At 45.1% G+C, this 83414-nt stretch carries 54 protein-coding genes; 29 read left to right on the plus strand and 25 right to left on the minus strand.

Annotation, left to right across the window (positions count from 1 at the left end):
• Positions 1 to 11805 (plus strand): T1SS-143 repeat domain-containing protein (locus tag OH463_RS23905; RefSeq protein ID WP_269992886.1); only part of this gene is annotated, 11805 nt, incomplete at its 5' end.
• 127 nt (positions 11806 to 11932) lie between these two features.
• Here the strand turns inward: OH463_RS23905 and OH463_RS23910 are convergent.
• The 3 genes from OH463_RS23910 to yccS all read right to left on the minus strand — a co-directional run bounded on the left by OH463_RS23910 (position 11933) and on the right by yccS (position 14856).
• Positions 11933 to 12196: a hypothetical protein gene (locus OH463_RS23910; RefSeq protein ID WP_005447226.1), complete on the minus strand. Its 264-nt coding sequence runs from the start codon at positions 12194 to 12196 to the stop codon at positions 11933 to 11935.
• Between the two features lie 114 nt (positions 12197 to 12310).
• The gene (locus OH463_RS23915) at positions 12311 to 12472 is read right to left on the minus strand and encodes a hypothetical protein (RefSeq protein WP_009697258.1); all 162 of its coding nucleotides are present in this window, start codon (positions 12470 to 12472) and stop codon (positions 12311 to 12313) included.
• Positions 12473 to 12702: 230 nt separating this feature from the next.
• Positions 12703 to 14856, minus strand: coding sequence for a YccS family putative transporter (gene yccS, locus OH463_RS23920; protein ID WP_017188884.1), 2154 nt, complete (start codon positions 14854 to 14856; stop codon positions 12703 to 12705).
• Positions 14857 to 15148: 292 nt separating this feature from the next.
• On the opposite strand from yccS, the gene helD reads away from it, so the two are divergent.
• Positions 15149 to 17218 (plus strand): DNA helicase IV, encoded by a 2070-nt coding sequence (gene helD / locus OH463_RS23925; protein ID WP_009697256.1) that lies wholly within the window; start codon positions 15149 to 15151, stop codon positions 17216 to 17218.
• Positions 17219 to 17319: 101 nt separating this feature from the next.
• Here the strand turns inward: helD and OH463_RS23930 are convergent, their stop codons facing one another.
• Both OH463_RS23930 and torT read right to left on the minus strand, forming a co-directional pair.
• Positions 17320 to 17775: a methylglyoxal synthase gene (locus tag OH463_RS23930; protein WP_005447220.1), complete on the minus strand. Its 456-nt coding sequence runs from the start codon at positions 17773 to 17775 to the stop codon at positions 17320 to 17322.
• A 64-nt stretch (positions 17776 to 17839) separates the two neighbouring features.
• Entirely contained in the window at positions 17840 to 18889 is a 1050-nt protein-coding gene (torT, locus tag OH463_RS23935) for a TMAO reductase system periplasmic protein TorT (protein WP_080573709.1), read from the minus strand.
• 43 nt (positions 18890 to 18932) lie between these two features.
• Here torT and torS point away from each other — a divergent pair, with 43 nt between their 5' ends.
• Positions 18933 to 21896, plus strand: a complete 2964-nt coding sequence (torS, locus tag OH463_RS23940) for a TMAO reductase system sensor histidine kinase/response regulator TorS (RefSeq protein ID WP_005447216.1) — start codon at positions 18933 to 18935, stop codon at positions 21894 to 21896.
• A gap of 98 nt (positions 21897 to 21994) precedes the next feature.
• On the opposite strand, the gene OH463_RS23945 is transcribed toward torS, so the two are convergent.
• The 6 genes from OH463_RS23945 to OH463_RS23970 form a co-directional block, all read right to left on the minus strand.
• Positions 21995 to 22186 (minus strand): hypothetical protein, encoded by a 192-nt coding sequence (locus OH463_RS23945; protein ID WP_005447215.1) that lies wholly within the window; start codon positions 22184 to 22186, stop codon positions 21995 to 21997.
• A gap of 18 nt (positions 22187 to 22204) precedes the next feature.
• Positions 22205 to 24562, minus strand: coding sequence for a fatty acid cis/trans isomerase (locus OH463_RS23950; RefSeq protein ID WP_239967858.1), 2358 nt, complete (start codon positions 24560 to 24562; stop codon positions 22205 to 22207).
• A gap of 131 nt (positions 24563 to 24693) precedes the next feature.
• A complete protein-coding gene (locus OH463_RS23955) occupies positions 24694 to 26619 on the minus strand; it encodes a TonB-dependent receptor domain-containing protein (RefSeq protein ID WP_269992887.1) in 1926 nt (641 codons plus the stop codon).
• A 108-nt stretch (positions 26620 to 26727) separates the two neighbouring features.
• A complete protein-coding gene (locus tag OH463_RS23960; RefSeq protein WP_038898244.1) occupies positions 26728 to 28068 on the minus strand; it encodes a sensor histidine kinase in 1341 nt (446 codons plus the stop codon).
• Positions 28065 to 28823, minus strand: a complete 759-nt coding sequence (locus OH463_RS23965) for a response regulator transcription factor (protein ID WP_269992888.1) — start codon at positions 28821 to 28823, stop codon at positions 28065 to 28067. The genes OH463_RS23960 and OH463_RS23965 overlap by 4 nt, the downstream gene beginning before the upstream one ends.
• Positions 28824 to 29089: 266 nt before the next feature.
• The gene (locus OH463_RS23970; RefSeq protein ID WP_005447193.1) at positions 29090 to 30655 is read right to left on the minus strand and encodes an arylsulfatase; all 1566 of its coding nucleotides are present in this window, start codon (positions 30653 to 30655) and stop codon (positions 29090 to 29092) included.
• Positions 30656 to 31001: 346 nt separating this feature from the next.
• Here OH463_RS23970 and OH463_RS23975 point away from each other — a divergent pair, with 346 nt between their 5' ends.
• From OH463_RS23975 to yegS, 20 genes are all read left to right on the plus strand, one after another.
• Complete coding sequence (locus OH463_RS23975; protein ID WP_005447192.1) at positions 31002 to 32549, plus strand: arylsulfatase; 1548 nt, start codon at positions 31002 to 31004, stop codon at positions 32547 to 32549.
• A 149-nt stretch (positions 32550 to 32698) separates the two neighbouring features.
• A complete protein-coding gene (locus tag OH463_RS23980; RefSeq protein ID WP_269992889.1) occupies positions 32699 to 35005 on the plus strand; it encodes a multiheme c-type cytochrome in 2307 nt (768 codons plus the stop codon).
• A gap of 125 nt (positions 35006 to 35130) precedes the next feature.
• Positions 35131 to 36114 carry an AAA family ATPase gene (locus tag OH463_RS23985; RefSeq protein WP_269992890.1) on the plus strand — a complete coding sequence of 328 codons (984 nt, stop codon included), beginning with the start codon at positions 35131 to 35133 and terminating at the stop codon, positions 36112 to 36114.
• A 12-nt stretch (positions 36115 to 36126) separates the two neighbouring features.
• Positions 36127 to 37089 carry a DUF58 domain-containing protein gene (locus OH463_RS23990; protein WP_029789907.1) on the plus strand — a complete coding sequence of 321 codons (963 nt, stop codon included), beginning with the start codon at positions 36127 to 36129 and terminating at the stop codon, positions 37087 to 37089.
• Positions 37090 to 37641, plus strand: coding sequence for a DUF4381 domain-containing protein (locus tag OH463_RS23995; protein ID WP_009700215.1), 552 nt, complete (start codon positions 37090 to 37092; stop codon positions 37639 to 37641).
• Complete coding sequence (locus OH463_RS24000; protein ID WP_269992892.1) at positions 37634 to 38725, plus strand: vWA domain-containing protein; 1092 nt, start codon at positions 37634 to 37636, stop codon at positions 38723 to 38725. The genes OH463_RS23995 and OH463_RS24000 overlap by 8 nt, the downstream gene beginning before the upstream one ends.
• On the plus strand, positions 38718 to 40466 hold the full coding sequence (locus OH463_RS24005) for a vWA domain-containing protein (RefSeq protein ID WP_269992895.1): 1749 nt from the start codon (positions 38718 to 38720) through the stop codon (positions 40464 to 40466). The genes OH463_RS24000 and OH463_RS24005 overlap by 8 nt, the downstream gene beginning before the upstream one ends.
• Positions 40463 to 41770, plus strand: coding sequence for a BatD family protein (locus OH463_RS24010; RefSeq protein ID WP_269992897.1), 1308 nt, complete (start codon positions 40463 to 40465; stop codon positions 41768 to 41770). Before OH463_RS24005 ends, OH463_RS24010 begins: the two co-directional genes overlap by 4 nt.
• 599 nt (positions 41771 to 42369) lie before the next feature.
• Positions 42370 to 42768 (plus strand): ATP synthase subunit I, encoded by a 399-nt coding sequence (locus OH463_RS24015; RefSeq protein WP_005447171.1) that lies wholly within the window; start codon positions 42370 to 42372, stop codon positions 42766 to 42768.
• Entirely contained in the window at positions 42769 to 43536 is a 768-nt protein-coding gene (gene atpB, locus OH463_RS24020; RefSeq protein ID WP_005533315.1) for a F0F1 ATP synthase subunit A, read from the plus strand.
• Positions 43537 to 43585: 49 nt separating this feature from the next.
• Positions 43586 to 43822, plus strand: a complete 237-nt coding sequence (gene atpE / locus OH463_RS24025) for a F0F1 ATP synthase subunit C (protein ID WP_004727739.1) — start codon at positions 43586 to 43588, stop codon at positions 43820 to 43822.
• Positions 43823 to 43865: 43 nt separating this feature from the next.
• Positions 43866 to 44336 (plus strand): F0F1 ATP synthase subunit B, encoded by a 471-nt coding sequence (locus OH463_RS24030; protein ID WP_005431830.1) that lies wholly within the window; start codon positions 43866 to 43868, stop codon positions 44334 to 44336.
• Between the two features lie 8 nt (positions 44337 to 44344).
• On the plus strand, positions 44345 to 44887 hold the full coding sequence (locus tag OH463_RS24035) for a F0F1 ATP synthase subunit delta (protein ID WP_269992899.1): 543 nt from the start codon (positions 44345 to 44347) through the stop codon (positions 44885 to 44887).
• Between the two features lie 12 nt (positions 44888 to 44899).
• Positions 44900 to 46438, plus strand: coding sequence for a F0F1 ATP synthase subunit alpha (gene atpA / locus OH463_RS24040; protein ID WP_009699258.1), 1539 nt, complete (start codon positions 44900 to 44902; stop codon positions 46436 to 46438).
• A gap of 21 nt (positions 46439 to 46459) precedes the next feature.
• The gene (gene atpG / locus OH463_RS24045) at positions 46460 to 47320 is read left to right on the plus strand and encodes a F0F1 ATP synthase subunit gamma (protein ID WP_005431811.1); all 861 of its coding nucleotides are present in this window, start codon (positions 46460 to 46462) and stop codon (positions 47318 to 47320) included.
• A 23-nt stretch (positions 47321 to 47343) separates the two neighbouring features.
• The gene (gene atpD / locus OH463_RS24050) at positions 47344 to 48729 is read left to right on the plus strand and encodes a F0F1 ATP synthase subunit beta (protein ID WP_005431749.1); all 1386 of its coding nucleotides are present in this window, start codon (positions 47344 to 47346) and stop codon (positions 48727 to 48729) included.
• A gap of 15 nt (positions 48730 to 48744) precedes the next feature.
• Entirely contained in the window at positions 48745 to 49182 is a 438-nt protein-coding gene (locus OH463_RS24055; RefSeq protein WP_005431788.1) for a F0F1 ATP synthase subunit epsilon, read from the plus strand.
• A gap of 209 nt (positions 49183 to 49391) precedes the next feature.
• Entirely contained in the window at positions 49392 to 49817 is a 426-nt protein-coding gene (locus OH463_RS24060; RefSeq protein ID WP_009697242.1) for a bifunctional diaminohydroxyphosphoribosylaminopyrimidine deaminase/5-amino-6-(5-phosphoribosylamino)uracil reductase RibD, read from the plus strand.
• A 139-nt stretch (positions 49818 to 49956) separates the two neighbouring features.
• Positions 49957 to 50862 (plus strand): LysR family transcriptional regulator, encoded by a 906-nt coding sequence (locus OH463_RS24065; protein ID WP_017188901.1) that lies wholly within the window; start codon positions 49957 to 49959, stop codon positions 50860 to 50862.
• A gap of 9 nt (positions 50863 to 50871) precedes the next feature.
• Positions 50872 to 51774, plus strand: a complete 903-nt coding sequence (gene yegS, locus OH463_RS24070) for a lipid kinase YegS (protein ID WP_050925339.1) — start codon at positions 50872 to 50874, stop codon at positions 51772 to 51774.
• A gap of 73 nt (positions 51775 to 51847) precedes the next feature.
• On the opposite strand, the gene OH463_RS24075 is transcribed toward yegS, so the two are convergent.
• The 4 genes from OH463_RS24075 to OH463_RS24090 form a co-directional block, all read right to left on the minus strand.
• Positions 51848 to 52183: a YgiW/YdeI family stress tolerance OB fold protein gene (locus OH463_RS24075; protein ID WP_005447161.1), complete on the minus strand. Its 336-nt coding sequence runs from the start codon at positions 52181 to 52183 to the stop codon at positions 51848 to 51850.
• A 17-nt stretch (positions 52184 to 52200) separates the two neighbouring features.
• The gene (locus tag OH463_RS24080; RefSeq protein ID WP_050936242.1) at positions 52201 to 52848 is read right to left on the minus strand and encodes an AcfA family outer membrane beta-barrel protein; all 648 of its coding nucleotides are present in this window, start codon (positions 52846 to 52848) and stop codon (positions 52201 to 52203) included.
• 138 nt (positions 52849 to 52986) lie between these two features.
• A complete protein-coding gene (locus OH463_RS24085; RefSeq protein WP_269992902.1) occupies positions 52987 to 53967 on the minus strand; it encodes an HAD family hydrolase in 981 nt (326 codons plus the stop codon).
• Positions 53968 to 54134: 167 nt separating this feature from the next.
• The gene (locus tag OH463_RS24090; RefSeq protein ID WP_269992903.1) at positions 54135 to 54923 is read right to left on the minus strand and encodes a formylglycine-generating enzyme family protein; all 789 of its coding nucleotides are present in this window, start codon (positions 54921 to 54923) and stop codon (positions 54135 to 54137) included.
• 176 nt (positions 54924 to 55099) lie between these two features.
• On the opposite strand from OH463_RS24090, the gene OH463_RS24095 reads away from it, so the two are divergent.
• Positions 55100 to 56422: an anaerobic sulfatase maturase gene (locus OH463_RS24095; RefSeq protein WP_269992904.1), complete on the plus strand. Its 1323-nt coding sequence runs from the start codon at positions 55100 to 55102 to the stop codon at positions 56420 to 56422.
• A 10-nt stretch (positions 56423 to 56432) separates the two neighbouring features.
• Complete coding sequence (locus tag OH463_RS24100) at positions 56433 to 57506, plus strand: tetratricopeptide repeat protein (protein WP_269992905.1); 1074 nt, start codon at positions 56433 to 56435, stop codon at positions 57504 to 57506.
• A gap of 253 nt (positions 57507 to 57759) precedes the next feature.
• Here the strand turns inward: OH463_RS24100 and OH463_RS24105 are convergent, their stop codons facing one another.
• Together OH463_RS24105 and OH463_RS24110 are read right to left on the minus strand one after the other, a co-directional pair.
• Positions 57760 to 59406, minus strand: coding sequence for a VRR-NUC domain-containing protein (locus OH463_RS24105; RefSeq protein ID WP_269992906.1), 1647 nt, complete (start codon positions 59404 to 59406; stop codon positions 57760 to 57762).
• Between the two features lie 95 nt (positions 59407 to 59501).
• Complete coding sequence (locus OH463_RS24110; RefSeq protein ID WP_005447152.1) at positions 59502 to 60734, minus strand: L-lactate MFS transporter; 1233 nt, start codon at positions 60732 to 60734, stop codon at positions 59502 to 59504.
• Between the two features lie 576 nt (positions 60735 to 61310).
• Here OH463_RS24110 and OH463_RS24115 point away from each other — a divergent pair.
• A complete protein-coding gene (locus OH463_RS24115; protein WP_005447150.1) occupies positions 61311 to 61667 on the plus strand; it encodes a hypothetical protein in 357 nt (118 codons plus the stop codon).
• Between the two features lie 65 nt (positions 61668 to 61732).
• Here OH463_RS24115 and OH463_RS24120 read toward each other — a convergent pair whose 3' ends face one another.
• From OH463_RS24120 to OH463_RS24135, 4 genes are all read right to left on the minus strand, one after another.
• Positions 61733 to 63601: a M48 family metallopeptidase gene (locus OH463_RS24120; protein WP_269992907.1), complete on the minus strand. Its 1869-nt coding sequence runs from the start codon at positions 63599 to 63601 to the stop codon at positions 61733 to 61735.
• Positions 63601 to 64191, minus strand: a complete 591-nt coding sequence (locus OH463_RS24125; protein WP_005447146.1) for a LemA family protein — start codon at positions 64189 to 64191, stop codon at positions 63601 to 63603. The genes OH463_RS24120 and OH463_RS24125 overlap by 1 nt, the downstream gene beginning before the upstream one ends.
• Before the next feature lie 226 nt (positions 64192 to 64417).
• On the minus strand, positions 64418 to 65785 hold the full coding sequence (dcuC, locus tag OH463_RS24130; protein ID WP_005447145.1) for an anaerobic C4-dicarboxylate transporter DcuC: 1368 nt from the start codon (positions 65783 to 65785) through the stop codon (positions 64418 to 64420).
• Between the two features lie 375 nt (positions 65786 to 66160).
• A complete protein-coding gene (locus OH463_RS24135) occupies positions 66161 to 67285 on the minus strand; it encodes an acyl-CoA desaturase (protein ID WP_017188909.1) in 1125 nt (374 codons plus the stop codon).
• 293 nt (positions 67286 to 67578) lie between these two features.
• Between OH463_RS24135 and OH463_RS24140 the strand changes: the two genes are divergently transcribed.
• Positions 67579 to 68127 (plus strand): GNAT family N-acetyltransferase, encoded by a 549-nt coding sequence (locus tag OH463_RS24140; protein ID WP_005447141.1) that lies wholly within the window; start codon positions 67579 to 67581, stop codon positions 68125 to 68127.
• Positions 68128 to 68201: 74 nt separating this feature from the next.
• Here OH463_RS24140 and OH463_RS24145 read toward each other — a convergent pair whose 3' ends face one another.
• Positions 68202 to 68819, minus strand: a complete 618-nt coding sequence (locus OH463_RS24145) for an HAD family hydrolase (protein WP_017188910.1) — start codon at positions 68817 to 68819, stop codon at positions 68202 to 68204.
• 286 nt (positions 68820 to 69105) lie between these two features.
• Here OH463_RS24145 and OH463_RS24150 point away from each other — a divergent pair, with 286 nt between their 5' ends.
• The gene (locus OH463_RS24150) at positions 69106 to 71151 is read left to right on the plus strand and encodes a hybrid sensor histidine kinase/response regulator (RefSeq protein ID WP_017188911.1); all 2046 of its coding nucleotides are present in this window, start codon (positions 69106 to 69108) and stop codon (positions 71149 to 71151) included.
• Between the two features lie 133 nt (positions 71152 to 71284).
• Here OH463_RS24150 and cqsA read toward each other — a convergent pair whose 3' ends face one another.
• From cqsA to OH463_RS24165, 3 genes are all read right to left on the minus strand, one after another.
• Positions 71285 to 72466: an alpha-hydroxyketone-type quorum-sensing autoinducer synthase gene (cqsA, locus tag OH463_RS24155; RefSeq protein WP_222325085.1), complete on the minus strand. Its 1182-nt coding sequence runs from the start codon at positions 72464 to 72466 to the stop codon at positions 71285 to 71287.
• 533 nt (positions 72467 to 72999) lie between these two features.
• On the minus strand, positions 73000 to 73944 hold the full coding sequence (gene ylqF, locus OH463_RS24160) for a ribosome biogenesis GTPase YlqF (RefSeq protein WP_005447133.1): 945 nt from the start codon (positions 73942 to 73944) through the stop codon (positions 73000 to 73002).
• A 321-nt stretch (positions 73945 to 74265) separates the two neighbouring features.
• Positions 74266 to 75252 carry a peptidoglycan DD-metalloendopeptidase family protein gene (locus tag OH463_RS24165; protein ID WP_005447129.1) on the minus strand — a complete coding sequence of 329 codons (987 nt, stop codon included), beginning with the start codon at positions 75250 to 75252 and terminating at the stop codon, positions 74266 to 74268.
• 291 nt (positions 75253 to 75543) lie between these two features.
• On the opposite strand from OH463_RS24165, the gene OH463_RS24170 reads away from it, so the two are divergent.
• A partial coding sequence (locus tag OH463_RS24170; RefSeq protein WP_269992916.1) for a hypothetical protein occupies positions 75544 to 83414 on the plus strand: 7871 nt, incomplete at its 3' end.

Below are 83414 nucleotides of genomic sequence, written 5' to 3' on the forward strand. Positions count from 1 at the left end.
CTCGACGTCAGTCTAAACGAAACGGCTAATCCAGACGGTAGCTTTACCTATGAAGCGACAGCTGGTGCTAACGCGGTATTCACGCTTACCGTTAATACCGACGGCAGCTATAACTTTACGCTGCAAGGTCCAATCGACCATGCGCCAAACAGTGATGAGTTGCTCCTCAATTTCCCAATCATTGCGACCGATTTTGATGGTGATACGTCAACGGTAAGTATCCCAGTCACCATCGTCGATGATAAGCCAACCATCACTGACGTAGATGCGATTTCTGTCGATGAAGACGATTTGGCGAGTGTTGGTTCGGATGGTTCAGACCCAATTTCAATCAATGGTAACTTTACGACGACGCAAGGCTCAGATGGTGTGGTGAGCTATCAATTAGATGGTTCTGCAAACCCTGTCGCTGGACTGAAATCGCAAGGTGTCGACGTGATACTAGCGGAAACTGCAAACCCAGATGGTAGCTTTACGTATGAAGCGACAGCAGGCGCTAACGCGGTATTTACGCTTACCGTTAATGCTGACGGCAGCTATAACTTTACGTTGCAGGGACCGATTGACCATGCGCCAAACAGTGATGAGTTGATCCTCAATTTCCCAATCATTGCGACAGATTTTGATGGCGATACTTCGACAGCAACGATCCCTGTTACGATTGTGGACGACAAACCCAACATTACTGATGTAGATGCAATCAGTGTGGACGAAGATGACCTAGCGAGTATCGGTTCCGACCAAAGTAATCCGGTTTCCATTGATGGCAACTTTACGACGACTCAAGGCTCAGATGGTGTGGTGAGCTATCAATTAGATGGTTCTGCAACCCCTGTCGCTGGACTGAAATCGCAAGGTGTTGACGTTACTCTCAATGAAACCGCTAACCCTGATGGCAGCTTCACTTATGTGGCGACAGCTGGGGTGAATGCAGTATTTACGCTAACGGTTAATACTGATGGCAGCTATAACTTCACGTTGCAAGGTCCGATTGACCATGCACCGAATAGTGATGAATTGATCCTCAATTTCCCAATCGTCGCTACGGATTTTGACGGCGATACTTCAACGGCAACCATTCCTGTTACGATTGTGGACGACAAGCCAACCGTTACTGATGCTGATGCACTTACTGTCGATGAAGATGACATCACAACCATTGGTTCTGACCAAAACGACGACGCCTTTATGTCAGGCATGTTCACGATCACAGAAGGTTCTGACGGCGTAGTGAAGTATCAATTAGATACGACGGCAGATCCGGTTGCAGGGCTGAAATCTCAAGGTAATGACGTAACACTTGCTGAGACCGCTAATCTTGATGGCAGTTATACCTACACAGCCACGGCTAATGGTAGTGCTGTATTTGAATTAGTTGTTAAGCCTGACGGTAGCTATACGTTCACCTTGCAAGGTCCACTTGACCATGCGACCAACAGTGATAGTTTGCAGATTGACTTCCCGATCATTGCGACCGACTTTGATGGTGATACATCATCTGAAACGCTTCCTGTCACGATTGTGGACGATAAACCGACACTTGGCGGTATTATTGATACCAGCACGCAAACAGTGGATGAAGATGACATTCCAACGATAGGATCTGATGGTGCTCAATCGAATAGCATTACGGGTAACTTTATCGCGAATGATGGTTCTGACAGTATCGTTGAGTATGAGGTGTCCGATCTAAATTCTCCAGTTCAAGGTTTGCAGTCTGGAGGGCAAGACCTAGTGATGGTTGAAGTCTCTAATTCAGGCGGTGTTTCTGTTTATGAAGCGCGTATTGATGGGACCACGACACCAATTTTCCGCGTTACGCTTGATGCATCGGATGACAGCTATCAGTTTGATTTGCTTGGTGCGCTAGACCATCCTGATGCGGACGGAGAAAACCAGCTCGTCATCAATTTACCTATCCAAGCGACCGACTTTGATGGTGATGTTTCTAATACGCAATTGCTACCGATTACGGTTGTCGATGATGTTCCAATCATTGATGGCGTAGTGGCTGGCAGCGAGCAGATTGTGGATGAAGATGACTTGCCGGCAGGCACTGACGCGGCAAGTGCCGAAGATACTGTCATCACAGGCACGCTGGATATCAATGAAGGCGCAGACCAAGTCGCCTCTATCCAGCTTAGCGATTTGACCACGCCGGTTGCGTCATTAATGTCTGATGGTCAGCCTATCTCTCTTGTGTTGAGTTCAAGTCTCAATGGGGTCAATGTTTACCAAGGCATTGCTGGTAACCCAGCAGAGGTGGTATTTGAGCTGACGTTAGATGCGACAGATAACTCTTATGAGTTTGACCTACAAAAACCACTTGATCATCCAGATGGTAATCAGCAAAACACCATTGTTATTGACCTTCCTGTTACAGCGACAGACAACGATGGCGATACGTCACCAGTGTTTACGTTGCCGATTACGGTAGTGGATGATGTTCCAGTCGTTACGCAAATTGATAGCTTGCAAGTTGACGAAGATGACCTTCCTTTGGGTTCAGATTCGTCGAAAGAGCCTCTGACCGTATCCGGTGAGTTTGAAGTAACCAGTGCCGATGGTATTGATTCGTTTGTTTTGGATCTGAGCACGAATCCAGTTCCAAACCTGAAATCGGGTGGGGAGGATGTCACCATTTCACCGGATGCAAGCGCGTCAACGGCAGATGCACTTGTCTACATTGGTCAAACAGCGAGTGGAGCAACGGTCTTTACCTTAACACTCCACCAAGATGGTAAATACGACTTCGAACTGTCTGGTCAACTTGATCATGCGGTTAACTCAGACCAAATACTATTGAATCTTCCTGTTCAAATTACAGATGGCGATAACGATACAATTACAGCAACGTTGCCTGTTACCATTGTGGATGATAAGCCAACGATTGATGCCATTCGTCCTGGTAGCATCTTGTCAGTGGATGAAGATGACATCCCAAGTGAAGGCTCAGATACCACGCCTGAATCCAATGTTATTGGCGGTAACTTCGATGTTACTGACGGCGCTGACTCTATCGTGAGTTTCCAATTAGATAGCTTAACATCGCCTGTTTCAGAACTAAAATCAGGAGGTCAATCCCTTGAGTTGGTTGAATTCTCTAACGCTAACGGTGTCGTTGAGTATCGTGCTTACGTCCAAGGGACAACCGACACAGTATTTAAACTGACGCTTAATGGCTCTGCAGACAGTTATGAATTCGAGTTATTGGGGGCTTTGGACCATCCATCAGGCAGCGACCAAAACTCGCTAGTGATTAACTTCCCTGTCAATGCGACCGATTTTGATGGTGATGTCTCAAACAACATTACCTTACCGATCACCGTTGTGGATGATGTCCCGGCGATTATCAAAGTCGCGGACACAAGCGAACAAACAGTGGATGAAGATGACTTGCCAGGAGGCTCGGATACCACTAGTGGTGATTCTCGCGTACTTAATGGTGGTTTTGACGTTGTCGACGGTGCGGATGAGATTGTTAGTTATCAAATCTCAGATCTAGATGCGGTGGTATCTGGACTAACTTCGAACGGTTTAGATCTTGAGTTGAAGCCATTGCCTTCTGCCGGTGGTGTGACAGGTTATGAAGCCGTCATTGCGGGAACTTCAACGCAAATCTTCGCGCTGACACTCGATGCGAATAACGACAGTTATCAATTTGAGTTATTGGGTCCGCTCGATCATGCGGTGGTTCAAGGTGAGAACACGCTAACGATCGATATTCCAATCACGGTCACCGATTATGACGGTGATACGTCTGCTTCACTTAATCTACCGATCACCATAGTGGATGATATTCCAGAAATTAAATCGGCGGATGCGCTTGCCGTGGATGAAGACGACTTAGCCAATGGCTCTCAAGCAACGGGTAAAGATAGCTTAGAAGCAACTGGCAATTTTGATACGGTTGAGGGGGCAGATACGGTTGTTTCTTATCAGCTTGATCTGACTTCGAATCCTATTCCTGGTGTCACTTCGGGTGGGTTAGCGGTGACTCTGGTACAAACTGGGGTAAGCAATAATAACTACACCTATCAAGGACAAACGCCAAATGGCAGCTCCGTGTTCACCTTGGTACTCAATGCAGACGGCTCTTACAAGTTTACGCTTGAAGGTGTCCTTGACCATTCTGTGCAGGGTGAAGACACTTTAATCCTCGACCTGCCTGTCTTTGCTACAGACGTGGATGGAGATACTGCGGGCATTAATTTACCTGTAACCATAACCGATGACGTCCCAACGTTATATGACGCATCGATTTCACGTGTTGAAGGTCAAAGTGGACGCACGGTTCGCTTGTTTAGAGACCCAGTAGAAGGCGACGATGATCTTGGCGCCGATGGTGCGCAAATTACCTCTTTCTCAGCGGACAATTCCGGAATTTACTTCAAGCAGAATGGTGTTGACTCCAGCTCAGTTGACCTCAATGGTAGTAATCAAACCGTCTCAGTCCATAAAGTATTAGATGGTGTCGATGCCGAAATCGGTGTTTTGATTGTTCGCACTAATGGTCGTGTGACATTCCGCCCTAACGACGACTTAGATCATACCGAAACAGATTCTATTGATTTCACTGTCAACGTTGTTGCTACCGATGGTGATGGTGATACAAGTGATGCAGATGTAGATATTTCGGTAAGAGATAGAAATGCTGAAATTAAAACGTCGACAGTAACCGCGTTTGAGGACCAAGGGCGCGGTGGTGTTGTCGCTGGTGTTGATTCAGCGAATACACAAGACAACCTGTCAACGTTAGATATCACTCCTGCAAAAGTGGACCTCGTTATTGATCTGCATGATATCGATCGTAATGAGAGTTTAGGCGATATCATTATTCGTGACGCGAACAGTTACGAAGGTACTTTCTTCTACCTAGATAGTGCTACTGGTACCTATGTGGCGCTAACGACTAGCGGTAACAATGTTATTTTGGATGGTGCGAATGTTGAGCAGTCGTTCAACGGCGAACTTGTGTCACTCGATAATCTATATTTCGTTCCTGACCGCCATGCTTCAACAGATGCAGCAGGTGTTGACCCTCGTATTCGTATTGAAATCCTCAACAACGGCGTAAGAGATCACTTTGTTGATGGTCGTTTAGATATTGAGGTGGATGCTGTTGCGGATATTGCTACGTGGAAAGGGACCAGTGACTTTGCGTATACGGTTGATGAGGATGCTAACAACGTCTCATTAAACATTGAAGCTGAAACGCAAGATAACAGTAATCCAGAAGCAATAGCCTATGAGCTTGTATTTACTGAAGGTGGTGCGAGCGCAACACTTGTGTACTCAGATGGCTCCGCTATCCCAGAAGTGGGTGGTAAATATCTTGTTGACGCAAACCGAATTGGTGAAGTCCAGGTTGATCCTGCAGATAACTTCTCCGGTCAGATTAAAATCGATGTGACAGCGATTACGACGGAAGGGAATAACCCGCTTGCTGGTAAAGATACCGCTCGCTCTGTGACAGAAGAAATTGTGATTGACGTCAATCCGGTTGCTGATGCCGGTAGTTTTACTGTTAACCGCATTAATATTTTTGAGGACAATGCGAGAACGCAAGACACCGTAGACCCAGTGACAGATCATGATCCACTTCAACTCAGTGAAGTGATTAAGATGACGCCTTCTGCAGATATAGATGGCTCGGAAGAGCTGTTTGTGCGCATCGATAACTTCTCAATTGATGGTGTCACCTTAGTGTGGCTTGATAGCGGTAACCCAAGCCAAATCAACGTTGTTACTGACTCTGGCGGCAATGTTCTGTATTACGAAATTCCAGAAGCGAATCTAGCGGATGTTGAGGTGCTTCCTCCAATTCACAGCAATGAAGACTTCACTTTCGATGTCGAAGGCATTGTGAAAGACAACGCATCACTTTCTTCTGGCGCCGCGCAGGACATCCGCTCATTAGGTACCCAGTCAGTGATCGTTTCAGTCAAAGGTGTTGCCGATATCCCGGACATTGAGCTGAACGATAAAACTGGGGTTTGGAATGTTTTTGATGATGGTAACGTTCGTGGTATCGAAGCTAACATTGACGAAAATGGTCAAGTCGATCTTGCATTTAGCGTGGTTTCCGGAGAACTGAAGGATAACCCTGCAGACAGCTCAGAAACCATTACGGTTCTTCTGTCGAACATTCCTGACGGTGTTGAACTGTTTGATAGTGATGGCTCATCCATCGATTTGACGTTTGTTGGATACGACGGTGCTGGTGAACCGATTTACGAAGCGAACATTACGGACGCAAATGTGAATTCAGGTATTGTGATTCGACCTGAAACCTCATCTACGGAAAATATCACGATCACGGCGACCACTATAGTGACAGAAAACGATGGTCATACTCGCTCTGTGGCGGGTGAGATCCGCGTTAAAGTGGCACCAGTTATTGATGCTCAAGACAACTATGTGGTGAGCTCTGAAGGTAATGAAGATACTCGCATCAATATCGATTGGGAGCCAACTGCAACACAAAGTCCGGATACGGACGAATTCTTTGCCGAACTAACCATCAGTGGCTTCCCGAATGGCAGCACCGTATATGTTGGTGGTGTTGCTCAAACGGTAACGGGTGGCAGCATCACGTTGACGCCGGGAACCAATGAGTCAGAGCAAGATTTCTCGGCGCGAATAACCCAAGACGGATACATTCAGGTGCAATTGGAGCAAGACTCTAGTCTAGACTTTGATTTGAGCACGCAAGTGACGGTGAAGGAAATTGATGCTGAGTACGTAGATTCAGGTAATCCGGGCGAGGGCATAGCATCAACGGTCATTAATGGTACGGTCAATGTTCAAGTTAACCCAGTGGTTGAGCCAGAAGATTTAACCGGTCCAGTTTCAGGTCAAACACGTCTTCTTGTTGAAGGTACAGGCGGTGTTACTGACACGGTACAGTCCGATACTCAGGGACGAATTGATTTCACTATTAATACTGCGACCGGTGGTTCTGCTGATGCGAACATTATCAAGTATCAGGAGTTCGATAACTCTTCAGATGAAGTGGTCACCCAACTTGTGGTGCAGTTTAGTAATACTTCTCCAGAGATCTTGAATCAATTAGTTATTATTGGTGCTTCTAACGAAGGCGGTGGTCGTTGGACTATTACCGATGAAGAGAACTTCTCAATCATTGCGCCTGCTGGCTTAGATTTGACGCCAAACGACAACACGGATGACGGAGCAAACGGTGGTATCTCTTCGATTGGCCTTACCATCTATGCTCAAGTTAACGATTTAGGTGAAGATGCGTCAGAAGTCGACGCAACCGTGACGCGACAAACCGATATCACACTGGAGTTCCCAACTGATATCACGCCTCAAACCAGTGTTGCGGCTGATATAGAGCTTGATAACACGGTCCAAATTGATGGGAGCGAAGACAATGTCATTGATTTAGGTGTTCAGTTGGCATCGAAAGTCAGCACCCTAAATGGCGACACAGTAGAAGACGTGCTGACGTTAGTGATAGACCCAACATCCCCAAGTGTACCGCCAGGTCTTGTTATTGGTGGTACCGATGTCGACTTTGTTAATGGCAAATATGTGTTCCAAGCAACGGTTGATGCAAGTGGAAATATCACTGGTTTGGACGGTCTCACTCTACGTGTGGCAGAAGACTGGGCAGGAGACTTTACCTTACCAGTACTATTTGTAACGACTGACACGCAGTCCGGTGACGAAAACTCAACGCTTGAGTCACTTCCTGTTCAGATCCTACCCGTTGCAGACGTACCAGGGGCCTCTGTTGATCAACCTCTTGATAGCGACGTCACTCCGGATGTGACGGTCGACATCACTGGCACACTTGGTCTTGATGCTAACAAACAACCGGTTAATGACCTCAATAGCGATGTTCCAACGAACGATGGTGTTGGCTACGAAGATGGCTTGATTCAGTTGAATTTGAACGTTGATTTTGCTGACGACCGTAACAATCTTCAAGCAGGACAAGAAACGCTCACTAACGTGAAGCTTACGGTTGCCGATACAACACTGGGTGAGTTTGTTGATGCAAATGGCAATCCACTTGGTACAAGCATTGAGTTTAATGCTGCTGAGATTGCGGCAGGTGCACTTGATGAGGTGTTGTTTAAACCGAAAGAAAACTACCCTGTTGGTGGTGGTCAAAATACGGTTCAAATCAATATTGAAGGCGAGATCACCGATACTGCAGTTATTGACCAGACTACATTGGCAAACCCGGGGGATGATACGGACGTACGCAACTTCACCGACAGTGTGTCATTTGAAATCACTCCTGTTGTAGATGACATCACCATTAGCGGTGCCGACCCTACTCAGCCTATAGTGGTAACGGGCGATGAAGGTACGTTGATTTCCTTAGCGCAATCAGGCTCTGGTGTGTCAGTGAGCCTGAATGACAATGATGGTTCGGAACAGTTTGTATCGCTGAAACTGACAGGTTTACCGACTGACTTTATCGTCACTTCAAATTCTCCTGATTACACCGTGAAGAACAATGGCGGCGGAGAGTGGAGTATTCAGTTGAAAGACTTGACGCAAACGTCAGTTGATCTCAGCGCTATTCAAATTCAACCGCCGAAAAACTTCAGTGGTGAAGCGGAGATCGGAATTACAGTCTTTACGCAGGAAGAATTACTTAAAGTTCCTACTGAACATACTGGTAATTTCAAAGTTGTGATTGACCCAATTGGTGATGATGTCGACGTTAACCCAGATACGCTTGTGTCAGGTAACGAAGGCGAAGACATCGATATCAACATAAATGCTCTAGTGGTCGACAATAAAGAGTCGATTGGTGATGGTGCAACGTATCAAGAAAATGACCCAGAAACACTTCGCGTAGAAATTTCAAACGTGCCAGATGGCGCAACCATTGCACTGGCAGATGGTACTCAGTTTGTGAACCAAGGCAGTGGTGTATTCGTCCTAGAAATCGATGCACAAGATTTGGATAAAGTGGTCTTCAATTCGGGTGATCGTAACGATAACTCTTGGAATGGTACGCTTGAGTTTAAAGTTCAAGCCGTGGATACCGGTCTAGATGGAAGCCAAAGCTTAGGCACTCCACAGCAATTTGATGTAAATGTTGAGGTTGAGGCGATTAACGACCGTCCTGAATTCGTTAATACCGTAGATGTTGAAACGCCGGAAGACACACCATTACTCCTTGATGGCTTTAGTGTTTCGGATGTTGATGCCGTTCTGGATGATCCGAGTGCTGAGTACGTATTGGATGTGACGGTCGATAGCGGTACGTTGGTTCTGGACCCTGCGCTTGTCACTACTTACAACTTAACCGTGCAAGGTGATGGCTCTGATACTCTTGAATTGAAAGGGACAGTGGCTGATCTCAACAATGCTATTGCCAATGGTTTGATAGAGTTCAACCCTGATTTGAACTTCTTTGGTGACGTTACCGTTGGCGTTACTGTCGATGACCAAGGTAACGAAGGTCTAGTGATTAGTGGCGTCGATGACACACTCAATACCAACAGCACTAGCTTTAATATCGAAGTGACTGAGGTCAATGATACACCAGAGACAACACCAGTTACCTTGCCGGATATCGAAGAAGACAGTGGCGTATTCTCTATTTCTGAAGCAGACCTAATTGCGAACGCGACGGATATTGAAAACGACAACCTCACAGTAAGTAATGTGCAGGTGACGGATCCAAACGCTGGTAGCGTGAATTTTAACAATGTGACGGGAGAGTGGGAGTTCACGCCAGCGTTGGATTATAACGGTCCAGTCGAACTCACCTACACGATAACAGATGATGGTACGACAGACGGCACATTGGATCCTAAGTCGGTAAATGGCACCGCTTCATTCAATGTAACGGAAGTGAATGATGCACCAACCACATCACAAGTTGCGCTCTCTGACATAGCTGAAGACAGTGCGGCGGTCGAAATTACTCAAGCCGATCTGCTCGTTAACGCATCTGACATTGAAAACGACACCTTGACTGTAAGTAACGTGCAATTGGTTGATCCAAGTAGTGGCTCACTCACCTTTGATAGCATTGCGGGTACATGGTCTTTTACACCAGCGCCAGGTTACAACGGCACAGTAAATCTGACTTACGACATTACCGATGATGGTACAACCAATGGCGCTTCTGACCCACAGACTGCGTCAGGAACAGCAACCTTTGAGGTGACGGAAGTCAATGATGCACCAGTGACTTCTGAAGTGACGCTGAGCAGTGCGGAAGAAGATGGCGGGACAGTGACAATTACGGCGACAGAATTGTTAAGTAATGCCACGGATCCTGAATCGGACAACCTGACCATTAGTAACCTTGCTCTCGCTAATCCTACTGACGGCGTTTTAACTCAAGTGAGCGCAACGGAATGGACGTTTGAACCTGCTTCAGACTTCTTCGGAGATGTGAATTTTACCTACGAAATCACCGACGATGGTACGACCAATGGTTCACCAGACCCAATTACGGTTGCTGGCACAGCAGTGATTAATGTTGAAGCTATCAATGATGCACCACAAATTATGGCAACATCGGTTACGGATACCATTAATGAAGCAGATGGGCAGAAAATCACAGGTATCAGTGTCAGTGATATCGATTTTACAGGTGCACAAGCGAACGAAATTATGACAGTAACACTCAGCTTGACCGAAGGCGATGTTCGTGTTGAGCCACCTGCGGGCAGTGGTGTCACTGTTGGAAATGGGATGGCGGGTGAAGTTATTCTTATGGGGACGCCTGACAATATTAATGCCGTTCTTGGGGCAACGGATGCTGCTGAAGGTGTATTTGTGGATGCAGGAGACGTTAACGCGGCTTCTATCTCGTTGTCTGTCAAAGTCGAAGATAATGGCGTCTACTTTGAGAATACAGCGGGCACAGCGCTGGAGGCAAACCAGGACTTTGCTATCAACGTGACACCGGTAGCTGACGCTCCGACATTAGGTATTGACCCTCAGTTTAACTACATTCGTCAAATTGCGGCGAGCCAAACGGCGAGTGCTCAAGGTTTAGCCATTGTCGGTATCATGGCGGCACTGACGGATATTGATGAAGTGCTATCTCTTGAATTAACCGGCGTACCCGCGAGTGCGAACGTGACCAGTGGTATTGCACCTTCAAACATTACGTTTGATGGCACAACATGGACGGTTCCAAGTGATGAGATTGATACACTGCAAATTGTCGCAACGGATACAAACAGCGGTATCGATGTGGGTAGTTACGATATCTCCGTAACGGCGGTATCAACCGAATCTAATGGCGATGAAGCGCAATCATCACCCGTTCAAATTAGTTTAGATGTTAGCAGCGATGGAGACGACATTGATCAATCGAGCGCATCGGATGACAGTTACCTCGCTGGTGGCGATACGGGCATTAGCCTAACAGGTGGTGACGGTGACGACCTGATCGTTGGTGGTGATGGTGATGACGTCCTTATCGGCGGTTTGGGTTCCGATATCCTCACTGGTGGTGATGGTAGTGATATCTTTAAATGGACAATCGATTCTGTAGATGAGGGGGCGATTGATACCATTACGGACTTCACCCTTAACGAAGACAGTATCGACCTACGCGAAGTAATTTCTGACCTAAGTAGCCCAATGATCGATATGGATGATTTGTTGAGTCATATCTCTGCAGACTACGATGCGTCAACAGAGGCTGTGTCATTGAACATCACGACCGATGCCAATGTTCATCAAACTATCGTGGTTGAACATCTAGGTGATTCAATTGATTTCAATGGGTTAACCTCTAATGAAATTGTTGAGTCATTGTTGAATAATAACGTTCTTGCCAATGGTTAAACGAGTGTAAAAGCAAAAGCGCGATAGCTCATAGAGTTATCGCGCTTTTTTTGTGTTCAGTTTGTTGCTGTTCGAACGCTGACTGCTGGTAGATTACCGTTGCTCGCAGGTATTAGTTAGGAGTGGCTTAAACGTGGATATCGAGTAAGCTGCCGATGACTTCGTTGTTTTTATCTACAACGGAAGCACCAATGCGATTGTAGGTTGAGGCTTGGGTGAGATTTACCAAGGGTTCGATTGGGTTAGAAGGCAAATCAGAAGCCTTATTGAACTCAAGTTCGTTGCCTTTTACTAAATCGACTTTATTGAAGGCGAGATCATTTTCTTTTATGAAGTCTTGCTGAATTTCATGCGCAGCACCTTCAGCCATCTTATGCGATAGCTGAATCATATTATATCCGGACTGTATTCCTGATACTGGCATGGTTACTCTCTCACTTGTTATGCTTTTGTTAGCATAGGAAGTGTTGATAATTCGTGCAAGTGCTTTATTTGAACTGTTTGATTACGCAAACAGTTTTGAAAGCATATCACGCTCTTCCGAAGAAAGAAGCGGACTCTCTTTTTTATTAAGGGATAGATTAATTTCACCTTGAAGTGACTTTAACTGAGAAGCCGTCAGTTCATTAATCTTCTTTCTTAATTCATAAAATTCTTGAGTAGTCATCGTGACCTCCCCACATTTCTTGGGTTTCTCCTTCATCAACCCACCTCAGCGACCCTCATGGTCACAATCAAACAGTGTTCTAATATGGTTAGATTAGATTTTGAGTGGTGATTTTTTGTCCGAGAAATGTCAGATGGTGTCAAATGACATGTAAGAATATTCTTATGAATAAGTCTGCTAATCATAAAGGAGTAGAATCATAACCTACTCCTCTGGAACAGTGTTCTTAATCAGTTTACGCGCACGGCAAACTTAGAAGCCAGTGAATGCAACTCGGGTAACATGCGATAGATTAGGTGAAGCTGTTGAAGCACCATTCGTGCAGAATGGTCATCTTCATCACGCCACTCATTTAATCGTTGTTCCAAATTCGTGTCATCGATCGAGGACAAATCGCATTCTTCACAGTGTTGATGCAGTTGTCGGTGCAGTACGTCTAGGTGCTGGTGAATACAACGGTGTGCATCCAGAACGAGTTGGTGAATCGACTCATCCTCAATCCTTGTACGGTGTGCGCCCAGTGCTGAAATGTAACTCAACATCGCGTGGTTTAGCGTTAGGAAGCGGAAACTCTCATCTACGGCTGTACGGTACTTACCCGGTTCCGCCAGCATAGTGCTGATGGCTGAAGAGAGGTTGGCATCGGTATTGTGCGCCTGGCGACGAGCAATTCGATAGCTCAAGTTATCTTTCTTACCAATTCGGTACTGACCGATGATCTGTCCAAGATATTGCTTGTTGGCGTCGATTGCATCCGACATGACTTTATGCAGACGTTTTGATTGCCAATCAGGCAGAATCACCATAACAGCACCAACCGCTAACACACAGCCAATCAAGGTATCTGCAAGGCGAGGGAGCACCACAGCGTAGCCTTCGCCCAATTGGTTAAATAGGAACAGCACGAGTAAGGTGATAAAGCCTGTCGCATAACCATAGTTGTTGATGCGAAACGCAAAGAACATCACGCCGGATATCACAATGAAGACCAACTGGCTTTCTTGGGAAGGGAAGAAGGTGAGCAGTGGTACGCCAATCAACAAGCCCGCTAACGTGCCAATCACGCGCGCAGTAAGCTTCTGTCTTGTCGCACTGTAGTTTGGTTGGCAGACAAACAACGTGGTCAGCAATATCCAGTATCCACGATCAATATCGAACGCTTGAATGATCCCATACCCTGCAGTAAGCGCAATCGACATGCGTAAGGCATGACGAAACAACATTGAATCCTTGTTCAAGTTAGCTGAAATGCGTTGCCACATTGCTTTAAGCGTGTGCGGATTGGTGTCATCCAGTACGTCTTCTTCCAATCGTTCAGCATCTGGGTTGTTGATGTTACTCAGCTGCTTTTCCACGGTCGCAAGGTTATTGAACAGGTACGTTAACTGAGCCAATAAGCGCTTCCAGTGACTTTGCTGTTGTTCTTCTAAATAACCCAATGAGTTTTGTAATTCCGCTAATGCCAATATGGATTGATCAGTGTGCGTGTACTCGTTTCCCAACCGAATCGCATGAGCGATATCGCGGCAAGCTTGGGCTTGAGACTCAAGCAAATACTTAAAGCGGAATAAGACGTCAGAGCGTTCGAATTCCGTCGCCAAATCTTGATAGCGATAATGGCTGGAACTCACGCGCTCGTGAATGTCTTGTGCAATAAAGTAGATATTGAGGAAGCGGTCACTCGGACCATCAATATGCCCGCGTTTGGAGCGGCTAAGCAGGGTTGCTTTACAAGCATTCAATGCATTTACGGTGGCTGCGTTTAATCTTGCTGCTTCAATCCGCATCGGCTGCGGGGTTAAGTTCGTTACTGGATGAAACAGCTTGGCTTTCGCATCAAGGTAATTGGCGATTTGCAGGAACACAGTTGCCAGACTTTGCTGAACAGGCTGCATTGGCCAAAACATCTGCCAAATCATCGACATAAAGTAATACCACGCAGCACCCGTTAAAAGCAGCAATGGTTGGAACCAAATATTGGTACTCTCATGTGCTCCAAGCATGGTGTAGATGGCGATCAACAATGAGCCAAATGCAATGCTGGCGTACTTAGGTCCGATTGCTCCTAGCATGATGAAGCCGAACGTCGAGATAAACAGACCGATCGCAAATGCCCATGGCGTATCAAATAAGATCTCTATTGAGAAAGCAGCAACCGCAAAACAGATAAAGGTGAGAAAGAGGGCTTTTATCCTACCTGTAAAGCTGTCATCACTCTCTGCAAGTGCAGCGGCAATGACACCTAGAATCAGGGGCGTGATTAATGTGTTTTGCTGGAAGTACCATGCGGGGATCACGACGCCTAGTAAAGTGATCAGAATAAGAATGCTGTAGTTGAGAGTTTTGTTTGCCCAAAAGAGGCGGAATTTTAAAGCTGCTTGCACGATGCGCCTTTCGTTGCCGGTGGAAAACGAGAGAAGTTTAACAAACTCACTATAGCGCGTTTATGACCTAATTTAATAAAAATCGTCACTTGCTTAGGAAATCAACAGATTTGTCATTGACTTAACGAATCTACACGGATGAAAGAATATACCGTTGTTCACAAATTCAACAGTAATGTGAATTTTAATTAAGAATACAGACAGAAGGCGATTTGTGCTTCATCCATCGCTACAATTTAGCGGTCTAAAATGATATAAAACGGGAACTTCTATATCAAAAGGCGCACCTTTCATGCAGCTTACTGCCTCTAATAAAGCACAGTTTTTTATTCAAAATGAGTATTACCAAGTCGAAATAAAAGAAAACAGTGTTTTATTAAGCTCAGTGGGCAGTGAAGAACACATCCCGTTTACGATTTGGAATGGCAAAGTTAGCGTGAAACGTGGTCTTCTCTGGAGCTCACTTCAGTTTTTTGCTCATGAGCAAGATGGCAAGCAACAAAGCTGGCTTGTGCAAGGTTTACCTTGGCCGCAATGTCGTAAGTTTGCGGTCGAAGCCGTGCGTCAGTATCAAGATTGGCATAACACCCAATGTCGTAAACTCGCGGAATATCTACCCAAGTGGGAAGATGAGCTGTATCAACTCAAACATCTTCCAGCCTACTTACCTCACTCAAAAGTGCAGTCTTGGGTGACTCAACTGAACGAAGAGCTCATTGAAATCAAAACCAGTTTGGCAGAAGCGAAAATGCGCATGCCTAAACGTATGGCGGAGATTGAACCATGGCTTGCACAAACCTCGCAGACGTTGAGTGAGCGTAACCATGAATGGCTAGAGAACGAACGCCCAAACTGGGAAGTGTTGTTTAGCCGAATTGAATCTTCGCCGCTTAACCTTTCTCAGCAGCATGCGGTGCTCCTTAACGATGACCATAACTTGGTACTAGCCGGAGCTGGTTCAGGTAAAACTAGTGTGCTGACAGCGCGTGTGGCGTACCTTCTACAAAGCCATCAAGCACAGGCAGAAGAGCTGCTGATGCTGGCCTTTGGCCGTGACGCTGCCAAAGAGATGAAAGAGCGATTGGTCGACAAAGTTGGCTTGGCGGCAGAAAGTGTTCGCGTTAATACATTCCATCAACTTGGTTTGCGCATCCTAAATCAAGTTGAGACTCAACCCGTGGAAATCAGCCCATTAGCGCTTGATGATAATCAGCGCTCAGCCTGGTGTATTGATTGGCTTAAGAAACATTGGATGACGCCAACAAACTTTAAGCGTTGGCAAAAGCATCTAGATAAATGGCCGATTGCGTACTTGAAAGGTGACGATGAGCTCGGCAGTCACTCGGAAAATCCTAAACTGATTGCTTGGTTAGATAACCAATTGTCTCAACTTGCATCGGTTGGTTTAACTAAGAAACAAGTACAAGAAAAGCTAGTTAATCACCAAGACTACACTCGTTTAAACAGTGAGTTGGCTCTTTGCTGGCCGTGCTTTAGTGCGTGGCAAAAGATGCTCAAAGAAACCAATCAAGTGGACTTCCCAACCATGATCAGTCGTGCGACCGATTACGTTAAGAAAGGGAAATTCAGTTCACCTTGGCGTTTTATTATGGTGGATGAATACCAAGATATTTCTCCTGATCGCTTGGCGTTGATTGAGGCTCTATGTGAATCCACAGAGAAGCAAGCAGGTGCAACCTTGTTTGCTGTAGGTGATGACTGGCAAGCGATCTACCAATTTGCGGGCGCAGATGTGGATTTGACGACAGGATTCCAAGATAGATTCATTCATTCAACGGTGCATCACTTGGATACGACGTATCGCTTCAACAATCAAATTGGTGATGTAGCAAATACCTTTGTGCAAGAAAACCCGTCGCAATTACCGAAGACACTAAACAGTCACAAACAGCGTAAGCAGAAAAGCGTTCATACGGCACCAAGCAACCAAGTTGAGAAGATTCTTGACCAGCTTAACCAACAGGCGAAGAAAACCAAATCTGTGTTGTTGTTAGGACGTAATCATTACCACAAACCAGACTTATACGATGACTGGTTGAAGCGATTCCCGAACTTGGATATTCGCTTTATGACTTGTCACGCGAGTAAGGGTAGAGAAGCAGACTTTGTAATTATCCTATCAGTGGACGAAGGGCAATTCCCTGCGAAGAAAAAACAAGCTCATATTGATGGTGCGCTATGTGAGTCGAAAGACAAGTATCCATACGCAGAAGAACGTCGTTTATTCTATGTGGCAATTACGCGTGCGAAGGAAAAAGTGTGGATCACGCACACGGGAGCAGGGTCCTCATTTGTTCAAGAGCTGGTAAATGGTGATTATCCCATCGTGACGTCAAGATAAGGTATACCTGTTATCTGATTACAACAAAGGCGATACTCAGTATCGCCTTTGTTTTACTTGTGATGAGTTTTATTTGTGACGAGTCGATCCGCTCAGAGGAATTAAGTGCGCTCTGCTATATATGCGTCGTAGTCTGGCACTTCAATATCCACTTCTTGGTCGATCAGTGGAGAGTTGAATAGGAACTTCGCTGTCGCGCGGTTCGTTGCTACAGGAATGTTCCAAACACTTGCAATACGTAGTAGTGCCTTTACATCTGGGTCATGTGGTACAGCATTTAGCGGATCCCAGAAGAACACAAGAACATCGATATTGCCTTCAGAAATCAGCGCTCCAAGTTGCTGGTCGCCTCCCATTGGACCACTGATCATGCTCTTGATCGCTAAGCCCGTTTCTTTGCTTAGCATGTGACCCGTTGTGCCAGTCGCATACAAGAAATGGCTTTGTAGCTTTTCTTTGTTCTCTTTTACCCAACGAAGCAGTTCAGGTTTGCAATTGTCGTGGGCAACCAATGCCACATGTTTGTGTGCAGGCATGGTACGAGTTGTTTTTTGCATCAAGTTATTTCCGTTTTTATGATTTTAAAGTCGTTACGGTTCAATAAAACACACTTTTTGCCTATCAATCAACAGCCTTAACGCTGAATGTCGGCCTATATTCTGACGGAGATAACGATTCTTCAATTGTATCGTCGTGAAGTGTCTTTGGCGTCAATGGTTTGATCTGTGGAGACGCATGTTTTTCATACGGTTGATGACGCAAATAGTGCGTCGCTTGAAGGACAGACAAACGGCCTTGTTCTACCATTTTATCGGTTGGAGCAAATAACACCTTATGACGCAATAGTCCACGATACACACCATGACTGAGATACACGGAAACCAAACCAATGTCCTTGGTTTTGTTTGCACTGCGTAGTTCACTGATCGCGGCTTCGATCGCAACCGCACTACCGACAATGTAGTCGATATCGCCCATATCAATAACACGCTGAACTAGGTTACGCTGTAACTCTTTGTCATTGTCAGCCCAGTAAGAATCCACGATGTGAATATCGCTGTTCTTTATTGCTTCGTAGAAACCTGTGGTAACCGGTTTGGTACCACCACGCGTTCTTGGACCAAGCAGTAGGGCAATATTGGTTTTACCCGAGCCTTTAGGGTGCTTTTCTGCAAGGTATTTGCCGGCTTCATAGCCCATCCAATACCAGTCCACACCAACTACGCCTTTAAGCAGTTTGGTTTGCTCTGCATCAAGGTCGAGTTGATTTACGGTAGCAAATACAGGCGTATTACCAACCCAGTTTCTCAGGTTGTGCTCATAAGCTTGTGGATCAACGGTACCAAGGATAATGGCATCGGCACCCCATTGAGTGCACAAAGCCAATTGTTGCTCTTGGCGCGTTTTATTGGGATAACCGCCTGCCTCAAGTACGCGCAGGTTAACACCCAGTTTTTCCGCTTCGGAAACCATTCCATAGTTTACTGATAGCCAGTATGAATCCTTTAAATGAGGGTAAATGGCACAGATTTTCTCTGCTGCAAAACTCGGCACTGAAGCGAAAAGTGTCATTGCTAGCGCAGATTGTTTGAAAATTGTGCGAAATGAACGCTGATTTATAACCATGAAATGAAGTTCGTTGGCATAGATTAAGTAAACACTGCAAAATATAACGTAATATGTCGCCGAACACGAATATTAAGGTCAGGAAAATATGTTGCTAGCTACCGCAAGCATCGGTCGTAAACTGTTATTGTCCTTCATTGCGATGGCAATGTTGGTGATGTTATCAGCATTAATCGGTGTATCAGGGTTTTCTCTGGTGGCAAAAACGGAAAGGAACGTGGTAGATGCTGCCATACCAGCAATGATTGAAGCTCGACAAGTGTCAGAGCTCAGTACCCGCATCATTTCATCGGTTCAAATGTTGTCCAATGCGCAAAACGAACAGGAGCGTAAAGAGGCGGGGCGCGTCTTATTTGATCAGCTTGAGTCCTTACTTACTCACATCAAAGAGCTGGGTGGAGAGTCTTTTGATTCACAATTGCTAGAGGCATTGGAAAATAACGTCCAGAACGTCATTAACAACCTGGCGGAGTTAGGTGTCACGGTAGAACGCAAGCTTTGGCTAGCGAAAGAGATCGATACGCGTGTAGAAGAAATGCGCTTATTGAGTGAAGAGTTGGAGCAACTTACGCGTACTCAAGTGCAAAACACCAGTACCATTGCCGTTGCGAACGTGACGCATATTTATGATTTGCTTGAATCCAACAAGAAAGATCAAGTGTATCAAGCGCTAGATGCGTTAGTGGAAGTCGACCTAGACCTGACCGAACGACTTCACGAGCTGCATTTACTCGCCTTCAAGATGCTCAACCAAATTGAAGAAGCGCGCACACTGACTAACGTAGACCGCATTCAACAGATCCAAACAGCGTTCGAAGACAACCTAAAAATCATGAAACGCCGAGTGTTAGCGGTAGAAGACCCAACGCGCTCAGAGCAAATGAGCCAACTTCTTACTGAACTGGGTAAACGCCAAGTTGTCTTTACCATTTTGCTTCAACAATATGAGAACAACGAGCAGTCTCAGCAACTAATGCAAAAAACGCTTGAGCTTTTCTCTGAGTTAAACAGCACCGTAAACAAGCTGGTGGATGATTCTAATCAGACTACCCGTATTGCGGTTGAACAACTGACAAGTACCTTGAAATTTGCTCAGTGGTCGCTGACGGTCATTTCGATCATTGGTTTGATCATTGTTGTGCTTATTCTTTGGCGTGTGGTTTACGTGTCGGTCGTGAAGCGCTTGACAGAATACTCTTCTGCGCTGCTTTCTGTTGCGCAGGGCAACCTAGCGGTAGAGCTGGAAGTGAAAGGAAAAGATGAGCTGGCGCATATGGGGCAAGCCATCATTACTGCTCGTAATACGGCGCAAGCCCTCAAGGTGGTTGCTGAGGGCGAAGCGAAAGCCAAGCGTGAATTGGAAGAGCATAAAGAGCACCTCGAAGAGCTGGTTGAGCAACGAACTTCTCAGTTGAAACAAGCAAATCGCCGTTTGAATGAAGAGGTGTTGAACCACGCGAAAGCACGTAAGCAAGCAGAACAAGCCAGCCGAGCGAAGTCTGCCTTCCTTGCTACTATGAGTCATGAGATTCGTACGCCGATGAATGGTGTGCTTGGTACGGCACGTCTGCTGATTGATTCCGGTCTGAACCCAATTCAAAAGCGTTACGCAGAAATCATCAACCGCAGTGGTAAAACGTTGCTGGCGATTTTGAATGACGTTCTGGATTACTCGAAAATCGAAGCCGGACATTTGGAGATCCGCAGTTTAGGTTTCGACTTGCACCAAATGATAGAAGACACATTCCAGTTGATGAACGGCAAAGCGCAAGAGAAAAAACTGCTGTTCTCTTACCATATCGAAAGTGATGTAGGGCGTTACTGGAAAGGGGATGTTACGCGCATCAATCAAGTTCTAAATAACTTAGTGGGTAATGCGATTAAGTTCACCGAACAAGGTGAGATTGACATCTATGTCAGCTTGAACCCAGAAGATGAATCGCAAGTTCTGTTCGAAGTCTCGGATACCGGTATTGGCATTGCAAAGAAAGACCAAAAAACCTTATTCGATGCCTTTACACAAGCTGAAGGCGGTTTGAACCAAACTGGTGGTACCGGGTTAGGTCTTGCTATTAGCCGCCGTATTATTCAAGCAATGGGGGGCCGTTTGGATGTGGATTCGGACGAAGGACATGGCAGCCGTTTCTGGTTTTCCATTCCTTTAGAAGAGAGTGAGCCTGTAGAGACGGTTTCCATCGCGAGCGCTCGTTGTAAAGTGAAAGCGAAAGTTCTGCTAGTAGAAGACAATCCTGTAAACCGTGTTGTGGCGGAAGGTTTCTTAGAGAGCATGGGACACCAAGTTATCATGGCAGAAAATGGCTTAGAGGCGGAGCAGATCATTGACAAGCACGATTTCGACATTGCACTGGTCGATATCAACTTGCCAGATTGTAACGGTGCTGATTTAATCCACCGCCTTAAACGCATAGAGCGCAACAAACCAGCGGATAAAGCACTTGCACCTACGCCAATGGTGGCGGTTTCTGCTCATGTATTTGCTGAAGAAGTGGAAAGCTATTTGGCGGCGGGATTTGATGGCTACTTACCAAAACCTATGGAAAAAGAAGCTCTTGCTGCGCTCATCCAAGATATGTTGGATGGCAAACAGCTGCTGCTTCCTCAAAGCGGGGAATGCATCCCACATAATGAAATAACAACAACGACCGACAACAACGAATCGGCGGTCACAACAGACACGATAGCAGAGGAGCCAGCAATGGTTATCATCAACCCTAATGTGATTCAGTCAGACATGAAGATTTTGGGCAGAGAAAAGATGCTGCACATCATTGATTTGTTCAGACAAACCAGCGCTGATGTACTAAGCCAAATGGAAACGTCTTCAGAAAGCGGTGACAGCCGAGGCGTGAAAGATCTTGCCCACAAATTGAAAGGCAGCGCAGGCAGTTTAGGTCTGACGGCATTAATGAATACATGCCAATGTGTTGAAATTGCCGCTGAGCCATTGGAGGCGTACGCCACACACCAAGGTGCGCTAAAAGAGCAAGTTGATGAGTCGATTCATGCCCTTGATAACCTGATGGCTGAATAAACGTCTATTTTGCTACCTGCTTGAGCCAGAAGGTAAATTCGAGCAAGCAGATCAAGGCCGATAAACAAAAACCTCCGGTTTACGCCGGAGGTTTTTTTCTATTCGGTCAGATCATCTTCCCACTCAAACCGAGTGTCTAATGCATAAGGATCATCTTCGAACGGATGCTCCATTCTGCCACGCAAGTATTCGAGTTGGTGCTCAAGCATGTTGACCGTATCGTAATCCCCCTCTGAGCAAGCAACGTAAATCTGTTGCTCGAGAGCGGCAATGTTGTCTCGGATACTCATGAGAACCCCCTTAAATCATCATCGATTCTCAAAACGATTATAGTCAAGTAAACCAAATTCGATCGGTTGATTTGTACGATACCAATCGTGGATACGATCGCTAAACGGCCAGAACTTTTCTGAGCTTCGGCGAATCGCAAAATTATCCAGTAACTTAACGTAATCTGACTCGGATTTTAGAGCACTAAATTGATCGACAAATTCTTTTACCTGATTTTCGTTAATTGAGAAAAACGCAGCTGGGTAACTGCCAACAACACCTCGAACGATGGTCATATCATCGTTTGCGAAGTCACGGTTACTTTCTTCATCAAACAAACTAGAAATATTGATATGCGCGTTATTATGCAGCAGGGTAAACAGCTCATCTTGACCGGAATTACTGCGCACCATCAGCATGGTGATTTGCGGCACAGTTTGGAGTCCCTCTCCACGAACTTGGTTGATGCTTGCCAACTGCTGCTCACTCTCCACCGTTAGTGCGGTATCTACAATGTCATAACGTGGTAACAGGATAGGTGAAACCTGCTTGCGCAAGATGTCGAGCAGTTCGGATTTCGGGTCGTCAGTATGGTACACAACGCTAGTCGGTTGGCTAAATGGTGCGACATTACGCTGCAAGAAGTCGCTTAGCTGACGCGGTTGATCTTGGTACCAACTTGAGTGCTCTTGATGACGCATATCGGCAGGCAATAGGGCAATAAAATTACTCTCCCCTTCAAGACGAAGGAAGTCCATGAACATACGAGTGATCAACTGATGACCAAAGTTGCCATAAACATCAAACCCAGCAACGAGAAGGTAGTGAATTCGCTCAAGTAGGGCATAGTCCAGCACCCAAGCTGTTTTTGGTTGTTCTCCGACTAAACCCTGCACGACAGATGCACTGTCAAAGTGACGGAATACCGTTAGCGCTGCATTCGGATTGGTGCCGTTACCATCCCAAATCACATCCGTAGAAAGATGCTCGCCGTTTTTGAACCATTTGTTGATGAAGTCTGATTTAGCCTCTAGGTAACGAGCTTGCTGGCGTGAGTATTTCACCCAGTTTGTTACTGGTACGGTATTGCTTTCTAACTCGCCCGGAAGCTTCAAATTGTCTGCTTGGGAACGATAAAACTCGTTCACCTCGGGAATATCCGCTTTGTCTGGATCGAGGAAGAACACCCAAAAACGGTCGTTAATTACATTCAATGCTAATTGACCGCGACACACCGGACCTTTGATGTAAGCCATAATGGTGTTTTGTGCATTATCCAGCATGAACTTGAAGCGAGATTTCACTGGTAGGTCAATGAATGCAGTCATTGGGTTAGCAGCGACTTCTGGCTCGTAGCTTGGCAGTTGTGCCACTTTGTAATCGGCATCAATGAACCACTTTTCCCAGTTATCAATGCGTTGTTTATTCAAGGCAAACGGCATGTGGGTCTTATCCACGATAGTGCCTTGCTCTGGAATAATACGATAGTAAACGCGTTCCACTTTGGGATCATCATATGGACGACGTGTTGTAATGCGTTTTACAGGCTCGCCGGGAGGCGTCGCAGAGCGAACTAATATAAAGAATCGAGGTTGTTCTCCATCTAATTCAGAGAAATATAGGTGAGATAAGAACAGATGTTCGTAAATGTAACGAGCAGCAAGTTGATTCTTACGAGAGCCCTTGTTGAGTAACGCTTCGTACTTGTCTACTTCTGTTTGTTGTTGCTCGGTTAACGGTACATGTGCGTTCATGATCGCGCCATTCTTTAACCAAAGCATCAATGTTTGATACTCCGCTGAAGTTAAGTTCGGCATACCAAAAGGCATTCCCCATGTTGGGTTGTCTTGCTCATATTGCGCGTATTCTTCAATGGTCGGACAGGTTTGTTCACGATCGATAGAAAAATCGAAGCCTTCTAGCTGAACTTGGTCGGGAAGAGGGTGACGTTCCTTTTGTTGCAGCATTCGTGCAATTAGACCTGCATCCATGTTAGCCGCCATGCTCTGCTCACGTTCGTTAAGCACAGGATGGAAGCCAGCGTCACGCCACTCCTGAGTGGTTTGTGCATCTTCAAATAGACGAGTTGGGGCAGCGGCAGTGAGGCGAGTGCCTTCATATACTAAAGCTTTGCTTGCTCCGCGGTCTATGCCTTCTACGGAAGAAAGTTTGAGCTGACAAGGGGCATCGTAGCAGGCATGGCAAACCACACAGCGATTATCAACAATAGGTTTGACGTCATGTTGAAAGAAATCCGCTTGTGGCGTATCAATCGTTGCGGTTCGCTCGCGAACTTGCTCAGGACCAAACAGTTTATCGTAGTTTAGTCCTGCATAGGTCGCACAACCCGCAAATAGAGTGGCAATAGACAGTGTAAAAATTAAACGTAAATTCATTGAGTTATTTTGAGTAAATTGAATTTGCGTTAATTAAAGCAAAATACGCCGCTAAATACCAAAAATCGGAGCAATTCGCCCCGATTTCTGAGTTGTTATCGTTAGGTCAATGGCAATGTACTCACTCGAACCTAGAACGCGTAAGTGACGTTAAATCGGAAGTCTCGACCAGGGCTCGCATACCCTTGTGCTACTGGGCTTCCGATGTATGCCATGTATGAGGCATGGTCGAAGTAGTACTTATCAAAGACGTTCTTCACCGATAGGGTTAAGGAAAGTTCTTCATCAGCTAATGGCATCCAGTATGCGTAAACGTCATGCACACCATAGCCTGGCTTTTCTGGATGGACGGTTGGATCCGCTACATCGGTCAAGCGTTCAACAAATCGTGCATTCCAACCAAACTCAAGGGTTTCCATTGGTTGGTAGATAAGATCAAGTACCCAAGTATCACCAATCGATGTTCCCAATGTGGAATCTTCATCAGAAAGCGGTGTGCCGTTTAGCTCTGGACGGGATTGGTTGTAACTCAATCGAGCTGATACATCAGCAATTGCATAGCCTAAGTAAGCGGTAACACCTTGGTTATCCAAATCGCCCACGTTGGTGTAAACCGCGCCTTGGTTTGTTACCACGTCTTTGATTGTGCTATCGAAGAAGGTGACGCCAGCAAAGAAATCATCGTATTGGTAATTTGCCCCTAGCTCTAAGTTGCGTGCTTCTTCAGGTTTACGATTTGGGTCATTTTCGCGGTAATCGATAACAAACAGTTCTTTGATTTGTTGACCACGGAACGCTTCCGCATAACTAGCAAATAGGTTCAAGCCTTCCAACGCATTGTAATTAATACCTACGTTAGGGCTAAAACCGTTTGAGTCGAAGTCTTGGTCCTTGTTATCGGTTAACTCGTACCAATCGTAACGAGCACCAGCGGTTAGAATGATGGTTTCTGTTAACATCCAATCATCTTGGACAAACAGACCATAGACAGTGCCTTTTTCTTCATCATCCTTTTTACCATCGTAGTTGGTTTCAAATTCCGATTTGTCTTTCTTGTAATCCAAGCCATAGACCAAAGTGTAGTCAGTCAATTTACTCGTGTTGAATATCTTTATACCAGTAGTCTGGATCGAACCATCACTGGTGCCCCAGCGGGGGTGATCTTTATGAGCTAAGCGACTATCGGTGTAGTAGAGCGTGGTGTCTAAATTAAACAATTCGCTTGCTGCGTATTTGTGATTCAGAGTAAAAGTAGAACGATCGGTTTCTTGATCGAGAGGCGCATTTTTAAAGCTTGGCTGGAAGTGAGGGCGATTTAAACGTCGACCATCATCATTGCGGTAATCGTAACTGATAGATAAGTAATGTTCGTCATTCAACTGACCAGAAAGCTTTAGAAGCGCAATTTGTTGCTCTAACGCTGTGTAGGGTTGTTCCTGACCTTTACCGTCTTCGATGTTATCGCCGTCGACGTAACCAAATGAAGCCAGAAGACCAAGCTGATCAACGACTTCTCCGTATAAACTTGCTGAAACCTTGTAACCCTCATTATTGGTGTAATAACCGCCTTTTAGCATCGCACCATAGGTTTCACCTGCGGCAAGGAGATCGTGTGCATCTTTAGTGGTGAACTTAATCGCGCCACCGAGTGCACCTGGTCCGTCTGTTGCACGACCTGTACCTGCACTCACATCAACTTGCTTGAGAAGTTCAGGTTCAATAGAGAGTCGACCTTGATGGTGGAATAGGTTACCGGATTGCTCCGCACCGTCGATAGATACATTTAACATGGTATCTTCCAGACCACGGACATAGACCTTTTGAGAAACGCCAGAAGAGCCACCGACGCTAACTTCTGCATCTTTACGGAAAATGTCGTTCAAGTCTTGCGCTTGGGATTTAGCGAGCTGATCGGAATCGATTGTGATATCGACGCCTTCAGGCGTGTGCCCAGTAACTTCGACAATTTCGATGTCATCCTTGGCGTATGTCGCTTGTGATGCAACCAAAAGCGCGATGGTAAGTGGGCTTAGCTTAAATACGGTTGAAGCAGACACCGTAACCTCCATTGTTAATGAGAATTATTATCGAGTGAGATTTTGGTTATTCTTCCACTCTGAGTAAACGACTTTTACAACTGTTACAATCCTTGCAGTGAGCTGGAGTTAGCGTCGTTTAGGTAATGAAATATCCATCGTCAATCCCTTTGGTTCTGCGTTGTAAGCGGTGATCTTGCCGCCTACTGCTTCGATGTGGCGCTTGGCGAGCGCAAGACCTACACCAAAGCCTTTTCGGGATGTGACTTGGTTATTTGCTTTAAAGAAGGGTTTGAAGATTTGTCGATACAGACTAGGGTCGATACCCGGACCTGAATCAGTAATCAAGATTTGATAATGATTGGATTTGGTGAGAACACGAATGTCTAACGTTTCTTTTGTTTGTGTGTATCGCAGACCGTTACGAATGATGTTCTCCAAAGATTGGCTGAGCGCCATTTGGTTTGAGTCTTGTAGAGGAAGAGAATGATCTTGCAGCAATGAAACCTGTTTATCCGGGTATTCAAAACGCGCATCTTCTACGATGATTTCAATTAGCTCGGCGAGATCAAACGACTCGGTTCTTAAGTTTGGTTGCTCATTTTCAATCCATGCAAGGGTCAGTGTGTCTTCGGCGGTCGCTCGCATTTTTTGAGTATCGCTTTTGATTCGTTCTAGCATTTGCTCGCGTTCGATATTTTTATCTACGCAGTCAATTGCCATCTCAATTCGAGCGAGTGGGGTACGTATCTCATGTGACATGTCCGCAATAAGGTTGCGGTTGTGCTGAATCACATCTGACGTTCGTTCCGCCATTTTGTCGAAAGTACGAGCGACTTGGCTAATCTCGTCGTTGCCTAGTTTCATGGTATGCCCAATACGGGCAGAGTAATCGCCCTGACTGAAAGCTTGACTGGCACGATGAAACTGCTGCAAGGGGCGCATGACATAACGGTACAAATACACAGTCAGTGCTAGTAGAGAAAGAAAGGGAATCACAAAGCGAAACAACCAAAACGCGTGAGACATGTAGGTTCCCGGTCGCATTCGATCTGGTAGCAGAATCAAAAAGTGGTATCCGAATGGAGAGAGTGGGACTTCCATAATTGGGTTGTCTGGGAAATCGAGGTGAATCTTCCACTCTACACTTCGACCAATTCCATAACCTTGCCAAAAACGTTGGTTGAGCGGGTTCCCTCCTTTCACGTCAAGATGGGATTGCAACACGGTTGCCCAAGTTGATTCTTTGATAGCAAGCTCTTCCAGCCAAACATCAAGTCCGTGCCAATCTTGTTGGTCAATGAAGGTTTGTGCGGTATTGCCCCAATCTAAAATTTGTTGACGATGAGACTTCTTTAAATAGCTCATTTTCTCGTTAGAGAGGATGGCAGCACTATGAATCAGAGAGAAAAAGATCACCACTCCAAGGGATAAGACGATAAATAGCCGCCAAAACAGCATTTTTTTCATTTAAAAATGTATCCCTTGCCATGAACGGTTTGGATGCGGTCGTTAGACATTCCCTCTGCGATGAGGCGCTTGCGTACTCGGCTTAAGTGCATATCAAGAGCACGGTCGTATTGACTGAACTGACGCTCTAGAACGGTCTGATAGAGAAAGGGTTTACTTAACACTTCACCACGATGTTCGATTAAAGTCCAAAGTAACTTGAACTGAATCGGTGTGAGTTGAACAGGTTCCATTTCTGGGCGGTGATGAAGCGTAACGGAATGCGTCTGCTTACTGAGAAGAAGCTCTCTATCACTGAGTTTTGTGGCAGAGTTAGGTTGTTGAATCAGTTGGGTTCGGCGCAGTATCGCTTCAACACGTAAGCTAACCTCGGTGAAGTTACAGGGTTTAGTAATGTAATCATCAGCACCACATTTAAGACCTTGAATCCGATATTCTTCCGCACCGTAAGCGGTGAGCATGACAACGGGGGTTTGCGACTGAGATCGAATCACATTGAGCACTTCAAATCCATCAAGGTTAGGTAGGTTCACATCTAAAATCACCAAGTCGAACGTTTGTTGATGAAATGCGCTTACTCCACCGTCACCACTGTACATAGAACTCACGTTGTAACCTTGCTCTTTGAGTAGTTCTGTGAGTTGAAGGTTGAGGTCGGGATCATCTTCAACTAACAAAATAGAAGGAGCAGTTGAGGGAGCACTAGACGACCAGTTTTGATGAGAAGTGCTAGTGGCTGACGTTGGACTGAACATGTTGATGCATTACTCATTACTTGATAATGCGAACTATTATCAAAAATCAACTGGTGAAAATCAATGTGCTGAATGAGAAAGCTATCAGTTATTAGTAATAGAGCGTCAAAGTGCGACCTAATTAGAAGTTTCGTTATCTGAGAGGGAGGTGATGCGAACGTGTGATATAGGGCGGTCAATTAGTAAAGAACAAGCGGCGAATGGATAAAAGTGAAAAAAGAAAACCCACCAAGGCTGGCGGGTTTTTTCGGTAGTAGCAAAAGAAACTATTTCATTTTCTTAACTTCTTGCTGAAGTTGTTCTAGCTGTTTCATTTTCCCTTGTAGACCAAGAGATTGGTAGCTAATTGATGCAGGGTTCATCATTTGACCTTGCTGCATTGGGTAATCCGGTAGTGTCTTGAAGAACTCACCTAGCACGTCTTGGATAGGTACAAACAACCACATGTTGTCAGCCATCCAGCGCAAGTACATACCAGACTCGTGAGGCGCTTTCTCGAATGGGTCAGCACGTAGGTGGATGATCTTCGGCCAGTTTGGTGCGAAGCGTACCGCGTCCGTAATGTTACCTTCTAGTGTTGCGAAATGCAGTTTCCAATCGTTCCAGCGAACTGCGTTTAGCTCACCGTTTGCTGTGAAGTACAGTAGTGATTCACGCGGACCTTTCTCTTCTTTACCTTGGAAGTAAGGCATGAAGTTGTAGCCATCAATATGTACGCGCCAGTCTTTGCCATTTGCTTTGTAGCCTTTAGCCAGTTTCTCTTTCACGTCAGGAACGCCTGCTGCTGCCATCAGTGTTGGTAACCAGTCTTGGTGCGCCATCATTTCGTTGATCTTAGTACCTGGTTCGATTACGCCAGGCCAACGAACGAGCTGAGGAACACGCATACCGCCTTCCCATGTCGTGCCTTTTTCACCGTGGAATGGTGTTGCACCGCCGTCAGGCCACGATACAGTCTCTGCACCGTTATCGGTTGAGTAGATAACGATGGTGTTGTCTGCGACGCCTAGCTCATCCAATTTGTCCAGTAGAATACCCACTTGATCATCATGCTCTAACATGCCGTCGGCGTAGATACTGATGCCAGATTTACCTTGGTATTTCTCCTGAAGGCGAGTCCATACGTGCATGCGTGTTGTGTTATGCCAGATGAAGAAAGGCTTGTCCGCTTTTACGGCTTTTTCCATGAACGCCAACGACGTTTCTAGGAATTCTTCATCGGCATGCTCCATACGCTTACGCGTCATAGGACCTGTGTCTTCGATCTTACCGTCAGCAAATGACTTGATTACACCGCGAGGGCCGTAGTTTTTACGGAATTCAGGGTCTTTCGGGTAGTAATATGTTTCTGGCTCTTCTTCAGCGTTTAGGTGGTAAAGGTTACCAAAGAACTCGTCGAAACCATGGTTAGTTGGCAAGTGTTGGTCTTGGTCACCCAAGTGGTTCTTACCGAACTGAGCCGTCATGTAGCCTTGCTCTTTTAGCAAGTCTGCAATGGTCGGTGCCCAATCAGGGATACCGTGAGTTGAGCCTGGCATACCAATTGTAAGCAAGCCAGTACGGAACGGTTCTTGGCCTGTGATGAATGCTGCACGGCCTGCAGTACAAGATTGCTGACCGTAGTGATCAGTAAATAGTGCACCTTCGTTTGCGATACGGTCGATATTCGGGGTTTCGTAACCCATCATACCTTGGTTGTATGCACTGATGTTCCAGTAACCAACATCATCACCAAAAATCGCTAGGATATTCGGTTTGTCTGCCGCCACTGCTGCGCTTGAGGTTGCCAGTACGCCGAGACCGACAGCCAGCTTGCTCATTTGGTTAGCCATAAAAACTCCAAATTGGTTGAAAGTTGGAAGAGAAGCTTAGGGACCGCCTACGCTTCGTTGGCTATTAAGTTAATGATGCAATTGAAGAATGTCGCTTTATAGTGTTTATAACCATAAGTTATGTAGACGCGTAACTCTTTGTTTTCTTGGTTTAATATTCAAACCTTACCTTTTGTATGGAAAACTGAAGCGAGACTTGGGTCACGTTAATTTCCCTTTGGTTTAGAGCTTATAAGACCTTAGTTTTAACTTAATTTTAATTATGCTATTGGATTCGCATTAGTTTGTTTTGTGAGCTATACGTTTGTGTGCAGGATGCACTTTTCTAATACAGACAGAGGTTTATATGACAGCGAATTATGGCGTTAAACGCCGATTAGCGATTCTTGCCGCTGCTTTTATCGGCGCGACAAGTAGCAGTATCGCAGCAGAAAAACCGAACATTCTGGTTATCTGGGGTGATGATATTGGTCAGTCGAATATCAGCGCCTATACGTTCGGCCTCATGGGCTACAAAACCCCAAACATCGATAGAATCGCAAAAGAAGGTATGATGTTCACCGACTACTATGGCGAACAATCATGTACCGCGGGTCGCTCCACCTTTATTACGGGTCAAACAGTGCTGCGAACCGGCTTGAGTAAAGTTGGTCTTCCGGGGGCTGACCTAGGCTTGCAAGCAGAAGATGCAACGATTGCAGAAATGCTTAAACCTTTAGGTTATATGACGGGGCAATTTGGTAAAAACCACTTAGGCGATAAAGACGAACATCTTCCAACCAATCATGGCTTCGACGAATTTTTTGGCAACCTTTATCACTTGAACGCCGAGGAAGAACCGGAAAATGTTGATTACCCGAAAGACCCAGAATTCCGTAAGAAATTTGGTCCTCGTGGTGTCATTAAATCCTTTGCTGATGGCAAAATTGAAGATACGGGGCCGCTCACTCGTAAGCGAATGGAAACCGTAGATGAAGAAACGCTAGATGCGGCACTTGATTTTATGGATCGGGCGGTGAAAGCCGACAAACCGTTCTTCGTTTGGTGGAATGCCACACGCATGCATTTCCGCACTCACGTCAAAGAAGACAACTTGGGCAAAACTGGCATCAGTTTTTATGCCGACGGCATGGTTGAGCACGATAACCATGTTGGTCAGCTATTGAAGAAAGTGGATGATCTTGGCATTCAAGATAACACTATCGTATTTTACTCCACTGATAACGGTCCACACATGAACTCGTGGCCAGATGCAGGTACAACGCCATTCCGTGGTGAGAAAAATACTAACTGGGAAGGCGCATTCCGTGTTCCCGCTATGGTTCGTTGGCCGGGTAAAATTGAGCCGGGAAGCGTGTCTAACGAGATCATGCATCATATGGACTGGATGCCAACATTCCTAGCGGCAGCAGGCGATGATCAAATCAAAGAGAAACTCCTGAAAGGCTATAAAGCAGGAGATAAGACGTTCAAAAACCACCTTGATGGTTACAACTTCCTGCCTTACCTAACTGGTAAAGAGGACAAAGGGCCACGTGAAGAAATCTTCTACTTTACAGACGATGGTGATTTGAGCTCACTGCGTTTCCGCAACTGGAAGATCGTATTCCTAGAGCAGCGCGCGAAAGGTACGTTGCAAATTTGGGCTGAACCGTTTACACCGTTGCGTGTGCCTAAGATCTTCAATCTACGCATGGACCCATACGAAGTCGCAGATATTACGTCGAACACGTATTACGATTGGTTGATCGACCATGCGTACATGCTTGTTCCTGCACAGGCTTATGTGGGCAAGTTCTTAGAAACATTCCAAGAATTTCCTCCAAGGCAGAAAGCTGCGAGCTTCTCACTTGATCAGGTGATGGAGAAACTGCAAGAAAGTCACAATAAATAGATTGATTGCAACCAAATGTGGGGCTCTTCGGAGCCTCTTTTTTTGCGCCTCGTTTGAGTTTTTCTTAAAACCTATGTAATTGCTTGTCTAAAAAGAAAAAACACTTCTATCTTTGATCAGAGAATAAAAAGAATCACACAAGGACAGTTATGACTCAGTGGGCAAGTTGGAAGCAGACCTTAATTGGTCTTGCAGCGCTCGTCAGTTTTTCTCTGTTTGCACAGGAAACGCCGCAATCAACCGAATCATCAACGCTAACTTACGTAGGCAGTGAAGCTTGCGTAGATTGCCACCAAAAAGAAACCAAAGCGTGGCAAGGATCTCATCATGATATGGCGATGAGGCATGCTGATGCACAGTCAGTATTGGGTGACTTTAACGAGCACACATTTACATTCGAAGGAAAGCCAAACCGTTTTTATCGAAAAGGGGACGAGTATTGGGTCAATATCCAAGGTCCAGACGGAGAGTGGCACGACTACAAAATTAGCTACACTTTTGCGTGGGAACCGCTTCAACAATACATGGTGGAGTTTGAAGATGGACGAGTTCAGCTCATTCCTTTTGCATGGGATTCGAGAACCAAGCAACAAGGTGGTCAGCGCTGGTTTCACCTATATCCAGATACCACGCCAAAAGATGAATTCTACTGGACGAATACGGGGCAAAATTGGAACTTCATGTGTGCCGATTGCCACTCAACGAATCTAGAAAAGAATTACGACGCCAAAACCAATACGTATTCAACCACGTGGTCTGAGATCAATGTGGGTTGTGAAGCGTGCCATGGTCCTGCCAGCGAACATGTAGAGCTTGCCAAACAAGCGGAAAAATCTGGAAATACCATCGTCTCAGCGAATCACTATGGTTTTGATCGAGATTTAGGTTTGGCTGTAAAAGAATGGGTCTACGAAGAAGGGCACAGTACGCTCCAGCCAAAAGAAATAGCGATGACGCACCAAGTTCAAACGTGCGCGCAGTGCCATAGTCGTCGTACGCAGCTCAACGAAACTGAAGATCACGTAAAAGGTTCGTTCCTAGATAAATATCGTCTTAGCTTAATCACACCAGAGCTCTATTATCACGATGGTCAAATCTATGACGAAGATTACGTCTACGGTTCATTTTTGCAATCTGCCATGGCAGAAAAAGGCGTTACTTGTACTAACTGCCATGATCCGCATACCGCAGAGTTGAAGATCCCAGAAGAAGCGGTTTGTGCTCAGTGCCATATTGCGTCTGACTACATGCCGGAAAATCACACTTTCCATGAGGCAAATACTGAGGCATCCCAATGCACAACTTGCCACATGCCAGAAACGACTTACATGCAAGTGGACCCGCGTCGTGACCACAGTTGGCATGTGCCGCGCCCAGATTTGAGTATGCATATTAATACGCCAAACGTTTGTACGTCTTGTCATGAAGACGAAACCAATCAATGGGCAGATACGAAAATAGGCGAATGGTTCCCGAATTCAAAATACCGAAATCAACAACACTTCGCGGTCGCATTTTACGCGGATTCTATTGGTCATCGTGGTGCGCCTGATGCATTAGCATATTCGGCTCAAGACGCATCGTTAAGCGATATTATTCGTGCGTCTGCTCTAGAACGTATGGGTGGCAATACCGGACAGAACACTTTGGTTTCATTAGCGAGGGCCGTAAAACATGAAAGCGATATGATCCGTTTGGGTGCCGTTGCTGGTTCTTTTGGTTATGAATTTAGCGATCGTTGGCAAATTCTCGAACCATTACTAACTGACCCAGTATTGTCCGTTCGCGCTGAAGCCGCGGCTGCTTTGGTTCGTCATTATCCAGAAATGAATCCGCTGCAACGCGACAAGATCAAACAGCCGTTGGAAGACTACATGGCAATCCAGCGTTTCAATGCGGATCGAGGTTTTGGACGAACCAACCTAGCAAATGTCTATCGAGCTCTTGGAGAAACAGGTAAAGCCATTACGTCTTATCAAAAAGCCATTGAAATAGAGCCTTACTTTGATAACAGCTACGCCAACTTAGCAGATTTGTACCGTACACAAGGTAACGACAGAAAAGCACTAGAAACCTTGATGGCAGGGATTGAAGCGCAACCTAAATCGAGTGCTTTGCCTTACAGCGCTGGTTTGGCATGGCTTCGGGTTGGAGATGGCGTTAAGGCAAACCAATATTTGAAACAAGCGGCTGAAACGGCAGAACACAACCCGCAGTATTGGTATGTGTATGGCTTGGCGTTAGAGAAGAGTGACATACTCGCGGCAAGCAAAGCACTGAGCACAGCCTACCAAGTGGGTGGAAATCCGCAGCATTTGTACGCCGAGTGTGAAGTGTTAGCGCGCAACTATAAACAAGGGGCCGTAGCTTTTGCTTTTGAACAATGTGTTAAGCAGCTTGCAGAAGTGGCTCCAGCGGAGGTTGTTCAACAATTACGAGCTACAATTTCAAATTAAAATTGGCGGTAAGTTATTGGCTATAAATGGTTACAAATAAGTTGGGTATTAAGTTTATAACCAATAGTTATAGGGCTTGTGAGTAGGATGTACACAGCAAAAATTATGCATTTTGAGGGCACATTATGAACCACGCACAACAAGCCATTAATGAATTAATCGAACAAACTGAAAAAAGTGTCATTGGACAAAGCCATGTGGTTCAGGCTTTGGTGATAGGGTTACTGACCAATGGTCACGTACTTTTGGAGGGTTTACCGGGGACGGCAAAAACGCGCTCGGTGAAATCGCTTGCCAATCTACTTAATGCCAGCTTTGGTCGTATTCAGTTTACCCCCGACTTGTTACCTTCAGACGTTACAGGTACCGAAGTGTACCAAGAACTAGATGGCAAGCCTCAACTCCACTTCCAACCAGGTCCAATCTTTAACAGCATCGTATTGGCGGACGAGGTAAACCGTGCGCCAGCAAAAGTACAAGCTGCACTGCTAGAAGCGATGGCAGAAGGTACGATTACAGTGGGTGATAAGACGCACGTCTTGCCAGAGTTGTTCATGGTGCTTGCGACGCAAAACCCAGTTGAACAAGAGGGCACTTACCCATTGCCAGAAGCGCAGATGGATCGCTTTATCATGAAAGTGACCGTCGACTATCCAGAAGATGAAGCTGAGCGTGACATTATTCGTTTAGTGCGCAGTGAAGAGCTGGGTTCAGAAACCAGTAGTGAATTAGTGACGCCAAAACACATTGAGCCAGAGCTTGTGATTGAAGCGCGACGTCAACTGCCAAATATTACTGTTTCCGATTTGGTCGAGAACTACATCGTTGCGCTTGTGATGGCGACGCGTAAACCAGAGCGCTACGCGGATTCCCAGCTACAAAAATGGATCGAAATCGGCTCAAGCCCTCGCGCATCAATTTCGTTGGACAAATGTGCTCGTGCTTACGCGTGGCTACAAGGGCGTGACTATGTAACGCCTGATGACGTACGTGCGATGGTGCCATCGGTACTTGGACACCGATTCTCACTTTCTTACGATGCACTTGCCGATGGTGTTGATCACCAGCGAGTGGTGCAAGAGCTGCTTGATTGTGTAGAAATCGGATAAGCAGGAGGGACTATGGCAAAGCCAACGCTTGCTCCTCAATCCCAAGGGCTCGATCCTCGCTTGTATTGTGATTACGCTCGCTTAGTGCGTTTACAAGCACAAGCCGAATCCTTCAGCCTGCTGCCTCACTTAAAAGCGGGCAGTGTGCTTTCTGGGCGGCACAACTCATTATTCCGTGGGCGTGGTTTGAACTTCGAAGAGCTGCGTCATTACCAGCTAGGGGACGACATCCGAAACCTAGATTGGAAAGTCACCATGCGCACAGGCAAGCCCCATGTGCGCAGTTACACCGAAGAAAAAGACCGCAATGTGATTGTTTGCGTTGATCAGCGCAGTGCGATGTTTTTCGCCTCTACCGAGGTCATGAAATCCGTGGTCGCTGCTGAAGTCGCGGCTATGTGTGGTTGGCGAGTATTGAAAGACGGTGATCGAGTGGGATTTGTTATCGCTTCTGACTCCGCTCTATATCACAGCAAAGCCCAGCGTTCACAAAACGATCTGCTTGCACAACTGAAACGACTCTCTCAAGTTAACCAGCGCTTAAATGTGGACTCGATTGATGCAGATAACGTGACGTTCAGTAAATGGATAGAGCTCATCAAACGCATGAAACTAAAACAATCCACATTGATTTTTATTAGTGATTGGCGTGATTGCGAAGAGCACCACCTAGATCACCTTAAGCAGCTTCAACAGCACAACGATGTTCTCGCGGTGATGGTGAGCGACCCTTTAGAGCAGTCGCTTCCCCAAGATTTGGCAAAAGTGAAATGGGTGATAGGTGACGGTCGTTACCAGCTCAACTTAGACAGCAAAGCCAAAGTCGACGCCGCCAGTGCCAGTTTGGTTGAGAAAGCGCAGTTAAAACGTCAATCACTGGCGCAACTAATGGCGATGAAAAAGCTGCCTCATATTGAAATCGATACATCAGGTGACCACATTACTCAATTCCAAAAACTCGTTGGAGGTCGATAAATGACAGACTTACACACGCCTCCAAGCACGTATATTCTGCGTGAGCTGCATGACGTTGCGGTGCCAGAAAGCGTAAGCTGGGTACCACAAACCATTGGTTGGAAGATCCTTGCCGTCATTGGTGCGATTGTACTTATGTATCTGGGTTACCGACTGCTGCACCATTGGTGGGATAACCGCTACCGTAAAGAAGCTATTGAAGCCATTTCTCGTTTGAATCCAGATGACGCGAGTATGCCCAAAGCCCTGTTCTCGATTTTGAAAATTGTATTGATTCATCTCGATAGCCGTCATGCTCGCTTGTTTGACACCGCGTTCCTGCGCAAGTTAGATGAGCTTAACCCTAAGCATAAAATGTTTGATGACGAAGTCTCGAAGCGATGGCTGCAAAGTATCGTTGACCCAAGTGTTGAACTGAAAAAAACAGAGTGTTTACAACTTCTTGAACGCGCCACTAAGTGGGTGAAAGAGCATGATGAGAACGCTCAAAATATTGAAAAGCGCACGCTTGCCTACAAAGCGCGGGCGTTAAAAGGAGGTCGCCATGGGTGATCTTCTTGCTTCATGGCTGGGCATGAGCAGTTTTGAGTTTGAGCATCCGCTTTGTTTCATCATCTTGCCACTGCCTTTGGTGGTGTATTTCCTCGTTCCAGCTTACCGCACCAAACAAATGGCCATCAAAGTGCCGTTTTTTAGTCAGCTTGTGGACGCCATTGGCGAAACGCCATCAGAAGGCGCAAGCCAACTGACTCCGAGCTGGTGGCAGCGTGCGACGCTGATTATTTCTTGGCTTTTGGTTGTGACCGCAATGGCAAAACCGACAGTACTTGGCGAGCCACAGGTGCGTGAAAGTTTAGGGCGTGATGTCATGGTTGTGGTCGATTTGTCTGGCTCAATGGCAGAGCAAGACTTCACGTCCAAAACTGGAGAAAAGATCACTCGCCTTGATGCCGCCAAAGAAGTGTTGAGCGATTTTGCTAAAACACGCAAAGGCGACCGTCTAGGTCTGATCTTGTTTGGCGACGCAGCATTTGTGCAAACTCCGTTCACGCCTGATCAAAAAGTATGGTTAGAGCTGCTTAACCAAACGGATGTGGCGATGGCTGGGCAGAGTACCCACTTAGGTGATGCAATTGGTTTGGCGATTAAGGTGTTTGAGCAAAGCGAACAGTCACGCACCGACGTAGAAGAGAGCAAAGAGAAAGTCGCCATTGTTCTGACAGATGGTAATGATACCGGAAGCTTCGTTGAACCGATTGATGCGGCGAAAGTCGCGAAAGCCAAAGATGTACGTATCCACGTGATTGCAATGGGTGATCCACAAACTGTGGGTGAAACTGCTCTAGATATGAATACAATCAAACGTATTGCCAAAGAATCTGGTGGTGAGGCGTTTGAAGCGCTCAACCGCGATGAACTTGCTAAAGCCTATGATGAGATTGGTAAGTTAGAGCCACAGCTTTATGAAAGCACCACGTATCGCCCCAAGCAAAGCTTGCATCATTATTTAATGGCTTTGGTCGTTGTGATGTACTTGACCGCGTTCACGTTAGCGACATTTAAGCGTCGTCGACTATCAGTGACCAGTGGAGCTTCCACGCAAGCAGAAAACGGAAAAGGAGATCGCCATGTTTGATTCTCCTTTCTCTAGCATGGGACTAGAACAGTTCTTCACACAGTTCCATTTCATTCGTCCAATGTGGCTATTGGCGTTCATCCCAATGTTTCTTTTGCTTTGGTTGAGGTGGCGAGAAGAAGCCAAACCTAGCTGGAAAGACATTCTTCCAGAACACTTACGTAAAGCCTTAACGATTGGTGACTATGGTTGGCGAAAGCAACTGCCGCTCAAGCTACTTATGGTGATAGTGGCGATTGCCATCGTCATCTGTGCCGGCCCTTCGTGGGAGCGCCAAGCTTCTCCATTTGGAGAGGATAAAGCCTCCATGTTGGTGGTGTTGGATAACAACGATTCGATGTTGCAAAAGGACCTTCCGCCAAGCCGTTTGGAGCGCTCTAAGCAAAAGATCCGCGACTTATTGGCAGCAAGAAAAGGAGGCAGTACTGGGCTAGTTGTGTATGCGGGGTCTGCTCATGTTGCGATGCCTGTGACGCAGGACAGTAAAGTATTCGAACCGTTTCTTGCTGCGATAACACCAGAAATCATGCCGGTTGAAGGTAAACTTGCTGAAACGGCGCTGCCTTTGATTGACCGACAATTACAAGACCAACCGGGTTCGACGGTTCTGTTGGTCACGGATGGGGTTAATCCTGCAACTATTACCGCTTACAAAAACTACTTCGCTGACAAGCCTTATCAATTGCTTATCTTGGCTGCGGGTAACTCAGACATTGTTTCTAACAACCCGGTCGATTTGGACTCGTTAAATAATCTTGCCAGCGCGACTGGTGGACGCCTTGTGGAAGTGACGGTAGACAATAGTGACATAGAGAAGCTGAATCGTTTTGTTGAGCGAAACATGCAACTCAATGGTGAATCCTCAATGCCTTGGAAAGACATGGGTTATCAACTGTTGTTCCCAATTGCGCTCATCATGATGCTTTGGTTCCGCAAAGGGTGGTTAGTGCAATGGTGTGTTGTCGCGATGGTGTCAACGTCTTTGTTTATGACGCCAAAAGTCATGGCGGAAACCGTCTCGCTCAAAGCGGATAAGCCCGAAGTGGTGCAAGAAGTAACCGTCTGGGATAAAGCGTCTCAATGGTGGTGGGATTTATGGCTCACGCCAAACCAACAAGGGCAGCGCCTGTTCAACAAAAACGAATACCTTGAGGCAGCAAAGCACTTTACGGATCCGTTGCGAAAAGGGACGGCTTATTACTACGCAGGCGAATACAAACTGGCTCATACGGCTTTCTTGGAGATGCAAAACGATCCATCAGATGTGGTAAAAGACTATGGCTTGTACAACGCTGCGAGTGCGTTGGCGCGTCAACGTGAGTACTTGGCAGCGCGTAATTTATTGCAAACACTGGCAGACAAAGACACCTTGAGCGATCAATTGCGACCAGACGTTGAACATAACCTAAAAGTCATCGGCGGCATTGTTGAAGAGATTAACCGCACCAGTGAAAGCCAAGCGGGGACAACAGATGGACCCGAAGAGTCATTTGAACTGGGTGACAACCCGCAAACGGCAGATGGGGCAGACGAAAAAACCGCTGCTGAATTAATGCTGAAAGAGAAACTCAATGCGAACGAAATCCTTGGCAGCCAAGAACTGGCGGATAAGTGGTTAAAACGCGTAGAGGCCGACCCTAAGTACTTCTTGCGCGCTAAATTCCAAATTCAACTGCGTGAACCCGTGAAAACGGGGCCGAAGCCACAACCGCAACAACAAGAAGAGGAGCAAGCACAATGATGAATGTATTCAAACTTGGCGCTGATTCTATTGTTGCGCGTCTAAGCACTATCTTGATGGTGTTTACTTTGTTTTTTACTGGTTTGGCGAACGCACAAGACATTCAAGACTTGCAGCGCAGCGATAATGTTGAATTGTTAGCATGGGTCGGTAAACAGGGAGCAGGGGCAGATACGAAAGAAGCGCCTAAGTTCAGTGTGAATGAGCAGGTGATCTTGTACATCGAAGTCGCAACGCCTCGTTGGTTCACCGGTGGTACACGCATTGGCAGCGTAGAAATCCCTAACGTGATTGCAAAGCAGCGTAACCAATTAGCAACCAACTATACCGAGCGCAAAGGGGGACAGACTTGGTCTCGTCAGCGTTGGGAAATAACTTTGTATCCGCAAGCCTCGGGTCAGTTTGTGATTCCACCTGTCGCTGTTGGTGTGCAAGTCTCTGCGCCTGATGGTTCGAAGGTCGCTGGTACGCTTTATACGCAGCCAATTAAGTTTGAAGCGTCTATGCCTTCTGGATTGCTCAGTGATGAGTCTGCATGGTTTACTGCGACTAAGGTGAGTGTGGATCAGAAATGGACAACGTCTAACGATGAGCTGAAAGTCGGTGATGCAATCACTCGCACCATTACGATCAATGCACAAGACAGCCTGTCAGTATTGCTTCCAGACTTGTTATCCAATGATTCTACTGCCAGCTATCAAGCCTATCCTCAACCAAACCGCTTAGATGATAAGCAAACGCGTGGCGATTACCAATCGAGTCGCATCGAAGAAAGCGTGTATGTGATCCAACAGGGTGGTGAGTTCACCTTGCCTGAGCATACGTTCCAATGGTGGAATAGCCAGAGTAAACAGCTGGAAACGGTGGTGATTGAGGGTAAGACCTTCAAAGCCAAGCATACATTCAAATCCTTTGTTCGGGCTTATTCTAGCTGGTTGATTGGCTGCGCAGTGACGCTATTTGTTCTCGTTATCGCCGTCTTGAGCATTCACCGTTATTATCGTTCTCGTCCTACGCCTCCTTGGTTAGTGTTCAGACGATTGGTGAAAGCAAACCGATGGGGTGATGTTCGAGCAAGCTTGTATAAGCAGTTGAGAAGCAACACAGGTGGTCTTGAAATGAGTAAAGCCAGTGACTCTGACGTTTGGCAGAAGCGTTCACAGCGCCTACAAGAGGGGCAGGAGGACGCAAGCTTGATGAATGCTCTTTGGAAAGGGATACAAGCGTTGAAGCCAAAACGCTTCAAGTGGGTGATACCTAAAGCCTTGCCACAACTCGATAAGCAGGCAAGCAATAAGAAATAAAAACGAAAAGGACGCTAGTAAAGCGTCCTTTTTTATATCCTTTAATAAACGTCGTGTTGTTATTTTTGCGTGCTACAATGGGCGTGACTAAATAATATATTCTACATATATTTAATTCTTGTCACTTCGACGTTCTGCTTTTGATCTATTTTATATTTGTATTAAACAGGTTTATTAATCAGCTATATATTGAAAATAGTATATTTAAGATTATATAACCAATAAATCACTTTAATTCCTTTCGTGATGGAGTGTCACTTCCATGTGACAAGCTTTTCGTCTTAACCCTGATAAAGACGGCTTATTCAATGTATATTTCATTTTTGATTTGTTCAAATAAAATAACACTTCAAAAATGGAATGATAATTTGCAAGTTTTTCGATTTAGATTATTAAAATTATCGGTGTATATTTCTGGGGAAACGGAAATACGGAGTGATTCCGTTTTGATTTTTAAATATGTGAATAATAATTATCAGATTAAATTTAATTCTGTGTATTAAATTTATCTTAATATAATTCGTCGTCACTAGGCAGCTTTATTTTGTGAAGTTTAATTATCAGAAGTTTTAATTCGATATTATTTTAAAGGGTGATTTATGGAAGCTAATATTCACGACGACCCAATATTGGTGGCAGGCAAGAGGATTCTGATTGCTCAAGCAGCTTTGGGTCTGGTATTCATCGCGTATGAGTACATGCGAAGCGGGACTCTAAGCGCTGAATCAGCAATCACTGGGGTACTGATTGCGATTCTTCCATCTCTGTTTGGCATGGTATTCGCGTCCATTAAATCTAGGGTGAAACCAGAAGAGAGTTTGCGTGACCTCATGCATCTGAGTCGAAATATCAAAGTCATTTACACCATAGTGATGTTTGTTTTGACGTTTCGATTTATGGCTCTTCGCAACATCGTGGTCCTGATAGGCTTTTGTGTGACGATGTTTGGTCACTTCTTAACGCCGCTGTTCAGAGACCGCTTCGAAAGGAAGGCATAAATGGAGACTGTCCAGTCCGCTCATGAATATATTGAGCACCACTTGACCTTTCTCACCGCCGGCGACGGTTGGTTTGGAATTAACCTTGATTCCATGATCATGGTCTGGTTGACGGGGCTCGTTTTCATCCTTTCATTCCGTTATGCGGTGACGAAAGGAACGAAAGGAGTACCAGGACGATTCCAGTGTTTGATCGAGATAATATTTGAGTTCGTCGATGACATTGTAAAAGAAATATTTCAAGCGAAGGACAAGTTAATTGGTCCTTTGGCACTGACAATATTTGTTTGGGTGTTATTAATGAATGCCGTGGATTTGTTACCGATTGATTTAATTCCTGCACTTACTCGTGCTGTAGGGGTTGAACACTTCCGTGACTTACCATCCGCTGACGTCAATATTACGATGTCGATGGCATTAGGCGTATTTATTTTGGTGTTAGGTTATACGTTTAAAAACAAAGGCGTGAAAGGTTTTATTAAAGAGTTAACTACTCAACCATTTTCACATCCGTTGTTATATCCAGTGAACTTAGTTCTTGAATTGGTGACGCTAATTTCTAAACCAATATCTTTAGGTCTTCGATTATTTGGCAATATGTATGCAGGTGAAATGATCTTCATTCTAATTGCATTAATGCCGTGGTGGATGCAATGGGCACTAAGTGTTCCTTGGGCACTGTTCCACATTCTTATTGTTGTTCTTCAAGCATTTATTTTTATGGTACTGACCGTGGTTTATCTCGGCATGGCTGTTGAAGAGCATTAATTTCAAAAATCTTGTTTCTTAATTAAAAAATTCAATTCTAGGAGTTGTTATGGATATCGTTAGCGCAGTTCTTTACGTGGCGGGTGCACTACTGATCGGTCTTGGTGCAGCGGGTGCCGCAGCAGGTATCGGTAACCTTGCAGGTAAATACCTTGAAGGTGTGGCTCGTCAACCTGATTTGACCCCAATGCTTCGTACTCAATTCTTCATCATGATGGGTCTTGTGGACGCGGTGCCAATGATCGGTGTTGGTATCGGCTTGTACATCATCTTCGCTGTAGCGTAATTCGAATTAATAATTTTCATAACGTTATAGAAGAGAGGGTGCTATGAACTTAAATGCCTCAATGTTTGGTCAGGCGATCTCCTTCGTGATTTTCGTTTGGCTGTGCATGAAATATGTCTGGCCACCACTTGTAAAACTGCTTGATGAGCGTCGTGCTGAAATTGCCCAAGGTCTTGAGCAAACAGAAAAAGCAGCACAAGAGTTAGAACTGGCAAAAGCGAACGGTGAAGCGCTGCTGACAGAAGCTCGCTCAAAAGCTCAAGCTATCATCAACCAAGGTAAGCAACGTCAAGAACAGATGGTTGCGGAAGCGGTTGATCTGGCAAATCAAGAGAAAGCGCGCATTGTCGCAGAAGGCAAAGCAGAAGTGGAAAGCGAACGCAGTAAAGTTCGCCAAGAGCTGAAAGATGAAATGGCGGATCTGGTGATTGAAAGTGCCAGCAAGCTGATTAATCGCAATCTGGATAGCTCGGCTAACCGCGACTTGGTGAACCGCTTCATCAACGAAATGTAGGAGGGCACATGTCCGAATTGACAGTAGTAGCTCAACCCTACGCAAAAGCGGCGTTTGATTACGCACGCGACGCAGAATGCTTGGACTATTGGCAACAAATGTTTGCGATTACCCAAGTTGTCTTGGAACAACCTAACACGCTTCTGGTCTTGAATGACCTCGATGAAGACGGTTCTGAACAACCATTCTTGGATCTGATTCTTCATGCTGGTGGTGAATGGTTGAATCAAAACTTCGAGAATTTTCTTCGCATTATGGAAGAGAACAAGCGTCTAAAAGCGCTCAGTGAAGTAAACGTTCAGTTCCAAGAGATGAAAGCGGATTACGAACGAACCATGACAGTAACAGTGCGTGTTTCAGAACCTCTGGATGAGGAACAGATGGTAAGGCTTAATCAAGCGTTAACCGAAAAGTACGGTAAAGCCATCACACTAGAAACACAACTGGATCCATCCCTTGTAGGTGGTGTGGTGATCACAGCAGGGCAGACCGTGTATGACGGCAGTGTCCTCACCAACCTAAGCCGATTGGCGACCAACCTACATGTGTAACGGGGTATAGAAATGCAATTAAATTCAAATGAAATCAGTGAATTAATCAGAGAGCGAATTGTTAACTTCAACCTCGAAAGTGAAGCGAGAAATGAAGGTACTATCGTCTCTGTGAGTGACGGCATCATCACAATTCACGGTCTTGCAGACGTTATGCAAGGCGAGATGCTAGAACTGCCAGATAACCGCTTTGCGTTGGCTCTGAACTTAGAGCGTCATTCAGTTGGTGCTGTTGTGATGGGCCCATATGCGGACTTGTCAGAAGGGATGAAAGTAAAAGGCACCGGTCGTATTCTCGAAGTGCCAGTCGGTAACGGTCTGCTAGGTCGTGTAGTGAACACGCTAGGTCAACCAATCGATGGTAAAGGCGCAGTGTCATTCGATCGTATGGACCCTGTAGAGGTCATTGCCCCTGGTGTTATCGACCGTAAATCTGTCGACCAACCAATCCAAACCGGTTACAAAGCGGTAGATTCCATGGTGCCAATTGGTCGTGGTCAACGTGAGTTGATCATCGGTGACCGTCAGACAGGTAAAACCGCGATGGCGATTGATGCCATCATCAACCAAAAAGAACTGGGCGTTAAATGTATTTACGTCGCAATTGGTCAAAAAGCATCGACGATTGCCAACGTGGTTCGCAAGCTAGAAGAACACGGTGCACTAGAAAACACCATTGTGGTGGTTGCGTCAGCATCAGAAGCGGCAGCACTGCAATACCTAGCGCCATACGCAGGTTGTACCATGGGCGAATACTTCCGTGACCGTGGTGAAGATGCGTTGATCGTATACGATGATCTATCAAAACAAGCGGTGGCTTACCGTCAAATCTCGCTACTTCTAAAACGTCCACCAGGTCGTGAAGCCTTCCCGGGTGATGTTTTCTACCTCCACTCACGCCTTCTAGAACGTGCAGCACGTGTTAACGAAGAATACGTTGAGCGATTCACTAACGGTGAAGTGAAAGGCAAAACCGGTTCTCTAACCGCACTGCCAATCATCGAAACCCAAGCGGGTGATGTATCAGCATTCGTACCAACCAACGTAATCTCGATTACCGATGGTCAAATCTTCCTACAGACTCAGCTATTCAACTCAGGCTTACGTCCAGCGGTTGACCCAGGTATTTCGGTATCTCGTGTAGGTGGTGCAGCGCAAACCAAAGTGATCAAGAAGCTGTCGGGGGGTATTCGTACCGCGTTGGCGCAATACCGTGAATTGGCAGCATTTGCTCAGTTCTCTTCTGACCTAGATGAAGCGACACGTCGTCAGCTTGACCACGGTGAGAAAGTAACGGAACTCATGAAGCAAAAGCAGTACGCACCAATGACCGTTGCTGAGCAAGCACTGGCGATCTTTGCAGCAGAGAAGGGTTACCTCACTGATGTGGCGTTAAACCAAATCTCTCGCTTTGAAGATGAGTTGATGGCATTTGGTCGTACAAACGCGCAGCCGCTACTGGACAAGATCAACCAATCCGGTGATTACAACGACGAGATCGAGAGTGAGCTACACAGCTTGCTGAAAGAGTTCACTGCGCTGCAATCGTAGGACCACTAACAGGAGTCCGTTATGGCAAATACCAAAGAGATTCGCACCAAAATTGCTAGCGTGAGTAGCACGCAAAAGATTACGAGTGCGATGCAAATGGTCGCCGCCAGCAAGATGCGCAAAGTGCAGGAGAACATGCAGGCGTCCCGTCCTTACGCGGAGAACATGCGTAAGGTTATCGGTCACGTCTCGTCCGGTACGCTGGAGTACAGCCATCCTTTCCTTCAAGAACGCGAAGTGAAGCGAGTGGCTTACATCATCATCTCATCCGATCGAGGTTTGTGTGGTGGCCTGAACAGTAATTTGTTCAAAAAAGTATTGGCAGAAATGCAGGACTGGCAAGAGAAGGGCGTTGAAGTAGATACGACGCTCATTGGTTCGAAAGCAATCAGCTTTTTCCAGTCCCTCGGGAAAGTAATGGCACAGACTTCTGGGCTTGGTGATGCACCAAAACTGGAAGATATGTTGGGTGCGGTTAACGCCATGATGGAGCACTACTCCGAAGGCAAAATCGACCGCTTGTTCCTCGTTTACAACCAGTTTGTAAACACCATGGTGCAAAAACCAACGGTATTGCAGATGTTGCCGTTCCCTAAAGAAGACATTTCACGTGATAAAGAGGCTCGTTGGGATTACCTCTACGAGCAGTCTCCTCAAGACATTCTCAACCACCTGATTCAACGCTATGTGGAATCACTGGTTTATCAGGGGGTGGTTGAGAGTATCGCTTGTGAACAAGCCGCGCGGATGATGGCAATGTCTGCCGCGACTGATAACGCAGCGCAACTGATTGAAGACCTGCAACTGGTTTACAACAAAGCGCGTCAAGCGGCGATTACTCAAGAGTTGAGTGAAATTGTATCCGGCGCACAAGCGGTTTAGAGAGAGAATTTGAGGTTTAAATTATGAGTATTGGCAAAATCGTCAAAGTCATCGGTGCGGTGGTCGACGTCGAGTTCGAACAAGGCAAAGGCCCGAAAGTTTACGATGCACTGAAAATCAACGATGGCAGCGATGGCTCACTGATGTTGGAAGTCCAGCAACAGTTGGGCGGCGGTGTGGTTCGCTGTATCGCAATGGGTTCTTCGGATGGTCTTAAACGTGGCCTAGAAGTGGAATCTACGGGCAACCCAATCACGGTACCAGTGGGTGAAGAAACCCTAGGTCGTATCATGAACGTGTTGGGTCATCCAATCGATGAATGTGGTCCAATCGGTGAGCAAGTGTCTTACGAGATCCACCGTGATGCCCCAAGCTATGAAGAGCAATCTAACAGCACTGCGCTACTAGAAACCGGCGTTAAAGTTATCGACTTGATTTGTCCGTTCGCGAAGGGCGGTAAGATCGGTTTGTTCGGTGGTGCGGGTGTAGGTAAGACGGTAAACATGATGGAGCTTATCAATAACATTGCTAAAGCTCACTCAGGTTTGTCGGTATTTACCGGTGTAGGTGAACGTACTCGTGAGGGTAACGATTTCTACTACGAAATGAAGGAAGCAGGTGTTCTCGACAAAGTAGCCATGGTTTACGGTCAGATGAACGAGCCACCGGGTAACCGTCTACGTGTTGCGCTAACGGGCTTGACCATCGCAGAGCGTTTCCGTGATGAAGGTCGTGACGTACTGCTATTCGTGGATAACATTTACCGTTACACATTGGCAGGTACTGAGGTATCGGCGTTGCTTGGTCGTATGCCATCTGCGGTAGGTTACCAACCAACACTGGCAGAAGAGATGGGTGTGCTGCAAGAGCGTATCACGTCGACTAAAAATGGTTCTATCACGTCTATCCAAGCGGTTTACGTACCAGCGGATGACTTGACTGACCCATCACCAGCAACCACGTTTGCGCACTTGGATGCGACGGTCGTTCTATCTCGTAACATCGCTGCTTTGGGTCTGTACCCAGCGATTGACCCATTGGATTCGACATCACGTCAGCTTGACCCTCAAGTGGTTGGTCAAGAGCACTACGATGTGGCGCGTAAAGTTCAGCAAACGCTGCAACGTTATAAAGAGCTAAAAGACATCATCGCTATCCTGGGTATGGATGAGTTGTCTGAAGAAGATAAGCGCTTGGTATCTCGTGCTCGTAAAGTTGAACGTTTCCTAACTCAGCCTTACCACGTAGCAGAAGTGTTTACGGGTCAACCGGGTGTATTCGTTCCACTAAAAGACACCATTGCAGGCTTTAAAGCGCTGCTTGATGGTCAGTACGATGACATCCCAGAGCAGGCATTTATGTACTGCGGCAACATCGACGAAGTGCTTGAAAAAGCGAAAAAACTGTAAAGCGCGGGAGGCAATATGGCCATAGCGGTTTCACAAAATACGTTTCAACTGAATGTGGTAAGTGCGGAGGGCACTCTTTACTCAGGTCCGGCACATGCTATCGCGGTAGCGGGTGCGGATGGTGAGTTAGGTATTCGTCCGGGTCACTCACCGCTTATCAGTAAAATCAAGCCGGGCGTTGCTCGTATTACTGGTGACTTGTCCAAGCCTGAAGAGATCCTGTATGTCTCTGGTGGTTTGGTCGAAGTCCAACCTGATGTGGTTACTGTATTAGCGGATACTGCGCTTCACGGTAAAGACATCGACAAAGCAAGGGCTGAAGAAGCTCGTAGAGCGGCGGAAGAAAACATTCGTGCTCATGTAGACGATATCAGCTTTGCACAGGCACACATGGAGTTGAACAAAGCATTGGCTCAGCTTCGTGCAGTTGAACTAACGATGAGAATTCGTTAGTCAACACTTCGGAATGCGGTCTGAAGGGTAACCAAACGGGGCAACTACGGTTTGCCCCGTTTTTTTATTTTTTATGGGGATTAGGTTTAGCAATGAGTCGTTTGTTGAGATAAAACGTATCAGTATTGCAAACACTTTTATATAGCGAGGAAAGCATGCTGGCGTTAGAATCCATCACCCAAATTCTGAATAACGAGTATCAAATTCAAATGAACCAACAATTTATGCTTCGTGCGTTGGAAGTATCACGCAACGCGCTGCCTGCCTGTCAGCCAAACCCGCCTGTCGGATGTGTGCTGGTCAAAAACGGTGAAATCGTATCAGAAGGGCACACACAAGCGATTGGTGGTAATCATGCAGAAGTGGAAGCCCTAAACGCATACAACGGAGACCTAAGTGACGTCACCGCGTACGTAACACTAGAGCCATGTTCATTTGTGGGTCGCACGCCAGCTTGCGCTAAAACCTTAGTGACTTGTGGTATCAGAAAAGTAGTGGTTGCTATGCTTGATCCTGATCCCCGTAATGCTGGTCGCGGTATCGAAATCCTAAAAGAAGGTGGCGTTGAAGTAGAAGTTGGCTTATGCGGTGAAGAGGCGAGTGCATTCTTGACCCCTTACCTAGGAAAATCCTGAGTGATTTTCAGAATATTCTTCGTCAATGCGAGGTTAAAACTCGCGAAAACATGCATAGACGCTCAAATCTAGAGTTCTGAGTCGTTAACTATCATACTGTTAGCTAAAATAAGGTCATGTCCTGTTTTATGTTTGCAAAATGAAGAGCACCGACTTAAACCTTATCCCCATTTTTGTGGCGATTTATGAAGAGCAGAACCTGTCTAAGGCTGCTGCTCGTCTTGATATCAGCCAACCTGCGGTGAGCAAAGCACTCGCTCGTTTGCGTGACATTTATGATGAGCCACTGTTCCACCGCAGCACATCGGGTGTCGAGCCGACCAGTTTTGCTATGGATATTTATCCTGCGATGGTCGCTGCGCTGAAAAACTTTACTTCTACCTTATCCGCCTCGAGCAGTTTTGATCCTAAAGTATCCAATCGTATTTTTTCCATCGCCTGCGTCTCAGTTGCCAGTTATGAGTTAATGCCGCAGCTCCTGCGCCAAATCCGTAAAAACGCGCCGAGTGTCGGTTTGGAAGTGCATCCTTTGTTCACGGAAGATTACGAAAGCGATCTGCGTTTACAACGATATGATTTGATTATCGATATGCCACCGCGTGGTCGTACTGTCCTCAAAGTAGAGCCTGTGTTTTCCGAGCGTTTGATGGTGGTGTGCAGTGCCGAGCATCCACGAATTCATGACTCTTGTTCTGTAGAACAATTTTTGGCGGAAGAGCACGTCGTGGTTTCGCGTTGGCATGCGCGTAAAAGTTTGATGAATGAGGAAGATATTGCAGACCTAGCGCAAAGGAATATCGTGTATCGCGCATCTGGTGCAATGGAAATGCTGCCAGTCATTAATGGTAGTGAATACATCGGTATGCTGCCGTTGTCGACCATTCAACACTTTTCAAAAACGTATAATATTAAAGCTGTCCCGCTTCCTTTTAGTGACAAAATTCATGACCTTTGTGCAATCTGGCATTCTAGTCGTCACAATGAAAGTGCGCATCAATGGTTGAGAGCTCAACTCAAGCAAGCAGGGAAAGCAATCGAAGAGTAAAGGGCCAGTATGAAGACAATACGAGCCATTCTAAACGGTAAGAAAGCCGGAACGCCTGAGCTTCGCAGTGAGATCATGCGAATGCGAGAACAAGGTGTGGATCTGCAAGTTCGGGTCACTTGGGAATCACAAGACATGACTCGTTTAGTGAGTGAAGCGGTCAATCAAGGAATGAAACGTATTGTTGTTGCTGGTGGCGATGGCACCGTTAACGAAGCGGTAACGGCTTTGAATCAGATTGAGGCGAACGTTCGTCCAGAATTGGCCATTATCCCAATGGGTACGGCGAATGACTTCGCGACTGCTACGAAAATCCCAATCATGATTCGAGAAGCCATCGAACTTGCCGTCAATGGTGACGCTGTTGCGGTAGACTGCGTTCAAGCTAATGATCGCTATTTTATGAACATTGCTGCAGCTGGCTTTGGAGCAGAAATTACCGCTGAAACACCAGTTGAACTGAAAAACTTTCTGGGTGGTGGTGCCTACACATTAACCGGTCTAGTGAAGGCGCTTGGCTTTAAACCTTATGATGGCTCCCTCACAATTGAGCAGGGTAGTTATCAAGGGGAGATCTTGGTTGGGGCGTTTTGTAATAGTCGCCTTGCGGGAGGAGGTCAAGAGCTTGCGCCAAATGCATTGATAGATGATGGCTTAATGGACATTACTTTGGTGCATCCATTCTTGCCCCATGAGCTACCTCAGGTCATTGATGAAATTCAAAATCCAACTGAGACTGGGCAGTTTGTTAAGCATACTCAGGCGAGTTGGTTGGAGATCGATTTCCCTAAAGCACTGCCTTTAAATCTTGATGGTGAGCCTTATCGTTCCCGTAAAATTCGATTTGATGTTAGATCTAAAAGTATTCGCTTGGTCCTACCGCCTAATTGCCCATGCTTGAGCGTTTGTTAAGAGACGCACAAAAGCCACCCAATGCGGTGGCTTTGTACTTAACAAGAGTAAGGATCTCGTTTGAACGTGTGGCTTATAGCTTTTGAATCGTATCGACGTCGATTTGAGTCTTTGTCCATTCAGAGTCTACTTCACCACGAATGGCAACGCGATCTTGCGGTGATACGTCTTGACCCATCCAGTCTTCGTTATCGATCTCGACTTGAATCTCACCTGTGTTGTCTTTGAATAGGTAAGTCTCATTACCAAGTGCTTGAACGATGTTACCTGTCAACAGTACATAGCTATCATCAGATGCATTTTGCGCCGCTTTTACAGTGCTGATTGCTGCGGTTTCAGGACCGTTGAAGGCAGCCAATGCAGAGCCAGAAATTAGGGCTAATGTTGTCGTAATAATCAGTTTTTTCATGCTAATGGCTTCCTAAGTTAGAAGTAGTAAGTAGAGCCTACGTTGATTGATGCTGTGTTTGCGTAGCTATCAAGCTGGTATTTTGCGTTCGCGCCGATGGTCAATTGAGGGAAGATTTTGTACTCCGCACCGATAGATAGTATTGCACCGAGCTCATTATTTTTTTCAGAACGGTGGAACAAGGTGTTGTTCATTTCGACGTCGTCATTCATAACAAGCTCATGTTCTTCTGATTGGCTTGCTTTGGATTCGTACTGAGTGTAAGTCAAACCTGCTTTAACTTTTGTTGTCCACTTTTCGTTTAATGCATAGCTAAACACAGGCGCTAACGTAATTTGTTTGGCTTTGATTGAAGCGTCCCAATCCATTTCATGATGGTATTTTTGACCCTTGATATCGACAATTCCAAGATTTTTGGAACGACCATCATCAAGATCAAATTGGTTATAACCCAGTTCTACAGCCCAAGAATCATTGATAGAGTAGCCAATGAAGCCACCAAAAATACCGTCTTCCAATTCAGGGTTCAGATTCACACCGTCAGCTTGAAAAGATGGTTCAAAATCGTGATCTGTGGTGCCGAATCCGTATTCCAAACCCACGTAAGGTGCTGCTGCAACCGAAAATGAGCTTGCTGCGAGAATCGTCAGGACTGTTTTTTTCATTATATATTTACCTCTTCGTTTCGATGGGAGGCATTTTGTGTGAAGAGTCGTGAAGTGTTCGTGAAGAAAAGACTAACGTTTGAAAATTAATAAAAAAACTCCTCACTAAGGAGGAGTTTGTCAGTTGCAAAGGTATGGTTAATACACCGTGCACCACTCATTTTTCATGTCAATGAGGTGCCAGTTATCACGCTGATTGGCTTCATCCATTGCTTTATCTAAATGACCCACACTGGACTTGCGGTCGTATTTCCACTCACGCTCTTCGTCGGTATGGTGAACGATCATCGCCATAGAGTTTGGTTGACTGGTTGCCCATTGCATCATCGCGTGGTCACCGTCTGAGTTACCAATCGCGAGAACGGGTTTCTTACCGATGATGTGCTGAATGTTCTCAACCTTACCGGCTTTGTCATCAATCGTGAGGATTTCACCTAACTTGGTCACGGTTGGCTTACCGTCGTTGTAGTCGTACTTGTATTTTAGCGCGCTGCCAATGATTTGCTCTTCGGGAATACCGTACACCTCTGGCGCCCAAACGCGCATAAAGTCCACACCGCCACCTGATACGATGTAAGTCTTAAAACCATGCTCTTGCAGGTAGGTGACCATTTCGCGCATTGGTTTGTATGTAAGTTCGGTATAAGCTTTGCCAAAGCGTGGATCTTTCGCGACTTTCAGCCAATCGGCGACTTTTTGCTGATATTCCTCTACCGTCATACCACTATGAGTGACCTTGACGATCTCAAGTAGCGCTTTTTCACCGCCTTTGAAGACGCCTTCAATATCGTCATTCAGTACAGATTTAAACGGTTCTTGTGTCTTCCATTCTGGATGGTCTTTTGCCATCAGTTTCACTTCGTCTAGCGCATACGCCAGTTGGAAGTAAAACGGTTTTTCTGACCATAACGTACCGTCATTGTCGAACACCGCGATGCGGTCTTGTTCCGCAATGAAGGTTTTTTTCGAAGCATCAGTAGATTGATCAACATAGTTAACAATTGCAGATTTACTCGCGCCATCTTTCCAAGAAGGTAGTAAGTTTGGATCGCAATCTAAAGCCATCGCTGAGAATGATAAACCATATAAGACTGCAAGGGCACAGATGTGTTTCTTCATATTATTATTTACCTAAGTTTGAATGTATTGTTTGTATACATTGAGGTTAAATGAGAGCAACGTAGATTTAGCCTCTTTCCCCTAACCATTTCCCTAACCAAGAGACGTCTTAATTGGTAAGAATGCGGCAAAGGGGCAGTCACGTCGTTTCTCATGCGTAATCGTGCTTAATCAGCATCTTTCGCAAGGCGAAGTCCCATGTCCGACATAATTATAGACTGGCTGGCGAAGTCTCGACGGAAATTCTCTGATTCATCAGAATCATAGGCAAAACTGCCGCCTCGTACGGATTTGTGTGCTAAGCCTGCTTTTTCGTCTTTAGCGTTGTTTGGATTTTCGGTTGGACCAAAGCGGTAGAAGGTGTCGTCATAAGCATCAATAACAAATTCACCAACGTTGCCTGTCATGTCATAAAGACCGAGTTCATTGGGTTGCTTTTGACCAACGGGGTGAGCTTGGTTTTTAGAGTTGTCGGCATACCACGCCACATCAGCAATGTTGTTTGAGCCTGCGTAAGTGAAACCTTGGCTCTTCTTACCGCCTTTCGCGGCAAACTCCCATTCCGCTTCTGTCGGCAAGCGGTAGTTTTCACCTGTGAGTTCGTTCAACTTCTCGATGAAGTAATTTGCCTGCTGCCAACTCAAGTTATTAACCGGAATGTTTGCACCTTGGAAGTAACTCATTGAAGAACCCATGACAGATTCAAACAATTCTTGAGTGACCTCGAATTTGGAAATGTAGAAGCCGTCTACCTTTACTTCGCGTGCTGGGGTTTCTGCCTTCTTGGCGGAGTCGCTGTCCGATCCCATGACAAATGAACCGCCTTCAACCAACACCATGTCTTGATCAATGTTGAGCGCGATAGGATGCGATGATTGAGTTGCACAACCACTCATTAATACGTTGAATGATAGAATAGAAAGTGCGGTTAACGATTTGCTTTTAAATGATTTCATCAATAGTTTCTCGCCAAAAAAGTCACGATAAATATTAGCAATAAACGCTATGAAAAAAGGTTATAAACGGTATAACAAGCCTCTTGTATTAATGGGATTTATGATTAGGTCATCAAGGTGAGAATGGCACGCTTATGAGCGTTCTCAGCTGCATTTCATAACGAAAAAGGTGACGTATGCACATTACTCAAGGTCCTCAGTTCAACGGTAAAGCCTCTAAGCGTTTACATGTCATGGCAAAACCTATTGGGGCGGCTTGTAACATTGATTGCACTTACTGCTATTACCTCAGCAAACAGGACTTACTTGAGTACAAAAAAGGCTGCACGCCTGTGATGGATGAAGAGACTCTAGAAGCCTACATTCGTCAGTACATTGAAGGGCAGAACACGCCGGAAATCATCTTCTCTTGGCAGGGTGGTGAACCAACAATGTTGGGCTTGGATTACTTTAAAAAGATTGTTGAGTTTCAATCTAAGTACAAGCCTGAAGGCGTGGTCATTTCTAACGATCTACAAACCAATGGCACCTTGCTCAACGACGATTGGTGTGCATTTCTGAAAGCAAATAACTTCTTGGTCGGTTTGAGTATCGACGGCCCAGAAATGATGCACAACGCTTACCGAACCAACCGCGCAGGTCGTGGTACCTTTAACCAAGTGATGAAGGCTGTTGAACTGCTGCACAAACACGAAGTGAAGTTCGCAACGCTGACTTGTGTAAACAATCTAACCAGCCGCAATCCTCTTGAGGTATACCGATTCCTGCGTGATGAAGTACGCTCACCGCAAATGCAGTTCATTCCCATCGTGGAACAAAAAACGTTCCGTACTACCGCACCTCAAACATGGCGGCCGCAAGAGCAGCTGAAACAAGGTGACAAGCGTCTTATTCCTGGTCACAAAGACTCTGTAGTAGAGCCTTGGTGTGTGGCAGACGAGGCGTGGGGTAACTTCCTTATCGCGATTTTTGATGAGTGGATTCAACACGACATTGGCAAAGTGTTTGTGCAGTACTTTGAAGCGAGCGTCGAGACTTGGATGGGGCGCAAAAACCCACTTTGTACACTTGGCGAGATTTGTGGCAAAGGCTTGGCAATGGAACCAAACGGTGATGTTTTTGCTTGTGACCACTACGTTTATCCAGAGTACAAGATTGGCAACATCCACCACGAAAAATTAGACAAGTTGGCCTATGGTCCTGAGCAGCAAAAGTTTGGCTTTGCCAAGACTCGCTCGTTAACCAAGCAGTGCCAACAGTGTGATTACCAATTTGCTTGCTACGGTGAGTGTCCGAAAAACCGTTTCATCCGCACCAAAGACGGTGAACCCGGGTTGAACTACCTGTGTGCAGGTTGGAAAAAGTTCTTCTCTCATGCTGATAAGGCAATGGCATACATTCTTCGTGCAACGGGTAACCCTGTGGCACATGGCAAATACAGTGATTCAGTGCTACGCCAACAAGCGGCGAAGCGTCCTGTATTCGAAACCAAATTTTAAGGGGATTGATATGACATTCTCAAAAACACTGTTAGTTGTCGCTTTAGGTATCACCACAAGCCAATCTGTCATTGCACAAGATGAAACCTTGCTCGCACCAGACCAAGTCTCATCAGCGAGCATGACAAGCGCTCAAAAAGCAAACTCAGCGCAGATGTCGCCACAGCAAATGGTTGCCAAGCTGTCTTACCAAGCGCAGGACATCAAACAACCCGTTGAAAAGCGTATTGAAGCACTGCACGAGTTGGCGAATTACCCAAGTCAAAACGCGCTGGTAGCGGTTGCACGCAGCCTTCAAGACCAAGATCCTGCGGTTCGTGAAGCCGCGATTGTTGGAGCAGAGCCATATACGATTGAACATCGTTGGCGCATGATTGAGCCATTATTGAGTGACCAAGAAACCATGGTTCGCATTACTGCGGCGACCAACTTAGTGCGTGACTTTTCTAACGTGAGCAGCGAGCAGAAGCAAACGCTTGAAGCCCCGGTTGCTGAACTGATCAGCTATTTAGAGAACAAGCAAGATAACGGTTCCAAACTGTTATTGGCGGATGTCTATCGTTGGCATCATGAATGGGATAAAGCGGATAAAATCTATCAAGCTTTGGTGATCAATCAGCCGGAGAATTCACAAATCTGGTTAAGCTTGGCGGACAACTACCGAGCGCAGCAACGCGATGCCGATGCAGTAAAGACGCTGGATTCTGCAATTAAGCTTCATCCTGACAACGCATCTTTGCATTACTCGAAAGCGTTAACGCTTGTGCGTCTTGATGACAAGAAGAGTGCAGCTTTAGAGATTGAGAAAGCAGCCAACATGGCGAAAGATAACAGTTACTTCTGGTACCTCAATGGTGTACTGCAAGAAGAGTACAACCTAGACAAATCGGTGAAGTCTTTTGAGCAAGCGTATTTGATTTCTGGCGCGCCGGAGCAGCTTTATGCGGTTTGTGACATTTATGTTCGCTACGACAACCCGAAAACAGACGAGTGCTTGGGCGAACTAGAGAAAGTCGCACCAAGCTACGTGATTGATCAATTGAAAGAGAAGAAAGGGCAGAAGAACGCCAAAGTAAGTAGCTAAGACCATTCTGGCTCTTTTCTAAGCTTGTGCTGTTATACCCAAGTAACCTCAAGATGCTAGGTTCAGCGAGAATGACTTGGTTTGTAGACGCGGCGGCGATTTAAAGATCTAGTCACTCTAAATCAAGAATCGACAACAAAGTATACAAGCCAAGACAGCTCGCCCTTCGGGAGCGTGTCATTGCCCCGATCTCTGCGTCAAATAACTTGGAAAGAGCTGGCTATTACGCGGCGTCGTTTTCCTTGACCTCGAATCAATGACAGCGCTCTGAATCCTGCATCTTGAAGTTACTTGGGTATACATAACAGACTGAGAACGGTACATTGAGGCGATTGAACTCCTTGATCCAACGCCATTGGTTATCTTGGAGTTTATCGCCTGGGCCTTTCACCTCTATCCATTCAAATTTCCCTTCTTTAAATGCAATCAAATCCGGCATGCCGTTTCGATAGAGTTTCAGATCACTTAACTGCACGTTAAACAGTTCGACCAACAGGTCATTAGGGATGTGTTCAAGAGCTAGGGATATCAGCTCTTCGTTCACGTACGCCCAACTGACGAAGGGATTACTGATCCCAACTTTATCTCGGTATGTATCAAACAACGCCTGCGTCTTCCCTTGTTGAACTTGCTCAAGCGCATTGTCGATAAGTTGCTTCCTTTTGTCGGCAAAATCGGCGTGATACAAATCCAATGGTCGATGTTGATAAGCGTTAATAAATGCCCCCTCTATTGGTGCAAAAATCGCATCCCACAAAGTTAAGCCTAACAAGCCGTTGAGTAGGGTATTCTCAGAATAGAAAACGGTCCAACCTAAACTTTCGAAATGTGCTTTGGTTGCCAGTTCAACACGTTGCTGTGATAGATCCAATTCGATATGGTATTCGGTGCATTCCGGCTTGGTGGCTCTCGGGACTTTAAAGCCCTGTTTACGTTTAACGCGTTGTTCAAGCTTTTGTGCCACTTCAAGCTCGGAAACATCAATAGGGTGAGTGAGCATTTTAGTGACAATGTCACAAAATAAATCGTTTTGTTCCAGCTTGTCGTAGATGCGAGCACGACGCTCTCGGCTTGGCGCGAGTGTCGTTGTTTCAAACAATGCAATTGCAATCTCAAGCTCGTTTATGCGTTCGTAATCACGCGCAATGTCGTTAATTATGTGCTCTCGTTTACGGTCGACGTAGCGATGTTCAACCTGTTCTGGCATTGCTTCGATAAGAACATCGAGATTCGCTTTTTGTTTTCTGTCGCATTGCCAATAAAGGTTGGAGAGCTGGCTGAGCTCAATAAGACGGTCGATTTGCTCTCTGCTCTCGAAAAATCGACGCGCTTTACTTAACTGGTATTGTTCGAATTGGTGTAAGCCTAAATCGTCAAGCACGAACTGGCTGAGGTCTTGATGGGTATTAGCAAAAAACAGCGTCAGCAAAACATCAATCATGTGTGCGGAGTTCAGCTTAATCACCGTGAAATCCAGAGCCTCAAATAGCTCGAAACGCTCTTCACTTAGGCATGCCACTAACGCCTCTTTCTTGAGGGATTTAAGATGCTCAGGATAGAGCGTGACGATCTCTGGCTTGGTCAGTAGATTCGCTGCTAATTCTTGCGTTGTTAGGTCAGGGGAGAGCGAGACAAAATCATGAGCTGCCAATTCATCCAAAGCAGACTGGATATTCTCGATTTCTTGATAGTTGAGTTTGTCGCTGCGAAACCAGCACCCTTTACGGCTGTATAGACGAACAAGAAGACACTGTGCGGGTTTGTTTAAGCTTTCAAACGCGGATAGCCATTGGTGCTCATCTGAGCAAAGTAAGTCGCTGTACCACTTGGTAGCGTGCTGTGTGAGCTTAAAGAAGTTATCGAGATAGTAATCTGGCGCGAGTTCGACGGTGTTTTCCATAACCAACTAACAATAAAAAAGGCTTAACCCATAGGTTAAGCCTTTTTCGAATCAATTTCTGCAGATCTACTAGATAAATAGAACTGGACTGGCAATTAAGCGTTTTTCAGTTGTGCTACTTTCGCTTCAGTCAGTGGCTTAGTGATGAACGCCAGTACGATACATACCGCCATCATTGCCGCTGAGATAGTGTAAGCAAGCGTGTAACCGTCACCGTTAGTCATTGAGAAACCAACAACAGCAGCACCGATTGCACCACCGATACCCCATGCTGTGTATAGCACGCCGTAGTTAGTACCGTAGTTCTTCAGACCGTAGAATTCAGCCGTTAGAGTAGGGAATACTGCTAGAAGCGTACCGTAGCCTACTGCTGCGATTGCTGTACCTATGATCAGCGTAAACTCAGTTTTGAACGTTGCGAACAGAACCATGTTGATGCCCTGTAGAACGAACGCTAGAAGAAGAGTACGAACGCCACCGATCTTGTCTGCAAGCATACCTGCTGCTACACGACCGCCTGAGTTAAATACCGCAAGGATAGACGCTAGGTAAACCGCGTTTGGCAGGTTCGCTTGAACGCTTGCAATAGTAGTGATGTTACCGATGATCATAAGACCAACAGAAGCTGCGAACGCGTACATGATCCATAGAGAGTAGAACTGTGGCGTTTTAAGCATTGCTTTCCAAGTTAGGTCGTCAGACTTCTTCACAACCTTAGGCGCTTGACCTTCTTTTACTTTAGGCTCTGCTGGCGTGTAATCCGCTGGTGGGTTGTTGATTGTTGCTGCTAGTGGAACAGCGATAGCAAGGATACCGACACCAAGAACTAGGAAGCTTGTTTGGATGCCCATGCTGTCGATCAGCGCAGAAGTCACAGGAGCTAGGTAGATAGCTGCTAGACCGAAACCTGCTGCGATGATGCCGTTAACCATACCTTTCTTAGATGCGTGGAACCACTTCATTGCTGAAGGAGAAAGACACGCGTAACCAAAACCGATACCTGCACCAGTGACCACACCGAAAGTGATGTTCAGCATTAGTGGTGAGTTAACAAAACCAGACGCGATCATGCCTAGACCTGTTAGAACAGTACCTAGGATAAGGATCAAACGTGGACCCATACGGTCTTGAAGAATACCTGCAACAAGAAGACAGATAGAGAAAGTAATAGTTGCAGTCGCGTAAGGTGCAGATGCTTCTGCTGCGCTCCAGCCTGACTCAGTCACTAGTGCTTTGTTGAATACACTCCAAGCATACAGGATGCCAAGACAAAGGTTGATACAGAATCCTGCTAGCAGGATGCGCATAGCTTTATCAATCTTGCTCATTTTTGTTCTCAGTAATACCTCTTGGCAGATAGCAAAGAGGAGTCGGTTTAAAGATAGGGTTTACTCAAAATAAGTTTGCATTTTTCAACGCATAACGTAATGAGCGCGGATTATAACCAATAAATGTGTGATTGGAATCTCTTTTTACCCCTATTACTAAAAATAATTCGAAGCATTAAAAATGGTTGTAATGAGAGCGTTTTATATATGAAGGAAATGTTGATCTAACGTAAAGAATCGTTGGTTTGGTAGTGAGATCCTAAGTGAAACAAGGTTTATAGCTAGAGCATGGGTATTTGGCTCACAGTTTAAGCAAAAAGTTTCAAAATATTTTAGTGTTAATGTTCTGTAACAAAAGTGGGCGAAATAGAGACTATTTTCTGTAAGTGCAGGATCTAAAGGGTTTATAAATTAGAGAATGTTAACTGCTTGTAATAACTTGATTCAAAAGGAGAGGGTGAACATAAATTGAGCAAAAAATGTGCTTGTAATTGCTAAATAGATAAGCAAAATAGGGCGCAAAATGAGTTTTCATTAATGAAAGGATGCTTTTCTCTACTCGTAGTGAGGTGACTTATGAAATTGTTCCTATTACTTATGGCTTCTGTTTCTGCAGGTGTCGCATCAGCAGATCACATCCATTCATTCATGCTAGGTCTTTCTATTGCATCGCTTGCAGTAGGTAGCTGCTACTTCTTCGCATTCCGTAGTTCGCGTTTCCCACAGCTTGCTTTGTTCTTACTGATCTGTGGCATGTTATCTAAATTGACGATTACGGTAATTGGCGTAATGTGGGGTATGTCAGCCGAGCTGATTACATCTCCAATCGTGTTTGCTTTGTCTTACTTGTTCTTCTCATTAGCGGTAACCTACTTGTGGTTCAGCTATCGTCAAAGCATCACTAAGATTCCAGAGCGCTTTAAAGCTGCTTAATCAGCGTCACTTATAGCCGAATACAAAAACGCCAGCGATCATCGCTGGCGTTTTACTTTTTGCAGTTAAAGCGTCACGGTAAGCGGCGGTTCTGGAACTTCCAAGAAACACGCTATCACGCGGTACAATTCGCCTTCCGCGACGGTGATCTTACCATCAGACTCAATTGCTAAACGACACGCCTTAACGAACTGTCGCCGTTGAAGGGGTTTAAGTTGCAACAACAGCTCCAATGCAGCGCGACTTAAACGCCAGTTGTTGTTTGGCGCTTCCAATGTCGTTTCTGCAAATCCTAGCGAGGTGAGCGAAGCGTTGAATGCGCGTTGTGCGCCTTCTCGTTCTGAATGCGTGACCCACGCCAATTCACGTAGCAACCAGTGCACGCTTTCTTGGAGTTGCTTGAATGTCTTGTTTTGGCGAGTAGAGCCAAAAGGCCCAAGAAGCTGCTTTTCCAGCAAGTTAATGACGCACCATTCACCCAGTGAGTAGTGATTGTCCGTTTGAGACAACTCTCGCAACACTTGGCAAAGTCTGTTTTTCTGACCTTCACTCATTGATTTAAGTGCTGGGATGGCGAGCTCTAGCAGAGGAAGCCTTAAGTGCAGGGGCAAATCGTAATCCAGCCATGGTAACAGCTTTGCGTGCGAGACCATTGGAATATGACCTTTGATCATCTCACGTTGCACATCGCTGCCATCAAAGATCAGGAGCAATGCAATAAAGCGCGAACTGTAGGGTTCACGGGCAATGTCTACCAAGTCTTGGGGCAATTGGCTGATCAGTTGTTTTCCTGTGTCACTTAGTTCTGAGGAAGTTGGAGTGACACTTTGTGGTTCATGGTCTTGAGAGCCGAAATCGGCATCCGAAGCAAATCCGCTGACTTGTTCATGGGCAAACGTCGAAGCTTGGCTATGATTTCTGCGCGAAAAACTGCCGTCCCAGTTGGGTTCAATGCGACGGATTCGTTCTTCGAGAGGCGGGTGAGTAGCGAAGAAGCCGGTGAAGCCAGACAAACTGCTTTGTCCAAACATCATGTGGCTCATTTGGCTGCTCGCTTGTGCATCCAAGCTAGAGCCAGATGCGTGACCGCCAATCTTTTTCAACGCACCTGAAATACCTTGGTCATTACGAGTAAACTGAACTGCACTCGCGTCCGCCAAGAACTCACGTTGTCGTGAGATAGCTGCTTTGATCATTGAGCCAAATAAAGTACCAACCCAACCGAGCACCAAACACACAACCGCGATCAGCATGATGACAGCGAAGCCTTTATCGGAATCGGAAGAGCTTCTTGATGAACGGCTAGTGTAGTGTGTATTGTCGAGAACCAAGTGACCCAAGTGCGCAATACAAGTAATGCCGAACAAGACGCCAATCAAGCGCGTGTTCATGCGCATGTCGCCATTCAATACGTGGCTGAACTCGTGAGCAATGACGCCTTGCAGTTCATCACGAGAAAAGCTGTCGAGCGCACCTTGCGTGACACCTATGACGGCATCATCAATGCTCATACCTGCAGCAAAAGCGTTAATGCCTCGCTCTTCTGGCATCACATAAACAGGGGGGACAGGAATGCCAGAAGCAATCGCCATCTCCTCTACCACATTAAGTAATTGGCGGTGTTTTGTGTCCGTTGTATTTGAGGAAATAAGCTTACCTCCAATACTTTCAGCGACGCCACTACCGCCATTGGAAGAAAGTTCAGATAGGCGGAACATAGAGCTGATTGCGACGACCAGTGCCACACCTGCAAAGCACAGCAAGGTGTAAGTAATCGCGGTGCGTTGATCAAATGGCTCGCCGGTTACTACGTAATAAATAGTAATGGATAGTACGCTGACCAAACTTGTGATGATTAATACTGCTAAGGAGAACAGAAACACCAAAAGCCCGGTACGCTGACGTGCGGTATCTTGATGGTCGAAAAAATCCATTAGAACTCAACCTTTGGCGCTTCTTGGATTGCTTCGCTGTCTGCAAACTCCAGCAACTTACCATCTTGGAAGCCAAACATATTGGCAAACAAGACTGGTGGGAAAGTTTGTTTGTAAGTGTTGTAGCTGGTAACAGCATCATTGAAAGCTTGGCGAGCAAAAGCGACTTTATTCTCCGTGCTGGTTAGTTCTTCTTGCAACTGAGTCATGGTTTCGTTGGCTTTCAGTTCTGGGTAAGCTTCAACGACGACGTTTAACTTACCTAGTGCATTTTGTAGCATGCCTTCTGCTTGTGCCAGTTGGCTAATTGCCGCATCGCTGTCTGGCGCGTCACTTGCTGCTTTCAAGCCCGAAATTGCCTGGTTACGCGCTTGGATGACTCGCTCGAAGGTTTCTTTTTCGTGTTCCATGTAACCTTTCGCTGTGCTGACAAGATTTGGGATCAGGTCGTAACGACGTTTTAACTGAACCTCAATCTGAGCAAAGCTGTTTTTAAAGCGATTACGCAGCGTCACTAGTTTGTTGTAAATGCTGACCGCAAACACCGCGATAAGCAAAATGATGACGATGAAAACAATAAGTGAAGTCATAGTAAGTTCCATTTTGTGAATGTATTTGGACTTTATATAAGTAGTTGAGATATTAAGCAAATTAGACTTACTTATAATGTGCAATGTTTTGTAATTATGGGACATATTGCGTATTCAGTACGAGGTGTCAAAGAGGGGAAAGGTGGTGACAAGGTCTGTGGAATAGAAATAAAAAAGCCCGACAAAACTGCCGAGCTTTTACGAACTAGATGATTGTGACTAGCGCTTACGCTGACATTGGTACAAGAACCATAGTACCGATGATCACAGTAATCAGACCCGCTAGAACTGGCACTGATGTGCGTTTTACTACCTCAAATGGGCTGATGTTTGCCATACCTGAAGTAGCAACGATTACGCCAGATACTGGCGAGATAGTACGACCTAGGTTAGAAGCTTGTAGCATTGGGATGATTAGGAACGCAGGGTTCAAACCCATTTTCGCAGCCAGTGAAGGAGCAAGTTCAACGAACGCGTAGAATGGTGCGTTACCAGAACCCGTTGCAATTGCTGCCGCCACGGTTAGACCTGTTAGGATAAGCATTAGTGCGATACCGCCTGCGCCTGCGTTATCCGCTAGGTGAAGAAGGTTGTCGATCGCACCGATAGACATAAGACCTTGAGCAAACACACCAGCAGCAACCAAAAGCATTACTACACCCTTAAACGCATCCGCCATGCCTGTGTAGCACGAGTCTAGATCTTCAAGAGATTTCTTACCGTCGAATTTATTAACAACGTAATGAATAACCGCACCTAAGAAAATCGAGCCAACCACGATCGTGTAGATATCTAGGCTTAGGCCAGGGATTGTGCGACCGTTGAATAGGAAAACACCGATGATAGGTAGGAAAGGTAGCGCAGCGTAGAATGCAGGAGCATCTGCTTTGATCTCAGATACGTCGATTCTTTCCATTGGTGTGTTGTCTTTCTTATCTAGGTATTTGTTCCAGAAGAAAGCGGCTGCCGCCATTACGATGATTGCACAGATAGAAACAGGAAGTACGGTTTGAACCGCAAATACGTCAAGCGCGAGACCAGATTTTTCTGCTGCGATAACCACGTCACCTGATGTTGGCGAAAGAATGATTGCCGCTGGTGAAGCACACACTGCCACTGCCGCTGGACGAGAAATACCCATTGCCGTCATCATAGGGAATAGGGTAGCCATTAATAGCACGCCCAGACCTGTTGCTGAACTCACTGCAAGAGACATCAAACATGCCACGATGTAAGCCGCTACCAAAAGGACGTATGGAGACTTGATAACAGAAAGCGGTTTAGAGAACTGTTTTACAACAACATTGTTTGCGCCGATATGTGTCATGTAAGACGCAAAACCACAAAGTAGCATGATTTGCATACCAAGACCGCCGCCACGGTATTGAAGCATGTATTTTACGTACTCTAGTGCGTCCGTCACCATATTACCCGTTGAGGTTACTTTTGATGGCAGAACGTCATGGCCAAGAATGCCAGTCATAAGAAGCAAACTAATACCTGCGGTTAATAACACGCCAGCAGCTTTGTAGCCTTTGACAATGAAATAACCCACAGCAATGGTCACTACCAAGCCAATTAAGAGCTCTAACATAGGGTTGTCTCCAGATATTATGAAAAAAAGAAAGAAACTGTTTCAGTTTATGTCTGGGAATTTACAGAATTCTTTCCTGTGGCACGAGACTAAATTAGAGCTAGCATGATCTAAAACAAATAATAGATTAATAAATAATTGCATTGGATTATATTGTTTAAATTACGTTTTTTAGGTGTTATGTACTAGTTTTCTGGATTTTAAAGAAACGAAAATATGAACATTCAATCGAATAAAAATCGTACTAAATGATTAAAAAGTGAGAAAAGCGATAGTTCGAGCTAGATCACGTTAAAGGGGCTTGGTTGAACAAAAAAGCTCCGAATTAACGGAGCTTTTGTTTTGACGTCTTTATATTGAAGCGCGAGTTACACGTTACGCGTAGCGACGCACTAAGAGATTCCAACTGCGTTGTTGACGTTCAAATTCTTCCTTAATTTGTTGGTATTTTAATTTGGAAACGGATCGCTCATACTTTTTCACTACTGTTGCAGTTTTCTCACCAAGCACTTCTTTGCGCGCTTCGTAGTACTCCTGCATGTGATGTACTAATGCGTCGAACTCCTTCTGAAGCTGATCACGAATCGACTGGCTGTTTGGCTTACTCTCTAGTTTTTCTTTGGCTTTCTTCAATAACTGCGTCGCGCGTGCTTTTTCTATGCGAAACGTTGACGTCGTACGAAGCTTCGTTGTTAACCCCAGCCAAGAACAAGATTTGATCAGCCATTTGGTTGGATCGTAGTGCCACCAGTAAACGCCATTACGGTAATCGTTCTCAAAGATGTGATGGAAGTTGTGGTAGCCCTCACCAAAGGTAAAGAATGCCAAAATGCCATTGTCACGAGCTGTGTTTTTATCGGTGAAGGTTTGTTTACCCCAAACGTGCGCCAATGAGTTGATAAAGAAAGTGGTGTGATGGCTCAAGAACAGACGAGCAGCACCGACAATTAGGAACATTCCCCAGATATCACCGTATAGAAGCCCAAGAGCCAGTGGGAAACCAATGTTCGTTGCGATAGCCAAAGGGACATAATATTTGTGCTGCCACACGACGATTTTATCTCGCTTCAAATCTCGACAATTAGTGTACTCATTCTCTTTTGATTTGTTGTAATCACGAAGCATCCAACCGATATGTGAATACCAGAACCCACGTTTTGCTGAGTATGGGTCTTTGTCGTTGTCGTCGACATGTTTGTGGTGAACACGATGATCGGATGACCAATGCATTGCACTGTTTTGAAGAGAGAAAGCACCACCGATGGCAAAGATGAATCGTAAAACTGGGTGAGCTTCGTAAGTTTTGTGACTCCAAAGGCGGTGATAGCCTGCTGTAATAGAGAGGTTGGTGAAACTAAAGGCAATAATGCCCCAGATCAGATGCTCCCAGCCTAAACCGAAGTGGTATGCATACCAAGGCAGTACAATAAAGGTGAGAATAAAACTGGCGGAAAATATCAATATATTCAACCAGATAAGTGGTGGTTTATTATGCTTCACAATGTGTCCCTAACTTTGAGCTAACAACTGTACGCCAGAATATCAGCGTACACGTGTAAGTCAAACTAAAGTTCGATGACTTTGTTTCGAGTTGTGACATTTCTATCGTTAAGCGAAAACTCGCAATAATTGGGTTTCGTTGGTGGGATATTTTGCTTTTAAACGAATAATGAGTAGTATTAATCAATGAGCTGTGGCTATAGATTTGTAAAATCTGCCAATAATATGCAGTTAATGAGGTGGAAAATGCCAAAGCTCGTTAGAGAAGCAATACAAGAACATAGGAATACGTAATGGAATTACGATTAGCGGAATATAAGGATTATGAACGCATCGCGCAGTTACACGCAGACAGTTGGAAGCGCCATTACCGTGGTGTGTTGAGTGATGGCTATTTGGATAGCGAAGCCATCGACGACAAACTGTTGATATGGCAAACGCGCTTAACCAATCCACCATTCAACCAACACATTGTTTTAGCCGAAGAGGGTGGTCTTCTTCTTGGTTTTGTTTGTGTGTTTGGTAATCATGATTTTGAACGTGGCAGCTTTATTGAAGCATTGCACGTAGATGACAGTTATCGCGGAAGAGGTATAGGCAAACAGCTACTTCTTGCGGTAGCGGAATGGCACCAGCAATACTTTAAGGACAGTGGTTTGTATCTTGAAGTCGTCTCTCAGAATGAACCTGCGGTTGAGTTTTATCAACATATTGGCGGGCAAGAGTGTCAGGAGCGAAACTGGAAAACTCCGGGCGGAAATGAAGTACTCGAAAAAGTGTTTCGTTGGTCTAACGCGCAATCACTAGTGAGTGGCATTGAAGAGAATGTCATTTACTCGTAACTTAGATTGAGTTTCCTTCAAGCATACAAAGAGCAGCACGTCGCTGCTCTTTTTTGTCTGAATAGGGATACCACTTAGAAGGTGAGTCCTAGTGCTTTGAGTTCTTGTTCACATTGTTCAGCATTCTCAAATTGAATCGCAGAGATTCCAAGTTTTCGAGCGCCTTCTACGTTATAAGGCATATCATCAAGAAAAACCGTCTCAGCAGCGATAAGTTGATGAGTATCAAGCAAGCTCTGATAGATCTCAGGCTGAGGTTTTAGCAAACCAAGCTCGGCGGAAACCGTCGTTCCATCAAATAAAGGCCAAAACTCATAGGTTGTTTTTAAGTGTTCAACAATCTCAACAACATTATCGGTTAATGCATACACGGAATAACCAGCACTTTTGATGCGTGTGAGAAGTTCTACACTGCCAAAGATCAGAAGTTGTGTTTGCTTAACATAGTAAAAGAATCGCGCACATTCGTTGTGAGACAGCTGTTTCTCTGACTGGTAACGCTCTTTCGCCTCAGCTTCTGTGATTAAGCCTTTGTTTAAATCTAACCATATATCGTTTGCGAATAATGCTTTAGCTTTTGCCTCAGCATCAACGTGATTGCCCAATGTCAATCTGACGATTTCTAAAGGTGACCATCTCACCATGACGTTGCCGATATCAAATACGACATTCTTAATTGAGTTAGCTTGCATAGGTATCCTTGGGTTAATTTGATTAGGTACGTGTTCAAATTCCGACAATATCTTAATTGCAATATGTTTATGTAAAAATTGTTGCGTATAATCCGGTTTTTCAAATACTTTTCGATGTTATTTGACTAATTATCACCTTTATGAATGTAACGGATTGAATTTAAAGCAGACCGTCATAAACTTTTGAACAACACCTCGCTGTTTATGTGCGATAACTAATATATAATTATAAGAAAACAATGTAATAGACAGTTAAACGTTAGGGCTGAGTTAATTAAGTAATAATATGGACGCGATTCGCAAAGTTTATCAGTACGCAGAGCCAAACCTTACCTTAGTAGGGTGGATGGGCTTTGTGGGCTTCCCAATTTATTACGTGGTATGGGAATTCATGTTCCCACAACCGTACGAAAACTTGCCACTGAGAATTCTCTGCTCTTTCTTGTTCTTTGGTATCATTTATCGTAACCGCCTACCATTCGAGTGGCGAAAGTATCTGCCGGCTTTTTATCAAGTCGCAATTACCCTTTGTTTACCTTGTTTCTTCTTCTATATGTTGTTGATGAACAACTGGTCAAATGTTTGGGTAATGTCGTTTATGTCGGCGATATTCCTTCATATTTTGTTGGTTCATATTACTTGGGTTATGTTTGCCCAGACCTTTGCTGGTATTGGCTTGGCGACGTTTTTCGCTTGGGTAGCTCAAGGCTTTCATATTGAGCTCACCATGGATTGGACGCATGTACCAATCTTCTTGTTCATTTATCTATTTGGTAACTTGTTCTACTTCCGAAACCAAGTGGAGCACGAAGCAAAAGTTTCCTTGGCTAAGTCTTTTGGTGCGGGCATCGCCCATGAAATGCGAAACCCACTCAGCGGCTTGTTGACTTCAATTGATGTGATTCAATCAGTGTTGCCCAACCCGAAAGAGGGAAGAAAAGCGCAATACGAGCTGAGTGACGAAGATGTGACCTTATTGCGTGAAGTCAGTGACGATGCAATGAAAATCATTCACTCAGGTAACGAGACCATTGATTTACTGCTAACTTCAATTGATGAAAACCGAGTGTCGCGTTCGACGTTCCAGAAACACTCGGCTCAATCTGTCGTTGAAAGTGCAATTGAAAGTTTTAGCTACAAACGAGCGACTGACCGTTTTGCCATTTCGTTGGATATGCGTAGTGAATTTGATTTCTTGGGCAGTGATACGCTGTTGAAGTACGTCATGTACAACTTGTTTAAGAATGCATTTCACCACCGAAGTTCGGAAGATTTTCATATCCACGTTACCATGTACAGTGACGATTTCAGCAATCAAATTGTGGTTACGGATAATGGTTCAGGCATCGCGCCTGATGTGTTACAAAGCATTTTCCAAGACTTCTACACTACAGGCAAATCGGGTAGTTACGGCTTAGGTTTGCCTTTCTGTAAAAAGGTGATGCGTTCATTTGGGGGGGACATTCGGTGTCAGTCAGAAGTGGGCGAGTGGTCGCAATTTACGATGACCTTCCCGGCGATTAACTCAAATGAAGTCAAAGAGATCAAAAGTGAGTTAACCAAGCTAAAAACCACACTCTTTGTGAGTGAGCAAAACATTCTAGTGTCTAAAATGACGGACATTGCTCGGTTTATGGGCTTTAGCCTTACGGTGTTAGACGTTGATGCTCTGCTCAAGAAGAAAGAATATGAATTTGAATACGATTTGATTTTTGTCGATATCGAAAGCCTAGACGCCCGAGGCAGTCATATGGACAAAGTGGAGTCACTATTTTCATTCACTGAAGCTCGTATTGTTTATCTGTTTGAGCACCACCCAATTCAGAGAGCCAGAAAGGCATCTTTTGCACCGATTTGGGTGGAAACACAAGCGTGGTTACTCAACACAAAAGCAACCATTGATCGTTTGCTATACGACGCCAACTATGTGGTTCCTCAGGTATCAACGAAGCCGCTAGATGCAACGAACAAACGAACGATTATGGTCGTTGATGATAACGAATCCTTGCGTAAGTTCACGGCAATGTTACTTGAGAAGCAAGGGTTTGAAGTGATCCAAACCGAAGACGGTCAGCAAGCTATAAGCGCATTAGATACAAATGACATTGATCTCATCTTAATGGACATCGAAATGCCAGTGATGGATGGGGTAGAGACATCTCGTCGAATTCGAGCGTCAAACAAACCTTATGCTTCCGTGCCTATCATTGCCCATACGGGAGACAGTTCACCAGTGACTCTCGATAAAATTGGCTCGTCTGGCATGTCAGATTTTATTGTCAAACCAGCAGATAAAAACAGACTGTTCGATAAGATAGCGAACTGGATTTAATTCCATCGCCTAACGTACTTATTGCCTAGCATCATTATTGAAGAACGGAATGACGATAGAGCTCAGCATTGTGCTGAGCTCTTTGTTTTTCGGCAGCGACAAGCTTCCATTCAATTGTGCCGTTATCGATTCATTATGCGAATTCTAGTTCTGGATGGTTAAATGCTTCCTGACAAGCGGTAATTACGTGGTCCACATCGCGAGAAGTCATATCTGCATTGATTGAAAATCGGATGATGTTTTTGTTCTTACCTGTTGCTGGGCGACAGAATACTGCACCAAACACATTACGTTCTTCAAGAAAGTCACGTACACGTTCCGTATTTCTCTCGCTACCGCACTCCAAAGCGACAATTTGAGATTCACTACGGATATTAAAGCCAATTTGTTTTAATCCTGTTCTTAGCTCTTTAGCTCGGTTGAACAGTAAGGTTCGTTTATCGTCAGCTCCCTTAATCACCTCAAGCGTTTTTTCTAAGCGAATCACTTCTTGCGGCAATACCGTCGAGCTAAAAATCGCTGGATACGCGACAAATGGGAGAGTCTTAGCCAGCTTCTCAGGACCAAGAATCGCCCCCGCACGGTATGCGAATGTCTTAGCCAAACTTACCGTAATGAAATCAACTTGATCGGTTAACCCTAACGCTTTCACAAGACCAGCGCCATTTGGACCGTGAGTTCCAAGTGAGTGGGATTCATCGACGACCAATGCACAATCAAATTCACGTGCCATTTCGTAGATGTCGTGAAGTGGGGCGATAGTACCAATCGTGCTATAGACCGAATCGACAACAATCACACCGGAGCCATGACGTTGGATCTGTTTACGCAAGTGGTTCATATTGTTGTGCATAAATGCATGCGCGTGTGCTCCCGCTGCTCGAATGCCTTCCCATAACGACATATGCGCAAAAAAGTCGATATAGACGGGCGTATTTGGTGGGCAAATCGTTTGCAACAACCCGATGTTTGCCGCCCATCCTGATTGTGAGAGCAAGCAGCTTCCCATTCCCACGTAATCGGCGAGTTGGGTTTCAAATGCAGGCTTGGAAGTATCATCTTGCAGGAAGATTGCAGACATTACTACGTTGTCGTCATGCTCGGTAATTGCATCACGATGTGCCTTTTGAATCAGTTGGTTGTGGGATAACGATAAGTAGTCGTTGCTTTGCATGACCACCGCTCCGGATTGTGGTCGCTTACCCAAAACCAAGTGCTTCTGGTTCTCGTTTTGTTCGATCAAGTCTTGAATATAAAAGTCTAGGCGTTCCTCAACAAAAGAAGGAAGAGGTTTCGTTTTCAGTTTATCACTCATAATAATTTCTCTTAGTAATACGAAAAACGCCAGCGCTGACAGTTATATAGTTTTAACTGATATGAGAGATGTGTCATTGCCAATGTTGCATAAGTTTGCGTACGCTTGCAAACTCGGTATTTAAGGGTTGGGTGCGGTTTGGAATTCCTTACCTTTCGGGAGTCTAACTATGATGGAGCTTAGAAAATAACCGTTAAAATACATAGTAAATCACTATGAATTTGTTTGGTTTTTTCTACAAAAATTAACGAATAGATGTCAAATCACAACGCCATTTTGTGGCGTTTTAGAGTGGTTCGTTCCATTTAATGTGGTTAACGAGTCCGTTGATTTTCAAGCTGATAAAAAAGATATACCCACGTGACTTCGAGATGATGCCTTCAAGATGAGGATTTCAGAGTGTTGTCATGGATTTGAGAGCAAGTACAGCCATCAAGTGGAGTATCAAGCTCTTTTCAGATTGTTATAAACCTGGAAAATAGGCGAAAAAAAGCGCGTATAAAACGCGCTTTAAAACAGTGATTGAATAGGAACTATCGTTTGTTTCGTAGGTAACGCTTGCGACGTTCTTCTTTACGTTTTGCTTTCTCTTCTTCTTTACGAGCGGTTTCGATTTCTACTTCGATCAGCTCTTGAGTAATCATCTCTGGCAACTCAAGGGTGATTTGCCCTAAGGTGCCCTGACGAAGTTCGTGTAGAAGGATTTCAGATACCTTGTGTAGGTCTACACGACCACCCGCACGAAGTGCTCCACGACGACGACCAATTTCTTCCATGATTTCGATATCAGACTCTGGAAGCTCTTCGATTTGATAACGCTCTTTAAGCTTCTCTGGGTAATGAGCAGCTAGGTATTCGACCGTGTAAAATGCCACTTCATCGTATTCCATTGCGGTATCTTTCACCGCACCTGTTGCTGCGAGTCGGAAACCACTGTGCGGGTTTTCAACTTTTGGCCACAAAATTCCAGGGGTATCTGAAAGTACGATGCCATTTTGTAGGTTAATACGCTGCTGACGACGAGTGACCGCTGGTTGGTTGCCTGTTACGGCAATCGTGCGACCGGCAAGAGTATTGATAATAGTCGATTTACCAACGTTTGGAATACCCATGATCATGGTACGAATGTTCTTACCAATTTCTTCACGGTGAGGCGCTAGCTTGCGGCAAAGCTCCATAATCTTATGTACTTCACTCGTCTCTGACGTAGTGATTGCCATTGCTTTTACGTTTTGCTCTTTCTCAAGGTGATCAATCCACACTTGAGTTAACTCCGGATCAGCAAGGTCGCGTTTATTCAGTACCTTTACTACTGGTTTATCACCGCGAATTTGGGAGATCATCGGGTTTTCACTACTGAAAGGAATACGAGCATCCAGTACTTCGATGATCACATCCACTTGCGGGATTGCTTCTTCGATTTCTTTACGCGCTTTGTGCATGTGGCCAGGAAACCACTGGATAGAGTTGTTAACCATCTGAAAAATCGCCTTATTGTTTCATGGTTATGCTGGTGGGTTAATCAATTTACCTACATCACTAACGAGGATGTTAAGGGGAGCGGGGTATGTTTCCCCACTCAATACCACTACAGCGAGTCATGTGAGGATCTTAACACTTTATTGGATGGGCGGAAATGTTAGAGCAAGCTGACATCGCGATATTTAAGGGCTTGAGCGTTGCTTTGGCTTCGCTTTGGTTAGTTTCGAATCGAATATCAATGCCTCGGTAATGATGTGCCTTATCACGATAAAGAAAATGACATCCGGGTGATTCGAGCGTCAGACCAACAAGGTGCGCTATGAGGCATGTTTGTTTAATTCTCTGATCAGCTCTGCGCGTTCAGTCCTTGCTGCTAACATCATTTGCATGTTCACCAGAGGAGAGGGTGCTTTTCTGATGTATTGTGCGTAATCAACAGGAACGCCATCAACGATCAACTCTATGTGCAGGTGAGGTCCGGTTGTTCTGCCTGTGTTACCTGAGCGACCAATAGCTTGTCCTTTCGTTACGTGGTCACCTACGCGAACGTTGCTGCGTGATAAGTGCAAGTAGCGGGATATAGAGCCATTTGTGTGACGGATGTTTATATAGTTGCCTGCAAAACGATTGTAGCGTGATTTGATGACGACACCGTCTGCAATACTTTTTATCGGCGTTCCAATTGGGACTGCATAATCTGTCCCTAAATGAGGAACAATCAAACCGGTTACTGGATGTCTTCTCTTTAAATTAAAGCCGGAGCTAATTTTGTAAGCTTTCGCGAGTGGAAATGAATAATAAGGCTTTTGAATTAGCTTATTTCCATATTCATCGTAAGCATTGTCTTTACCATCATTAATAATGAAAAAGTCTCTTTTACTACCTGAGTAGTAAAAAGAACTAATGTATCTTTCATTATAACTATTGGTTTTGATTTTTACTGAAAATCGGTCGCCTTTCTGTGCTGAACCAATAATTTTGAACTCATCTTCGATTAACCTGAACAAAGATTTGATCTCATGCGGGGATAATCCGGAATTAATTAAAGAGGCAACAAAGGAGTAATCAATAATGCCTGTGGTGATCTTGGTGCGTTGAAAGTGTGCTTCATAAGTCTGCTCGATACTATTACTATTTATCTTATTGTAACTTTCTGTTTTTGCAGTTGATTTTGTGGGGGTGGTCTGAAGTTCTGGGGTGAGAAAGTAATGAGTCAAAGATACGCCAGCAATGATAACGAATGCAATAAGAACAAGGGGTAAAGCAATATGCTGAGTCTGCTGTCTTAATATTAAACTTGTCATTAAATCGAAATTATGCTTATAGGCGAAAAATTGAGGGGAGTATAATATTTAAAATAAAATCTTACACGCCGTTAAGGGCAATTCCTGTGTTTTTACTAATTAAATAACGATAGATGTGAAGTGGCGCTGCTAAAGAGATTGAAAACTGCCTATTTCCTTAGCGTTTATGTTTGATTTTATGGTTATTTTGTCACGTTGAGAAAATTCTAGACAATAATATAATCGCGGCAAAATATACTCTGCCAAATTACTATGATCACTAAAAATACGCTAAAACCAACGTTAGGTCTCATGGCTGCTTCACTATTATTGAGTGCATGTGGCGGTGGGGGTGGGGGTGACAGCACGCCGCCAGCTAGGAAGACAGGAAGTATCTCAGGAAACGTTTTTGACGCTCCCGTCAATGGTGCGAAGATCGAGGTGTTTGAATACAAGAACGGAAAAGTTGGCAGGTTGCTTGCCAACACGACTTCTAACGCCTTCGGTGATTACAAGCTTGAATTCGAATCTTCATCGATGCCTTTGTATGTAGTTGCGCAACAAGGAAGCTATACCGATCCGCTTACGAAAGAGATCGTGTCGTCAAGTGCAGGTAAGACTTTGCGCCTAGAAGGTGTCGTCAACTTTAGTGAAGGCAGCAACCAGACATTAATGCTGACGCCTTTAACTAATATTGTTTCTGGTTTGGCAAAGTACAAAATTGCAGAAGGGGCATCTGGGGCGGATGCTATTTCTAAAGCATTGAGTAGTATCAATGGTATGTATGGGTTCAATGTCAATGAAACCACACCGATTGACATAACTAAAGGCGGTCAGAGTAGCTTTGCTACACCCGGACATCAGTACGGTGCGTTGCTAACGGCTTATTCTTCTTACTCTTATGATTTGATAGAGAAATACGGTCAGTCTAAAGACAATATATATACCTCAATGCATCTTGCAGACATTCAATTCCGCGATGTTATTGCAGACGGTCTTTTAGATGGCTTAGAAATTAGTGAGTCTACAGGTGCTGTTACTCCACTTACGTTCGGTCAGCAGAAAGTCACCAGTGACGTTTATACGCAAGATCTTTCGCAGCAAATTTTAATTGTGGTGAACGATCCCAAGCTCAATGTTTCTGGAACCGATGCTGATGATTACGTGGCGTTTAGCCAACAAGTCAATGATTTGGGGACTCATGGTCAGGCTGATGGCGTTATTCCGCCTCGCGACGAGACGGAAATTGACACAATTCCGCCAACTGTTACTCGCACAGATAGTGACGTTTTAGCTGGCACAGATAACGTCGATCTCAGAATCAACGACGATATTGGCGTTCAATCTATTTCTGCTTATGTTGAATACAAGCTAAACGGCATTTGGTCAGGAGAATTTAAATGTAGTGACCAGCAAACTTCTGGCAGTGAGTTCTGTTCGGTAGATGCTAGCGGCTTTGAAGTTGGTGTTCGTGAAACAAACATCAAAGTAAGCATTGATACCAATGCGATTGATGCTGTAGAGCGTGATTCGGATACTGGTCTTTCTAATGTATCGGATGCTCGTTTGGTCTTTTACACTGCAGACGTTTTAGGTAATGAACTTGTTCCTGGCAGTAACAAAGGTCACTACGTTAATTTTTATTGGGATAATGACGCGCCTGTTATTACGGTGAGTTCAGCGAGCGCGATCAACAAGCAGCTTCCCGAATACGTGTTAAAAGGGACTGTTAAAGAGGCATCTCAAGACATTAAATCGGTTAACGTCTCCTTCAAAAACGGTTTACCAGAAGAGCTCAGTTGTACTCCAGTTATCACTGAGTCAGGCAGTGCTTGTGAATTCACCAGTAAACCTTATTCGACAGAAGAATTCTTATCTACGACCACGTTTGATATTACGGCGAAGGACACAAAAGATAATGTCGGTAAGCTAACATTTACCGTCAGTCGCGATGACCAAGCTCCAGCTCAGATCGTTGCTTACCCTGAAGGGGCGTCGATGAACTACGTCAATGTAAACCTTGATGGGGAGCGATCGACATACGAGGGGGTTTACACACAAGATACTTATACTTCTGATAACGTGCAGTCGAGTCGTGACTACTTGAAGATCGACTACGTCTACGCAAGCTCAGGTTTGAAATCTCTTGATGGTGTCGACTTCGCAAACTTTAACGTTAACTTATTAAAAGAAAAGAAAATTCCTTATGTAAAGGTTCGAGTTTCCGATGTGAGTTCAGACACTGTCTTGGGAACGAGTGCTGACAAACTGAAGCTAGTGGTCAAGTACTATGTAAGCCCAAACAATGATGGTCAATATGCCTTCCAAGAGAGAACACAAACAGTAGCCTCAACAGAAGACGTTACCGCAAATATTCCTCACGAAACGATCATGGACAGCAACGGTCGAGTCAGCGAAGTTATCTATTATGTTCCTTTCGTAAGAGAAATCCTTGGTGAAGGCTTTAAGAACGTTTCTGAAAATGCGAGCCAAAAGCTGGAAATCCAAACCATCGATGAATCTGAAAACGTGAGTGCTGCGCAAGTCGTTTACTTCAGAAGCAGTTTTGACTTGCCGACAATGACTGTCGTGACGCCTTTTATTGGTGCGCGAGTGCAATTAGAAGGGTTGAACCCCAATGGCGAATTCACATCTTTAGCTAGTTGTACCACCATCCAGCAACCTGAAAGTGATCAGACAACCGCGCTTGACGTCGCGGTGTGTGAAACCACAACTGATGTGGTGAATTACGAATTCATGCGCGTACGTCTAATCGGTGTAGAAGGGATGGATCCTCATTACTACCAATGGAAAGATGATGAGGGTAAAAAGGCAAGTGTAAACTTAAATAACGCCAATATAGGCGCATATTTTGAGCTTGATGGCTCAAACACTTATTACATCACTGAGCTTGCAACCTACCAAACGGGTTTGTTTGATTATCGTTGGAACCAAGTAGAAGCAGGAGATAAAACGTCAGAACGTGCATCGCAAATTCTTACTGATGTGAAATACGCTTTATCGGGTGCCAACAGTAACAACAGCTCATTCTTTGGCTTTGACCCGACCGTGACGGCTTATGCCACGAACGAGATGTTAGAGAAACCAATACCTAATGTTTTGACCAATGACTACTTACATCGATTCCTTGTTGAGGCCATCGATGGTTTGGCGCAAAACCTGCCGAGAAACAACTCTTCTGATTTTGCCTCTGCTATCTATGATGATCTTAGCTACGATGGTAAAGCAAATGGTCTTGGAGCTGGTGGTAACAAAATCAAACTAGATGATTATGAGTTCAGTTCTGACACTTACAGGAAAGACCTTGCTCAGTCGTATTACAACATCATGACGGGTAAGTATCAGATTCCTGATAATATTGCTCAGCTATATGCTGATGATATTTCACAGGCAAACCCAAAACTTGGCAATGACAGTATTTTTGATAGTGAAGGTGGAAGTATTGATGTATATCCACCGGAGAAAACGTTGAAGATAGTAACTGGTCGCCAAACGATGGTTGGTAACAAACGTTATGTCGCGGGGGAAGTGGTTTCCCAAGTCGTTTTGGAAGACCCATCAGGTATTGTCGAAAAGGGCGATAATGCACCTAAATTCAAAAGTATGTGGTATGCGGGAAGCAATCCAAATACGGCTATTCCACTGGATCTAAACATAGAAGAGTCAGGCGAGAGTGGGAAGTTCAAAAAAGAGTACTTCTTTACGCTTAACTCAGAGTCATCAGACTTAAAGGATATTATTGAATTTGCACTGGAGATAAGTGCGTTTGATACCAAAGGCAATGGTTATTCTGAGTCCAACCCACATGTAGAACGCCTTTATGTAGATAACGATTATCCGAAGGCGAGTTATGAGCCTCCCAAAGACATCAATGATGAAGAAATCAAAGATGGTGTTTACCTAAGCGTTAAGAATAACATTCACGATCTGACTTTTATCTTAGATGATGTCGTTGGTGATAAGCTCGATAAGCGTAGTCTTCTACTTTACAAAAGTTCAGGCGAAAAATATCCAGTTTCGTATGAGCAGTTTTATAAGAATGAAACAAAACGATTTGTAGTACGACTATGCAGCCAGAAAGACTGTTCGGGTCAAGGAGTCACCATCAACCCAGGGGATGGTAACTGGTTCGCAGTCGCTAGCGCAGAAGATAACTTGGGCAATGTCGTATCTGATGCTGATAGCGGTGCGCCAAGGTTCCGCATCTACATCGATTCTGAAGCTCCAGTTGTTAATGATGCGAATATTGCTGAACGATTGGGTGGCAACAGTGTTTGGACACCGATCATTGATTGGGGCGAACTCAGTCAGGGAAGTAACGTAAAGATTGAGTTGAGCAAAGGTTCGGGTCAGACCCAGACATTAGAGGCGTGTGACCCTGTAGCAAGTAGTTGTGATGAACCGTACCTTGTTGGCGAGCAGCCAGATATTAAAGTTCAGTTGGTTGCAAATGCCTTTAGTTATGATGCTACCAATGAATTCTACGTGACGGCGACAGATACAGCGTATCCGAAAAACGAAAGTAGAAAAGGTACGTTTACCTTCAAAGTTGATAACGAAGGGCCAACTATTTTACTTTCTACCCCTTGGGTTGAAGACGCTTTAACAAAGGAAAATGCAGTCGTTGGTCGTAATTTCAACGTGCTTTTTGATGGAGTGACAGATGATTCGAAAATCACGGAGGTCTCGTTATTCCAAGTTGGACAAGCAGATGCGCTGAAAACATTCAAACCCGCAGAACCAAGCCAAAAGTTTCCCATGCCACTTGTCGAGAGTGATACTGACAAAATTGATATGCCGGGTGAAGGGAACAGTGTCAGCCTTTACGTCAAAGCGAAAGATATTCATGGCTTTGAGAGTCAATCCAACACAAATAGCGTCATTTTTGACAATCAAGGTCCAGATTTTAACTTGGTTGGTCACGATGAAAGTAGCTATTACGTCAACGATTATGTGTTTGAGCTGAGAGCCGTTGACTTGGGCGCAAGCGGCAATGTTTCTGTTGAAGGTGTTGATAGAGAAAATCTAGAGTTCTGGATATTTGAGGATGCAGAGCCGCCTTTTGGTGCGCAAGGTACGGACATAGTTAATGCCGAAACTCTAAAGGTTCCTTTAGGTGGTTTGAGTGATGGTGAGCATACTATTAGGATCAAAGGTCTTGATGTTCGTGGTAACTCTTCCCAAAAAGATTTCCGGTTTAATGTAAGTAACAAGGTTCCTCAACTGGATTTAAAAATCACTAACGTTGCGAACGGTGAAACAATAGATCGCGTCGTATATGACGAAGGTGACATCAAGCTGACGTTAAAAGTAACGGATGTGAGTGGTGTAAAGAACATTGTTTCTACTTATAAATACTCCGGTGAGAGCAAAGCTACGGACTTTCAGTTCGATGAAGTTGTGGGTGAAGAGGGTACGTGGACTGCTACCTTGAAAGAGTCTGAGTTAAAAGCTGATGGTAACTATGAACTCAGTATTAGTGTTTACAACAATGTCCAGCATAACAGCGACGATAATCCATTAGTCAGCAAGATAAACCACACGCTTAGTGTTCAGCGTAATGGTGTTGCTCTTGATGTATTAAAACCAACTCAAGACTTTCAAAACTATGTCTCTAATGGTGTGCTGGATGTCACATTCACAACGCTAAGTGAAGTTAAAGCGCAGCAAATTCAGTGCTGGGTTCGTCAAGAGTACGATGGCAATGAAGCCCCTGATGAGAACGAAAAGCCAACTTCTGGCAAGAAGAATATATCTCCAGGACAAGAACCTAGTTGTACCGTTGACTCTGAAAGTACCTCATTGTCACCGGCAATATTGATTGTTCAAACTAAGGGGACGAATGGCGCGGTAGCGGTTCAGAAATTTGACTTTAAAATGATGGACTCAGATTCCCCAGTAGTCACTCAACCAGCTACTGATACTTATCAATTCTCTGGTGGTGAAGTAACCCACAACCCTGGTGATGACACGAAGTTCCTAGCGTTCGAGCTTATGTTTAAAGATGAATTATCAGGAGTGAACATCACCAATGAAGACAACTACCCTAAGATAATTCGGAAAGCGGGAGCGATTCCTTTTAGCGCAGAAAGTTGTGTATTAAATGCGGATGGTCAGGTTGTGTGTCGCTACAAGGAAAAGTACTCCGACATTATCCAAAAGACCGCAGTTACACATGATTACAAAGTAACAAACATTAAAGACAATGCAGGTAATTTAGCCCTAGATCATGAGTTTGAATTTTTGTTACCGACTGAAGATCCAATCGTTGAAATTATCAGCCCAAGTGAAGGCAACGTTCTAAATGGTAAAACTCTTGATGTAGAGTTTAGAGTGAAACTGAGTAAAAATTCAGAACTAGAAAACGTAGAAGTCACCTTTGGTGACGAGTCCTACAATCTCAAAACGGATGATAACTTTGAAAAGTTCAAGCCTTGTGGTGTTGATGGAGAATATCGTTGTTCTATTTTCCATAGTGACCAATTAGAAAGCTCTCTAGAAAACAAAGCACTGACTGTAAATGTGACTGCCACAGATGTTTGGGATAACCGTGGAAGTGCAGCAGTTAAAGACATTCGATTCGATAATACTGCCCCAATTATTGGGGATGTGATCACGGTTTCAGAGCAACCAAACGATAAGGTTAGGTTCACTTTTGATGAGATGAGAGATGAAGTCAGTGGACTCGCTACGGTTAAATACACAGTGCGTGTGCTCAACTTTGAAGAAGAAAAAACGGAGAATGTGACCTATTTCGAGTTGCCTAAAGATCAGATCGCAGGTCGTGATGAAATCAGAGTTGAGGTTATCGCGACTGATGCTGTCGAAAACTTTGAGTCCGCAACAAAAACTGTTTATTTAAAAGCGCCAACAGTAACACTTGCTTTTGATGGCATTGCTGGCTTGCAAGGAAACAAGCTAGCGTTTGTAGATGAGAATCAATCATTTACGATTACCTCTAAAGATAGTGAGCACGTCAAGGCTTCTAGCTACTCTGTAGATATGATTCCGAAGGTTGGGGATACGCTTAATTTCAAGGGAAATATAACGTCATCAACGGCGTCAGGCACTATGGTGTTTGATGCCGATGACCAGGCTGAGTACACGTACAAAGTCACTGTCATAGATTCCATAGGACGTTCGATTACAGACTTTGAGCTTTTCGATAAATCTTATGATGCCAAAGGTCTCGACTCTGTTGTTGACCATGAGATACCAGTTATCACGGGTGTTCGCGCTGATCAAGTTTCTATGACTCCGACAGGTGATAAATACAATTTGGATGTAACCGCTTATGTTTCAGATAAAAACTTAAGTTCAGTCACATCAACGGCTGATAATGGGGCAGGGGTAATTGTTGCTCCACAATCAATCACACAGCCTGCCAACGATAGCGACCCGTATGTAATGCACTACCTATTATCAAAAGGAGACTACACGATAAAAGTAGTGGCGTCGGACCTCGTCAACCATAAGGCTGAAGAAACGATAACGCCGACAGTGGAAGCTGCAAGTGTCCCTGAACTCACAATATCGAGCTCTGGGAGTGCTCCATTAGCTGGTGGTGTTGAAGTTCAGCTTACGTTTAAGTTTACGGAAGACGTCAAAAACTTTGAGTTCTCTGATGTAAAACTCGAAGCAAGTGATGGAAGTGATATTGGAGAGCTGAAGCTTCTATCTTGGAACAAAACTGATGACAAAACATGGACTGTCAACTATTTAACTCCAGAGAGGGCGGATAAAGATATAACCATACGGGTCGATGATGGTAGCTATGAGAGCGTCAATACTATCCCCGGAATTGGGGATAGTTTGCTTCTAGGGGTTGAAGGTGTGTTGCCAACACTGACTAAGGTAACGTTTGACCCGATACATCAGGAAATCGGCAAATCTGTCAACATCCAGCTTGAGTTCGACAAAGAGTTGCAAGAAGCGACTGCATCACTAGGAAGTAATAACGTTACATCACTAGCGGTGACCGCAAATAAGAAGGTGTGGACAGGCACAGTTGAGGTTCCGAATGTACCGGAAGCTAGCGTTGGTCTTGTTGTCAGTCAATATAAAGACTTAGTGGGTAATGTGGGCGAAAACAATGCATCAAACGCATTGCCAATAACGCCAACTTTAACAGTTGAGAATATCCGTGATGTCAATTCAACTGG

The sequence above is a fragment of the Vibrio sp. NFR genome (assembly GCF_027587095.1).
GTDB lineage: Bacteria > Pseudomonadota > Gammaproteobacteria > Enterobacterales > Vibrionaceae > Vibrio > Vibrio harveyi.

Bases quoted from the DNA above. Each gene is read 5' to 3' on its own strand.
- OH463_RS23910 (WP_005447226.1), bottom strand. From the start codon at position 12,196: ATGATTCAGCTATCGCATAAGATGGCTGAAGGTGCTGCGCATGAAATT.
- OH463_RS23915 (WP_009697258.1), bottom strand. From the start codon at position 12,472: ATGACTACTCAAGAATTTTATGAATTAAGAAAGAAGATTAATGAACTG.
- helD (WP_009697256.1), top strand. From the start codon at position 15,149: ATGCAGCTTACTGCCTCTAATAAAGCACAGTTTTTTATTCAAAATGAG.
- OH463_RS23930 (WP_005447220.1), bottom strand. From the start codon at position 17,775: ATGCAAAAAACAACTCGTACCATGCCTGCACACAAACATGTGGCATTG.
- torS (WP_005447216.1), top strand. From the start codon at position 18,933: ATGTTGCTAGCTACCGCAAGCATCGGTCGTAAACTGTTATTGTCCTTC.
- OH463_RS23945 (WP_005447215.1), bottom strand. From the start codon at position 22,186: ATGAGTATCCGAGACAACATTGCCGCTCTCGAGCAACAGATTTACGTT.
- OH463_RS23950 (WP_239967858.1), bottom strand. From the start codon at position 24,562: ATGAATTTACGTTTAATTTTTACACTGTCTATTGCCACTCTATTTGCG.
- OH463_RS23960 (WP_038898244.1), bottom strand. From the start codon at position 28,068: ATGAAAAAAATGCTGTTTTGGCGGCTATTTATCGTCTTATCCCTTGGA.
- OH463_RS23965 (WP_269992888.1), bottom strand. From the start codon at position 28,823: ATGTTCAGTCCAACGTCAGCCACTAGCACTTCTCATCAAAACTGGTCG.
- OH463_RS23970 (WP_005447193.1), bottom strand. From the start codon at position 30,655: ATGGCTAACCAAATGAGCAAGCTGGCTGTCGGTCTCGGCGTACTGGCA.
- OH463_RS23975 (WP_005447192.1), top strand. From the start codon at position 31,002: ATGACAGCGAATTATGGCGTTAAACGCCGATTAGCGATTCTTGCCGCT.
- OH463_RS23980 (WP_269992889.1), top strand. From the start codon at position 32,699: ATGACTCAGTGGGCAAGTTGGAAGCAGACCTTAATTGGTCTTGCAGCG.
- OH463_RS23985 (WP_269992890.1), top strand. From the start codon at position 35,131: ATGAACCACGCACAACAAGCCATTAATGAATTAATCGAACAAACTGAA.
- OH463_RS23990 (WP_029789907.1), top strand. From the start codon at position 36,127: ATGGCAAAGCCAACGCTTGCTCCTCAATCCCAAGGGCTCGATCCTCGC.
- OH463_RS23995 (WP_009700215.1), top strand. From the start codon at position 37,090: ATGACAGACTTACACACGCCTCCAAGCACGTATATTCTGCGTGAGCTG.
- OH463_RS24000 (WP_269992892.1), top strand. From the start codon at position 37,634: ATGGGTGATCTTCTTGCTTCATGGCTGGGCATGAGCAGTTTTGAGTTT.
- OH463_RS24005 (WP_269992895.1), top strand. From the start codon at position 38,718: ATGTTTGATTCTCCTTTCTCTAGCATGGGACTAGAACAGTTCTTCACA.
- OH463_RS24010 (WP_269992897.1), top strand. From the start codon at position 40,463: ATGATGAATGTATTCAAACTTGGCGCTGATTCTATTGTTGCGCGTCTA.
- OH463_RS24015 (WP_005447171.1), top strand. From the start codon at position 42,370: ATGGAAGCTAATATTCACGACGACCCAATATTGGTGGCAGGCAAGAGG.
- atpB (WP_005533315.1), top strand. From the start codon at position 42,769: ATGGAGACTGTCCAGTCCGCTCATGAATATATTGAGCACCACTTGACC.
- atpE (WP_004727739.1), top strand. From the start codon at position 43,586: ATGGATATCGTTAGCGCAGTTCTTTACGTGGCGGGTGCACTACTGATC.
- OH463_RS24030 (WP_005431830.1), top strand. From the start codon at position 43,866: ATGAACTTAAATGCCTCAATGTTTGGTCAGGCGATCTCCTTCGTGATT.
- OH463_RS24035 (WP_269992899.1), top strand. From the start codon at position 44,345: ATGTCCGAATTGACAGTAGTAGCTCAACCCTACGCAAAAGCGGCGTTT.
- atpA (WP_009699258.1), top strand. From the start codon at position 44,900: ATGCAATTAAATTCAAATGAAATCAGTGAATTAATCAGAGAGCGAATT.
- atpG (WP_005431811.1), top strand. From the start codon at position 46,460: ATGGCAAATACCAAAGAGATTCGCACCAAAATTGCTAGCGTGAGTAGC.
- atpD (WP_005431749.1), top strand. From the start codon at position 47,344: ATGAGTATTGGCAAAATCGTCAAAGTCATCGGTGCGGTGGTCGACGTC.
- OH463_RS24055 (WP_005431788.1), top strand. From the start codon at position 48,745: ATGGCCATAGCGGTTTCACAAAATACGTTTCAACTGAATGTGGTAAGT.
- OH463_RS24060 (WP_009697242.1), top strand. From the start codon at position 49,392: ATGAACCAACAATTTATGCTTCGTGCGTTGGAAGTATCACGCAACGCG.
- OH463_RS24065 (WP_017188901.1), top strand. From the start codon at position 49,957: ATGAAGAGCACCGACTTAAACCTTATCCCCATTTTTGTGGCGATTTAT.
- yegS (WP_050925339.1), top strand. From the start codon at position 50,872: ATGAAGACAATACGAGCCATTCTAAACGGTAAGAAAGCCGGAACGCCT.
- OH463_RS24075 (WP_005447161.1), bottom strand. From the start codon at position 52,183: ATGAAAAAACTGATTATTACGACAACATTAGCCCTAATTTCTGGCTCT.
- OH463_RS24080 (WP_050936242.1), bottom strand. From the start codon at position 52,848: ATGAAAAAAACAGTCCTGACGATTCTCGCAGCAAGCTCATTTTCGGTT.
- OH463_RS24085 (WP_269992902.1), bottom strand. From the start codon at position 53,967: ATGAAGAAACACATCTGTGCCCTTGCAGTCTTATATGGTTTATCATTC.
- OH463_RS24090 (WP_269992903.1), bottom strand. From the start codon at position 54,923: ATGAAATCATTTAAAAGCAAATCGTTAACCGCACTTTCTATTCTATCA.
- OH463_RS24095 (WP_269992904.1), top strand. From the start codon at position 55,100: ATGCACATTACTCAAGGTCCTCAGTTCAACGGTAAAGCCTCTAAGCGT.
- OH463_RS24100 (WP_269992905.1), top strand. From the start codon at position 56,433: ATGACATTCTCAAAAACACTGTTAGTTGTCGCTTTAGGTATCACCACA.
- OH463_RS24105 (WP_269992906.1), bottom strand. From the start codon at position 59,406: ATGGAAAACACCGTCGAACTCGCGCCAGATTACTATCTCGATAACTTC.
- OH463_RS24110 (WP_005447152.1), bottom strand. From the start codon at position 60,734: ATGAGCAAGATTGATAAAGCTATGCGCATCCTGCTAGCAGGATTCTGT.
- OH463_RS24115 (WP_005447150.1), top strand. From the start codon at position 61,311: ATGAAATTGTTCCTATTACTTATGGCTTCTGTTTCTGCAGGTGTCGCA.
- OH463_RS24120 (WP_269992907.1), bottom strand. From the start codon at position 63,601: ATGGATTTTTTCGACCATCAAGATACCGCACGTCAGCGTACCGGGCTT.
- OH463_RS24125 (WP_005447146.1), bottom strand. From the start codon at position 64,191: ATGACTTCACTTATTGTTTTCATCGTCATCATTTTGCTTATCGCGGTG.
- dcuC (WP_005447145.1), bottom strand. From the start codon at position 65,785: ATGTTAGAGCTCTTAATTGGCTTGGTAGTGACCATTGCTGTGGGTTAT.
- OH463_RS24140 (WP_005447141.1), top strand. From the start codon at position 67,579: ATGGAATTACGATTAGCGGAATATAAGGATTATGAACGCATCGCGCAG.
- OH463_RS24145 (WP_017188910.1), bottom strand. From the start codon at position 68,819: ATGCAAGCTAACTCAATTAAGAATGTCGTATTTGATATCGGCAACGTC.
- OH463_RS24150 (WP_017188911.1), top strand. From the start codon at position 69,106: ATGGACGCGATTCGCAAAGTTTATCAGTACGCAGAGCCAAACCTTACC.
- cqsA (WP_222325085.1), bottom strand. From the start codon at position 72,466: ATGAGTGATAAACTGAAAACGAAACCTCTTCCTTCTTTTGTTGAGGAA.
- ylqF (WP_005447133.1), bottom strand. From the start codon at position 73,944: ATGGTTAACAACTCTATCCAGTGGTTTCCTGGCCACATGCACAAAGCG.
- OH463_RS24165 (WP_005447129.1), bottom strand. From the start codon at position 75,252: ATGACAAGTTTAATATTAAGACAGCAGACTCAGCATATTGCTTTACCC.